The sequence below is a fragment of the Neobacillus niacini genome, from assembly GCF_048572935.1.
In the GTDB taxonomy this organism is placed as follows: Bacteria; Bacillota; Bacilli; order Bacillales; family Cytobacillaceae; genus Neobacillus; species Neobacillus niacini.
Map to the genome: position 1 here is coordinate 5793373 of NZ_CP183883.1, position 114987 is coordinate 5908359.

The 114987-nt window shown below is 38.4% G+C and carries 122 protein-coding genes, 1 pseudogene and 1 riboswitch (1 of these 124 only partly in view); of the genes and pseudogenes, 41 read left to right on the forward strand and 82 right to left on the reverse strand.

Features of this window, described 5'->3' with window-relative positions; genetic code table 11:
* Positions 1 to 37 precede the first annotated feature (37 nt).
* The 3 genes from ACN6MT_RS28430 (at position 38) to ACN6MT_RS28440 (ending at position 2335) form a co-directional block, all read left to right on the forward strand.
* Positions 38 to 412 (forward strand): DUF1360 domain-containing protein, encoded by a 375-nt coding sequence (locus tag ACN6MT_RS28430; protein WP_157411759.1) that lies wholly within the window; start codon positions 38 to 40, stop codon positions 410 to 412.
* 49 nt (positions 413 to 461) lie between these two features.
* Entirely contained in the window at positions 462 to 602 is a 141-nt protein-coding gene (locus tag ACN6MT_RS28435) for a hypothetical protein (RefSeq protein WP_419954149.1), read from the forward strand.
* 200 nt (positions 603 to 802) lie between these two features.
* Entirely contained in the window at positions 803 to 2335 is a 1533-nt protein-coding gene (locus ACN6MT_RS28440) for an FAD-dependent oxidoreductase (RefSeq protein WP_419954150.1), read from the forward strand.
* A 51-nt stretch (positions 2336 to 2386) separates the two neighbouring features.
* Here ACN6MT_RS28440 and ACN6MT_RS28445 read toward each other — a convergent pair whose 3' ends face one another.
* From ACN6MT_RS28445 to ACN6MT_RS28465, 5 genes are all read right to left on the reverse strand, one after another.
* Complete coding sequence (locus ACN6MT_RS28445; RefSeq protein WP_257029373.1) at positions 2387 to 2521, reverse strand: hypothetical protein; 135 nt, start codon at positions 2519 to 2521, stop codon at positions 2387 to 2389.
* 53 nt (positions 2522 to 2574) lie between these two features.
* A complete protein-coding gene (locus ACN6MT_RS28450) occupies positions 2575 to 4044 on the reverse strand; it encodes an amidase family protein (protein WP_419954151.1) in 1470 nt (489 codons plus the stop codon).
* An 87-nt stretch (positions 4045 to 4131) separates the two neighbouring features.
* Positions 4132 to 5268 carry a DEAD/DEAH box helicase gene (locus ACN6MT_RS28455; RefSeq protein ID WP_063253135.1) on the reverse strand — a complete coding sequence of 379 codons (1137 nt, stop codon included), beginning with the start codon at positions 5266 to 5268 and terminating at the stop codon, positions 4132 to 4134.
* 133 nt (positions 5269 to 5401) lie between these two features.
* Positions 5402 to 5611 carry a heavy-metal-associated domain-containing protein gene (locus tag ACN6MT_RS28460; protein ID WP_063253136.1) on the reverse strand — a complete coding sequence of 70 codons (210 nt, stop codon included), beginning with the start codon at positions 5609 to 5611 and terminating at the stop codon, positions 5402 to 5404.
* A gap of 45 nt (positions 5612 to 5656) precedes the next feature.
* Entirely contained in the window at positions 5657 to 5911 is a 255-nt protein-coding gene (locus ACN6MT_RS28465) for a hypothetical protein (protein WP_063253137.1), read from the reverse strand.
* 234 nt (positions 5912 to 6145) lie between these two features.
* Between ACN6MT_RS28465 and ACN6MT_RS28470 the strand changes: the two genes are divergently transcribed.
* Both ACN6MT_RS28470 and ACN6MT_RS28475 read left to right on the forward strand, forming a co-directional pair.
* Positions 6146 to 6742, forward strand: a complete 597-nt coding sequence (locus tag ACN6MT_RS28470; protein WP_419954152.1) for a copper resistance CopC family protein — start codon at positions 6146 to 6148, stop codon at positions 6740 to 6742.
* Positions 6743 to 7834: a copper resistance D family protein gene (locus ACN6MT_RS28475; RefSeq protein ID WP_419954153.1), complete on the forward strand. Its 1092-nt coding sequence runs from the start codon at positions 6743 to 6745 to the stop codon at positions 7832 to 7834. It abuts the gene before it with no gap.
* Between the two features lie 363 nt (positions 7835 to 8197).
* Here the strand turns inward: ACN6MT_RS28475 and kynB are convergent, their stop codons facing one another.
* From kynB to ACN6MT_RS28525, 10 genes are all read right to left on the reverse strand, one after another.
* Positions 8198 to 8824: an arylformamidase gene (gene kynB / locus ACN6MT_RS28480; protein WP_419954154.1), complete on the reverse strand. Its 627-nt coding sequence runs from the start codon at positions 8822 to 8824 to the stop codon at positions 8198 to 8200.
* Positions 8825 to 8892: 68 nt separating this feature from the next.
* Entirely contained in the window at positions 8893 to 10647 is a 1755-nt protein-coding gene (locus ACN6MT_RS28485) for a WG repeat-containing protein (RefSeq protein ID WP_419954155.1), read from the reverse strand.
* A 127-nt stretch (positions 10648 to 10774) separates the two neighbouring features.
* Complete coding sequence (locus ACN6MT_RS28490) at positions 10775 to 11557, reverse strand: IclR family transcriptional regulator (RefSeq protein WP_419954156.1); 783 nt, start codon at positions 11555 to 11557, stop codon at positions 10775 to 10777.
* Between the two features lie 37 nt (positions 11558 to 11594).
* A complete protein-coding gene (locus ACN6MT_RS28495; protein WP_419954157.1) occupies positions 11595 to 13289 on the reverse strand; it encodes a hypothetical protein in 1695 nt (564 codons plus the stop codon).
* 86 nt (positions 13290 to 13375) lie between these two features.
* Entirely contained in the window at positions 13376 to 14158 is a 783-nt protein-coding gene (gene kduD, locus ACN6MT_RS28500; protein WP_419954158.1) for a 2-dehydro-3-deoxy-D-gluconate 5-dehydrogenase KduD, read from the reverse strand.
* A 25-nt stretch (positions 14159 to 14183) separates the two neighbouring features.
* Positions 14184 to 15014: a 5-dehydro-4-deoxy-D-glucuronate isomerase gene (gene kduI, locus ACN6MT_RS28505; RefSeq protein ID WP_157411761.1), complete on the reverse strand. Its 831-nt coding sequence runs from the start codon at positions 15012 to 15014 to the stop codon at positions 14184 to 14186.
* A 14-nt stretch (positions 15015 to 15028) separates the two neighbouring features.
* Complete coding sequence (locus ACN6MT_RS28510; protein ID WP_419954159.1) at positions 15029 to 16033, reverse strand: sugar kinase; 1005 nt, start codon at positions 16031 to 16033, stop codon at positions 15029 to 15031.
* Entirely contained in the window at positions 16030 to 16683 is a 654-nt protein-coding gene (locus tag ACN6MT_RS28515) for a bifunctional 4-hydroxy-2-oxoglutarate aldolase/2-dehydro-3-deoxy-phosphogluconate aldolase (RefSeq protein WP_419956547.1), read from the reverse strand. Before ACN6MT_RS28515 ends, ACN6MT_RS28510 begins: the two co-directional genes overlap by 4 nt.
* 159 nt (positions 16684 to 16842) lie before the next feature.
* Positions 16843 to 17856 (reverse strand): 4Fe-4S binding protein, encoded by a 1014-nt coding sequence (locus ACN6MT_RS28520; RefSeq protein ID WP_419954160.1) that lies wholly within the window; start codon positions 17854 to 17856, stop codon positions 16843 to 16845.
* Positions 17857 to 18023: 167 nt separating this feature from the next.
* A complete protein-coding gene (locus ACN6MT_RS28525; RefSeq protein ID WP_419956548.1) occupies positions 18024 to 19019 on the reverse strand; it encodes a Gfo/Idh/MocA family protein in 996 nt (331 codons plus the stop codon).
* A gap of 200 nt (positions 19020 to 19219) precedes the next feature.
* Here ACN6MT_RS28525 and ACN6MT_RS28530 point away from each other — a divergent pair, with 200 nt between their 5' ends.
* Positions 19220 to 20842: a glutamine--tRNA ligase/YqeY domain fusion protein gene (locus ACN6MT_RS28530; RefSeq protein WP_419956549.1), complete on the forward strand. Its 1623-nt coding sequence runs from the start codon at positions 19220 to 19222 to the stop codon at positions 20840 to 20842.
* Positions 20843 to 20891: 49 nt separating this feature from the next.
* Here ACN6MT_RS28530 and ACN6MT_RS28535 read toward each other — a convergent pair whose 3' ends face one another.
* The 15 genes from ACN6MT_RS28535 to ACN6MT_RS28605 all read right to left on the reverse strand — a co-directional run bounded on the left by ACN6MT_RS28535 (position 20892) and on the right by ACN6MT_RS28605 (position 33771).
* Positions 20892 to 21947: a PAS domain-containing protein gene (locus ACN6MT_RS28535; protein ID WP_419954161.1), complete on the reverse strand. Its 1056-nt coding sequence runs from the start codon at positions 21945 to 21947 to the stop codon at positions 20892 to 20894.
* Complete coding sequence (locus ACN6MT_RS28540) at positions 21944 to 22411, reverse strand: GAF domain-containing protein (RefSeq protein ID WP_419954162.1); 468 nt, start codon at positions 22409 to 22411, stop codon at positions 21944 to 21946. Before ACN6MT_RS28540 ends, ACN6MT_RS28535 begins: the two co-directional genes overlap by 4 nt.
* A 15-nt stretch (positions 22412 to 22426) precedes the next feature.
* A complete protein-coding gene (locus tag ACN6MT_RS28545; protein WP_063253150.1) occupies positions 22427 to 23080 on the reverse strand; it encodes a response regulator in 654 nt (217 codons plus the stop codon).
* A gap of 20 nt (positions 23081 to 23100) precedes the next feature.
* The gene (locus ACN6MT_RS28550) at positions 23101 to 23754 is read right to left on the reverse strand and encodes a sensor histidine kinase (protein ID WP_419954163.1); all 654 of its coding nucleotides are present in this window, start codon (positions 23752 to 23754) and stop codon (positions 23101 to 23103) included.
* Positions 23755 to 23781: 27 nt separating this feature from the next.
* On the reverse strand, positions 23782 to 24054 hold the full coding sequence (locus ACN6MT_RS28555; RefSeq protein ID WP_419954164.1) for a hypothetical protein: 273 nt from the start codon (positions 24052 to 24054) through the stop codon (positions 23782 to 23784).
* Positions 24041 to 24352: a hypothetical protein gene (locus ACN6MT_RS28560; RefSeq protein WP_419954165.1), complete on the reverse strand. Its 312-nt coding sequence runs from the start codon at positions 24350 to 24352 to the stop codon at positions 24041 to 24043. The genes ACN6MT_RS28555 and ACN6MT_RS28560 overlap by 14 nt, the downstream gene beginning before the upstream one ends.
* Positions 24342 to 24536 (reverse strand): hypothetical protein, encoded by a 195-nt coding sequence (locus ACN6MT_RS28565; RefSeq protein WP_419954166.1) that lies wholly within the window; start codon positions 24534 to 24536, stop codon positions 24342 to 24344. The genes ACN6MT_RS28560 and ACN6MT_RS28565 overlap by 11 nt, the downstream gene beginning before the upstream one ends.
* A complete protein-coding gene (locus tag ACN6MT_RS28570) occupies positions 24526 to 25050 on the reverse strand; it encodes a ubiquinol-cytochrome c reductase iron-sulfur subunit (RefSeq protein WP_419954167.1) in 525 nt (174 codons plus the stop codon). Before ACN6MT_RS28570 ends, ACN6MT_RS28565 begins: the two co-directional genes overlap by 11 nt.
* Before the next feature lie 12 nt (positions 25051 to 25062).
* Positions 25063 to 25623, reverse strand: coding sequence for a 4Fe-4S dicluster domain-containing protein (locus tag ACN6MT_RS28575; RefSeq protein ID WP_419954168.1), 561 nt, complete (start codon positions 25621 to 25623; stop codon positions 25063 to 25065).
* The gene (locus tag ACN6MT_RS28580; protein WP_419954169.1) at positions 25624 to 27792 is read right to left on the reverse strand and encodes a molybdopterin oxidoreductase family protein; all 2169 of its coding nucleotides are present in this window, start codon (positions 27790 to 27792) and stop codon (positions 25624 to 25626) included.
* Positions 27779 to 28861, reverse strand: a complete 1083-nt coding sequence (locus ACN6MT_RS28585) for a hypothetical protein (RefSeq protein ID WP_419954170.1) — start codon at positions 28859 to 28861, stop codon at positions 27779 to 27781. Before ACN6MT_RS28585 ends, ACN6MT_RS28580 begins: the two co-directional genes overlap by 14 nt.
* Before the next feature lie 140 nt (positions 28862 to 29001).
* Complete coding sequence (locus tag ACN6MT_RS28590; RefSeq protein ID WP_419954171.1) at positions 29002 to 30189, reverse strand: hypothetical protein; 1188 nt, start codon at positions 30187 to 30189, stop codon at positions 29002 to 29004.
* Between the two features lie 142 nt (positions 30190 to 30331).
* Entirely contained in the window at positions 30332 to 31501 is a 1170-nt protein-coding gene (locus ACN6MT_RS28595) for an HD-GYP domain-containing protein (protein ID WP_419954172.1), read from the reverse strand.
* A gap of 193 nt (positions 31502 to 31694) precedes the next feature.
* Positions 31695 to 32945 (reverse strand): ATP-binding protein, encoded by a 1251-nt coding sequence (locus tag ACN6MT_RS28600; protein ID WP_419954173.1) that lies wholly within the window; start codon positions 32943 to 32945, stop codon positions 31695 to 31697.
* 376 nt (positions 32946 to 33321) lie between these two features.
* Positions 33322 to 33771, reverse strand: a complete 450-nt coding sequence (locus ACN6MT_RS28605; RefSeq protein ID WP_419954174.1) for a hypothetical protein — start codon at positions 33769 to 33771, stop codon at positions 33322 to 33324.
* A gap of 143 nt (positions 33772 to 33914) precedes the next feature.
* Here ACN6MT_RS28605 and ACN6MT_RS28610 point away from each other — a divergent pair, with 143 nt between their 5' ends.
* From ACN6MT_RS28610 to ACN6MT_RS28620, 3 genes are read left to right on the forward strand one after another with little or no spacing between them, the layout of a single operon-like run.
* Entirely contained in the window at positions 33915 to 34208 is a 294-nt protein-coding gene (locus tag ACN6MT_RS28610; protein WP_411834014.1) for a hypothetical protein, read from the forward strand.
* A gap of 6 nt (positions 34209 to 34214) precedes the next feature.
* Positions 34215 to 35450: a glutathionylspermidine synthase family protein gene (locus ACN6MT_RS28615; RefSeq protein ID WP_419954175.1), complete on the forward strand. Its 1236-nt coding sequence runs from the start codon at positions 34215 to 34217 to the stop codon at positions 35448 to 35450.
* Complete coding sequence (locus ACN6MT_RS28620; RefSeq protein WP_034677346.1) at positions 35444 to 35830, forward strand: DUF350 domain-containing protein; 387 nt, start codon at positions 35444 to 35446, stop codon at positions 35828 to 35830. The genes ACN6MT_RS28615 and ACN6MT_RS28620 overlap by 7 nt, the downstream gene beginning before the upstream one ends.
* A 28-nt stretch (positions 35831 to 35858) precedes the next feature.
* On the opposite strand, the gene ACN6MT_RS28625 is transcribed toward ACN6MT_RS28620, so the two are convergent.
* The 7 genes from ACN6MT_RS28625 to ACN6MT_RS28655 all read right to left on the reverse strand — a co-directional run bounded on the left by ACN6MT_RS28625 (position 35859) and on the right by ACN6MT_RS28655 (position 43726).
* Positions 35859 to 36887 carry a potassium channel family protein gene (locus tag ACN6MT_RS28625; protein WP_419954176.1) on the reverse strand — a complete coding sequence of 343 codons (1029 nt, stop codon included), beginning with the start codon at positions 36885 to 36887 and terminating at the stop codon, positions 35859 to 35861.
* Positions 36888 to 37369: 482 nt separating this feature from the next.
* Positions 37370 to 38482, reverse strand: coding sequence for a Ger(x)C family spore germination protein (locus ACN6MT_RS28630; protein ID WP_419954177.1), 1113 nt, complete (start codon positions 38480 to 38482; stop codon positions 37370 to 37372).
* On the reverse strand, positions 38479 to 39576 hold the full coding sequence (locus tag ACN6MT_RS28635) for a GerAB/ArcD/ProY family transporter (RefSeq protein ID WP_419956550.1): 1098 nt from the start codon (positions 39574 to 39576) through the stop codon (positions 38479 to 38481). The genes ACN6MT_RS28630 and ACN6MT_RS28635 overlap by 4 nt, the downstream gene beginning before the upstream one ends.
* Positions 39576 to 41120, reverse strand: a complete 1545-nt coding sequence (locus tag ACN6MT_RS28640) for a spore germination protein (RefSeq protein ID WP_419954178.1) — start codon at positions 41118 to 41120, stop codon at positions 39576 to 39578. The genes ACN6MT_RS28635 and ACN6MT_RS28640 overlap by 1 nt, the downstream gene beginning before the upstream one ends.
* A 169-nt stretch (positions 41121 to 41289) precedes the next feature.
* A complete protein-coding gene (locus ACN6MT_RS28645; RefSeq protein ID WP_419954179.1) occupies positions 41290 to 41730 on the reverse strand; it encodes a threonine/serine exporter family protein in 441 nt (146 codons plus the stop codon).
* A gap of 13 nt (positions 41731 to 41743) precedes the next feature.
* Positions 41744 to 42505, reverse strand: coding sequence for a threonine/serine exporter family protein (locus tag ACN6MT_RS28650; RefSeq protein ID WP_034677360.1), 762 nt, complete (start codon positions 42503 to 42505; stop codon positions 41744 to 41746).
* Positions 42506 to 42616: 111 nt separating this feature from the next.
* Positions 42617 to 43726, reverse strand: coding sequence for a sugar ABC transporter substrate-binding protein (locus tag ACN6MT_RS28655; protein ID WP_034677436.1), 1110 nt, complete (start codon positions 43724 to 43726; stop codon positions 42617 to 42619).
* 127 nt (positions 43727 to 43853) lie between these two features.
* Positions 43854 to 43960: riboswitch (SAM riboswitch) on the reverse strand.
* 232 nt (positions 43961 to 44192) lie between these two features.
* On the opposite strand from ACN6MT_RS28655, the gene ACN6MT_RS28660 reads away from it, so the two are divergent.
* Positions 44193 to 45407, forward strand: coding sequence for an MFS transporter (locus ACN6MT_RS28660; RefSeq protein WP_419954180.1), 1215 nt, complete (start codon positions 44193 to 44195; stop codon positions 45405 to 45407).
* Between the two features lie 24 nt (positions 45408 to 45431).
* Here the strand turns inward: ACN6MT_RS28660 and yfkAB are convergent, their stop codons facing one another.
* Positions 45432 to 46550: a radical SAM/CxCxxxxC motif protein YfkAB gene (gene yfkAB / locus ACN6MT_RS28665; protein ID WP_419954181.1), complete on the reverse strand. Its 1119-nt coding sequence runs from the start codon at positions 46548 to 46550 to the stop codon at positions 45432 to 45434.
* 192 nt (positions 46551 to 46742) lie between these two features.
* Between yfkAB and ACN6MT_RS28670 the strand changes: the two genes are divergently transcribed.
* The gene (locus ACN6MT_RS28670) at positions 46743 to 47534 is read left to right on the forward strand and encodes a formate/nitrite transporter family protein (RefSeq protein ID WP_419954182.1); all 792 of its coding nucleotides are present in this window, start codon (positions 46743 to 46745) and stop codon (positions 47532 to 47534) included.
* Between the two features lie 118 nt (positions 47535 to 47652).
* On the opposite strand, the gene recQ is transcribed toward ACN6MT_RS28670, so the two are convergent.
* From recQ to ACN6MT_RS28690, 4 genes are all read right to left on the reverse strand, one after another.
* Positions 47653 to 49776 carry a DNA helicase RecQ gene (gene recQ, locus ACN6MT_RS28675; RefSeq protein WP_419956551.1) on the reverse strand — a complete coding sequence of 708 codons (2124 nt, stop codon included), beginning with the start codon at positions 49774 to 49776 and terminating at the stop codon, positions 47653 to 47655.
* 467 nt (positions 49777 to 50243) lie between these two features.
* Positions 50244 to 51806 (reverse strand): fatty acid--CoA ligase, encoded by a 1563-nt coding sequence (locus ACN6MT_RS28680; protein WP_419954183.1) that lies wholly within the window; start codon positions 51804 to 51806, stop codon positions 50244 to 50246.
* 15 nt (positions 51807 to 51821) lie between these two features.
* On the reverse strand, positions 51822 to 52970 hold the full coding sequence (locus ACN6MT_RS28685) for an acyl-CoA dehydrogenase family protein (protein WP_419954184.1): 1149 nt from the start codon (positions 52968 to 52970) through the stop codon (positions 51822 to 51824).
* 304 nt (positions 52971 to 53274) lie between these two features.
* On the reverse strand, positions 53275 to 54462 hold the full coding sequence (locus ACN6MT_RS28690) for an MFS transporter (RefSeq protein WP_419954185.1): 1188 nt from the start codon (positions 54460 to 54462) through the stop codon (positions 53275 to 53277).
* A gap of 288 nt (positions 54463 to 54750) precedes the next feature.
* On the opposite strand from ACN6MT_RS28690, the gene ACN6MT_RS28695 reads away from it, so the two are divergent.
* Positions 54751 to 55689 carry a glycerophosphodiester phosphodiesterase gene (locus tag ACN6MT_RS28695; protein WP_419954186.1) on the forward strand — a complete coding sequence of 313 codons (939 nt, stop codon included), beginning with the start codon at positions 54751 to 54753 and terminating at the stop codon, positions 55687 to 55689.
* A 447-nt stretch (positions 55690 to 56136) separates the two neighbouring features.
* On the opposite strand, the gene ACN6MT_RS28700 is transcribed toward ACN6MT_RS28695, so the two are convergent.
* Complete coding sequence (locus tag ACN6MT_RS28700) at positions 56137 to 58890, reverse strand: dynamin family protein (protein ID WP_419954187.1); 2754 nt, start codon at positions 58888 to 58890, stop codon at positions 56137 to 56139.
* A 240-nt stretch (positions 58891 to 59130) separates the two neighbouring features.
* Here ACN6MT_RS28700 and ACN6MT_RS28705 point away from each other — a divergent pair, with 240 nt between their 5' ends.
* Complete coding sequence (locus ACN6MT_RS28705) at positions 59131 to 59640, forward strand: hypothetical protein (protein WP_419954188.1); 510 nt, start codon at positions 59131 to 59133, stop codon at positions 59638 to 59640.
* 39 nt (positions 59641 to 59679) lie between these two features.
* On the opposite strand, the gene ACN6MT_RS28710 is transcribed toward ACN6MT_RS28705, so the two are convergent.
* The 3 genes from ACN6MT_RS28710 to ACN6MT_RS28720 all read right to left on the reverse strand — a co-directional run bounded on the left by ACN6MT_RS28710 (position 59680) and on the right by ACN6MT_RS28720 (position 61985).
* Positions 59680 to 60402: an amino acid ABC transporter ATP-binding protein gene (locus ACN6MT_RS28710; RefSeq protein ID WP_419954189.1), complete on the reverse strand. Its 723-nt coding sequence runs from the start codon at positions 60400 to 60402 to the stop codon at positions 59680 to 59682.
* A complete protein-coding gene (locus ACN6MT_RS28715) occupies positions 60399 to 61055 on the reverse strand; it encodes an amino acid ABC transporter permease (protein WP_419954190.1) in 657 nt (218 codons plus the stop codon). Before ACN6MT_RS28715 ends, ACN6MT_RS28710 begins: the two co-directional genes overlap by 4 nt.
* A 111-nt stretch (positions 61056 to 61166) precedes the next feature.
* The gene (locus ACN6MT_RS28720) at positions 61167 to 61985 is read right to left on the reverse strand and encodes a basic amino acid ABC transporter substrate-binding protein (protein WP_419954191.1); all 819 of its coding nucleotides are present in this window, start codon (positions 61983 to 61985) and stop codon (positions 61167 to 61169) included.
* A gap of 294 nt (positions 61986 to 62279) precedes the next feature.
* Between ACN6MT_RS28720 and ACN6MT_RS28725 the strand changes: the two genes are divergently transcribed.
* The 16 genes from ACN6MT_RS28725 (at position 62280) to leuD (ending at position 78908) form a co-directional block, all read left to right on the forward strand.
* Positions 62280 to 62582: a hypothetical protein gene (locus tag ACN6MT_RS28725; RefSeq protein ID WP_034677395.1), complete on the forward strand. Its 303-nt coding sequence runs from the start codon at positions 62280 to 62282 to the stop codon at positions 62580 to 62582.
* Positions 62583 to 62746: 164 nt separating this feature from the next.
* The gene (locus tag ACN6MT_RS28730) at positions 62747 to 62884 is read left to right on the forward strand and encodes a hypothetical protein (RefSeq protein WP_419954192.1); all 138 of its coding nucleotides are present in this window, start codon (positions 62747 to 62749) and stop codon (positions 62882 to 62884) included.
* A 16-nt stretch (positions 62885 to 62900) separates the two neighbouring features.
* The gene (locus tag ACN6MT_RS28735) at positions 62901 to 63083 is read left to right on the forward strand and encodes a Fur-regulated basic protein FbpA (protein WP_419954193.1); all 183 of its coding nucleotides are present in this window, start codon (positions 62901 to 62903) and stop codon (positions 63081 to 63083) included.
* A 50-nt stretch (positions 63084 to 63133) separates the two neighbouring features.
* Entirely contained in the window at positions 63134 to 63469 is a 336-nt protein-coding gene (locus ACN6MT_RS28740) for a MerR family transcriptional regulator (protein WP_034677397.1), read from the forward strand.
* A 783-nt stretch (positions 63470 to 64252) separates the two neighbouring features.
* Entirely contained in the window at positions 64253 to 65533 is a 1281-nt protein-coding gene (locus ACN6MT_RS28745) for an ammonium transporter (protein WP_419954194.1), read from the forward strand.
* A gap of 64 nt (positions 65534 to 65597) precedes the next feature.
* Positions 65598 to 66566, forward strand: coding sequence for a DUF294 nucleotidyltransferase-like domain-containing protein (locus tag ACN6MT_RS28750; RefSeq protein WP_419954195.1), 969 nt, complete (start codon positions 65598 to 65600; stop codon positions 66564 to 66566).
* Positions 66566 to 67300, forward strand: a complete 735-nt coding sequence (locus tag ACN6MT_RS28755) for an exonuclease domain-containing protein (protein WP_419954196.1) — start codon at positions 66566 to 66568, stop codon at positions 67298 to 67300. The genes ACN6MT_RS28750 and ACN6MT_RS28755 overlap by 1 nt, the downstream gene beginning before the upstream one ends.
* A gap of 422 nt (positions 67301 to 67722) precedes the next feature.
* Positions 67723 to 68631 carry a branched-chain-amino-acid transaminase gene (gene ilvE, locus ACN6MT_RS28760; RefSeq protein ID WP_419954197.1) on the forward strand — a complete coding sequence of 303 codons (909 nt, stop codon included), beginning with the start codon at positions 67723 to 67725 and terminating at the stop codon, positions 68629 to 68631.
* 11 nt (positions 68632 to 68642) lie between these two features.
* Positions 68643 to 70310 (forward strand): dihydroxy-acid dehydratase, encoded by a 1668-nt coding sequence (gene ilvD, locus ACN6MT_RS28765; RefSeq protein ID WP_419954198.1) that lies wholly within the window; start codon positions 68643 to 68645, stop codon positions 70308 to 70310.
* A 493-nt stretch (positions 70311 to 70803) separates the two neighbouring features.
* Positions 70804 to 72531, forward strand: coding sequence for an acetolactate synthase large subunit (gene ilvB / locus ACN6MT_RS28770; RefSeq protein ID WP_419954199.1), 1728 nt, complete (start codon positions 70804 to 70806; stop codon positions 72529 to 72531).
* Positions 72528 to 73049 carry an acetolactate synthase small subunit gene (ilvN, locus tag ACN6MT_RS28775; protein ID WP_034677413.1) on the forward strand — a complete coding sequence of 174 codons (522 nt, stop codon included), beginning with the start codon at positions 72528 to 72530 and terminating at the stop codon, positions 73047 to 73049. Before ilvB ends, ilvN begins: the two co-directional genes overlap by 4 nt.
* A 23-nt stretch (positions 73050 to 73072) precedes the next feature.
* On the forward strand, positions 73073 to 74104 hold the full coding sequence (gene ilvC, locus ACN6MT_RS28780) for a ketol-acid reductoisomerase (protein WP_419954200.1): 1032 nt from the start codon (positions 73073 to 73075) through the stop codon (positions 74102 to 74104).
* On the forward strand, positions 74091 to 75638 hold the full coding sequence (locus ACN6MT_RS28785; protein ID WP_419954201.1) for a 2-isopropylmalate synthase: 1548 nt from the start codon (positions 74091 to 74093) through the stop codon (positions 75636 to 75638). Before ilvC ends, ACN6MT_RS28785 begins: the two co-directional genes overlap by 14 nt.
* Positions 75639 to 75685: 47 nt before the next feature.
* Entirely contained in the window at positions 75686 to 76792 is a 1107-nt protein-coding gene (gene leuB, locus ACN6MT_RS28790; RefSeq protein ID WP_419954202.1) for a 3-isopropylmalate dehydrogenase, read from the forward strand.
* Between the two features lie 112 nt (positions 76793 to 76904).
* On the forward strand, positions 76905 to 78323 hold the full coding sequence (gene leuC, locus ACN6MT_RS28795; RefSeq protein WP_419954203.1) for a 3-isopropylmalate dehydratase large subunit: 1419 nt from the start codon (positions 76905 to 76907) through the stop codon (positions 78321 to 78323).
* The gene (leuD, locus tag ACN6MT_RS28800; protein ID WP_419954204.1) at positions 78324 to 78908 is read left to right on the forward strand and encodes a 3-isopropylmalate dehydratase small subunit; all 585 of its coding nucleotides are present in this window, start codon (positions 78324 to 78326) and stop codon (positions 78906 to 78908) included.
* A gap of 217 nt (positions 78909 to 79125) precedes the next feature.
* Here leuD and ACN6MT_RS28805 read toward each other — a convergent pair whose 3' ends face one another.
* Entirely contained in the window at positions 79126 to 79452 is a 327-nt protein-coding gene (locus tag ACN6MT_RS28805; protein WP_419956552.1) for a YnfA family protein, read from the reverse strand.
* A gap of 396 nt (positions 79453 to 79848) precedes the next feature.
* Positions 79849 to 80697 (reverse strand): alpha/beta fold hydrolase, encoded by an 849-nt coding sequence (locus ACN6MT_RS28810; protein ID WP_419954205.1) that lies wholly within the window; start codon positions 80695 to 80697, stop codon positions 79849 to 79851.
* A gap of 158 nt (positions 80698 to 80855) precedes the next feature.
* Between ACN6MT_RS28810 and ACN6MT_RS28815 the strand changes: the two genes are divergently transcribed.
* Entirely contained in the window at positions 80856 to 80996 is a 141-nt protein-coding gene (locus ACN6MT_RS28815; protein WP_419954206.1) for a hypothetical protein, read from the forward strand.
* Positions 80997 to 81025: 29 nt separating this feature from the next.
* On the opposite strand, the gene ACN6MT_RS28820 is transcribed toward ACN6MT_RS28815, so the two are convergent.
* The 5 genes and pseudogenes from ACN6MT_RS28820 to ACN6MT_RS28840 all read right to left on the reverse strand — a co-directional run bounded on the left by ACN6MT_RS28820 (position 81026) and on the right by ACN6MT_RS28840 (position 83969).
* Positions 81026 to 81607 (reverse strand): class I SAM-dependent methyltransferase, encoded by a 582-nt coding sequence (locus ACN6MT_RS28820; protein ID WP_419954207.1) that lies wholly within the window; start codon positions 81605 to 81607, stop codon positions 81026 to 81028.
* Between the two features lie 124 nt (positions 81608 to 81731).
* Positions 81732 to 82262: a GNAT family N-acetyltransferase gene (locus ACN6MT_RS28825; RefSeq protein WP_419956553.1), complete on the reverse strand. Its 531-nt coding sequence runs from the start codon at positions 82260 to 82262 to the stop codon at positions 81732 to 81734.
* 69 nt (positions 82263 to 82331) lie between these two features.
* Positions 82332 to 82796 (reverse strand): annotated as a pseudogene (locus tag ACN6MT_RS28830) (histidine phosphatase family protein); the annotation flags it as partial.
* Positions 82797 to 82808: 12 nt separating this feature from the next.
* The gene (locus ACN6MT_RS28835) at positions 82809 to 83207 is read right to left on the reverse strand and encodes a GNAT family N-acetyltransferase (RefSeq protein WP_419954208.1); all 399 of its coding nucleotides are present in this window, start codon (positions 83205 to 83207) and stop codon (positions 82809 to 82811) included.
* Between the two features lie 3 nt (positions 83208 to 83210).
* The gene (locus ACN6MT_RS28840; protein WP_419954209.1) at positions 83211 to 83969 is read right to left on the reverse strand and encodes a 2-phosphosulfolactate phosphatase; all 759 of its coding nucleotides are present in this window, start codon (positions 83967 to 83969) and stop codon (positions 83211 to 83213) included.
* Positions 83970 to 84021: 52 nt separating this feature from the next.
* Between ACN6MT_RS28840 and ACN6MT_RS28845 the strand changes: the two genes are divergently transcribed.
* The gene (locus ACN6MT_RS28845) at positions 84022 to 84417 is read left to right on the forward strand and encodes a secondary thiamine-phosphate synthase enzyme YjbQ (protein WP_419954210.1); all 396 of its coding nucleotides are present in this window, start codon (positions 84022 to 84024) and stop codon (positions 84415 to 84417) included.
* Between the two features lie 173 nt (positions 84418 to 84590).
* Entirely contained in the window at positions 84591 to 85355 is a 765-nt protein-coding gene (locus tag ACN6MT_RS28850) for a DUF3891 family protein (RefSeq protein ID WP_419954211.1), read from the forward strand.
* Positions 85356 to 85394: 39 nt separating this feature from the next.
* Here the strand turns inward: ACN6MT_RS28850 and ACN6MT_RS28855 are convergent, their stop codons facing one another.
* Positions 85395 to 85970 (reverse strand): GNAT family N-acetyltransferase, encoded by a 576-nt coding sequence (locus tag ACN6MT_RS28855; protein ID WP_419954212.1) that lies wholly within the window; start codon positions 85968 to 85970, stop codon positions 85395 to 85397.
* 142 nt (positions 85971 to 86112) lie between these two features.
* On the opposite strand from ACN6MT_RS28855, the gene ACN6MT_RS28860 reads away from it, so the two are divergent.
* Positions 86113 to 86676 (forward strand): maltose acetyltransferase domain-containing protein, encoded by a 564-nt coding sequence (locus ACN6MT_RS28860; protein ID WP_419954213.1) that lies wholly within the window; start codon positions 86113 to 86115, stop codon positions 86674 to 86676.
* A gap of 129 nt (positions 86677 to 86805) precedes the next feature.
* Here ACN6MT_RS28860 and ACN6MT_RS28865 read toward each other — a convergent pair whose 3' ends face one another.
* From ACN6MT_RS28865 to ACN6MT_RS28895, 7 genes are all read right to left on the reverse strand, one after another.
* Positions 86806 to 87513 (reverse strand): nucleotidyltransferase domain-containing protein, encoded by a 708-nt coding sequence (locus ACN6MT_RS28865; RefSeq protein ID WP_419954214.1) that lies wholly within the window; start codon positions 87511 to 87513, stop codon positions 86806 to 86808.
* A gap of 38 nt (positions 87514 to 87551) precedes the next feature.
* Complete coding sequence (locus ACN6MT_RS28870) at positions 87552 to 88175, reverse strand: histidine phosphatase family protein (protein WP_034677433.1); 624 nt, start codon at positions 88173 to 88175, stop codon at positions 87552 to 87554.
* Positions 88172 to 88597, reverse strand: a complete 426-nt coding sequence (locus ACN6MT_RS28875) for an HIT family protein (protein ID WP_419954215.1) — start codon at positions 88595 to 88597, stop codon at positions 88172 to 88174. Before ACN6MT_RS28875 ends, ACN6MT_RS28870 begins: the two co-directional genes overlap by 4 nt.
* Positions 88598 to 88836: 239 nt before the next feature.
* On the reverse strand, positions 88837 to 89130 hold the full coding sequence (locus ACN6MT_RS28880) for a DUF2085 domain-containing protein (RefSeq protein WP_419956554.1): 294 nt from the start codon (positions 89128 to 89130) through the stop codon (positions 88837 to 88839).
* 37 nt (positions 89131 to 89167) lie between these two features.
* Complete coding sequence (locus tag ACN6MT_RS28885; RefSeq protein WP_157411870.1) at positions 89168 to 89443, reverse strand: hypothetical protein; 276 nt, start codon at positions 89441 to 89443, stop codon at positions 89168 to 89170.
* 13 nt (positions 89444 to 89456) lie between these two features.
* Positions 89457 to 89786, reverse strand: a complete 330-nt coding sequence (locus ACN6MT_RS28890; protein ID WP_419954216.1) for a hypothetical protein — start codon at positions 89784 to 89786, stop codon at positions 89457 to 89459.
* 115 nt (positions 89787 to 89901) lie between these two features.
* Positions 89902 to 90216: a DUF3892 domain-containing protein gene (locus ACN6MT_RS28895; protein WP_419954217.1), complete on the reverse strand. Its 315-nt coding sequence runs from the start codon at positions 90214 to 90216 to the stop codon at positions 89902 to 89904.
* Positions 90217 to 90342: 126 nt separating this feature from the next.
* Here ACN6MT_RS28895 and ACN6MT_RS28900 point away from each other — a divergent pair, with 126 nt between their 5' ends.
* Positions 90343 to 91089, forward strand: coding sequence for an RDD family protein (locus tag ACN6MT_RS28900; protein WP_419954218.1), 747 nt, complete (start codon positions 90343 to 90345; stop codon positions 91087 to 91089).
* Positions 91090 to 91231: 142 nt separating this feature from the next.
* Complete coding sequence (locus ACN6MT_RS28905) at positions 91232 to 92785, forward strand: glycosyl hydrolase family 28-related protein (RefSeq protein ID WP_419954219.1); 1554 nt, start codon at positions 91232 to 91234, stop codon at positions 92783 to 92785.
* A 19-nt stretch (positions 92786 to 92804) separates the two neighbouring features.
* Here the strand turns inward: ACN6MT_RS28905 and ACN6MT_RS28910 are convergent, their stop codons facing one another.
* Positions 92805 to 93395: a DUF1836 domain-containing protein gene (locus tag ACN6MT_RS28910; protein WP_419954220.1), complete on the reverse strand. Its 591-nt coding sequence runs from the start codon at positions 93393 to 93395 to the stop codon at positions 92805 to 92807.
* Positions 93396 to 93527: 132 nt separating this feature from the next.
* On the opposite strand from ACN6MT_RS28910, the gene trhA reads away from it, so the two are divergent.
* Entirely contained in the window at positions 93528 to 94175 is a 648-nt protein-coding gene (gene trhA / locus ACN6MT_RS28915) for a PAQR family membrane homeostasis protein TrhA (RefSeq protein ID WP_419954221.1), read from the forward strand.
* A gap of 39 nt (positions 94176 to 94214) precedes the next feature.
* Here trhA and ACN6MT_RS28920 read toward each other — a convergent pair whose 3' ends face one another.
* The 9 genes from ACN6MT_RS28920 to ACN6MT_RS28960 form a co-directional block, all read right to left on the reverse strand.
* Positions 94215 to 94349 (reverse strand): hypothetical protein, encoded by a 135-nt coding sequence (locus ACN6MT_RS28920; RefSeq protein WP_268875108.1) that lies wholly within the window; start codon positions 94347 to 94349, stop codon positions 94215 to 94217.
* Between the two features lie 124 nt (positions 94350 to 94473).
* On the reverse strand, positions 94474 to 95178 hold the full coding sequence (locus ACN6MT_RS28925; protein ID WP_419954222.1) for a Type 1 glutamine amidotransferase-like domain-containing protein: 705 nt from the start codon (positions 95176 to 95178) through the stop codon (positions 94474 to 94476).
* Positions 95179 to 95200: 22 nt separating this feature from the next.
* Positions 95201 to 96061 carry a phosphotransferase family protein gene (locus tag ACN6MT_RS28930; RefSeq protein ID WP_419954223.1) on the reverse strand — a complete coding sequence of 287 codons (861 nt, stop codon included), beginning with the start codon at positions 96059 to 96061 and terminating at the stop codon, positions 95201 to 95203.
* An 81-nt stretch (positions 96062 to 96142) separates the two neighbouring features.
* On the reverse strand, positions 96143 to 96610 hold the full coding sequence (locus tag ACN6MT_RS28935; protein ID WP_419954224.1) for an SRPBCC family protein: 468 nt from the start codon (positions 96608 to 96610) through the stop codon (positions 96143 to 96145).
* 49 nt (positions 96611 to 96659) lie between these two features.
* Positions 96660 to 97382, reverse strand: a complete 723-nt coding sequence (locus ACN6MT_RS28940; protein WP_419954225.1) for a GDSL-type esterase/lipase family protein — start codon at positions 97380 to 97382, stop codon at positions 96660 to 96662.
* Between the two features lie 105 nt (positions 97383 to 97487).
* Positions 97488 to 98054: a DJ-1/PfpI family protein gene (locus ACN6MT_RS28945; RefSeq protein ID WP_419954226.1), complete on the reverse strand. Its 567-nt coding sequence runs from the start codon at positions 98052 to 98054 to the stop codon at positions 97488 to 97490.
* A gap of 158 nt (positions 98055 to 98212) precedes the next feature.
* Positions 98213 to 98590, reverse strand: a complete 378-nt coding sequence (locus ACN6MT_RS28950; protein ID WP_419954227.1) for a DUF488 domain-containing protein — start codon at positions 98588 to 98590, stop codon at positions 98213 to 98215.
* 96 nt (positions 98591 to 98686) lie between these two features.
* Positions 98687 to 98917, reverse strand: coding sequence for an excisionase family DNA-binding protein (locus ACN6MT_RS28955; RefSeq protein ID WP_034672564.1), 231 nt, complete (start codon positions 98915 to 98917; stop codon positions 98687 to 98689).
* Positions 98918 to 99002: 85 nt separating this feature from the next.
* Positions 99003 to 99938: a dipeptidase gene (locus ACN6MT_RS28960; protein WP_419954228.1), complete on the reverse strand. Its 936-nt coding sequence runs from the start codon at positions 99936 to 99938 to the stop codon at positions 99003 to 99005.
* Positions 99939 to 100144: 206 nt separating this feature from the next.
* Between ACN6MT_RS28960 and ACN6MT_RS28965 the strand changes: the two genes are divergently transcribed.
* Both ACN6MT_RS28965 and ACN6MT_RS28970 read left to right on the forward strand, forming a co-directional pair.
* Positions 100145 to 100294, forward strand: a complete 150-nt coding sequence (locus ACN6MT_RS28965) for a hypothetical protein (protein ID WP_419954229.1) — start codon at positions 100145 to 100147, stop codon at positions 100292 to 100294.
* A 128-nt stretch (positions 100295 to 100422) separates the two neighbouring features.
* Complete coding sequence (locus ACN6MT_RS28970) at positions 100423 to 101058, forward strand: FMN-dependent NADH-azoreductase (protein WP_419954230.1); 636 nt, start codon at positions 100423 to 100425, stop codon at positions 101056 to 101058.
* Between the two features lie 69 nt (positions 101059 to 101127).
* Here ACN6MT_RS28970 and ACN6MT_RS28975 read toward each other — a convergent pair whose 3' ends face one another.
* The 6 genes from ACN6MT_RS28975 to uraD are packed head-to-tail and all read right to left on the reverse strand — an operon-like array spanning position 101128 to position 106868.
* Positions 101128 to 102366, reverse strand: coding sequence for an ArgE/DapE family deacylase (locus ACN6MT_RS28975; protein ID WP_419954231.1), 1239 nt, complete (start codon positions 102364 to 102366; stop codon positions 101128 to 101130).
* 12 nt (positions 102367 to 102378) lie between these two features.
* Entirely contained in the window at positions 102379 to 103605 is a 1227-nt protein-coding gene (locus tag ACN6MT_RS28980; RefSeq protein ID WP_419954232.1) for a M20 family metallo-hydrolase, read from the reverse strand.
* Positions 103580 to 104983 (reverse strand): allantoinase AllB, encoded by a 1404-nt coding sequence (gene allB / locus ACN6MT_RS28985; RefSeq protein ID WP_419954233.1) that lies wholly within the window; start codon positions 104981 to 104983, stop codon positions 103580 to 103582. Before allB ends, ACN6MT_RS28980 begins: the two co-directional genes overlap by 26 nt.
* 8 nt (positions 104984 to 104991) lie before the next feature.
* The gene (gene uraH / locus ACN6MT_RS28990; RefSeq protein ID WP_419954234.1) at positions 104992 to 105351 is read right to left on the reverse strand and encodes a hydroxyisourate hydrolase; all 360 of its coding nucleotides are present in this window, start codon (positions 105349 to 105351) and stop codon (positions 104992 to 104994) included.
* Positions 105348 to 106301 carry a factor-independent urate hydroxylase gene (pucL, locus tag ACN6MT_RS28995; protein ID WP_419954235.1) on the reverse strand — a complete coding sequence of 318 codons (954 nt, stop codon included), beginning with the start codon at positions 106299 to 106301 and terminating at the stop codon, positions 105348 to 105350. The genes uraH and pucL overlap by 4 nt, the downstream gene beginning before the upstream one ends.
* 39 nt (positions 106302 to 106340) lie before the next feature.
* Complete coding sequence (gene uraD, locus ACN6MT_RS29000) at positions 106341 to 106868, reverse strand: 2-oxo-4-hydroxy-4-carboxy-5-ureidoimidazoline decarboxylase (protein WP_419954236.1); 528 nt, start codon at positions 106866 to 106868, stop codon at positions 106341 to 106343.
* Between the two features lie 426 nt (positions 106869 to 107294).
* On the opposite strand from uraD, the gene ACN6MT_RS29005 reads away from it, so the two are divergent.
* From ACN6MT_RS29005 to ACN6MT_RS29015, 3 genes are all read left to right on the forward strand, one after another.
* Entirely contained in the window at positions 107295 to 107765 is a 471-nt protein-coding gene (locus ACN6MT_RS29005; protein WP_419954237.1) for a nucleoside deaminase, read from the forward strand.
* A gap of 24 nt (positions 107766 to 107789) precedes the next feature.
* Positions 107790 to 109529, forward strand: coding sequence for an adenine deaminase (gene ade / locus ACN6MT_RS29010; RefSeq protein ID WP_419954238.1), 1740 nt, complete (start codon positions 107790 to 107792; stop codon positions 109527 to 109529).
* A 122-nt stretch (positions 109530 to 109651) separates the two neighbouring features.
* A complete protein-coding gene (locus tag ACN6MT_RS29015) occupies positions 109652 to 110041 on the forward strand; it encodes an SET domain-containing protein (RefSeq protein WP_419954239.1) in 390 nt (129 codons plus the stop codon).
* A 45-nt stretch (positions 110042 to 110086) separates the two neighbouring features.
* Here ACN6MT_RS29015 and ACN6MT_RS29020 read toward each other — a convergent pair whose 3' ends face one another.
* The 5 genes in view from ACN6MT_RS29020 to ACN6MT_RS29040 are tightly spaced (at most 27 nt apart) and all read right to left on the reverse strand, a layout consistent with a single transcriptional unit that may run on beyond the window.
* Complete coding sequence (locus tag ACN6MT_RS29020) at positions 110087 to 111175, reverse strand: 4Fe-4S binding protein (protein WP_419954240.1); 1089 nt, start codon at positions 111173 to 111175, stop codon at positions 110087 to 110089.
* A 27-nt stretch (positions 111176 to 111202) separates the two neighbouring features.
* Positions 111203 to 112012 (reverse strand): dimethyl sulfoxide reductase anchor subunit family protein, encoded by an 810-nt coding sequence (locus tag ACN6MT_RS29025; RefSeq protein ID WP_419954241.1) that lies wholly within the window; start codon positions 112010 to 112012, stop codon positions 111203 to 111205.
* Positions 112012 to 112575, reverse strand: a complete 564-nt coding sequence (locus ACN6MT_RS29030; RefSeq protein WP_419954242.1) for a 4Fe-4S dicluster domain-containing protein — start codon at positions 112573 to 112575, stop codon at positions 112012 to 112014. The genes ACN6MT_RS29025 and ACN6MT_RS29030 overlap by 1 nt, the downstream gene beginning before the upstream one ends.
* 16 nt (positions 112576 to 112591) lie before the next feature.
* Positions 112592 to 114793, reverse strand: a complete 2202-nt coding sequence (locus ACN6MT_RS29035; protein ID WP_419954243.1) for a molybdopterin-dependent oxidoreductase — start codon at positions 114791 to 114793, stop codon at positions 112592 to 112594.
* Positions 114783 to 114987, reverse strand: the 3' portion of a protein-coding gene (locus tag ACN6MT_RS29040) for a TorD/DmsD family molecular chaperone (protein ID WP_419954244.1). The gene runs 416 nt beyond the window's last position; 205 of the gene's 621 nt are visible here — the last part of the coding sequence; the start codon falls outside the window, past its right edge; it ends in the stop codon at positions 114783 to 114785. The genes ACN6MT_RS29035 and ACN6MT_RS29040 overlap by 11 nt, the downstream gene beginning before the upstream one ends.

The following is a 114987-nucleotide window of genomic DNA, read 5'->3' on the forward strand; positions in this document are numbered from 1 at the left end:
ATATATTTTTTAACTGAATCTTTGTGGAGGAGAAATAGTGAGAGATATTTCATGGATTACCTATGTGATGTTAGTTCTAGCTAGTTATCGATTAACCCATTTAATTGTTTTTGATAAAATTACCGAGTTTATACGCAGGCCTTTCATGAAGAAAGTGAAAGTAGAAACCAATCATGGAATTGAAACAAAGGAAGTACCAAAAGGCATGTTCGGTTATTTATTGAAATGTTATTGGTGCGCAGGAGTTTGGAGTGCCATATTTCTTGGAGGCGGATATTTACTATTTCCCCGGGTAACGTTTGTGATCATCTTGATTTTTTCCATTGCAGGAGGTCAATCCATCATTGAAACGTTTGTCGGAGTAAATATTAAGAAAGTCGATTATTATGCAGAATTAGAGAAGAAAAAATAATACAGAAATCTCCCCCTTTCGCATAAACATTAGGAAAGGGGGGATTTGAATGGCTGCATGGTGGGTAACTGCCATTGGTTTTATCATTTGTCTTGGTTTAGTTGGGGGTACAATGGTTTACTTTTTAAGAGGAACGCTTAACTCCGAAGACTCCACCCGTGTTGACCCGATTAAAAAAGAAACGGACTAATCTTGTAAAATAACGTTTAGAACCCTGGAATTCAGGGTTCTTTCTTTATATTGATGTCTCCATGTATGGCTGAAATGCGGACAGGCTCTTTTCGTCAATCAAATCTATTTTCAAATAATATTTTTTTATAAATTATCGTTACATGATATCAACAAAGTTGGAAAAATTAATCATATGAATACAGTACTGGAGGAAGACATATGAGTTCATCAGAAAGTACCCACCATTTCCCTAGAACCTATTGGCGTGAAATAGAGCTGCCAACGTTTGAAACCTTGAATGAGGATACTACAGTTGACGTTGCCATTGTTGGTGCAGGTATAACAGGTATTACTGCTGCTTATTTGCTTGCAAAAGAAGGTGTAAAGGTCGCCATTATTGAAGCGGGCGGAGTGTTAAACGGAACAACGGGACATACCACCGCAAAGCTGACTGCTCAACATGGATTGATATACGATGAATTAATCAGCCATTTTGGCGAGGAAAAGGCTAAGTTATATTTCGAATCCGCATCAAATGCGATTAAATTTGTTGAGAATACCTCGAACGAAAAAGGAATCGATTGTGATTTTAGCAAACAAGATGCTTTTGTTTATGCAACCACTGATCAGTATGATAGGAAACTTGAAACCGAAATGTCTGCCTATCAAAGGCTCGGAATTGATGGTGACCTGGTAGGCAATATTCCATTTGATATTCAAATAAAATCTGCACTATTAATGCGTAATCAGGCACAATATCATCCACTTAAATTTTTAAAAGGGCTGTTAGAAGAGGCGATCAAAGCTGGGTGTAAGGTTTATGAAAATTCAGTTGCAGCTGGGATTGAAGATGTTGAAACTGCCCAGCCAAAGGTTAAGATAAAGGGCGGGCCTAAGGTGGCATGTAAACAAGTGATCATTGCCTCCCATTTCCCATTTTATGATAAACCAGGCCTATATTTTGCAAGAATGTACGCGGAAAGATCTTACGCCATCGGGATTAAAACCAATCAGGAATATCCTGGCGGAATGTATATCAGTGCTGATAGTCCGTCACGTTCCATTCGCTATACACCAATTGATGGAGGGAATCTTCTTATTCTTGGAGGCGAAAATCATAAAACAGGTCAGGGTGTTGATACACTTAGCCACTATGTTGCACTAGAGTCGTTTGCAAAAGATGTGTTTGACCTTTCTGAGTATCACTACCGCTGGTCTGCACAGGATTTGGTGACACTAGACAAGGTGCCTTATATTGGTCCGCTAACACAAGACAAAGAGCATATCTTAGTGGCAACCGGCTATAAAAAGTGGGGAATGACTTCAGGTATTCTTGCTGCCCATCTTCTTACTGATTATGTATTAAACCGTGAAAATCCATATAAGGAATTATATTCTCCATCTCGTTTTGACGCGGACCCGGATATTAAGTCGATTATTTCAACCAATGCGGATGTGGCGAAGCATTTAATTAAAGGAAAACTTGAGTTTGTGCCAAAGGACCCTGGGGATTTAGTCAATGGAGAAGGTTCTGTTGTCATGCACAATGGACAACGTGCTGGTGCCTATAAGGATGAAAACGGAAAGCTTTACATTGTGGATACGACTTGTACACATTTAGGCTGTGAATGTGAATGGAACCGTGCAGAAAAATCATGGGATTGCCCATGTCACGGCTCGCGGTTTGCATATAATGGAGAAGTCATTGAAGGACCAGCGAAAAAGGCACTAAAAAATGTTGGCGATGTATAATGCCGTAAATTCATAAAAATGAAACGCCTCCCTAAACAGGAGGCGCTTTCTTTATTTGCCATGTGGACGGTTGCGTTTTAATTTTTCTCCCGTTTCAAATTCAACGAGTTCTTCAGGCGTTCTCATGGCCTTTTTACGATTATTATTTCGCTGGGCATTGGCGTTACCGAGTTTTTGTCTACCCATACTATCATCTCCTTTTTAGAGAATACATTTAGTATGAGTGAAAATAATTGAAGTTATTCTCCCCTAAGAACTGGTGCTTTACGGAACTTTGTTAATTGTTCAAACGCAAAAGCGGCTTCAATCAAGATAGGCTCACTATAGGCGCTTCCGGCAAAAGTAATTCCAACAGGTTCTCCGATAGATGTATAACCAGCAGGTACCGCAATGGTCGGATAACCAGCCTTCGCACTAATATGTGAGGCCTCTTCACTAGGAAACAGAATAACGTCTAATTGATACTTCTCGAGCGCATAATCAATTCCTTGTTTGGTGGAATGATAAAAATCAAATTCCAACGAATTTACATAATCCGATTCCGTTAAAGAACCACTGGTTGCATTGGATTGAATTAGGACCTCCTGTCCATACTTAAGCATTTTTTCTTCATTTTCCTTATTAAATTGAATTAAATCATTCAATGTTCTAATGGGTATAGCTGGATGAAGTCCGTTTAAATATGCGTTTAAGTCAGGTTTAAATTCAAAGGTTAATACGTCATACCGCCATTTTGCATTCGCAGATGGAATGTCGATATGTTCAATAATCTCCGCACCAGCTGCCTCTAAAACAGCAACAGCATCATGGAAAATCTTTAGCGTCTCTTCACTTAAATGTTCAGTGAATCCATCTAAGGCAATGCCAATCCGTTTTCCCTTGAGTCCGTCTTTACGTAAATGTTCAGTAAAGTCCTTCTCAGCTAGTGGATTTGTTTTCGTTATTGGGTCTTCTTCATCTTTTCCTGTCAATGCATTCAAGAGAATGGCTGCATCTCTAACAGTCCTTGTCATTGGTCCCGCTGTATCCTGAGTATGAGCAATTGGTATAATACCTCTTCTACTGATTAAACCGACTGTTGGTTTGATACCGACTAATGAATTTTGGCAGGAGGGATTCAAAATGGATCCAGACGTTTCTGTTCCTATCGCTGCAGCCGCTAAATTCGCAGCAATAGCTGCACCAGAACCGGAACTTGAGCCGCCGACATCAAATTGTCCAGGTCCATAAGGATTTAATACTTGACCGCCACGGGAGCTATACCCGCTTTTCATGCCATAGGCCATAAAGTTTGCCCATTCCGTCATATTCGTTTTCCCAAGAATGACTGCTCCTGCGGTCCGAAGCTGTTCTGCCACATGAGAATCTCTTAACGCAATGGAATCCTTTAAAGCCAAAGACCCAGCGCTAGTATGCATTTTATCTGCAGTATCAATATTGTCTTTTATCAATATGGGAATACCGTGCAACGCACTGCGCGGCCCCGTTTCCTTCCGTTCAGTATCAAGTGCAGAGGCAATATGCAGCGCATCTGGGTTGACCTCAAGGATTGAGTGGATACTTTTATCATAAACAGAAATTCTATGTAGATACATCAACACAAGTTCTTTGGATGTTAGCTCTCCGCTAGACATTTTTTCCTGCATCTGGGTGATGGTCGCTTCCTCAATCCAATGATCGAGATATTTATTTAATTTTTCACTTTCCATTTTTTCCCCTCCCGTTGATAAAATTCTATAAGAAAAAGGGTATTCCTGCAATAATAAAAGACAGCAGGAAAGTCCCACTGTCTTTGTTTAACGCCGTACTTTTTGTTCGGGCTCAGCAATTTGCCCTTTATAAAAAATCCTCTTATTTGGAGTGACGTTAAGTTCTTGACAATATTTTTTTAATTCTCTCTCTTCTCTTTCGGTTACTAATGAAATAACGGTGCCATTTGCTCCCATTCTTCCTGTTCTGCCAGCTCTGTGAACGTACTGAGCAATATCCCTAGGGAAATCGACATGGACAACATGAGTGACTCCTTGAATATCCAATCCCCTTGCAGCGACATCCGTAGCAATTAGCATTTTTGTTTTGCCATCACGGAAAGCCTTGAGCTCCGCCTGCCGTTCTAATTTCTTCATATCACTATGTAGAATTCCTGTTGATAACTCTTTGAAATTGAACTTTTCTTTAAAAACTTGGATTTCCCCAATATCATTAATAAATGCTAAGGCTTTGATATGATCTAAACGCACAATTTTTTCAAGAAGCTTAATCTTATCTCTAGGCTCGGCAGTAAAATAGATATGCTCAACCTCTCCAGAGGACGCCAGCTCATCCTTTTCTATTCGAAGTATTTCGGGCTCCTTCGTTATTTCCTTTGCCAATTTCTCTGTTCCAGCTTTCATCGTTGCTGAGAACAACACAACTTGTCGGTCGCCCATCGTCGATTTGACAATATTTTGGACTGTGTTTAAATGCTCAGGAATTAAAAGCTGATCTCCCTCATCTAAGACTACCAGCTTCACTTCGTGCATCTTTACTTTTTTCTGTTTGATCAGTTCAAATAATCGGCCTGGTGTCGCAAAAATAACATGAGGGCGCTTTTTTAGCTTTTCGAGTTGACGTTTTACGTTGGCTCCTCCAATGATGGATGTGCCTCTAATCGCACTTCCTTCGGACCACTTTTGAAATTCTTGATAAACCTGCATAACCAATTCCTGTGATGACGCTAAAACTACAGCTTGTAATGATTGTGAATTAGGTTCAACTTTATTTAATAATGGTAATAAATAAGCAAGTGTCTTACCCGTACCAGTTGGCGATTCTGCAATTACATCTTTTCCATTAAGAATCAGAGGAATGGCTGTATCCTGAATGGAAGTAGGTTGTTGAAATCCTGATTTTTCCCAGTTTTCCTGTAAAAAAGGGCTTAAGGTATTTAACATATTGGACTCCTTTATCTATCTCATTTCTTCATATTATATCCACACATGACTTTGATACTATCCTATTTACTAAATTGTGTCCATAAAAAACCCATTCCTAAGCACGGAATGGGTCATCGTTTCAATTCATCTATTAATCAAATGTTCGGATAGCCAATTTATGAATGGTTGAGTTTATTTCTTCAGATTCTATAATTGCTTCATTATAGTTAATTTCAATTTTTCCACTTCCAGCTAATATCTTTACCTTTTCAATCCCGTTATATCTTTTTATTTTCCTTTTTATTTTTCCAATACATCCCGAACAGGCAACATCATTTAGAGATAACTGAATTATACTCACTTTGAATATCCCCTTTCTAAAATGGCAATTCTAACAGTATATTAGCTAAATTTCATGCATTTTAATAGCCATCAATCGGAAGTGCTGAGGTTCTACTTCGCTGACGATTGCATTCATGCCCATCGATTGAAAAGTAGCAACTAATGGCTCCCCACGGTGGGGTAAATGAATTTCAAATATCGTCCCAACTGGTGCCGTTTTTACAAAATTTAAGATTTCCCTGCGTGGATGTTCTCCCTTTAGGACCCTCTCACGAATATCTATAACGGCTTTTTTTCCTTCTATCTGAAAACTGCTCATAATCTCATCTCCCATGACTACGATTTTTTCCAGTGTAGCATTTTTTTCACTTTATAGAATTGATTTAAATCACGCTCATAAATTGTTTTTCATAGACTTCGGCTGATAACTACCTTAGGGATAGTAAAAAGCTATTTTTGAACGTATTGTGAACATTATCTTGAATGTACGATGACCCCTCTTATTTAGTGGTAAAATGAGAAACAACCAGATAACAATATATCGGAGTTGAAAATGATGTTAAATAAAATTGCTCTACTGTCCACGTTTTTGTTTTTTATTTTTGGAGCAAATGTATTTGCTCATTCCCATTTGGAAGATTCTACTCCTAAAAATGGAGAGATTGTATCCGAATCACTTAAAGCAATCACACTAACTTTTGAAACAGCCCTAGAACCCACTAGCTCTTTTACATTACTGAATGAAAAAAATGACTCTATTCCACTTTCTACTGTTACAATTAGTGGTAATCAATTAGTCGCCAATGTAGAGGACAACCTTGTAAATGGAGCGTATACGATACATTGGAAAATCATTGGAGAAGACGGTCATCCACTTGAAGGGGATATCCCTTTCACCACCGAGCTACCTATAAATGCTGCCTCTCCAGAACAAAGTGAGACACAATCATCTGTTGCTGATGCGACTACTGCCGAGGTAACATCTGCCGCAGTCACAGATACGGTACTGAAAGATCAAGCAGCAGGAGTAAAAGAGGATGCTTTAAATGAACCTAAAATCATGAATTATGTACTCCCAGCTATTATTGGTTTGATTATTGTTTTAGGGTTTGCAAGCTATTGGTTGATTTTTAGGAGGAAACAAGTCTAGATGTTTATTGCAGGCATTGTAAGTGAGGCATTACTTTATAGTTGTTTTTCGTTGTTATTAGGAAGCTTTATTGTTAATCTGGTTCCCAAATCAGTTCGACCAGAAATAAAGATACCCAAAGTCATACTATTAGGTGCCGCGTTAGGAATCGCTCTATTTTCATTCTTACCGGTATTAAAAATAGTTCTATATTTATATGAGGACTTAGGTTTAGGCTATACCCTTGAGTCTGTGTTAACGAATTTCGAGGTAGGTAAGACTTGGGTTAGTACGGGGATTATTTCGTTAATTCTATTTGTATATCTAATTCCAATTAAACTGGAGCAAAAACCGTTATTTTCTTTAACTGGTCTTGCCTTTACACTAATCTTAATCGCTTCCCTTGGATGGTCAAGTCACGCAGCTTCATTATCTAAAATGGCGGGTTTCCTTACGCACAGCGCTCACTTTTTGGCGATAACAACATGGGTTGGAATACTATTGGTGGTAAGTTGGTTTTCACAGAACCATGATCATTGGCTTAAATTTTTAAAGTGGTTTTCACCTGTTGCTATGTTATGTTTCGTTACTACAACCATAACAGGGATATCATTAATGACCTTTCATATGGAATTGTCCAATTATGTTAGTGTAACGTCTATTTCCTATGGGCAGGCATTATTAATCAAACACATTGCCATTTTGCCTTTATTAGCTTTTGCCTTTATCAATAGCTTTTTGATTCGGAAGAAACTCAAAAATGATCCTTCTTATAATCCGCTTCCATGGGCTAAGCTAGAAAGTATTATCGTTTTGATTATTTTTTCTATTACTGGTGCACTGGGACAAGTTTCACCACCCCATGAACTTAGTGCGATGATTAGAGCAGAAGGTGCTTCTAAGCTATTTTCCTTGTTTCATCCAGGTGAGATAAATTTCCCTATCGATTTTTCCCCTGGGATTGTTTCCATAATCCTATTTCTAATTGCTATTCTTTTCCTAGCGCTAGTTATTGTAACTTTCATAAAAAGAGCACCAAAAGCTTTGGCGCTCATAATGAGCTTACTATTTATTGTTTCAGGCTATATAGGGTTTATGTTAAGCATTTCCTAGCATTCCCTTATTAAATGACAAGATTGGACGTATGCATTGGCATACGTTTTTTCTTTATTTATCAAGCTTTCTCAGTTGGGGATCAGGGTAAGCACCTGAGCTGATAAACAGGCGGAGAAATTCCGCTTATATCGTAATTAGTATTAAAATTGGCTTAAATAGACTGAGAAATTCCGCCTATTGGCTCGTAAAATTGGAAAACGGGAGATTTTGCTTTGATTAAGTGGAAAACCTCCGCTTATTTCCCCCGTAGTGAGCTCCATTCTGCATTTAATCGGAAAATCTACGCTTATTTTACTTTTGCAGGTTACTCGGTTAAGGACACACAGCTTAACTAAAAGAGAGTAAGTCTTTTCTCGAAAATTAATTGGAAAGTAAACGTAATACCGCTCTTACCGGACTCCCATCCCCTTCAACCAATGGCAGCGGCAAAGCAATTAATTCATAATCCCCCGGCTCTACCTCATCTAAAAGGATGGATTCAAGGATATGAATTCCATTATCATTTAAACTATGATGAGCATGCAGGTCTTTGCTGTCAATAGGATCGACCGATGGAACATCTACCCCAATCAGCCTAATTCCCCTCTCCGCTAGGAATGGACCAAGGTTAGCTTCCAAATGGGGGATTTTTTCTGGGAATTCTGATTCAATTTGCCATGATCGTGTTCGAAACAACACCCTTTTCATACCTTCTAAATCTACATCGGCTAAATCCTTAGCTCCTATACTAACCTTTCCGGACATATCGACGACTCTTACAGGTCCCATATATAATTCGAGATCCAATTCAATGATCTTTTTTCCATCATCATCAAAATGAAAAGGGGCATCTACATGTGTGCCCGTATGGGTGCTCATTGAAAGGCTCCCTACGTTTACAGAGCCGCTTTCTGCTTTGGACCATGACACCTCATAGTGAAAGGGTGTATCCCCAGGCCAAACTGGCATTCCATTTTCAAGCCTTCTAGAAATATCAATTATTTTCATTCAACCACTCCTAGGGCAGCATTTTATTAACCTATGTTAAAAATATATCGCCGTCCTGGTGTTGTCAATTAATGAAAGGAACGCCAAAAGTCTCCATCTTGATAGATTATACTGCTTAATGCATTAAAAGGAATCCTAAATGTTGGAAAACCAGCAGCATAAGGGGCAATCTCATACGGTTCGAAATAAACATTCAACTCCCCTTGGCTAATATAGTAAGGCTGGTCTGTCTTTATCCCTTTATACGTATTCGGGAAAACATAGGAAAATTGTTCATCACTATTGATTAGTTCCCCGATTATTACACTGATTTCTTTTACATAATCTGCCCCCTTCTTAAACAAATCCTTAAGTTGATAAAACCTTCCCGTTTTTAGGTCAATATGGGCATATTTCTTTATAGGCATCCCGTGAGCCGCACCAAAAGGATAATCATATCCATTTATCTCTATAACCACCAGGTTATTCTGATAAAAGCTTACATCGAAATCCCCTGCGTAGCTTGAGTCCAATTGCGTATGTGCAACCGTTGGGTTCACTCCAGACATGTCCTTCAATGTCTGATTAACACTCACCGGATTTTCAACACCTTTTAACTGTGGATAGTAGACTAAATAATCTTTATTGGGTTTGAATTTGTTTTCAATAACAGAATAATTATTCTTTAAAGGAATGATTGTATTTTGTTTCCAAATCAACTTGCCTTTCTTATCGAAATAGAGAATCCGGAGATCGATATCCCCCTTAATTAAAGATTTATCAAATGCTAATGAACCGCTGCCTTGCACCTTTGGGAGGTAATTCAATCTTTGACCACTCTTATCAATAAAGAACGTCATTTCATCATTATAAGCAGATGCCAGGCCATCCAAGTAATTGGACACACCATTGTAGATGAACCCAGTAAAAATGTGACCATTAGAATCGGCTATTGCATATTTTTTAGGAAGATACGGCTTCCCGGGATCAACCGATTTTCCCAGAGCATATTGATTTTCCCCAAGGTATATCAAACTGGAATACTGAGGTTTTATGATAAACTTCCCCTGCTTATTAATTAAGCCATATCCATTTTGTTGATTTTCCACGTTAACAATCGCACGACCTTCAACGAAATGCTGTGTTTCGATAAACTGAGGTTCAATCACTACCCTGCCTGATTCGTCCATATACCCCCATTTTCCTTCATTACTTTTACGAAATGCCAGCATACCCTCTCCATAATTGTCGACAAATGGATAAGAGTAAGAATTCAATACGTTTCCTGTTAGATCAATGAGTGCATAGTTGCCCTCATTCACTTTAACAAGGGCTTTACCGTCGTGAAAGTCACTAGCAGAATCGTAGGTCAACGGAATGACCTCATTTCCTCTTCTGTTTAAATATCCATATAAATACTGACCATTTTCGTTCGTATTGGCAACTACTGCTCTGCCTTCCTTATAATCTCCAATAAAGGAATATGACTTCGGGCTAATTTCCTTCCCAGCTTCATCCAAAACGTTAAAACCTCTGTCATCAATCGCAGTGGCACGACCTTCGGAAAATGGACTGATTGTGTCATATTTTGGTTTTACAATGAAATACCCCTCGTTGTTGATAATACCTGTAAGATTATTTAATTGAATGATAGCTAAGCCACTTTCCTGAAACTCACGTGCCATTTCATATTTGGGAGGAAGAACAAAATTCCCCTTACCATTGATATATCCCCACTTACCTCCGCCAATTTCTTTGACTTCTGCAGGAAAAAGGTAAACCATTCTGGATAAGGTAAGCAAGTAGGAAATCCAATTTCCTTGTTCTATATTTCTTCTAGACATCCGTACTACCCCATTTTATTTTTTATTATATATATGAAAAAATGGGCGGAATGAAGCTTATCTTTAATTACAAACAAAAAGAATCTATTTTTGCACAAAGGCTTTTAAATAGATTCTTTTTGATTAGTTATATAAAAACATAATTTTGCTGTAGTTCTCTAAGGATATTCTCTTTTGTCTTCAATATAGCTTGAACGATTTGGTCTTTTACCTCAAGTGAAATGCGATAGGCTGGTACGCTGACGCTAAAAGCTCCATAGGTTTGGTTATTCATTACCAGTGATACGCCTAGACAATAGACATCTTTCTCACCTTCACTGTCATCTACAGCATACCCATTTCTTCTTATATCCTCTAACTGCCTTAACAAAGTCTCTGAATCTGTAATCGTTGTTTCCGTTATAGCTTTTAGTTCCACTCGACTTAAATAAGCTAATAATTTATTTTCTGGCATTTCTGCAAGTACTGCTTTCCCCATTGCAGAGCAGTAAAGAGGCTTCGATAGACCAATTCTAGAATTCAAACAGACAATTGGCTTATTCGTTTCCAGCTTGTTAACCGTTAAAATTTCATCGCCTTCTAGAACACCTAAGTGTATCGTTTCATCTAAACTATTTTGCAGTTCTTTTAAATAGGGATATGAAATTTTTGAAATGTCCAAATTTGCAAGATATTTATTTGCGTACTTTATCAAGGCACTTCCAAGTTCGAATTTTTTTGTTTCAGGATGTTTTTTCACATAACCAATTAGAAGAAGGGTATCTAATATCTTCAAAGCAGTTGAACTTGTTAGACCTGTTTCCTGCGCAATAATATTTAAGGATTGTGGTTCTTTCTTTGCCGAGAGTACATCAAGGATACTCGCAGCCTTTATTAGAACCGTACCATAAGGTTGTTTGGCATTCTCCATTGTATTACCTCCCTTCATCCATCATTTTATATGGTATTTAATTAATTCCATACTCTTCAAATGAATGTTCTATGTTATTTACGGATCGTTTACTATTTCCTTGATTGTCCAAACTGAAATGTAACAATTCATTTCTCCTTGTTACATAGGACAAAGTTATTTTCCCAATTGAAATATCACCTGTAAAACAATTTTCATTCTTATTATTCATAGCAGTTATAAATGATTCCAGATCATTTATGCCTAACCCATCCGCATCTTTAGAAGAGACTATCTCCATAATAATTCCATTCAAATTAGAAGAAAGCGGGCTCGTAATAGAGATTCTATCTTCTTTTTCTTCCAAATTAAATTCGTTCATTAAATGGAATTGTAAAAAGGTATCTCCAATTTTACCATATCCCCTATGTTTATTAAACTTCCACTCTCCTTTTGGGAGACAGCCAATAATAAATGGAATTGCTTCCTTTTCATCCAAAGGGACATTCCAAATTTGAATCACAGTGTCCTTGTGAAACAAGACTTCTCCAAAAGAACTTGCATGACGATCATCATCAGGGACATAATTTACACCTGGATGAAAAAAATACGCCTGATTCACACTTTCAGATTGTATTACTGGCAAAGTAATATCCCAGCGATGCTGTTCATTGTCATATTCATTTATTCTCTCCCAAATACCACCAACTGCGTATTCAGGCGTTACATAGACATAGGTATGAGCTTCTTCTGACACGAGATCATCAGCATTTGAAAATTGGATTTTTCGTTTTATCTCATTTGGTTGTGTACGATTGGTAACTCTCCTTACCATATCTTCAGAAAGCTCATACGTAAATAGTCCAGTCCCTTCCAATCTAACCGTTTCATTTGGTAAAGGGAAGTCACCAAATTGGATATAATCCAATAGTGTATTCGTATCCTTCGGAGCATCATGCGGCCACTGGCGTGAATGTGGACCTACCCAGGTTCCCTTTAAATAGTAATCCGCCCGCAGCCCCCATAAATGGTCTAAAAGTTCGTTCATAGTCCTCTTTATCTCCAAATCCTCCACAATTTCCCATACACATGTAAAGGATTGGACCCAATGCCAGAACCAAGGAAGTGCTCCGTATTCTTTAAATCCATATCTTCTTATATGATTTAATTGTTGTTCTGCGAGTTGGCGGCCCTGTTTCACTAACTCTTTGTTTTGAAAGAAATCTCCTAGTAATATTTTTAAAGAAGTGTGCTTTGCTTCATGGTGATACATATAAATCAAAGGATGTTTATAAACATTACTTTCGTATATATGTGCTATTGCTTGAAAGCAATCATTTTTTACATTAGTAGGCAGATCATGCTGATATTTGTTGTAGAACAATATAAGTAAACAGCCCATCAATTCAACAGGAAGAGGATTGGGTTTTGCTTTAGATGGTTCGACTCCCAAATTCAATGGCCAATGACCATACATGAGATCGTGAGGATTTTTCTCCTGAAGCGATAGTACCTTCTGAATCATAGTAACAGCTAAATCTTTAGCTTTTTTAATTTGTTCTTCGTTCCAATCACATTCAAAATCCTTATCTGCGCAATAAGCAAATAAATGAATAGCATAATAAAAATTATCTCGTATATCATTATGAAACCAGTATCCACTTTCCATTAATGGAAGGTCCAGTGCTTTTTTAGCTGCTAAGCTTACAATCTCTTTTCTACGATTATTTATTGCTATAGTAGAGTAGTACATGGTTATTTCCCCCAGATAATGAAAAAGAATATAGCTATATAGAAAATAGCTATATTCTTAGTAATTTATACTATAAACAGTTTTTTCTAGCGAACTAACCAGCCGCCATCGACTGGAATAATGGCTCCATTCATATAATCCGAAGCTTTGCTTGCTAGGAAGACTACTACACTTTGCAGATCCGCAGGTGTTGCCCAACGGCCAGCGGGAATACGAGAGGTAATTTCCGCATGACGCACTTCATCCTCACGAATGGGCGCCGTGTTTTTAGTTTCAACATAACCCGGTGCAATGGCATTAATTTGTACGTTATTTATCGCTAATTCATTAGCAAAGGCCTTTGTTAACCCTGCTACACCATGTTTGCTGGCTGTATAGGATGGTACAAATTTACCACCTTGGAAAGAAAGCATGGAAGCCACATTAATGATTTTTCCGCTGCCTTGTTCGACCATTACTTTCGCAGCCTCTTGGCTTAATAAGTAAACGGCGTTTAAATTAATATCCATTACAGCGTCCCAATCTTCTTCCTTATATTCTAGTAATGGAGAACGTCGGATCGTACCAGCGTTATTAACTAAAATATCTACTCTTCCATAGGTTTCTAAGCATTTAGCAATAATATCTTTAGAAACTTGTTTATTTGTTAAATCGCCTTGAAAAAACTCTACACGACGACCTACTTTTTCAATGAGTTCTCTTGTTTCATCCCAATTTTTCCCGTGCGTGACAACAAAAAGGTCAGCACCAGCCTTTGCTAAAGCTACCGAAAATCCTTGTCCAAGGCCTGTATTACCGCCTGTCACAATCGCAACTTTACCATCTAATTTAAAATAATCTAGTGAGAATTGCTGCAAGTCATTCGTCATTTCTGAAAACCTCCGTAATGTTGGTTTATTTTAAATCCTTCATTGGAACCATGTCCATATCATTATAAGTAATGTTCTCGCCGCACATAGCCCATATGAACGTGTAGTCACTTGTTCCAACTCCAGTATGGATTGACCAGCTCGGAGAAATGGCAGCTTGCTCATTGGCAATCACTAAGTGTTTTGTTTCATCCGGTTTGCCCATGAAATGGAATACACGTGTATCTTCTTTCATATCGAAATAAAGGTATGTTTCCATACGTCGTTCGTGTGTGTGACATGGCATTGTATTCCAAGCGCTTCCTGGAGTTAGGATTGTGTAGCCTAATTGAAGCTGACAGCTTTCACAAACGTTTGGATGAATATATTGATAGATGGAGCGGTGATTTAATGTTGCTGAATCACCTGTCACCATTGGTTCGATTTTATCAATACTAATTTTTACATTTGGATATTTGTGATGTGCCGGTACAGACACTGTATAGAATTTTGCTGGATTAGACGGATCATCTGATTTAAATTGGAGATCCTTTGTTTCTTTTCCAATGTAGAAGCCATCTTGCTTTTTCATTGGCTCTTCTGTACCTTCAATAACGATTGATCCTGGCCCGCCAATATTAATAACACCTAGTTCACGGCGTTCTAAGAAATAGGTAACTCCTAATTCTGTAGAAAGTTCTATTGTTAACGGTTGATCTGTTGGTGTTACACCGCCAAAAATCATACGATCGTTATGGGTATACGTTAATCTAACTTCTCCTGGAACAAAAATACTTTCTACTAAAAATTCCTTGCGTAGTTGTTCTGTTGAATAATGACGAATATCCTCTGGGCTATGTGTATAGCGAGTTTCCATTTTATTCACTCCTATTATCGATTTATTTTTGCACTGCCATTTTCCATAAGATTTTCTACTTCTTTTATCGTAAATGGATTACAATCACCATAAATGGTATGTTTCAAGCAAGAGTATGCGGTTGCAAAGGAGACCGTATAGTTTAGGTCTGCACCTGTAACTAATCCATGCAGTATACCTGCTGAGAAAGCGTCTCCGCCGCCAACCCGATCGACGATTGGTTCCAGCTTATGAACTTTAGATACATAGGTTTTTCCATCTTTCCAAAGCGTACCTTGTAAGGAATTAGAGGTAGCGGAGTGGACTTCACGCTTGGTAGAATAAAAGATTTCAATATTGCTATATTTCTCATTCATTTTTTGATAGTAGTAATCTGTATCATCTTGACCTGATTGATTTTCAGGAATGCCTAACAAATAAAGCGCATCCATTTTTCCTGCAGAGCAATAATCCACATATGGCAGGATTTTTGATAGAGCCTTAGACGCTTGGTCATGATTCCAGAGCTTAGAACGGAAATTAATATCGAAACTCACTTTAATATCCCGCTTTTTAGCTTCTTTTACTAAATCCAGAGTAATTTCCGCTAACTTTTCCGAAAGTGCTGGTGTTATGCCAGAAACATGAAGAATATTTACGTTTTCAAAAAGCTGTTCGTAATCCCATTCCCATTCCTGCAATGAAGCAAAGCTGGAATTCGCTCTGTCATAGATAACGGCGGAAGAACGCTCGCCTACACCACTATCAAGATAATAGGTTCCAAGACGATTGCCGCCAAAATGCAACTCTTTTGTCTTAACTCCATACTTTTGGAGGTGTCTTTTTACAGCAAGACCTAAAGCATTGTCGGGTACTTTGCTTGCAAAAGCAACGTCATGCTCAAAATTAGCCAAGTTCACCGCGACATTTGCTTCTGCTCCGCCATAATGGGCCTGAAAGCTTGCAGCATTGCTAAAATGTGTTCCAGTTAAAGTTGAAAGCCTTAACATAATTTCGCCAAAAGTTAGAATGCTGCTCATACGCTCACCATCTTAATTTCATGGTACCTATCTATATATTGCTTAGCTAGTTTCGTAATTTGATCGTAGTTTCCTGTTTTAGCAGGAGCTAATAAGTTCCCGCCTACACCAACCGCTACACAGCCTTTATTTATCCACTCGGCCATGTTATCTAAATTCACTCCGCCTGTCGGCATGATATTAATTTGTGGAAGCGGTGCTTTAACGGCATCCACAAAACTAGGTTCGTATGTACTCGCAGGGAATAGTTTAATAATATCTACACCTGAACGAAGGGCTGTTTTCATTTCGGTTATCGTCATACATCCTGGCAAATATGGTATATGATAAAGATTACAAATCCCCGCAATTTCAGAATCAAACATTGGGCTTACGACAAATTCAGCTCCCGCCATAATTGCGATTCTTGCTGTCATTGCGTCAAGAACAGTTCCTGCACCGACAACGATAGTAGAGTTATCTTTATATTTTGCTGCTGTTTCACGAATAACCTCGTCTGCTTGCGGAGTAGTAAAAGTTACCTCTAAGCCGGTAATCCCGCCGTTTACGAGCGCCTCAATCGTTTTTAGTGATTCTTCTTTGGTGTCTGATCTTAGTACGGCAATCACACCACTTTTTTCTAGCTTCAAGAGAATATTAGCCTTTTTTATGATGTTTACCTCCCTTGGATTTCCAAATAGGAAATGTTATTGTTTATTTGGAAATTTATAATCTTATTATATTGGACAATATTGGGTTTTTCAACCACATTTTATAAAATAATTAGAATAAAAAAAATAACCTGTTTATTTAAACAGGTTACTGATCTATTAATCTATATATTTTGCTTCAGGAATGAGGATTTTCCATTCTTCATAACTTATGATGGTTTCCCAGTGACCTGTTAGTTTGGCAAAGCCGATAATTAAAAAGAAGGCCACAAAAAATGTCACTGGTATAAACCATTTACTTACCTTCTTATTCACAACCGTCATATTTAAGGTGTCCTTTACAGGGCATGCTTCCACACAGGCCATACAAGCCGTACAGTTCAGGTTATTTACGGTTTCTACTTTGTGCACTTTTACTCTGGACGGACAAACCTTTGTACACATTTCACAATTGGTACACGATTCTTCATTTCTGCTGATTTTGGAAATTCTAAATATCGAGCCAAGCCCAATGAACGCTCCATATGGGCAAAGGAATCTGCACCAGAAGTTCCTAAAAAATAAGGATAGCATAAACATTACGATAAGAACTCCTAAGCCAAAACCGCTAATATCTAAGAAAAATGTCAGCATTTTCACATCAGAGATTTTGTTATATGGTTCATTTAAAAAGGCAATCGCCCCATAGGTAGGCATTACAATAACCATCCCCAAGAAGAACAGCAATAATAAATATTTAATGGGGGTTAGCAGCCAAACGAGCCACGTGGGTACTTCAAAATTACGTTTAAACAGCTTTTTTCCTAATCTTGAAATCCATTCACTCACTGTTCCAATTGGACAGATCCAGCTGCAAAATGATCTTCGGAAAATAATGGCACCACCTACAAAAAAGCTTAGCAATACCAGTCCAGCTGGATGAATTAAGTCGAAGTCTCCAGTGGCAAGCCAAACCTTTAATGCCAATAGTGCACTAATCGGCAAAAATCCTTCAACCGCGGCCGGTCTCTTAACAAAAGGTGTTTCTCCGAGGGTCTCAAAATGCATATAAAATTGATAAAAGCGAACACCAACATATAGTAAAAACAACAGGAATAGCGCTTGTACGACGTACCTCGTTATTTGAACCGGCTTTCTCTTCAACTGCTTCTTATACCAGTTCTTTGACTTCATTATGACTCCTCCAATCTTCTTCTCCTTAAATATAAGGAACGAAGCAAAATTGGGGGTGTGATAAAAGTCATCGAAAATATCGTTTTCATAAAGATTTCACAACCGTATACTTATATCAGACAAAATTGGGCAATAGCTGATAAACGTTAAGCCAGTGTTAAAACAATCTACAAATTCCCCTTGTGTTCTACTCCAAACACAATATTATTCTGTTTCCGCGCTTCTTCCGTTACTCGCAGAACAATCATACTCATTTCTTGTAACTTCTTATATTCGTGGTCATCATTTTTTTTAATGATTTCAGCAAATTTCATGCATTCATAGACCATGTCTTTATCTTCTTGGGCAACACTAAAGATTTCACTCTCTTTTGTGTGACTGTCGATGAATTTTATCTCGGAAATCGGTGCCGCATCTTCAAGGACGAAGGTTCCCTTCTCTCCATGAATTTCACATGGCATTACCGAATGAGAGATCTTAGAACATAAAATGGTACAGATAAACTCTTGATACTCCAATACAAGGGTACCGCTGCCATCAACACCGCTTGATAAGATAACTGGATGATAGGTAACTTTCTTTGGTTCTCCGAATAGGCCCACTGCTAAATAAAGTGGATACACACCTAAATCAACCAAGGCACCCCCAGAAAAAGTACTTGAAAAGATATTTGGGTTTTCCCCTCTCAAAAACGAATCATACCTAGAAGAATACTGGATATAGGGAAGCATAGCACTTCTTAGATTTCCTGCCATTTGAATTTTTTCCTTGAGTATACGAAAGTTCGGGGTGTGAATATTTCGTATCGCTTCAAATAAATAAACTCCATTATCCTCAGCCATTTGATAGGCTTCTTCTAGTTCAGCCGTATTAGAAAAGATCGGTTTTTCACAAATGACATGCTTTTTATTTTTTAAAAAGGTAAGTGCCTGCTCAAAATGGACTGAATTGGGCGAAGCAATATAGACCACCTGAACTTCAGGACTTTTAGCCATTTCCTCCAAATCGGTAAAATAATGTGCTGCGTTATATGTATAGGCAAGTTCCTTTGCCTTATCGACTGTCCTTGAATAAACACCGGTTAATTCTAGTTTCCCGCTTTGCTTTGCTGCTTCAATAAAGGAGGATGTAATCCATCCTGTTCCGACTGTACCTAGCTTAATCATAAAATATCCCCTTCCCATTACTTCTTCAAGCTTATATTGTAGCTTTTTTGCATTCTTTTTGCCAATTTCACTATTTTTCTAATGAATTGTTGGGTACAATGGAAAAATATCATAATTTATGTTATTTATAAGTAATAGATGAAAGAAAGAGGTTGAATAGAGTGGACAATCTAGGTTCTAATTTTATAAAAGATGTTATGATTAAGGATTTGGAATCCGGTAAGCATGATAAAATTATCACTCGTTTCCCTCCAGAGCCAAACGGATATTTACATATCGGTCATGCTAAATCCATTATCATTAACTTTGGATTAGCGGATGAATTTAACGGAAAAACTAATTTACGATTTGATGACACCAATCCGTTAAAGGAAGATATCGAATATGTAAACTCGATTAAAGAAGATGTGAAATGGCTTGGATTTGAGTGGGATAACTTATTCTTTGCTTCTGATTATTTTGAAGAAATGTACAAACGTGCGGTTCTATTAATCAAAAAAGGACTTGCCTACGTGGATGATCTATCTGCTGATGAAATTCGTGAATACCGCGGGACATTGACTTCCCCTGGTAAAGAAAGTCCTTATCGTGATCGTTCAGTTGAGGAAAACCTCGATTTATTTGAGCGGATGCGAAACGGAGAATTTGAAAATGGGAAAAAAGTTCTCCGCGCCAAAATTGATATGAAGTCTCCTAATATCAATTTACGCGACCCTGTCATTTATCGAATTTCTCACACTACACACCATAACACTGGTGATAAGTGGTGTATCTATCCAATGTATGCATTTGCACATCCGCTAGAGGACGCCATTGAAGACGTGACGCATTCGATTTGTACCGTTGAATTTGAAGATCAACGCCCACTTTATAACTGGGTAGTGGAACAATGTGAAATGGAAAGTACACCGCAGCAAATTGAGTTCGGTCGCTTAAATGTGACTAACACTGTAATGAGCAAGCGTAAATTGAAGCAGCTCATTGACGAAGGATTTGTGGATGGATGGGATGACCCGCGGATGCCGACTATTTCTGGAATGAGGCGCAAAGGGTTTACCCCTGAATCCATTCGTAATTTTGTTCGTGAAACAGGCGTATCAAAAGGTTCCGGTGCGGTTGATTCGCAAATGCTCGAACACTTTGTTAGAGAAGACTTAAAGTTGAAGGCCCCGAGGACAATGGGCATTTTAAATCCTTTAAAAGTTGTCATTACTAACTATCCGGAAGGTCAAATTGAGTTACTTGACGCAGAGATTAATCCTGAGGTTCCTGAAATGGGCATGCGGAAAATTCCATTCTCACGTGAAATTTATATTGAAAAAGACGATTTCATGGAAAATCCTCCGAGTAAATATTTCCGCCTCTTCCCAGGCAATGAAGTTCGTCTGAAACATGCTTATTTCATTAAGTGTGAAGAAGTAATTAAGGATATTAACGGAGAAGTCATTGAATTGCGTTGTACCTATGATCCGTTAACGAAAAGTGGTACTGGGTTTACAGGCCGTAAAGTAAAAGGAACTATTCATTGGGTGGAAGCAACCAATTCCGTTCCAGCAGAGTTCCGTCTATACGAGCCACTAATCCTCGATAAAACAGAAGATGGAACGGAAGAAGAAGAAAAGTCTTTCCTTGACAATGTGAATCCTGATTCATTGGTAGTATTACAGGGATTTGTAGAGCCGAATATGAGAGAAAGCATGCCGCACGATAAATTCCAGTTCTTTAGACATGGATATTTCAATGTTGATCCAAAGCATACTACCGTTGATAAGCTCGTCTTTAACCGAATCGTTTCCTTAAAAAGTTCTTTTAAAATATAGTAAAGCTAGACATAAAAATAGAACCAAGCAAAAATGCTTGGTTCTATTTTTATCGTTTTGGCTTTGCTGGGACCTCTAGGATAATTTTTGTTCCTTTACCTGGTGAAGAATTGATGGTAAGCTCTCCACCAACAGCCCTTGCCCGTTCATCCATACTAAACAGACCAACACCACGGGATTGGGAATCCAGTTCAAATCCTTTTCCTTTATCCTCGATCATTACTCTAATAACGTCATCTATTTCTCTAATTGTAACAGCTGCCTCGGAAACTTCTGCATACTTCCTGATATTCGTTAAGGCTTCTTGCGTGATCCGATATATCGTTAGTTCAACGCTAATGTCTAAGCGGCGATTTAGTACACACTCAAAATAAACATCGATATGATAGTTTTCTGAAAAACGAGATAGAAACGAACGAATCGCAGGAACAAGTCCAAGATCATCTAATACAGAAGGACGCAGTTCCCATGAAATATCTCGGATTTCCTCTATTAGCTGGGTTGCTTCAGTTTGCATTTGCACTAGCAGAGGATGATTCATTTCAGAAAGCAGACGATTGATGGTAATGAGGTGGCTATATAAATTCTGCCCGATTCCGTCATGTAAATTTCGAGATAAACGCTTTCGTTCTTCTTCCTGAACATCGATGATTGTTGTCATCATTTTCTGTAATTCTTGTTCAACCCGTTTTCGTTCGGTTATTTCGTAGCGGATTGCTAAATATTGATAGGGTTTTCCATTATCGTTCATAAACGGAACAATCGTAGTATCAACCCAGTAAAATGTTCCATCTTTTGCACGGTTGCGTATTTCACCCTTCCATACCTTCCCCGAACCAATTGTTTTCCACATTTCTTTAAAAAAACTAGTTGGGTGGTATCCCGAATTTAATATTCGATGATCCTGGCCAAGAAGTTCTTCTATTGGATACTTGGATATTTGGCTAAATTGATCATTAATATATGTAATCGTACCTCTTGAATCGGTTATTGCCACGATAGAAGATTCATCAAGGGCAAACTTTATATCGATTAATTCCTGCATTGATTTTTTTAATTCTAACTCAAGGTTTGCAAACTCAAGCTGCTGCCGGTCTCTGTTCATACATATCCCCCTAAGCCTAATATCTGGTTTTGTAATATCTGCTCTAATTCCAAGGCAGCATCCTGAACCATTTCTTGGTCATCTTCGGAGAATGTATATTTTTCTCTTTTTCCAACTAGCAGAACACCTTTTGGTGAAGAATTGAAAAATATCGGCACTGCATAACAGGAAACAAGTTTCTCAGCAAGCATAATAGGATGGTCTGTTACCTTTCCATATATATCATTTGGGAAGTCAATCAACATCATAGGACTGCCGCTCGAAATTATTTTTCCAGCAATTCCTTTTCCAAACCGGACAGTGATTCTTTTATATTTATCATTTAAATTTCCTGAAGCATAATGCCAGCGTACATCTGGTCCTACCTCATTTTGAAGGGCTAAAGCAACAAATTCACAGCCAATTCTTTTCTTTAATCCTTCACAAACCTCATTTACCTGTGACATCCCCTTAATCTCGGTCATCCGCGAAAAAACTCCTTAAATACCATAACCTAATAACCCCTTTTTTACGGCGAATTCAACCAATTCTGGTCTGGTTTTCATCTGAAGTTTCTCCATTAGATTTCCTTTGTGAGTTTCTACCGTTTTTACACTTATCACTAACTGTTCAGCAATTTCCTTATTGGAATATCCTTTTGCAATTAGTGTAAGAACCTCTTTTTCACGATCTGATAATAGTTGGTAGGTATCATTACTGCCATGTTTAAGGCTTCCAAGGTATTCTTCCATTAATCGCTTCGTAGCCGCAGGATGAAGGTAGGCATTTCCATTTGCCACAGATTCAATCGCAGACATTAACTCATCATGCGGTGCACTTTTTAAAATACAGCCAGATGCCCCCGCTTGAACCGCTCGAAATAAGTATTCTTCATCATCATGCATCGTTAAAATGAGGATATTCACTTCAGGCATTTGCTTTTTTAATTCTCCGGTCGCCGATAATCCATCTTTTCCATGCGGCATGCTTAAATCCATGACAACAACATTCGGTTTAAGCTTCAACGCTTTTTTGATTCCTTCATTTCCCTCGGAAGCTTCACCGACTACTTCCATCTCAGGATTTGTGTTTAAAAGCATTTTTAAGCCGCTTCTTACCACTGCATGGTCATCAACTAATAAAATTTTAATCAAATGTTACCCCCCTTTACTTCCTAAATAGGAAGAGATATTTCAATAGACGTACCTTCTCCTATTTTAGAGGATATTTCACATTGTCCGCCAGTTAGAAGCATTCTCTCCTTCATTGTAGCAATTCCGAGTGAATAAGGGTTCTTTTCTAGATCTTCTATCTGGAAGCCCCTTCCAAAATCAAAAATAGATATTTTTAGTTCGCTATTACTCCACTTCAAATCTATCCTAACATTTGATGTATCGGCATATTTAGCAATATTTGTAAGTGCCTCCTGACAAACTCGAAACACTGCAATACTATTTTGCTCTAGGATGGGCTTTTCTTCTCCTATGGAGGAAAGCTCAACTACAATTCCAAAAGTAGAAGTGTACACCTTAATATAACTCTTAATAGCTGGAAGTAATCCAAGAGCGGTAAGTGCAGGGGGGTATAGTTCAACGGAAAGTAATCGAATTTCCTGCATTGTTTTTTCAATCAGCTGAGTCATTTCATGTAAATGATTTTTAACATGATCCTCTTTTATCCCGGATTCCACTACTTTTAAACCCGTTAAAATGCTGAATAAGTTTTGTCCTACACCTTCATGAAGTTCTAAGGAGATTCTTTTAATTTCCTCCTCTTGGGCTTGAATGATATAGGAACTCATTTGATTTCTTGTTGCAGAGTATTCCATTACTTTCCCTCCTTTACCCTTATTTAATTAAACTTTTCTAAATGTATAGGTTAATCCACTCTCAGTATCGGACGCTGAGAACATTGTTTCAGAATGCGCCATATTACTCGCAAGTGGGACAGCTATAAAATTGAAATGATCAAAATAGAAGCGGATATGCGTTTTGTCAGGACAGTACTCTATTTTTTCTATTTTCTTATTTATAGCTGGCGCTTGATCGCTGCCCTGTTGATCATGGACTGTGATTTCAACAGAAGCCCTGACCAATCCTCTCAGTTCCTCTAGGTTAATGGGTTCCACAGCTATTACACCCTCTCTTTACGGGGTAGATGAACATTTTATAGCCTTGAAGATACTCCCAAAACTTTTCGCCGGCATTCTCTTCAAGGAAAGTGATTGTTTCTTCTTCTGAATTCCAATCACTCATCCCCTTTACCTCGGCAATCACCATTTCAGCACCATCCATTGTCTTTTCCTCTAGAAACCAATTTAAACGTTTCTCCCCAAATGTTTCCTTTAATATTTCTTCAATTTCAACGGAAAATCCACCTGATTGTCCTCGCATAAAACAAAAATCAAGATACGTTTCACTTGTCATTAACATTCACACCTTTTTTATAGATGATGAAAGCGAGTGGAAATAATACGACATTCATGACCCCAGCAACAATTGTATTGACATAATTCTGATAAAAATATTGATGGACCATATATTGTGTAACAATGATATTTAGCATTAACACAGCAAGAAGGAGGGCAACAGGAAGGTAACTACGCTTCATATCGTTTCACCCCCACGGCATAAACTGCGCCGTTTTCAACTTTCACATAGACTTCAGGAAGCGGTCTTCTAGGCGGCCCTGCAGTAGGCGCACCTGTTTCGACATCAAATTTGCCGTGATGACATGGGCAAAGCATTTCACCCTCATCCTTTTTCCAAAATACCGGGCAGCGGAGATGTGTACAGGCATTTTGATAGGCCACATATTTATTTTCGGAGAGCCTAATTAAAATTGCACTATCATGCTCACCCGGAAAATGAAAATCAACTGCGTCACCGACAGGTATTGCGGTTACGTCAGTAATTTTTTGCTTTGGATATTTCTTATCTCCTAAACCAATAAGTTCTTTTGCTGCTACTGCTCCCCACGGAAGTGAGGAAACAGCGAATACTCCTGCTGCTCCAACTAATGTTTTCATAAACCCACGGCGGTCTAGTTTTCTTTCATTATTACGGTTTATATTATGAGTATAGTTATCTTCATTAAACGGGATTTTATTATTTTTATCTGTCATGGTTAATCCCTCCTAAAACAATTTCGTGACACCCTGGAGGATACCAGGGAGATTCACTCTAACATTGGTTTCGCCTTCTAAATAATGCATGCTTGTAACCCATTTACCATTATCTAAATTAAATTGCTTTTGTTTTGCTTCAATTTCTTCATCTGTTAACCATTGCAATGTATTGGATGGACATACACTGGCACACATTGGAGGAATGCCGTCTTTTGTACGGTCAATACATAGGTCGCACTTGTACATTAAATTTTGTTCTGTATCAAACTTCGGAATTCCATATGGACAAGCAATCGTACAATTTTGACATCCAATACACTTTTCAACAAGAGCCGAAAGAACAGCTCCTGTTTCATGAATTTGAATTGCTTGCGCCGGACAGCTTCTAGCACATGCTGGATTCACGCAGTGAAGGCACATTAGAGGCATTGTCTGACGGTTAACAAGCGGGTTAACATCGTAGACATAGTTACGGTTGCGCTCCTCATGACCGCCGCACTGTGTACAAGCTGCCAAACAAGAGCGGCAGCCTATACAGTTTTCAAGTTCTAAATATAGCCTCTTTTTCATTTACTGCACCTTCTTTAGTTCTAGTTTTTCAATCTGTGCTGCGCACGCTTTGAACTCCGGCATCCGTGACATTGGATCAAGTGCGCCAATTGTTAATAGATTAATTGATTTATCATGGCCGAAATGGTAAGGCACAAATACCGTATCTTTACGGATCGCTTCCGTGATTTTTACTTTATATTCAGCTTCTCCCCTGCGAGTATAGAGGCGGACAAATTCTTCATGTTTAATGTTATATTGTTCTGCTGTTTCTGGATGTACTTCTACGTATGGCTCAGGACACATATCGCGTAAGAAGTTGATTCTTCTAGTTTGATTTCCTGATAAATAATGATAAACGACACGTCCAGTTGTTAAGCGCAACGGATATTCTTCATCCGGCTCTTCTGCTGGCGGACGGTAAGGAAGGGCACAAATTTTTGCCTTTCCATCTGGATGATAGAATTTTTTATCTAAAAACATATGTGGTGTCCCAGGATCATTCTCATCTTTACATGGCCAGAATACACCATCTTGCTTCTCGATTTTATCCCATGTAATTCCGTAGTAATCTGCATAACCGCCTTTTGAAGCTAAGCGGAACTCATCTGCAACATCTTTAGCTGTCTTTAAATGAGAGAAGTATTTACCTCTGCCTAAACGCTCACATAACTCAACATGAATTTGCCAATCTGGTTTCGATTCACCAAGCGGCTCTTGAGCTTTGTTTATTTTTATACAACGTCCTTCTAGATTTGTAACGGTTCCTTCATCCTCAGACCAAGTAGTGGTTGGCAGGATTACATCTGCATATTCTGCTGATTCTGATAAGTAAAAATCAGAACAAACCATGAAATCTAGATTTTTTAACTGCTCACGTACATAATTTAAGTTTGGTGCTGAAACAGCTGGATTAGAGCATAATAAGTACAATCCACGAATGACCTTTTGCTCCATTAATCCAAACATTTCATATGCAGAAACGCCCTCTTTAGGCATTTCTTCTGGTTCAATCCCCCAAACCTTAGCCACTGCCTTTACGTGCTCGGGATTATTAATCTTTCGGTACCCAGGAAGTGCGTCGGCTTTTTGACCATGCTCACGGCCACCTTGACCATTACCTTGACCTGTAAAAGTAGCAACACCTGCTTTAGGGCGGCCAATTTTCCCAGTCACTAATGCCATGTTTGTGTATCCAGAAACATTATCTACACCTTTAACTTGCTGCTCAATTCCGCGTGCAAACATGACAATGGCATTTGGAGCTTTTCCGTAAATTTCTGCAGCACGAATAATCTTTTCTGGAGCAACTCCTGTAAGCTCACTCGTATATTCAGGTGTAAATTCTTTCACTAGTTCCTTGGTTTCTTCAAAACCGTTTGTATGGTTATTAACGAATTCTTCATCTGCATAGCCGTTTTGGATTAATAAATTTAAGATTCCGTTAGCCAATGCAAGGTCCGTGCCCGGTCTTAAATCTAAGTGAACATCCGCTCTTCTAGCAATTGGTGTTTCACGAGGATCTGCAACAATTAAATACCCGCCTCGTTCTTGAACGGCCCATACGCGGAACATGGATGTTGGGTGACATTCCGCTGTATTGCTTCCCGCAATAAACAAACAATCTGTTTCATGAAGATCTGTCCATGGAAGGGTAGAACCACGGTCAACTCCAAATGACCTCATAAATCCGCCAGCAGCACTCGCCATACAAAAACGGCCATTGTAATCAATGTAACGTGTCTGCAAGCCTACACGTGCAAATTTTCCAGTTAAATAACACTTTTCATTGGTCATCGATACACCGCTATAAACACTTAGTGAATCCTTGCCATAATCACGTTGAAGCTGTTGAAAATTTTTCACGATTAAGTCATATGCTTCATCCCATGTCGCTTCACGGAAACCTTCTTTCGTTCCTTTTAATGAAGCGTCATCACGAATTAAAGGTTTTAGGATACGATCATCATGGTTTGTCTGCTGATAAGCCGTAACTCCTTTCGGACACATTTTTCCAACTGTCACTGGCCAATCATAACGAGGCTCAACCCCGATAATCTTATTGGTCTTTGTATTTACTCGTAAATTCATCCCGCATTGCATACCACAGTAGCTGCAATGTGTTTTTACTAGCGTCTCATTTGGATGAATAACATTTTCAATTTCTTTAAAAAACTTATCCCTTTGCATTTTGGTTTGCCTCCTTAACTTTCACCTGGTGTGTTGCAAATCCTGAGAATCTTGAAATACGATATTTTCTACGGCATGGGAGGCATAGTTCAGCGAGATTAAAGCCATCTTCCATGTTAAATTCAATTGCATTTACTCCCAAAACTTGAATAACATCATTTGACTGTTCAACCGATACGAAATGGTCACCGCATACTTTACACTTTTTCTCTTCCTTCTCGGCGTAGTGTTCACGATAGTTTCTTGCAAAAACACTTACCGGACGGAAAGGTATATGAGCGAGCTTTCCAAATGGTAAATAAATTAATGTAACGATAACGGAAAATTGGTGTATCAATGACATTTGCGGCTGCATCCAGCCATGTAAAAATACGTTTTGGACGGTTAATAAAAGACCTGTGATTGAAATAAATAACAATAAATAAAGTGGCAGGAAGTCATAGATGAACTTTTGTTCTGCTCTTGCCTGCATGTTTTTTAAGCGTCTGCGTAAAGCCATACATACACCAGCTGTCACCATAATAGCTGCAATGTTTAACGCATTATAGGAGAACCAAGCGATGATGCCATCTGCTTTTACCTTCATTAAATTCATTCCCATTAAGACAATCGTATAGTAGCCGTTATCATCCATCGTGAAGTACATCCAGCCAAACACGAGTGGAAACGTAACTAAACACGCAAGGACACAACCCCAACCGATTAAAATATGCTGCACCCAGCGGTACAACCCGCGGTTTTTAATAAAATCATAGATGGCTAAATGATTAACAGCCGTTTTCGGGGTGCTTTTTCTCTTCAAAAGTTTTAACCCTTTTTTAATGAAAATTTTTGTTGGCGGTCTTTCACCCCAAGCGATAAAACGGTAGAAAAAACCTCCGATAAAGACTACAGTTCCAACCATATATCCATATAGATTTAAATCAACATGGGTAAACATTCTAGTTGCAATAAAAGATAGAATGACAATTGCAGTAACGGTTAAAAACATAGATTTAGCAAACTTGGATGCAAAGGCATCATTGATCGAGCGTCCAGCTTTTTTATTTATTGAAGTATTTGTCTGCATATAAGCTCCTCCTAAAAAAATAACACTAACGAGTTTTCTTACTCTTATTGTAAGAAATTCGTTAGTGTTATCTGTATAGGGGAACTCCCCCATCTGTCGGGGAAAAAACCCTTAGAATTTTTGTTTTAGACAAAGTTTTGTCACACTTTGTGAAGAAGGTATTTTTTTCGCCATGAATATAGAAGCAAGATAATAAATATGCTGACCTGTAATGAAAAAATGAGGGCATCCCAAAACAGTAAGCTTGTTGGAGGTTTAAGAAAACCGGGGAGAAGCTGTTTTCCCATCTGAATCACTTGTGGAATAAAATACAAAAAGTATAGGACAATGGTTACGACAAAACCTAAAAAGTAGAAAATCGTATAAGTAGAAACCACTCTTTTTTCACCAGCAAAAACAACCTCGTCTATTGATTTTAAGTTTAAAAAAGATAGCCGTTTTTTAAGGGCATGTTTGGCATTTTCCATCAAGTTGTAACAGCCAGAGACGTTCTCAAACAAAAAGTACAAATCTGTTTTCATATAAATACAACATTGAAATATCATTCTCAATACAATATCAAAAGCGGCAAAGTGCATTAACCCAATAATAAAATTGGAACCATTCGGAAACAACAACTGAACAATTAGCGCTATAAAAAGCAGAACTGAATCAAAATACAGACCTCCCAAGAAAAGTATATTTCGATCCTTAGGCGGCAATTTCCAGATTGCAGACATATCTGTTAATAAAACGACAAATAACATTCGATGGCCAATTTCCATTTTCGTTGGAAGATTGTGCGATCTAATAGCAAGAACATGACCAAATTCGTGAATTAACACAAAAAGAAAGCTTAACGACATCCAAACAATTACATTTACAAACATAATATCAAAAACGAAAATATCATCACGGTGGGGAAATAAAGAAGGAAACACAATAAACAGCGCTATGTTTAATAGAAATATTACACTATATAATAGGACAGTAAACTTATTAAAAAAGAATTTACCCATTCTAGGAGAAACCCACAGCATCCCAGATTGCTCGTTTGAAATTTGTTTTTTTTCAATCGTTACACCATCAATCTGGTCAATCAATTCCAGCTCTAATAGCTGATTGGCAAAATCGACTAGATTCACCTCTTCTTTTGGGAATTTCTCCATAAGCGTTGATTCGATTTCACCTAGCGGAAACCCCTGATTTATCCTATTAATTGCTTCAATACATATTTCTGGCATTTCATAAAACTCTCCAGTAAGCTTGTCTTCGACTATATAATGCTTTTTATCCTTGTGAATATCGATCGGAACGATGGAAATACTTGAATGGAGTGTGATGTTCATTTAAAAAGCCGCTCCTCCACAAAATTATTATAAATAAAGGATGCATAGCTTTCGCTTGCATCCTTTTTTATTTTTTATTATTTTCCGTAATAAATACACCACCAGCAAGTTGTTTTTACCTTTTTAAGCTTGCGGATTTTCATTACTCCACCTCCCTAAGTGATTCCCATTTTTCTGACCAAGGATAACTTTGATGAAATTTAATCCAAGCAGGGAAAATCTTTTTAAACTTTTCCACAAGCATAGGATCAAATTGTGAACCCTGTCCTTGAATAATTCGGTTATACGCTTCTTCAAATGGCAATGCATCGCGATATGACCTAGATGATGTCATGGCATCAAATGCATCGGCAATGGCAGAAACTCTAGCTAGTAAAGGTATTTCTTCTCCCTTTAATTGATCAGGATACCCTTTACCATCCCAACGTTCATGATGAGAACGGATCACATAAATACTATTCTTTATTCCTTCCACATTCTTAACCGCTTCAGCACCAACTACTGGATGAGATTTTATGATTTCAAATTCTTCATCGGTAAGTTTACCAGGCTTCATTAGAATTTGATCAGGAATATTCACTTTACCAATATCATGAAGTAAACAGGCATAGTAGAAAGATTTTTGTTCTTCATTAGAAAACTTGCCAATTTCATTCGCAAACATTAATGCATATTTGGCCACACGCTCACTATGTCCTCTCGTATAAGGATCTTTCAGCTCGAGAGTAGCTATCACTCCTTTTACAATTCCCTCTAATTGGTTATCATAGGAGCTGCTAAGCGCACGGACATATCCTTGGAAACGGACTAATAAAAAGAATGACAATCCAGATAAAATGGCAATTAATACTATTGGCATGACTACTACGGATGTTTTTAATAAAACTCCTGTTGCGATGTATTTTAAAGTAACTCCAAGTGTAACTAACCAATAGTATTTGGTATTTAAGAAAATGGGCAATGATAGAATTAAAAAGATTTCTACCACATTCCCGCTCAAATATTCGTCATTTTTCCCGTGAAAGGAAACGATATCAACAAGAAAAGATACACTTAAATAACTAATAATAAATATATATTTAATCCAATTCTGTTTATTGACCTTATTTAAGTAATAGGCAACGGGTAGTATAACCAATAACACGATATAGTTGAGATACCATATATTATTATTATTTGGAAACCCAATGTCACCATTAGCTTCGATATACTTAGGACTAATGTAGTAGTAGAATACATCCCATCCTATTATTAAAATATATGATATTAATAAATACCATTTTACCGTTTGTTTTTCTTCATGTGGTATCATATATTCCTCCGTATTTCTCACACATGTTTATTATATAATTCGTTATGATTAGAAAAGATATAAGTATTTTTATACCTTTACTTTTTTCCATTTTCCAACAAAAACCTCTGTAATTCTATATTCCTCTACATTATATCTCATTGGAGATAACGTTGTAACATATTATATTGATAGTTTTTGTATATTTATAGAATTAAATTTTCCTATAATTCCGTGAGATTGGTACAGTTACATTAACCGTTGTGCCTTTTCCAAGACTGCTCTTAATCGTAATTTCCCCATTATGGTCTTGAACAATTTGGTTTGAAACCATCAATCCAAGTCCTGTTCCGTCAGTTTTAGTAGTAAAGAATGGCTCACCTAGATTTGGAATGCTTTCCTCATCTATACCGGATCCTTCATCTTGAATCGATATATTCATCTTAGTCCCATCTAAAACCTTCACACTAACTTTTATTTTTCCACCCTCAGACATAGATTCAATTGCATTTTTTATTAAATTAATAAAAACCTGCTTTAACTGCTTACTGTCACAATCGAGTGGAGGTAAAGGTCCAGTCATCGTTGTTTCAACCGAAACACCCTGCCTCTCTGCCTCTTGTTGTGTTATTGATAGAGTATAGGCAATGATTTCTTCTATATTTGCTTTTGAAAATTTGATTTCCTTAGGTTTTCCAAGTGTCATTAAATCCTCCACAATTGAATTAATCCGATCAATTTCTTGAATCATAATGGGATAAAAATCATTTGTATTTGGATATCTTTCTTGCTGCAGTTGTGTAAAACCTTTTAAGGATGAAAGTGGATTTCGTATTTCATGAGCAATAGCCGCCGCCATTTGACCTATAACAGCAAGTTTTTCTTTCCTTCGAAGTTCTTCATGAGCATTCGTTAAGGAATCTAAAAAGGATTCAAATCGTATTAAAATAATCAAAGCAATGGCTGAAAGAATTATATATATGATCACAGGAGCTACAACCTGTATATCGTGTATCATGAATCCAATTAGACCATACTTTAACACCATCCCTAAAGAAACTGTCCAATAATATTTTTTATTAACAAAAATAGGGGAGAAAAGAATAAAAACAACTTCAACGATACTTCCTGCAGCAAATTGTTTGTCCGTTCCCATATAAATGATTAAGTTATGAACAGTATCGATAACTATAAAGGTATAAATATAGAGATACTTAATAATGTAGGGATTCCCTTTTTTAAAATAGTAAATGGCAAGCGGAAATATACCAATAATAAAGAAGTAGTACCATAATCCCAATCCTTCTTTATATTTACTAATCCCCCCATTACTATATAAGTTGGGAAATAGATAATAATAAATTAATTCAAAAGCGATATAAAAAATATAAAATAACCACAAAAATAGCTTTGTTGCTTTCGTTTCTTCATAAAGTAAATTATGAACTATGTTCTCTACTTTCATAGGTGGTACTCCCTTAGATATTCCTTTACAATTTAATACAAATTGTCTCCTACCATTCTACCACCTTTCCAAGAAAAATCCTGTTGTTTTTTTTTGGAATTCGATGATATTCGACAAAAAACTTGCGTACGTAAAAGCACTTTTATACCCCCGAGCCTTTTTACACATGATATTGTATTGATTTACTTTATTTTTCTAAGAAATATGTATTTAAAATTATATTCCCTCCAAATCAGACCACCCTTACCAATATTTATGAGAAGTTTCACTCCCGCCAAAAACTATATCCAAAATATATTTATCCACCTTGGATAGTTCTTTTGTCACATAAAAAGCTACCCACAATTAAGTGGCTAGCTTATTTTTTTGTGATTTTTTATCGATTTTTACCAGAAAATGTTCCGTAGAAGATGTAACATCTTCTATCCTCATCTATCTCTCGTGAATCAAGTTCAAACTCCATAAACTTACCATCCTTTTGAAGGTAGATGAAATCGGAATGAAGCGTCGACAAAATCTCTTCATGGTCCCAAACATCTTTTCCTTCTACTAATTTAGATGTCGTACCATTCAGTTCCCTCACTTCAAAACCAATGTGAGAATAGATGGGATCGGAGGAATCGTTGATGTAACTTTCTTTTGTTACATACAAAACAGCTGTTCCATCTGGGTCCATAGCTGTGGCGCTTACCGCGTATGTCTCTCCTTCTTTTACGAAGTATTCGCAGGTCATTCTTGCCACTGCCTCAACAGGAGTAATATTTTGATAATTCCACAAGGCAGGATATTGTTTTATATTGTCATCAAGTCGATATTCCAACCTCATTATCCATCCCTCTTTTCGTTTTCTTTTTATCTTACCATTGTTTTCCTGAAATTTACTTTTATAATAAATATTATAACTCACAAAAGGAGCGTGGGAAGGTGAAGAAAACCCAATGGTTAATCTCTGGCGTTCTTACTTCTCTTATGGCTGGAACTACCCTTGCCGGTTGTTCCCAGGCACAGGACTTACCCCCAGTACCAGAAGATACAGACTGTGCTGATTGGGAATGGGATGATGATGAAGGAGTTTGGCAATGTGACGATAATCGCTCGAGTCACTATGGCCACTTCTTTTACGGCGGAATGTTTTTCCATAGCAGGTCGGCACTTTTAAATTCTTCCGCCTACAAGTCCTACAGGTCTTCCAAATCTTACAAGTCTTCCTCAAGCTTCAAAGGCGGTTTTGGGAGCGGATCGAAAGGTGGATTTGGAGGTTAATTGCACATGACCACATACGCAAATAAACGAAGGGAATTTTACTCCAAATTTCCTGACTTTTGGTCGAACTTATACGGAAGTGAATACAGTTTATATCATGTTTATAGTATTACAGAGCAGACACACACCCTGTTGAAGGAAGCAACAGAAAGAATGGGCAGGGTATTTTTCAAAACTGCAGGTCTCCTTCGCAGTCTTGAAGACGAACAGCTACTTGAACTAGGTTTCCCTGCAGCAAGTCTTCCATTTCTTCGGATGAAAAGTCTTTTTCCTGAATCCGTTATCTCTCGATTTGATTTTGCTTTAACGAACACCGGGATAAAAATGCTTGAGTTTAATGCTGACACTCCTACCTTTATCGTTGAATGCTTCCAAATCAACGGGATGGCTTGTTCAGAATTTGGCTTTGATAACCCGAATGAGAACCAAGAACGGCTCCTCGCTTCTGGTATCACTAAGGCTATCCTTGAATCCTCAAAGGACTATATATCACCAAATGTTGTGTTCACAGCTCACCATGACCATATGGAGGATTGGAATACCACGGTATACTTAAGTCAGTTATGTAAGGTTCCTAATCAAATCCTCCCTCTTTCAGAACTGCGGCTTACCGATGACGCACTTTTAGATTCAAACGGTGTACCCATTGATGTATTATATCGCCAGACCTACCCTCTTGAACATTTACTTGAGGACCGTGATCCAAATACAGGGGATCTCGTAGGAGTTGACTTATTACAACTTGCTAAGGACCGGAAATTATCGATTGTAAATCCAGTTTCAGCATTTCTGCTTCAACCTAAATCCATTCAATGTTTGATTTGGGGATTGGCAGAAAATGAACAATTTTATACAAAGGAAGAACGGGATTGGATAAACACATACATGCTGCCTACCTTTCTTGAGGCAGATGAATTTGCAGGTACCACCGCCTTTGTCCAGAAACCATCTTTCGGCAGGGAAGGAGATACCATTACCATATGGGATCAACACAGCGAAATAGACGCTCAAAATTCCTTTCAAACCTACCATAAGGAACTGCCTGTCTACCAATCTTATGTGCGACTTCCAATTGTTTCACTTGAGACAGAAAAAGGTATCGAAGAATTATCTATAGTATTTGGTTCCTTCCTGATTGCTGGGAAACCAAGCAGTATTGGGATTCGAGCAGGAGGTAAAATCACAGGGAATGAGTCTTATTTCTTACCGGTAGGAATAAAAAAGGAGGGGTTTAATTGTTAGATTTCTTGATATATTTAGGTGTTTCTATTGCATTATTAATCGTTGGACTCTTTTTAATGGAAATCACCACAAAGGTAAAGGAATTTTCTTTAATGGCAAAGGGAAACAAAGCCGCAAGTTATGTATTAGGGGGCAGACTGCTGGGGCTTGCCATCGTCTTATATTCAGCCCTTGCTAACTCCATCTCTCTATTAGATATGGTGATATGGGGAGCAATTGGAATTGTGGCACAGATTATCGTGTTTTATCTTGCCGAATTACTTACACCCCGGTTTAACATCAGCCAAAGTATTGAAGACGATAACCGTGCTGTTGGTCTATTTCTACTATTACTTTCCGTTTCTATCGGGATTGTTATTGCAGGATGTTTAACCTATTGAGAAAAACGCATCGTTATGATGCGTTTTTTTATAGAGTTTGATATGTATATTTATCACATATGACAAATAATCTAGCTTCCTTTGGGATAGGTTCATTCCATTTCTTTAGTATGTTCAAATCATGTCGGTCAGCAATAAGCTGAGCCCCTTTCTCCTTTAGGTATTCGTAAGCAGCACCGTATGTTTTCCACTCTGGCTTAATTTTCACTTCCCACAGATCACTTCCTCCATCTCCATCCTGCCTGCTTAACAATTGTGTAAATAGATGACTGGCTCCTTTCATTTGTGCAGATTTCGCCATTAGATTCGACACGGACCCATTTGATAAAATAAACTCATCAATCTTAACATGCTTAAAATTATCAACATGCTTTTCATTGATGATCTCTGCAATCGTATAAATATTCTTTTCCGTCCCTTCGTCATAGCGTTCTATCGAGGAAGCAGTTAACAGTGTCTTGCCATCTACCAAATCAGGATTTCCTATCCCTTCAGCTGCGAATAACAAAACAGCTTGGGAATTTTCAATTTTAGCTTTTCTCAAAGTCTCAACATCTGTCGGACTCCCCTGAATATAATGAAACCGTTCATGTTCAAATGGAGTCTTTTCAAATTCGTCTATCAATACGATATCCGTTTTCTCATCACATAATAATAGTTCCTTAGTAGTACTCTTACTTTTGGCAGTCCAGCCAATAATGACAAAATGGTTCTCACCTTTATATAACAATTTCCCCTCCTCCTTCCGCTTTTTATATTGTGAAACACTCTCTACTATCACCCCAATAACTGTTCCAAATAAGCCTATCCCTAATGTATAAACGACAAGCATCGCCCAGGTTCTTCCTGCGTCTGTAGTAGGGTATACATCTCCATAACCTACTGTCGTCATCGTCGTGAGAATCCACCACACTGCATGTAAGCTGCTTTCAAAAGTCTTCGGCTCTAAGAATCGAATGATTACTGCATTTACAATAATAAAAAGCATGGTAAACAGAATTACGGTTCGATAACGGTATCGTGAAGCTGTTAGAAACAATTTACGAAAAAAAAGCATTCTTCCCCTCCTTATTTAATCCTTTTTTATTTATATTTCTATTAATTATTCATTTATTCCTTTAAGAGTATAAACAGCTGTCTCAAAATATATTGTTGACACACAATATATTTTGATGTATTATTATTAATTGTGCTTAACATTTATGTAACTTGTAATAGACGAGATAACGCAATGTAAGAATTTTATTCTGGCATTCTGCTTATGTTTTAAAAGTAAAACTTATTCACACTGGATCGGCTTCGGAGCCGTTAGGATGTAAGAGAGGTAGGGCTTACGTCGTTTAGGTATAAAACCATCAGGTGGAAGAGTAACCGCGGCAAATTGGTCTTTTAATACCATTTATTATATATAAATTTTTACCTTGCGATGGCTGATCATCGAAACAACCATTCACAAGTTACTATAGTGATCCTCTAGGATCAAAAGCAAAAGAAGGCAGGGGAATTGTTCCTCTGCCTTCGTCCAATTTTGAGGTGTTTTTATTGTTGGACAGCTCCATTTGAGTTAATGTCTATTTTAACAGATACATTGACATCAGCTTCCGCCAAAGCTCTTCCCCAAGTATTTTCTATCTTTTTATAATGGGGATATTGGTATGCACGCGCATATAAGCCAAGTCCAATAGGGTCAATTTTCTTTTTTTGGATTTTCTTCATGAGGTCCATGATTTGTTTTTTTAATTGTTTTTCAATCATCTTCGCTAATTGATTATTATTTAGCTTCTCTTCTGGAAATAAACGTTCTACAATATTAATATTCATTTTAACATTTATATCAAATTGAAATTTATTTTGCTTATACCCTGGTTTTATCTTTGTTTTCACTCGATTAGCAGCAAAACTTATATAATTTTTATGGAAGATATTATTCTCATCTTCTTTTGGAAGAACTGGAATCGTCAAGGTGATTTCATGCCTTTTTTTATTCTGTAACATCAATAGTAGAGAAGATTCAGGCACAGTAAGAAATTGAGCATATTTCCCCTTATCATCAAGTAGAGACATCCCTGAAAGCTCGAGATTTTTTCCTTTTTTCACTTCCGAAATAAAAGGCGTCGTTGCCTTCTCGTGTATCTCTCTATGCAATTCTTGAAGAGTACCTTTTACTGCTCTCGTTCGGTCATAATTCTTATCGATCAATGCTTTCAGATGTAAAGCCATTTGTGGTTTCTCTTCTGGATGTTGAGTGATTACCTCTGAAACAGGACCATCAACCGCTACCACTCTTGTATTCATAGAAAATGTTGGATTTCGATAAACAGTATCCAAGATTGTGAACCAATCTCCTTGTTGCAGAATACGTTTCCCCACTAATAATACTTGAATCTTCCCAGCCGTTACCTCTCCTGTTGTCAAAGCGTCAAAAAGTCTTCTGGAATCTCGTATCGTTTTCGCTTTTACTTCATATGATTCATTTTTTGCACCTGCACTAAAAACTGGATTTACTTCATAAAAGACAAGGTTATTTTTATCATCTAAATCAATACCAAGGATTAAGGCAAGTGTCAAATCCTCTAAAGGAGCTTTCTTGCCGCAGCTAGAAAGGAAGACGATAAGGAAAATCAAAAGAGTCGCATGAAACCAACGTTTCATTTAAGTTCCCTCCTTTTTAGGTGAGAGTACAGCAAGAGATATAACCATAAACATAGCGGAAGAACATATCCAATTAGTAAAATAATAGGTTCACTTACTTTTTGAAGCTGTGTATTTTTGTTAAAAGATTGAGGTAAGAAAAAAATATAGAGAAGGTTAAAAATTAATAACCAACCTACGTATTTACTGTGATCTTGTTTACCCAATAATTGACTAGCAGAAAATACAGTTACAAAAAAGATTGGCAGGACAGTCGTAGATATGACAAAAATATACAATGATAAAAAAACGATTTCTAACCGTTCTAAGAATTTAAATTCTACTATTTTTAACAGATTTATGGTTGGTTCTTTAAACTGAGTAATTTCATCTGGACTGTAAAATATAAAAGCAACAATGGTGATTATTAAAAATACGAACAGCGTAAGGGTATTGGCAATGACTATTCCGATGGATGCTTTCTGTTTTTGCTGTAAAAAAGGGTAAAGGAAAAAGGCGACTTCGAATCCCATAAAGGAGAATATCGTTGTTTTTGCTGCGGTAAGGATTGGTTCCCATCCTTCCTTTATGATAGGAAGCATGTGCAGCCAGTGAGCTTCTTTTAATGGATTGAAATAAAAGAAGAGCATCCAAATCGTCATAAAGAATACCAATTCAGCATACCTGCCTAATATAGTTATTTTATTTCGAACAATCAGGTAGCTGGGTATGGATAAGAGCAATAGTATGATAAGGATATTTGTTTGTGTTAAAATCCAAAATTGAATAAACAGACCTTCCCGAATAAAAACGATAGAGCCAAGAAAAGCGAAGTACAAAATAAAAATAAAAGCTGCGATTTTTCCACACCATTTACCAAAATAATGCGTGATTAAATCAATAATATTTCCATTAGGATAATGCTTCATCACCTGTATAATGAGTAAACTCGCTAGTGTAGAGATTAACCAGCCAATAAGAAGGGGGATCCAGCCATCTGTTCCTGCTTTTTCAGCTAATTCACGCGGCAATGTTAAGAGACCGACTCCAGTCTGGACTCCATGTATTAAAAAAATATATTGCATGAATGTAATTTGATTTTGTGTATATTTCATCAATATTCGTCACCCTTTGGACGATTTGAGTTTGCTTTTTTGCTTTGAATCGCTCTTGTACTTTCAGGGCGTTTTACCATTGACCACGCAGGGAAACGAATAATTAGATCCTTCCAATCTGGAAAGCGTAAGGGAGCAATGGGACTGCCATAAGGTGTACCTAATGATTCGAGTGCAACAAAATGGGCAATTAATGTCATTAGTCCAACTGTGAGTCCCACAAATCCGAACCATGATGCTGCAATCATCATTGGAAACCTGAGCATCCGAATGGCTGCACCCATATCATAATTTGGAATAATAAAAGAAGCGATTGCCGTCAAGGCAACGACAATCACCATAATATTACTAACGATGCCTGCTTCTACAGCAGCTTGACCAATGACGATACCACCCACAATACCAACGGTTTGACCAATTTTTGCAGGAAGACGTATACCGGCTTCACGCAGCATTTCTAATGTAATTTCCATAATGATTGCTTCTATAAATGGCGGAAACGGAACCTTTTCCCTAGATGCACCAACCGATAAAAGCAACTTTAATGGGATAATTTCAAAGTGAAAGGCAATGACAGCAATATAGGTTGCCGGTAGAAATATAGCAACTAAAAACGCAAAATATCTCATGAGGCGAATGAAGGATGCGGCGATCCACCTTGACGCATAATCATCCATACTCTTGAAAAAAGTTTCAAATGTTGCAGGGCCAATTAGGACATTAGGGGATCGATCCACTATAGTCACGATTCTTCCCTGTAATATTTCTGCAGCAGCAAAATCAGGACGTTCCGTTAAAAGGAGTTGTGGAAACGGAGAATAAGGGTTGTCCTCTATATACTCTGCTAGGGAAGCTGCATTTAAAACACTATCGACTTCCAGCTTGTTTATCCGGTCTACAAGCTCCTTCAGTACCTCTGGATTTACAACATCGGCTAAATACATAATGGTAACCTTCAAGTTTCCTCTTGCACCAACAGTCATTTCCTTCATTTTCAATTCTCGGTTTGGAATATGCCTGCGAATCATCGCGATATTGTTAATTCCTGTTTCTGTGAACCCTACATGTTCACCTCTTAAGGAAGACTCAATGTTCGTATCCTCAATTCCTCTTTGCGGCCATCCCTGTGTATCAAAAATGAATGCTATATTCCGCTGATCAATAAATAAGACACTATTTCCTTGTAAAATTGCATTTTCTATTTCCTGCCAAGTACTCTTCTCTTTTACTAACCCCAGCGATACCTGTACTTCAAAGTCTTCCTCCTCCTTATTCGCTTCGAATAACAACGGGCTCAAGACATGATTATTAACCGTCTTTGTATCGGTGAGACCGCTTAAATAAACAAGAGCCGCTGAGCACTTTGTTTGTTTTATGGTAAAGTTCTTTACAACTAAATCGGGAGTCTCGCTAAAACTCTTCTGTATTTCTGCAATATTTTCGAATAAGAGTGGACTTATCACTTTTTCGGTGAGGTCATTGTTCTGCATTTTGAATGAACTTTGCTGTTTCTGTTTATTACGATAGTTTCGAAAAAAAAGCATAAAGAGAACCCACCTATTATGGAATAAGATAGGTTAGTTTGCATCTTTATATGGAAGGATATGCAATCTAATCCAACTTTCACCTAAGCACTGGCAACAAGGTACAATCTTCTAGGCAACAACGAAAAAAGCAAAGGCTGCCCTCTGCTTTAATCAAAATTATGTGTTTTTAGAGATTTGCTCTTTTTATTCTACGAACTATCTGATTGATAACTTCTGAAAAAACAAGACCAAAAGCGATTGAACCTGAGAGTAACGTTACCTTTGCACCTAAAGCCAAAGCTTGATAGTAATCGTCCTCGACAAAATTCCTCATTGTATCATACGCCAAACCGCCAGGAACCAAAGGAATGATTCCTGCAACACTAAAAATTATAACAGGCGTTTTATAAAATTTAGCTAACTCTTGACTAACAATCCCAACAAAAAGAGTGGCTCCAAGTGTAGCTAAAACGGAATCACCTGAATACTTTTCCGCTATATAATAGATAATCCATCCACCCATTCCAACAAATCCGCATTTTACTAACGTCTCCTTCGGTGCATTAAAAATTACGCCAAAAGCGGCTGTGGCAATAAAGCTTGTGACTAATTGTCCAATGATGTCCACATTAAGCCTCCATTTACAAAAAAGATAATACTACCGCAATTCCTGATCCAATAGCAAAAGCAGTTAAGAATGCTTCTGCACCTTTAGATAATCCCGACACTAAATGCCCAGCCATTAAATCTCTTACAGCATTCGTGACTAAAAGTCCTGGAACTAACGTCATGACGGACCCGATAATAATTTTATCTAACTGCTGTCCTGCCCCTATTTTCACAAGAAAAAACGACAGTAAGCCAATGATGAATGAGGCCAAAAATTCAGAGAAAAATTTTATTGGTATATATCGGTGAAAGTATAAAAAACCGAAATACCCTACTCCTCCAGTTAACATGGCTGGGATAAAATCGATCCACTCACCCCTAAACATAATCATAAAACAGCCGCTTGCAATCGAGGCTGCCGCAACCTGAACCATAAATGGAAAGGTCACATTTAATGAATCAAGCTCTTTTAGAAGTGTTAGAGCTGATTCTAGATCTAATTCTCCACTACTAATCCTCCGTGAAATACTATTTACCATGGCCACCTTTTTCAAGTCAGTTGATCTTGTTAATATTCGAATCAACTTCGTTTTGGTCGGCTCGGCACCTTCTGCAGAAAAAATAATTCCTGTCGGTGTTACATAACTGTGCGAATTCTCAATTCCAAAAGCAGCGGCCATTCTCATCATCGTATCCTCAACTCGATAGGTTTCCCCTCCGCTTTGGAGCATAATTTTCCCCGCAAGCAAACAAACTTCCATTATTTCATATGTACGTGTTTTTTCATTTTCCATCAATCCTTCACCACTATTACTCTTTCTTAATATGATTTCCTAAGTTTAATCAAAAACTTTCTGTTTATCAATAAAATAGACGCCAACCGTATAGGCAGGCGTCATAATAGGTTATTTTTTATAATGTTCTTTTAACTTCTTCATCCATTCCTCTTCAAAGGCAGCAGATTGACCCCAGCCCGGAATAATATCAGCCAGGTTTACCATATTAACAGGTTCTTTTGATTTTTGAAGATCTTCTTGTGAGATTAATGATGCTTCAAGATCGAACGTTTGTGGAGTTTCTTCTCCTGCAAGTTTCTTCGCTAATAATCTCATGTTAACAGCTCCGATTAACTTTGGATCAACCGCTGCTGTATATTTCCAAGCACTGCCATCTCTTTGGATTTCTTGTAAATCCGCATTTGAGACATCAATTCCATATAACTTAACTTCTTCTCTTCCAGCTTCTTTAAGTGCACGCGCAGCACCGATCGCAAAAGCGTCCCATGTTGCAAAAATGGCATCCAGTTTACCTTTTGGATATTTGTTCAACATAGCCGCAACTGCATTTTGTGTTTGAGTGCTTGTGTCAGCAGAAGCCACACCAAACCGCTCCACTTCCTTGATTCCTGGGTTCTTTTCCAATACATCCTGGTAAACTTTATTTCTACGAACCATTGGCGGGAATCCATCCACCCATAAATATGCAATATTCGCTTCACCATTTGTTTCTTTCACTAATTGATCAAGTGCCAGCGTCGCAAGTGCTTCATCATCCTGTGATGTTAGCGTAACTCCATCCACCGTTGTTAGGTTTGCATTAGAGTCAAATGCCACAACACTTTTTCCAGCTTCCACGATTTTTTTAACATCATTGATCGTAGCATCATCATCACCATGAGAAATAATAAATCCATCATAGTTTTGATTTAACGCTTGATTAATGGCGTCATGAAATTTTGCTGTATCTCCATTGGCAGTAAACACATCTACTTTGAAACCAAGCGCTTCACCCTCTTGTTTAGCACCAGCTAAGAATTGAGCTGTATGATCGTCCCCGCCGATTTTTCGAATTACCTTAATTTTTGGCTGCTCACCATTTGAGAAAACTTCTGGAACTCCCTCAATTTTTGTATTTCCGGTCGCCTGCTTTGTTTCTCCCCCAGAAGCACAGCCTGTAAGCAATAGTGTGGCTGCAATCGCAGATACAAACGTGCTCTTAAATAAATTCTTTTTCATGTTAAAAGCTCCCCTTTTTTGTTTTACGTGCATTCCTACCAACGTTGCTCCTAGGAGGGTTTCTGTAATAAAACAAAAAACCTCTCCAGAAAAGAGAGGTTTCATCACAAAAAGAAGGACTACTCCTCTCTTATCTCTCAAAACAATTACTTGTTCTGCAGGATTTAGCACCAATTCCAACGGAACGGTTGCTGGGCGTCATCGGGCCAGTCCCTCTGCCACTCTTGATAAGAGAACGTATTATTTTACTTGTTTAAAGTATTAAACTAAATTTAATCTCCTATTAACAATTTGTCAATAGTATTATCTAAATATTTTTAATAGAATAATTAGTTTGTAGCCATACCATATTACTTTTGCATGTAATAGATGTTACACAACAGGCCATATTACTGTCATTATTTTAAAAATTCGCTATTATTATATTTAGGAAAGCGAAATATTTTTCAGAAAGAAGTGGACGGACATGACTAATTCAGAAATGGCCAAACGGAATATTGTAATCATGTGGTTCGCAAACTTCTTTGTTGCCGGCAGTATGACGATGGTTCTGCCCTTTATTTCGTTGTACATAGAGACCTTCGGAGACTTTTCTGAAAAATACGTTCAACACTGGTCAGGAATAACCTTTGCCGTTACATTTGTATCCGCCTTTATTTTTTCTCCCATATGGGGGAAAATTGGCGACCGTTTCGGCAGAAAAAAAGTTCTGATAATTTCAGGCATCGGAATGGCGTTTTCGATATTTCTAATGGGCTATGTGCAAACCGTTTGGCAGCTTTTCCTTTTAAGGCTGTTGATGGGGTTTTTTACAGGTTTTATTCCAATGTCACAAGCTTTTATTTCTACCCAAACCCCAAAGGAAATAGCAGGAAGGGTACTTGGTACATTACAAACAGGCAGTATCACAGGATCCCTTCTCGGGCCAATGCTTGGCGGCGTATTAGCAGATTCACTCGGATACTCCTTGACTTTTAAGTGGACTTCTATTGCTATTTTTGTTTCGGGTCTGCTGGTTTTTGCAACAAAGGAGTACAAAATTGAACCGAAAAAGGGTGCAAAATCACATTATAGCAGCAAGGAAGTAATATTACATATAATTAGAAATCCAGTATTATTAACTGTTTTACTCATTTCTGCATTAGTTCAGATTGCCCATTTTAGCATTCAGCCCATTTTATCTTTATTTGTTACAGAACTCCACGGGCACACAAATATAGCCTTTTACTCAGGTATAGCTTTTTCAGCCGCTGGGTTAGGTAATTTGCTAATGTCAAGAAATTGGGGCAAAATTGCAGATAAACACGGATATATTAAGATTCTTGTGATTCTGCTTTTTGTATCTGGAATCATCTATCTTCCTGGAGCAATTGTCACCGATTATTGGCAATTAGTAATCATTCGTTTTATACTTGGAATCGCGATTGGCGGAATTATTCCCGTCCGTATTGCGTATATACGACAAGAGGCACCCATCGCCATGCAGGGTGAAGTTCTAGGTTATAACACTAGTTTAAGGTTCCTTGGAAATATCGTTGGTCCAATGTTGGGCGGATTTATTTCAGGTTATTTAGGATTTTCTGCTGTATTTATCAGCACGAGTGCATTATTAATCATCAGCGGAATCATATTATCTATCTCAATGCATAAACACCCAAACCTTGTGAAACATACAGCATAAAAAAAGCAGGAGCTCCTGCTTTTTTTATTTGCTTATATTGTTTTGGAGAATGGAAAAATCCAAATCCTGATAATAACTATTTTTAACTAAAATATTAGGACCCAAACAGGATACAGCTGGACAATGACAACTCAATTCCTTAGAGATGACAGAGGATTGCCAGTTTTCATACGCGTCGGTGAGCTTGGTATTTAGCACATTCCCTAATGCCGGCGTATCACCAAAATCGGTAACGATTATATCACCATTAAAGATGTTAACATTAAGACGGGACCTGCCATCAGGGTCATTTCTGACCGTTACCTTTCGGCTTTTATAAAGTCTGGATAAAAGCTCTAAATCCTCTGTCTTATGGCTGCAAGCATAAAAAGGCAGTGTCCCAAAAAGCATCCATACGTTTTCATCACGAATATTTAAAAGATGATGAATAGCTTCCCTTATTTCATTCAGTGACAACGTCTCTAGATTACTAGCAAAATCACTCGGATACATGGGGTGAACCTCATGACGCTGACAGAGCATTTCGTCAACAATTTGGCGGTGTATCTTCTCCAAATGCGGCAAGGTACGTTTGTTTAGCATGGTTTCTGCAGATACCATTACACCGGCCTTCACTAACTCCCTGCTGTTTTCTACCATTCTAGCAAAATACTTTTCACGTTGTTTGTAATTAGGCTTGTTTGCCATCCTGGCAAATCCACCCTCAACAAAATCATCCACTGTTCCCCAGTTATGCGAGATATGTAAAACATCTAAATAAGGAATAATCAATTCATAACGCGCTAATTCGAGTGTTAAATTGGAATTAATCTGCGTCCGAACACCATGCTCATGAGCATATTTTAAGATTGGCACTACGTAATTTTTTATAGAGGACAGCGAAAGCATCGGCTCGCCGCCTGTAATACTAAGGGACCGAAGGGTTGGAATTTCATCTAACCTATTTAATAGCAAATCCAGTGGAATTGCTTCGGGGTCTTTTGTTTGAAGGGTATAACCTACTGCACAATGCTCACAGCGCATATTACAAAGGTGAGTTGTCGTGAATTCAATATTGGTAAGCACCGGTTTTCCGTATTGCTTTATATCATTATAAGCTTCCCAGGGATCATATTCAGGGGTGATTTTTTTCAATTGAGACATAGTAAACTCCTTAAATCAGTATTAGAAAAACCACTTCATTATAGCTGATAGATGGTTCTTATGGATAATTTAATGCTTTTTTAAAAACCTTATGTTAGTAATTTATCTATTATTCTATACATGCATAATTTAATGTAATATGATTGAGACTAAAAAGATAGAATTTGTTATTTATGGATGGTGATACACAAAATGGAAATGCCACTCTTAAGCGAAGTCGAAAAACTGGCTTTAAAGAAGGTAAAAATCTTTAGACAAAGCCTGTTACGATATATTTTAAGAGCAATGCTTGCAAGTATGTTTATCGGTTTTGGTGTAATTGTTGCATTTAAGACTGGAAACTACTTTTATTTGGAACATTCTCCTTTTGCCTACCCGATGGCTGCTCTCACTTTTGGGTCAGCGATAATTTTAATCGCTTACGGGGGAGGAGATTTGTTTACTGGTAATACTTTTTATTATACCTATGCAGCCCTCAGAAAAAAAATGGCTTGGTTAGAAGTAACCCAGCTCTGGGTTAGCAGCTACATTGGAAATATTTTAGGAGCAGCAGTATTCGCACTATTAATTTTCACAACAGGTCTTTATGAAGAATCATCCGTTAATGGATTTTTGTTGAGTGTTGTGGAAAAGAAAATGCAGGTTCCGACAATGGAATTGTTCTTTCGAGGAATTCTATGTAATTGGCTCGTTTGTCTAGCTTTCTTTATTCCAATGGGTCTAAAAGGCGACGGGCCAAAGATGTTTTCGATGATGCTTTTTGTGTTCTGCTTTTTTATTTCCGGATATGAACATAGCATTGCCAATATGTGTACATTTGCCATAGCTTTAGTGCTAAACCATCCGGGAACAATCTCTTGGGGCGGGGTTTTCCATAATCTAATACCAGTAACCATTGGTAACTTGATTGGCGGAGGCATATTAATGGCCTGGATGTATCATTTTGTTAATAAGCCTTTTTTAGATGAGTATAAAGAACAATAACAGCCGTATGATTTTCATACGGCTGTTTCTTTATCGACAAATTCCCGGGAAATATCAACAAATTAACACGGCAGACGACAAGTAATTTGCGAATATTCTAAAAATAATTTCATTCTATTTACTTTTTACTTAAAAAATATAAATAACTCTTAATCATAAAATAACTAACTTCTTCTGGTAAGTGTTCTTTAAGCGGTTTTAAACGGTCTCTGCCAACCTGTTTAACCGCTTCCTCAAGCAACGGAATATACTCTGCAGGGATAAGCACAGTGAAATCTACTTCCATTCCTTGTTGAGCACATTGAATTAAATGGCTCTCAACGGTGCTTAGTGCCAACTCTCTTTTTTCTGCTATCTCTTCTATGGATAAGTTTTGCTGGTGCAACTGAAACGTCTCTAAGTGAGAATCTCCAACTGACTTTTTTGATGGTTTTTTGGGAGCAGCGGCTATCATTCTCTCTGGCTTTCGCTCAGGGTTTGCTTCGCAAAATGCGCGAATGGCTTGGATAAAATCAAGTCCATATTTTTTTAACTTATGTTCCCCAACACCGCTTACCGTTAGGAATTCTTCATTTGTCATTGGCAGTTTGGTACACATATCTTTAAGCGCAGCATCAGAAAATATTACAAAAGGCGGCACATTTTCAGCTTCGGCTATTGCTCTTCTTACCTCGCGTAAAGCTTCAAATAATGGATCATCTTTTGAAATTTCTCTGACTTTAACGGTTTCTCTGCGATGAACATTGGTATTCCCCAGCAAGACATCTTTTCCTTTAGGAGAGACATATAAGGTCGGAAATTGACCTTGTTCAATGGCTATTAATTCTTGTGAGATTAAGAACTCAATAAAATCACTGACTTCTTTTGTTCCTTTTTCCTTCATGATTCCATACGTGGTTAACTTATCAAAGCCCAGTTCAATAACTTTTTTATTTCTAGAACCGGTTAAAACTTGGGCTATAAGTGTTTTTCCAAATCGCTGCCCCATCCTGATTAGACAAGACATTACCATTTGCGCTTCCTTCGTTACATCAATGCTGGAACGGGAATCAAGGCAGTTACCGCAGCGTCTGCATGACTCCGTTTCTGTTTCACCAAAATACTTTAAAATAAACTCTTGTAAACAGTTTTCTGTATGGCAATAATCCACCATCTGCTGCAGCTTTTCCAATTCCGCATGAATACGTGATCGATCACTGGATTGATCAATTAAGAAGCGCTGAACCTGCACATCCTGGGAGGAATAAAGCAGGATACACTCACTATCAAGTCCGTCTCGTCCCGCACGGCCTGCCTCTTGATAATAGCTCTCCATATTTTTTGGCAGTTGAAAATGGAGGACATATCGGATGTTGGACTTATCAATTCCCATCCCAAAAGCTGATGTTGCAACCATAACGGAGGCTTCATCTTTCAAGAATCGGTCCTGCTCACGTATGCGCTCAGCGTCTCCCATTCCTGCATGATACCGGGCAACATTGATATTCCCCTTTTTGAGTCTTTCGTAAAGTTGATCCACGTTTTTCCGAGTTGCTGCATAGATGATACCTGCTTCTTTTTCATTCTTCTTTAAGTAATCTCTTATAAAGTGAAGCCTGTCTTGTCCTTTAATCACAGCAAAAGTAAGATTCTCGCGTTCAAAACCTGTTATGATTGAATTCTCTTCGTCGATATCGAGTGTTTCGCAAATATCTTCCCGAACCCTTGGTGTAGCGGTTGCAGTCAGCGCTAATACATTAGGTTTTTGTGGCAGACTATCGACCATTTTCTGGATATGACGGTAGCTTGGACGAAAATCATGTCCCCATTGTGAAATACAATGGGCTTCATCAACTGCAACCAATGGAATATCCATTTGTTTTAAATCCTCGATAAATTCACGGGATTCTAATCTCTCGGGGGCTATATATAGGAGCTTGTACATTCCTTGTTTTGCTTCCCACATTCGTTCATTTGCTTCATTGTAACTTAGTGAGCTATTGATAAAAGCTGCTGGAATTCCTACTTGAACGAGGGCATCGACTTGATCCTTCATGAGTGAGATTAACGGGGATATTACAATCGTGGTACCTGGTAAAACAAGTGCAGGAATTTGATAACAAATAGATTTTCCTCCGCCAGTTGGCATAACACAAATTGTATTTTCTCCAGCTAAAACGGATTGGATAGCGCGCTCCTGTCCATTTCGAAAGGATGAATAACCAAAATGAGATTCCAGTAACTGTTGAGCTTTTTCAAACAACAAATAATTCTCCCCCTTCTGCTATTTAGTCTTTTATCATTATAACTCTTTTTTGGTCAATCTGAGAGTAAATTCTGATTTGGAAGATTATTTTCGGGTATCCGCAAATATTTGGGGCCATTCGCAAGTATTGTCCTGCTATCCGCAACTAATTCCCTGCTATCCGCAACTAATCACCTGCTATCCGCAACTAATCACCTGCTATCCGCAACTAATCACCTGCTATCCGCAACTAATCCCTGCTATCCGCAACTAATTCCTGCTATCCGCAACTAATTCCTGCTATCCGCAACTAATCCCCTGCTATCCGCAACTAATCACCTGCTATCCGCAACTAATCACCTGCTATCCGCAACTAATTCCTGCTATCCGCAACTAATCCCCTGCTATCCGCAACTAATTCCTGCTATCCGCAACAATATATTTATAAAAAGGCCGCTGAGATAAACTCAACGACCTTCCCATCCTCAACCCTGTGTAAACAGCTCCTCTAGCTGCTTGCGCAATACAAATTTTTGGATTTTGCCGCTTGCATTTCGCGGCAAGGCTTCACAGAATACATATTTACGCGGGCGTTTGTAATTCGCCAGACTATTGCTGTTTTTACAATAGTCTTCTAAATCTTCTTCAGTCAGTTTAGGGTCCTTTTTCACTACAAAAGCAGTAACTGTTTCACCCCAGCGGTCATCTGGCTGGCCGACAACCGCAACATCTAATACTCCCTCATGTGCATGCAAAACATCTTCAACTTCACGTGGATAAATATTTTCCCCACCGCTGATAATCATGTCATCGACTCGGTCATTGACATAGAGGAAACCCTCATCGTCTAGATAACCAATGTCACCAGAATGATACCAGCCTTTATACATCGATTTTTCAGTCGCTTCTTCTCGATTAAAGTAGCCAATCATCATGCAAGGACCTTTGACAATAATTTCTCCTGTTTCTCCAACTGGAACGACATCATCCGGATCAGACGGTCCATTCTCTCTTGTACGAACCACACGGATATCATGATTAATAGCAGCCTGCCCTGCAGATCCTGCTTTTCTTAACTGATCTTTCTCTGATAGGAAGGTGATCGCTGGTCCCATTTCGGTCATCCCGTACGCTTGAACCAGACCAATTCCAAAACGATCATGGAGAGCATGAACGAGAGACGGTGCCATAGGAGCCGCACCATATAAACCAAGCTTTAGACTGTCTGTATTATATTGACTTAAGTCCTCTTGAAGAAGCATGTTCCACATCGTTGGCGCTGCAAAGAATTTGGTTATCTTTTCTTGACCTATTAACTGAAGGATACGTTTTGGGTTGAATTGATGCAGGATAACATTCCTTGCCCCCGAATGTATTCTTGGCAAAAAGGCACAATGCAGCTCAGCACAATGAAACATTGGTGCGGTCACAAGTCCAACGTCATCTGCTTCTAGCTTTTGTGAGGCAATACAAAGAACACTTTGATCCACCATATTTCGGTGACTATGCATGACACCTTTTGGTCTGCCTGTAGTCCCACTTGTATAAATAAACGCATAGATGTCATTTTCGTTTACGTCTGCTTGGATGTCTTCGCTTGAAGCAGCAGCTAATTTTTCCTGATAGCTTGCTGCATAGACAGGTGCTTCCTCATCAATAAACCAAAATGAGACAGAATCAAAACGATTTTCAATCGCGGAAATGACAGGCTCCAATGCCTTTTCAAAAAGAACTACTTTAGGTGTCGCATCTGAAATAATAAATGCTACCTCCTCAGGCATTAAACGAAAGTTGATTGGATTGAAAATCGCACCAAGCTTGGCACATGCAAAGAATGCCGTTCCTAATTCTTCTGTATTAAACATGAATGTAGATACCCGATCACCTTTTTTGACCCCTTCCTTCACTAATGCATTCGCAAGTCTGTTTACCTGCTCATTCCACTCTTTATACGTATAGCGGACATTTTTCCTAACATCATAAATGGCTTCTTTGTTCGGATATCGTTTTACCGTTAAATCAAATATCTTTCCGATTGTGGTTGTCATCTAAACCCCTCCAATTTATAATCCTAGGTTTTTTGCAATAATAGTTTTCATGATTTCGTTCGTACCAGCGTAAATACTCGAAACCTGAATATCACGGAATCTTCTTGCAATCTCGTATTCTTCCATATATCCATAGCCGCCATGAAGTTGGAGGCATTCACCTGCAATTTTCTTCGCGGTATCCGTCAGCCTCCATTTTGCCATCGAAACCTTCGTGACCACATTTTGACCACCGATGTGTTCCGCTATTAACTGGTCTAAGAATACCCTCCCCATCTCTACCTCTGTTGCCATTTCAGCTATTTTAAACTGAGTATTTTGAAACTGGCTGATAGGCCTTCCAAAGGCTTCACGACTCTTCACATATTCAATCGTCCCCCGAAGCATGATTTCTGCAGCAATTTGTGCTGCAATCGCTACAACAAGGCGTTCCTGCTGGAGTTTATCCATCATATAGAGAAACCCTTTGCCTTCTTCCCCCAGTAAATTTGCCTTTGGAACTCTACAGTCTTCAAATATCAACTCGGCCGTATCTTGACTATGAAGTCCCACTTTGTTCAGCTTTCTCCCTCTTGAAAAACCAGGAGTATCCCGTTCCACAAGGAGCAAGCTCACCCCTTTATGCTTTGGTATTGCATTAGGGTCCGTTTTACAAGCCACGAGGATTAAGTCAGATTGAATTCCATTTGTAATAAAAGTTTTTTGTCCATTCAAAATATAATGCTCACCGTCAAGCTTTGCCGTGGTTTTAATATTGGCAAGGTCAGAACCTGTGCCAGGTTCAGTCATAGCAATGGCAGTAATCAGTTCACCAGTGACACATCGAGGGAGCCAGCGCTGTTTTTGCACCTCTGATCCGAAAGAGTTGATATAGGGCACTACGATATCATTATGAAGGCCCATTCCTACTAGACCAGAACCCACTCTCTCTAACTCTTCATTTATAACAACAGAGAATCCCCAGTCGACACCGCTTCCGCCATATTTTTCATCTAAATCCGGACAAAGGAAACCCTGCTCTCCCATCTTTCTCCATAAGGAGCGGGGAATCATTCTCTCCTCCTCCCATCTCTCATAATGTGGTACAGCCTCTTTCTCCAAAAACTTTCTTAGTGACTTCCGAAATATTTCGTGGTCTTCAGTTAAATATGGATGTTGTTTCATTATGCACACCTCTCTTTCAACTAATAGCCAATCCCTAAGCTTAACAATAAATAAAGCGCTTACAAAAAGATAGATTAAATGTTTGAGGTTCACCTCTTACATCCTTGGATGTAAGAAAAAGACTGCGAATATCATCCTCGTTTTCTTCCTCTTTAATAAAAAGTCATCCCAACTTATTGTAACAAAAATAAATAATATTTTGAATATTCAACAAAAATATTTATCTATCCTTAAAGACGCAGGCACGAAATTTAATCCAAATAAAAAAGGGCAGCCCCCTACATTAGAGGTTCTGACCTTTTATTTATGACACAACTCTTTCCTTCGGAGTAACCTTTTTCTTCCTAACTTCTAGCACAGTTAATACGATAGCCATAATTAAAAAGAGACTACTAATCCGGAAAAGATTAGCCGTATCTGTGAATTGAGCTATTGTCCCGAAGATAATGCCGCTTAATCCGATCCCAAAATCAATGGATGAAAAGAACATTCCATTTGCCACTCCTCTTCGGTTTTCGGGCGTCATGGACAAGGTCCATGATTGTAAGGTTGGTAAGGCACAGCCAAAACCAAGTCCAAACAATCCGCCTGCTACAGCAAGCATGAAATCGGTTTGTGCATAGGAAAGGACCCATAACCCAACAAACGTAGCCGAAATACAAAAGTAAATCATGCCAATTGGACCCTTTTCATCAAACCACTTTCCTGCTAACGGTCTAGCCGCTGTGGCAACAATTGCATTAAGAATATAGAATAAGAAAATTTGTTCAATGCCTCTTTCTTCCCCAAAGATGACGATAAAGGTAGAGACTGAACCATAACCAAGACAAATAATAATGGTAATAAAAGATGGGTACCAACTCGATTTCTCCACAAGTGAACCGAGGTAGGAAAATTTAAGACTTTCCTTTTGGTTTTTTAACACTGCTTCAGGTGTTTTGTAATGTACAAGTGCGAGCAAAACAACTGAAATAAAACCTAGTAATCCTGAAATAATAATGAGGTTGGTAAAGGAAGTAACATTATATAAAAAGATTCCTAGACTAGGAGCGATAATGAAACCAATTGTGGTTGACAGCCCAAAATAGCCCATTCCTTCACCCAGCCGTGAAAATGGAATGACATCTACCGCAGCGGTCCCGTTAACTGTTGTTGACCAGCCCCATGCAAGACCGTGAATAAAACGAATAAATAAAAATATCATGACAATTCTTGAGATAGGGTAAAGGACGGTAATGATTAATAAAATGACCGCTCCTATTAATACAAGTGCCTTCCTTTGTTTGTATTCGAGCATGTATCCAATAAAGGGTCTTATCAACACTGCACCGATCGAAAACAATGCCGTTACAAGACCAATTTCCAGCCCAGATGCTCCTATGGATTTAATGTAAGGTGGTAATGTGGGGATAAGCATTTGGAAAGACATGAATACAAAAAGATTTCCAATCATCAACATAATAAAAGATTTAGTCCACAAACGTTCTTTCAAAACAACACCCCTATCTATCTTCCTATAGAAAATGGAGGAATAGTTCGTTTATTTCGTATCACTAAATAATAGCACAGAATAGTAGAAATAAAAATATGAAAACATCTTCTTTTCACTATTTATCCTGTTTAATCGTTATCTTTTTTCAGTCAACTCAGGTATCATGAATAGTAGTAATCGAAATTCCAGTCGTTGCTATCCATCCATGATGATGCACCTATTTCCAGCAGCCTGGCTTCGATTAATCGTGTTGATTTTTCTTAAGGCTATTAGTAGAGGAGCACTATTATGCAACACGTTACTTTAGAGAAAACAAGGAGAAAGAAGAAGGTACTGCTGTCTTTAAAAATGACCGTAGCAGCTATTGTCATTTTCCTGTTCGTTATTAATTTATTTCCAGTTAAACAAATCGAGCAGAAAAACTTTTTTAATCATAACCGTCCATTAGTCATTGCCCACCAGGGCGGTGAATTGTTGGCACCTTCTAATACAATGGCTTCCTTTAGAAATGCTGCAAACATGGGAGTGGATGTCCTTGAAACAGATATACATATTACAAAGGACGGTCATTTAGTTACAATCCACGACCCTGGTGTTAACCGGACAACTAATGGAAAAGGCAATGTGGCAGACCTTACTTTAGCAGAACTTCAAGCGCTCGATGCAGGTTATCATTTTAAAGACTTAGATGGCAACTATAGTTTCCGTGGTAAGGGTGTTTATATTCCAACGGTCGATGAGATGTTTCAAACATTTAAAGACATAAAAATAGAAATAGAAATTAAAGACGATAATCCTCCTGAAAGAATAGAAGAAATGGCTTCGAAATTATGGGACCTAATTGAAAAATACCAAATGGAAGATAAAATCCTTATTGGCTCATTCGACCAAAAGATTATCCAAACGTTTGAAAAGTATGGCAAAGGTCGTGTTGCCGTTTCAGCCGGCCGACAAGAGGTTAAAAACTTTGTTGTTCTTCATAAATTCTTTTTGCGAAATCTTTATGTACCAAAAGTCGATGCCTTCCAAATCCCTGTTAAGGACAGCGGCTTTGATTTAACAGACAAAAGGTTAATTGATGGGGCACACCGTCTTGGCATGGACATCCATTACTGGACGATTGATGATCCAAGAACGATGGAAAAACTGATTGACGCAGGCGCTGATGGTATATTGACAAATCGGCCAGATTTATTGATCAAATTGCTTGAGGAAAAAGGTTTATAGATACTTGGGCTATTGGAGGTAACCCCTACTTTCTTTGAGAGCCGTAACTACACCTTATTCTTCATAAGCGCAGGCTATCATGTGGTAGCATTGACGATTATGGAAATCATTATAGCGGCTTTTGTTTAATAGTAAAGGGTGCCCACTGTGTGTGAGGCACCCTTTATTTATTAATAGCTCTGTTATTATTCATTGTTGATTTAGGTTTGAGAATTCATAGGCGGAGAATTTCCGGCTATTGTATATAGAGGAACCTTAGAAGCAGAAATAAGCGGAGATATTCCGGTTAACTGCTTTAAATAAGACAAAATCCAAGGATTTAGATAAATTAAGCGGAAAGACTCCGCTTATTTTTAAAGAAATATGGATATCTCCCAATTTAAACGGAAATTCTCCGCTTATTCTCCAAACACATTGAAATCAGCATTCAGTCTTAACAGAGCATTATTAATAAATCGTGTGTACACCCTTTCCTGCTAGTGTGGCCCATTCAAATTGACGTAGTCTAACTTCAAACAGCGTCAACGGATCACGGAACATTTCAGGGTTCGTATTCATTTTTTTCAAGATATCTTGATTTGCTGATATTTGAGACAGTGATTCCTCAATTGCTTCATTAAGGATTTTCAAGGGCTGTCTAAAGAACAATGTTATATCTCTTTCAAGTGATTTTTCAAATAACTCAAACTGTTGGAAAAAGCGTTCAATAACAACCTCAGTTGGTTCAGAATAGCTGTCGTTTTTCACAAAATCCTTGTATTTGTTATAAAGTAACGATTTGTTTTGAGATAACGCTCCAAAGAGCTTCCCTGCACTCTTTAATAAGAATTGTGATGGAGTGTTGCGAAGTAAGATATTTACCTTTTCTAATTGGAACCGGCTTGTCATTCTATCGGTATCCCTATGCCAATCATCGAGAACTTTAAAGTCGCATAATGGCTTAATTCTCTCTTCCCCATATAAGCTATTTAAACCTTCTGCCATCTCATCTAAAAATTCTTGTCCTTGCGCAAATTCCTCTTTACTACTGTTAATCCATTCTTGAAGGGAAGTATAATACTTCGGCATTACCTCCTGCTCCAGGTAATCTTGTAATCGCTTGTTCATCACATCATTTAGCTCGATATGAATGGTGCTAATGTTGCTATCTTCCGCAATTAACTCCGAGCATTCCTGTAATATTTTCGGTACTTCGATAGAAATTTCATTTTGAATGGATTCCTTAATGGTACGGTATGATCTTGTAATGGCTTTTATTTTTTGTGCCTCAGTGTCCTTTAATTGATTAAGAGCTCCATTTAACTTCATTACTACTTCTTCATTCCAGCGGACCGACTCGATTAATTGATTCTCAACATCAATTCTCTTTTGCAACAGCCTAGAAATAGTAGTCCGTATGAAGAATAAAAGCTTAGCCAAGCGCTTGTCTGCAATGTTCCTTGTATCTGTGATTGATTGCATAAAGCCCTTTAATTCTAGTAATTGCTGTCCTCTTTCGTATTGGGAGGAATAGGCAAATACTTCAGCCTCAGGTAAGTAAGTCTGAATCTTAGACTTAGTTTCATCGTAAATCTTTATTGCCTCCTGCTCGTTAACAATCGTATCCATTTTACTTAAGAGAAAGTGGATAGGAATATCAGGTGCAAGCTCATTAATTTGTGAAAGAATGACCTTCTCTTTCTCCGTGAATGGTGCATTTGCATCTATTACAAATAATAATGTATCCGCCAGTTGAATATATTGCAGGACTTCATATCGATCTTGATGACTGCCTTTTAATCCTGGCGTTTCAATTAATGTCAGCTTTTGCTCATATAGAAATGGAAATGGTTGTTGAAATTCGATAATCGACTCAAGCGCATTCCGGCGTCGATCCATTCGCTCTTGAAAATGTGTGAAATCTGCGAGTTTAATGGTTTCATGATCTGTTATTTCATAGATATTCAGTTCCTCAAAGTCTTTAAACATGACAAGTGACGATGTTGGGCTGTCCTGAATTTCCTCACCCAAGATTGAATTTACGAAAGCAGACTTTCCACTTCCGCTCAAACCTGTAATGAATAGGTGATGGGTATCAAAATCATTTAATTGCTGAACCACCCATTTTAAATGGTTATTTTCACCCATATCTTTTGTCTTTGCCCAACTAATAATTGCCTCAAAGAGATTTAAACTCTCTTCTAGCTCGTCAATATTACTATTTGTTTCACTAATAAGATTTTCAGCTTCACTAACAATGGACATGCTTATACTTGTTGGAAAGAGCTCATTCCATGACAATACCGCCGCTGATACTAAGACTGTATGCTTTGGAACAGACAATCGCAGCCAATTGGTTAAAAGGTCTGGCACTAGGTCTTCTAGCGTTTTCATAATGAAGTTTCCATTTATTAAACCAAAATAAGTTTGATAATGAAGCTCTGAAAGGAATTCAAAATGAAGATTTCGGCTAAGATCAAGATTTAACAGTAAATGATTTACCTCTTTAAGCCATGTGAAATAACATTCCTCATCTTGGTAACTCCTCCAAAGGGAAGTTGTCAACTCTTCAAACATTCTCTGATCTAAGCTATACAATTCAAATATTGCTTGGGTGAAGTAATTTGGATTTAAACTTTTTGTAAGACCTTTTTTTACATAAGAATTTACTGTATCATACCAGTCAATTGAACCTGTTCGTTTCGCTTCATTTACTGCCAGCTCAATGGCATTAGCCCAGTCCTGCTGATCCTCAAAATAGGCCCTTGCGATATCTGTCACATTTGGGTAATCAGGGTTTGAACCAATTGTTTTTTTGATTATTTCAACTGCTTCCTCATGCTTTTCTCGATCAATGTAGAGTGAAAATAACTGCAGGGAAACTTCTGTTTTTAATGTGAGATTATGGGTCTCAATCGAAAGATAAAGATCCTCTGCGTTCGAGAGAAGACCTGATTCATAGTAGGCATCTGCGATATTTTTTCTCGCCCATAGTTCGAGCTCACCCGTAATGTTCTCCCATTTAAAAATGGCCGCTTCATAGTCTCGATTATGGAAATAAATTTCACCTTGTGCAAAGCGGATAGACGTTAAATCAGGCAGGTCTTTTTGGAGCTCTTCCTGATATGCTTCGCCTAACACACGGATTGGCTGAACACTTTCTTGTTCATTTATGTACATTTGATAATATTCTTTTTTTATTAACTGACTTTCCAATGTCATGACGTACCCTCCTATACCACCACTTCTATGTCATTCATATGGAAAAGAGGCAGAAATATTCCTCTATACAATACGAACTGCGTACTCATTTTTAGTCCCAATTATATCGATTCTACCAAACGAATTTTTAATTCAGATTTCAATTATATTTCAATTTCGATACAATACTTCTCATTATGCTTCTACATTTATCCAAATTCAACGTATAATGATTTCAATCGACCAAAAGGAGCATTCACTTTGGAAAAAAAACAAGCTGTTTATCTGGCAGATTTAATCGAGGTTTCAAAACCGGCCATTTATGATATTAAGAAATTAGAAACAGTAAATGGAAAATTGCCTGGATTTCATCAATGGACCAATGGAAAACAAACCACCGCAGCCTTTGAGGTTACGCGTATTGATAGTGAGACAACCTACTATTTTCTATTAATCGATTGGCACCGAAATGACAACTATTATTTAGTCATTTACCTTCATAATAAATCCACCACAGCGGCGGAACTAAGGGTCATCGAAGAAATTGATGGAATCCCGTATATCTCATGGGTGTACAATCCTTTAAAACGTGACGGGAAAAACGATCAAAGAAAAGCCTATTTCAAGCAAATGTTTGGCTCGAGAAAGGTACATATTAAAATTCCTGACACTACATTAGAGATAACAGAGTTCTTAAACGAATTATTTAGACTCTGCCAAAATCGTATAAAAGCAGATAAAGTCGTCGAAGTGTTTAACTTTGAAAAATAATAAGAAGTAAAAAAATCGGAAGGCACCTGCCTTCCGATTTTATAAAACCTTACTTAAGAAGGCTTTTGTTCGAAGTTCCTTTGGATGATCAAATAATTCATTTGGAGTATTTTCTTCGACAATAAGACCCTCGTCCATAAATATTACGCGGTCTCCTACTTCCTTAGCAAAGCCCATTTCATGCGTGACCACAATCATGGTCATACCTTCTTTTGCCAACTGTTTCATAACCTCCAAAACCTCTCCGACCATTTCAGGGTCAAGCGCCGAGGTTGGTTCGTCAAACAGCATGATTTTCGGTTCCATCGCAAGCGCTCTAGCAATGGCCACACGCTGCTTTTGACCGCCTGATAAGGAATCAGGATATGCCTCAGCTTTTTCCTCTAATCCTACTTTTCTTAAAAGCTCTAAACCTTTTTTTCTTGCCTGCTCAGCAGATATATTTCGAACCTTCATTGGAGCGAGCATGATATTTTCGATGACCTTTTTATGAGGGAATAGATTAAACTGCTGAAAGACCATCCCCACTTCCGTCCTTACCTTATTGATATCTGTCTTTTTGTCGGTAATATCCGTCCCTTCAATATAGACATGTCCATCCGTAATCGTCTCTAATAGATTTATACAGCGCAGGAATGTAGATTTACCTGAACCAGATGGACCAATCACGACTACCACCTCTTGTGGCTTAACCGTTACACTAATATCCTTTAGTACCATATTTGTACCAAATGATTTTTTTAAACTTTTCACTTCAATCATTCTGTGGCCAGCCTCCTTTCAAGACGGCTTAATACGAAGCTTAACGAAAGCGTTAAAACAAGGTAAATGAGTGCTGCCGTAATATATGGCTCCCATACACGAAAATATTGACCTTGCATGGCTCGTCCCCAATACATGAGTTCAGGAGCTGCGACTAACGAAGCGAGAGAAGATTCTTTGATTAAGACAATAAATTCATTACCTAGCGGCGGAATCATTCGTTTAAATGCTTGAGGAAGGATAACATAACGCATAGCTTGTACATGCGTCATACCCAAAGAGCGAGACGCTTCCATCTGCCCTTTATCAATTGATTGAATTCCTGCACGAAAGATTTCAGCTATGTACGCTGCAGAGTTTAATGAAAGTGTTAGAATCGCCGCAGCCACAGCATTCGTTTCACCGGTAAATAGCGGTACGACCGCAAAATGAATTAGCATAATTTGCACGAGCATTGGAGTACCACGGAAAAAGGTAATATAAATAGCAAACGGTAAGGAAAGAAATTTATTTTTCAGCATTTTTCCTAATCCGATAAATAAACCAAGGACAGTCCCTAATGCAATACCAGCTAATGATAGTCCTATTGTGAGCAGTGTCCCTTTAAGAAAAAAGGGTGCGTATTCCGCTAAAATATTCCATTGTATATCCATAATCAAACCCCCTATGAAACATTGATTCTCTTTTAAATGATGTAAGACTTGGTATTAAAGCAAAAATTGCGTAACATCTACTTAATAAGAGTTACGCAATTTTTGTTCTTATTATTGTTGATCTTTTAGTAATTGTATATCAGGATCTACCTTAAACCATTCATTGTAGATTTTCGTATACGTTCCGTTCTCAAATACTTCGTTTAGCGCTTTATCAAAATCAGCTTTTAACTTACTTCCCTTCGAAAACATTAACCCATAGAACTCTTGTGCAAACGCGTCTTTATCTTCAATAATGACAAATTTATCATTTGGGTTGTTTTTTGCATATTCTTCAATTACTGTATTATCCGCAACAACAGCATCTGCTCCTCCAGCCTTCAGCTCAAGGATTGCTAAGTTATTGTTTTCGAACTTTTTTATCTGTGGACTGTTTTTACCAAGAAGACCTTCAACTGCTTCCTGTCCAGTGGTTGCATTTTGAACAGCAACAGTTTTATCCTTCAAATCCTCAGCACTTTTAATATCACTGCCTTCTGGAACCATAATCTTATTGGTAGATAAGAAGTATGGTACAGAAAAATCATATGTTTTCTTTCTATCATCATTTATGGTAATAGACGAAATACCAATATCGGCAATTTTCTTCTCTAATTCTACGAAAATTGGATCCCAGCCTGTGTGAGCAATATCAATCTCGTATCCTGCTTCTTTCGCAACAGCTTTAATTAAATCAATATCAAATCCTACAATTTCACCTTTATCTTGATACTCAAATGGTGCATAGGCAGCGTCAGTTACAACGCGGAGAGCTTTCTTTTTGTCACCGGAATCAGAGCCATTTCCACTTGTTTCACTAGAGCCGCAAGCGGTTAGAACTAAAATAAAAGCCATGACCATAAACGTTACAAAATATTTTGCCTTCTTCATTTTTGACCCCCTAATATTTTTTTAAAAAACTAATCTTTGAAACATTTTAAATTTTTAGAATATAAGTGATTATAACTTTTTTTATTGACTTATTCAATATTTTATTGGCGCACTTTATTTGTTTTCCTTTTTAATGATGTATAAATGTAATATAAAAATAGTATTAAAGAGTTAATTGTTTTATTCTGTTGATTTTTCCATTATTTACCTTACATGACCTAGGCACATGCCCACACTCTCCGCGAATGACTACATAACCTATATGGTATTCATTTAAAAAAGGAGAGTTGCCCAATGTATCCTTATGGCTATTATCAAGTACCACCAACACAGTATGATTACAATCAATTTGAACAATTTGATTCGTATACTCAACAAAACCAATATGACCCGTATGATCCAGATAGACAACCACAACAGCTTGAGCGCAGAGTCAATCAGCTCGAAAGAGAAAATCAGCGTCAGGAAAGAGAAATTAATCAACTTCAACGTGATGTAAACCAACTTCAACGACGTCTACAGCGGGTTAACCAACGCCTGCGTGCAGTGGAAAGACGTTTTAACTTCCCATTCACACCATTTGATGGCGAATTTTAAAAGTATGTAAGAACCAGGCAGTCAACACCTGGTTCTTTTCAATTTGTAAGATTTATACTAACAAATCAAAAATCATGTCAGTGTTTCTGACACAACCCCTGACAAATTTAAATTATTTCGTTAACTTTTAGAATACATACTGTTTAGATAAGGGGAGATTAGCTATGTATACGATGAATGATATCAAATTAGCCGAAAGGATCCTTCAGCTAGATAAACGAAGAGATGAATTGTATGAAGAGCTCATGAAAAAACTGGGCTCACATGCACATGAACTGATTAGAGCCATTCAAAATCGATAACCATGGAGGGAAGGAAATGAAAAATCAATTGCGTAAAGGAATCGAAACACTTAAACTATTTTACATTAATAGATTAATTGAATCTGGTCTTTATAACGCTTCTGACGATGAACTACATTCCCTCACATTAAGTGAACTGCAAACAATTTTCAAAAAGACATTCCCCCTAAAAAAATCCAATCAATGTAAGGAAAATTAACATAAATTAAAATATAAACCTAATCACATAAGAGCGTGGTGAGATCAAAAATGGCAAATGATTCTTCATATAAAGATAAAAAGGTGATAACGATTGGGATTGTAAGAGACCTAACCGGTCTTTCAGAGCGGCAAATACGCTATTATGAGGAACGTAAATTAATTTTCCCCGAAAGGTCTGCTGGCGGGAGCAGAAAATATTCCTTTGCAGATGTTGAGTTATTAGTGGAAATTGCAAACAAAATTGAAGATGGTGTTCAAACACATGAAATTAGAAAAGAAATGCTTCGAGCTCAGAAAAAGCAAAACCAGAATGAGATTACTAGAAAAATGATTCAAGGACAATTGAATGCGCAGTTTGGGCTGCGAAAAGGACCATCTTCTTAATAAAGTAACAGGTTTACATTAGAGGTTCAAACAATATAAAACACATAGCAAAACGCACTTGAATTGACAATATAATTCACAGTGCGTTTTTTATTGATTGTGTGTGTGAATTTTTGAGATTTGGTACATGTGGCAAAACGAAGGTCCCCCCTCAACGCCTCTAAATGAGGTTTACTTGGTTTTTTGAAAAATAGGAAGCCTTATCCTTAATTGAGTAACCAGTGATTTTAAGCGGAGATTTTTCGGTTAGACTTCAGAATAGAGATCGGTTCGGGTATATAAGCGGAGATTTTCCGATTAAGCAAAGCAAAATTACCCATTTCATGTTTTTCGTGTCGATAGTCGGAATCCTTCCGTCTAATTAAGCAATTTTCAGTGCTATTTCGAGATTAAGTGAAATTTCTCCGCTTATTTATCAAACTTGCTTTAGCGTCTACTAAACTTGTACAACTTACGGGTGGTTTCATGAAGAAAATTAAAAGCATAGAGATAGTTGCACCTCTAAGCCTTTTTGACTGTGGAATGGACTGTGAAGTTGATGTGATTTGGTCTGTTATTTACCGTTTTACACCTCACAAGTAAACTCTCTAAAGAGGATGGTTTTTTTACAAAACTCACCCTCTCCCCCGCCTCTTTTTCATAAAAAACTCACTTATTTTTTTGAGAACTCTAAAAACCATGTCAGGTAACCTTACACAATTGTAGAATCCACTTTAAATCCATGTAAAAATACAAATACACTAAATGTTAAGAAAATTAACATGAACTCAAGGGGGAGAATGAATGGATACTATATTCTTAATGAACAGTTTATGGGTAATGGTTGGAGCAGTTCTTGTCATCCTGATGATTGGAGGATTCATCCTTCTGGAAACTGGATCAACCCGCATGAAAAATGCTGGTCATATTGCAGGAAAAACGATTCTTACTTTTGGTATCTCGTCTATCGTATTTTGGGCAGTAGGTTACGGTTTAATCTTTGGTAAAGGAAATCCACTTATCGGACTTTCGGACTTCTTCTACTCAGGATATGATATCGAAGGTCTAGCACTTTCCGGTTCAGTATTCTTTTTGTTCCAATTAGCTTTTGCAGGTATATCCTTAACCATTGCGTTTGGGGGCTTTGCAGAAAGAGCGAAATTAGGAGCATACCTCGTATTTGCAGTACTATTCTCAGTGATTGTTTATCCACCCATTGCCCACTGGATTTGGGGCGGCGGCTGGTTAACAGATCATGGTAAACAAGATTTCGCAGGCTCAACTGTTGTTCACTTAACAGGCGCAATGGCAGCATTTGCAGCCACATTAATCCTAAAGCCTCGTATCGGAAAATATAATAAAGATGGGTCAGCAAATAATCTTGCTGGACACAATCAAGTGTTCACTGCCTTAAGCGTATTACTCTTATGGGTTGGGTGGTTTGGATTTAACGCTGGAAGTACAGTTTCTGTTGACGGCGCCTTCTTTGGTTTCGTAGCAGTTAACACAAACCTAGCTGCTGGTGCAGGTGTGATTGCAGCAATGATTATCTCTTGGATTGTAATGGGCAAAGCAGATGTCCCAATGATGTTAAATGGTGCCTTAGCTGGACTAGTTGCTATCACAGCCTCCTGTGCATTTGTTGATACATGGGCCGCAGTCCTAATCGGTTTCATTGCAGGCTTCCTAGTATTTTATAGCATTCGATTCTTTGAAAGCAAAGGGATTGATGATCCAATCGCTGCATTGTCTGTACACGGTGCAGCAGGAATTTGGGGAACCTTATCAACAGGTTTTTTTGCAACACCCGAATTAGCAACAGTTGGTGAGCCAGGTTTATTTTACGGAGGCGGCCTACATCAACTTGGAGTTCAGGCATTAGGAGTTGTTAGCAGTGGTGCTTTTGCCTTCATCGTCTCCTTTATCCTATTAACCATTATGAAAGCCTTTATGAACGGGCTGCGCGTTACAGAAGAAGAAGAGATTATTGGTCTTGACTTAAGTGAACACGGAAGCTATGGATACCCTGAAATGGTCAAGACCGAAATGTCGATCATTAGTTCAGAATCAAAGTTAAAGGCTTAATTCCCCCTTCCATCCCCTTTCAAGGGGATGGAATATATTTATAGAAGAGGAGGTAACTTAATGGATGGCCAGCTACTTAGAGATTAGGAGATTCCGTGATGACCACATCATTTGGGTATCTCGCAATCATTTACAGTTAAATATGCTACATGATGAAATCATACAGCGAGTAATTTCTGTTTCAGTTAAACAAACAGAAAAATTTCTCGGCTCCCCCCCATGCCCCTTCACTTTTTTCATGATGGGCAGTGCTGGACGATTTGAGCAATCCATCTGGAGCGATCAGGATCACGGCATTATTTATCAACAACAAGGAGATTCAATAAACGAATATTTTATGGCGTTAGGAAAAGAAATCTCACAAGGTTTACAACTTGCCGGATATGCGTATTGTGATGGAGCTGTTATGGCAAGCAATCCCTTATGGTGTAAATCACTTCCCGAATGGAGGCAGCAATTAGTAAATTGGTCATTCAACTCAAACTGGGAATCTATTCGTCATTTATTGATCTTCATAGACGGAAGATCCCTTTATGGTGAAGCATACTTTCTAGAAAACTTAAAAACAGAAGTATATCAGATTATCCATAAAGAGTGCCTCTTTAATAAAATACTTAATAATACGCTATACCTAAAAAAGGGCCTCGGTGTAATGGGGCAAATACTAGTGGAAACACACGGACCACATACAGGCTCCTTAAATATAAAAGAGAAAGCCCTTTTTCCATATGTAAATGCGGTTCGTTTATTGGCTATAAAAGGGAATATCTTTGAGACCTCTACTATTTCAAGACTGGAAAAGCTGTCAGAAATAGAACTTCCTTCTATTAAGGGAGAAATATATAAACAACAGTTCATAAAATTACTAAACTTTCGTCTAACTCTATCAAAACCAGACAATTACGAAAATAGCCACTTTCTTCCTATCTCCGCCCTCTCAAAAAAACAAAAGGAAGAGGTAAAAGAAATACTAAGAAACGGGATGGCATTGTACCGTTATGTAAAAAATTTAATAGAAAAGGAGGATACCTAATGGGAATGAATGATATGATTCAATTTTTCAGGACTATGTCAGGCAAACTTGGCTCCAATATTTACGCAGGTGTTCAAGGGCAAACCAATATGCAAAATATCTCTTTCATCCGACAGCTGCAAAAAGAAATGAAAGAAAACAATTGCCTAGACACACCTTTACAGGAATTACAGGTTGTTGTATTTGATTTAGAAACTACCGGTTTCTATCCCGAAAAAGGAGATCGGGTCATCTCGGTGGGTGCCATCAAAATGAACGGTAATCAGCTATCGAAAACAGAAACCTTTTATTCACTGGTATATTCACCACAAACCATTTCAGATGAAATATCCACCCTGACCAACATTACCAATGAGGAACTAAGCAGTGCACCTATGGCCTCAGAAGTGCTGCTGGAATTTTTCAAATTTGTTAAGAATCAACCACTTGTCGCCCACCACGCCAAGCATGAGCAATCTTTTATGCAAAAACTGACATGGGATTTATTAAAAACTAGGTTCGAACACAGAATTATCGATACCTCCTTTCTGATTCGCTTATCAAATCCTTTGATCAAATCCATTCCACTAGAAGACGCTTGCGAGCAATGTGGGATTGAAGTAATCAATCGGCACCATGCTCTAGAGGATGCAAAACTGACAGCAAAGATTTGGAGTCATTATTTAACACTTGCCCAGTCCAAGGGTTATAAAAATCTTCGTGAAGTATACGAATATCTCGCAAAAATTAAATAGTAGGAAAAGTAAAAAACAACTATAGTAAAAAACTAAAGTACGCTTCTTTATTGTGGAATTGACCTCATAATTCAATCTGTTTTTTTACTTGACTATAGTAGAATCCCCGTGTGAAATTACTCCTTTCAACTCTTCTTTTTTGACCTCAAAAAAAATTTTTTTACTATTTTTATTTTCTTCCAACCTTAATCTGACAAGGATGAAAACGCTAACAATAATTTTAATTTATTTGAATTGTCAGATTTTTGTGTTGACCAAGATTTAGATTGGGTGTAAGATAACTGAAAATATAATTTGAATTAAATATTCTAACAAATGAGCATGCTTTCACTCATCCTATGAACTAGGAGTTATGGCATAGGTATTTTTTTCAACAGATTTTAATTATCTAAAGCGTTGTATCACTAAAAGGAGTGGTTAGGTTGGGAAGTCAATGGATATTCCTTAACGGCGATTTCGTTAAGAAAGAGGATGCTGTAGTTTCAGTTTTTGACCATGGTTTTTTATATGGTGATGGAGTATTTGAAGGCATTCGTGTTTATAGCGGAAACGTCTTTAGGCTCGATGCTCACTTAAAAAGACTGTACGAATCAGCACAATCCATTATGCTGAATATTCCTTATACACAGGAAGAAATGACACAATTAATTGTCGATACGATCAGAAAAAATGAATTGAACAGCGCCTATATTCGTGTTGTTGTTTCGCGAGGTAAAGGAAATCTCGGACTCGACCCCTCTTCCTGCTCGAAACCAAGCGTTATTATCATCGCAGAGGAATTGAAAATGTTTCCTCAGGAATATTATGATCGGGGAATTAAGATTGCTTCAGTTCCAAGTAGAAGAAATCGCCCAGATGTATTAAGCCCACAGGTAAAATCACTAAATTATTTAAATAATATTTTAGTTAAATTAGAAGCTACTCAAGCTGGTGTTGAAGAAGCATTAATGTTAAATGATCAAGGCTATGTAACAGAAGGATCTGCGGATAATATCTTCATTGTAAAAAATGGAGTGATTTATACCCCGCCTGTTTACTTGGGAGCGTTAGAAGGTATAACTCGGAACGCTATCATCGATGTAGCAAAAGCGAAAGGCTATGAGGTTAAAGAATCTCCATTTACTCGCCACGATGTTTATGTGGCTGACGAGGTGTTCTTGACTGGAACAGCTGTAGAAGTTATTGCTGTTATTAATGTCGATGGACGGGTAATTAGCGGCGGAAAACCAGGAAACGTTACAAACGACCTTTTAGAAGAATTTAGAAAAATCGTAACAACAGACGGAGTGGCTTGTTACCCTGAATCAGCAAACCACGCTGTTGTCAGTTAGGAGATTAGAAAATGCGAAGCGATATGATTAAAAAGGGAATTGATCGTGCTCCCCACCGAAGCCTATTATACGCAACAGGGGTAACAGTAAAAGATTTAGAAAAACCATTTATTGGTGTCTGTAACTCATTTATTGAGATTATCCCAGGACATAAACACCTTAATCATTTCGGTGAAATTGTAAAAGAAGCGATCCGTGAAGCTGGCGGAATCCCTTTTGAATTTAATACTATCGGTGTAGATGACGGAATAGCAATGGGTCATGTGGGAATGCGCTACTCCCTTCCAAGCCGGGAAATTATTGCTGATAGTGCTGAAACCGTCATTAATGCTCATTGGTTCGATGGTGTATTTTACATTCCGAACTGTGACAAAATCACACCTGGAATGTTAATGGCAGCAGTTAGAACCAACGTCCCTTCCGTTTTTGTGTCTGGAGGCCCAATGGAAGCCGGTGTTTCCTCTACCGGAAAAAATCTTTCACTTACTTCTGTTTTTGAAGGAGTTGGAGCTTACCATAGCGGAAAAATGACTCAGCAGGAACTGCTTGAAATCGAAACTGCAGCATGCCCTACTTGCGGATCTTGTTCTGGAATGTTTACTGCAAACTCAATGAACTGTCTGATGGAAGTGTTAGGTATGACGGTTCCGGGTAACGGAACAATTGTAGCTACTTCTGAAGAAAGACACGAGTTAATTCGACAAGCAGCAAAACACTTAGTTGAATTAGTGAAAAAGGATATTAAACCACGAGATATTGTCACTAAAGAAGCAATAGACAATGCATTTGCTTTAGATATGGCTATGGGGGGATCGACAAACACCGTTCTACATACCTTAGCTATCGCTCATGAAGCTGGTATTGACTATGATCTACGTGAAATTAATAAAATTGCTGAACGAGTTCCGTATTTATCTAAAATTATGCCGGCGTCTGATTATTCTATGGATGATGTACATCGCGCTGGAGGAGTTAGTGCCATTCTTAATGAGTTATGTAAAGTAGAAGGTGCGCTCCATCAAGATTGTTTAAGTATTACCGGTAAGACTCTTGCTGAAAATGTGAAGGATGCAACAATAACAAATGAAGAAGTCATTCGGACTAAAGATAATCCATATAGCCCTGTTGGCGGTCTATCCATTCTATATGGAAACATTGCTCCTGATGGCGGTGTTATCAAAGTTGGTGCTGTTGATCCATCTATTAAAACTTTCCTTGGTGAAGCAATTGTTTTTGAGTCCCAAGATGAAGCACTGGAAAAGATTAATAATGGAACTGTTAAGGCTGGTCATGTTGTCGTCATTCGTTACGAAGGACCTAAAGGCGGACCAGGAATGCCAGAAATGCTTGCTCCAACATCAGCAATTGCCGGCCGCGGTTTAGGGAAGGAAGTTGCTCTCATTACTGATGGTCGTTTCTCTGGCGCAAGCCGTGGAATCTCCATTGGCCATATCTCACCGGAAGCTGCTGAAGGCGGTCCTATCGGGCTCGTTGAGAATGGCGACAAGATTCTCATTGATCTTGAGGCAAGAACGATTGAATTAATTGTTGATGACGAGGTACTGGCAGAAAGACGCCGTTTATGGCAAAAACCAGAACCTAAAATCAAATCTGGCTACTTAGCCAAATACGCAAAGTTAGTTACATCTGCCAACACTGGCGGGGTTATGAAAATATAGCAGTTAGTTACTGTCGCTTTAACCTGCTCAGGGTTTAGGCTCCCTTTTAATCGCCGAGGTTAAAGACATTACAGTAGATTTGAAAAATTCATAGACAAAATCGATGACGGGAATAAAGGAATAAGAACATGTATTTTCAGAGAGCTGGGGTTGCTGTGAGCCCAGTAATACACCTTATTCCGACATCCTCCCTGAGTATTGAGCTGAACAGTCCTAACTTATTAGGCTCAATCGGGTGTACTCTAAGACACCTGTTACAAAAAGAAGCGATAATGATTTTATTTATTCGCTTCAAGAGGCAGTATTCGTGAGGATACTGTAAAACCGGGTGGTACCGAGAAATGGAAGGCCTTTTCTCCCCGAAATATTCTGCTGTTGTCTATATAAACTGCAGTTTATTCGGAGAGAAAATGGCCTTTTTTATTATACAGGTACAATATCTACACCGGTTCACTTTTTAAAGATTTGAATATTTACAAGGAGGGAATACGAGGTGAAAGTAGAAGCAAAGCCGGATTTCCAAACAAGTACGGCACCGAAAACGGGTGCAGACCTGCTCATTGACTTATTAATTAATGAAGGTGTTGATACGCTTTTTGGGTATCCGGGTGGTGCCGTTCTGCCAATATATGACGCGATTTATCGTGCAAGAGGCACCATTAAGCACGTCCTCTTCCGTCACGAGCAAGGAAGCATTCATGCTGCTGAAGGTTATGCACGTATAACAGGAAAACCTGGGGTTGTAATCGCAACTTCTGGTCCTGGTGCTACCAACCTGGTGACTGGAATTACTGACGCAATGATGGATTCTTTACCTCTAGTGGTTATCACTGGACAGGTAGCAAGAGGAATAATCGGAACCGACGCATTTCAAGAAGCCGATGTCATGGCAATTACGACACCTATTACAAAACATAATTATCAGGTTCAATCCATCTCTGACTTACCAAGGATTGTAAAAGAGGCCTTTCATATCGCTTCTACAGGGCGTCCAGGTCCGGTTCTGATTGATGTTCCAAAAGATATCTCTGCTGGAGAATTGTTTGAAATTCCTGCAGAAGGAACGATTGATCTTCCTGGTTATCAGCCGACAACCAAGCCAAATCCGCTGCAGATCAAAAAACTTGCAGATGCCATTTCTAGGGCTAAAAAACCAGTGATTCTGGCAGGTGCAGGAATTCTTCACGGAAAAGCTTCAACAGAGTTAACAGCCTTTGCTGAAAAACACAAGATCCCAGTTGTTACCACCCTTCTTGGACTTGGAACTTTCCCTGCAAATAGTCCCCTCTCCCTTGGGATGGGTGGCATGCACGGAACGTATACAGCTAACATGGCATTGTACGAAGCAGACTTACTTATTAATATCGGCGCCCGTTTTGATGACCGACTGACTGGGAACTTAAAGCACTTTGCTCCAAATGCAAAGGTAGCTCATATTGATATCGATCCAGCAGAAATTGGTAAAAATGTTCCAACACAAATACCAATCGTATCCGATTCAAAAGAAGCATTAGTTGAATTAATGAACCAGACAAGTGAATCACCAGAGGCTGATGATTGGTTAGCAACTCTAAATAAGCTAAAAGAAGAGTACCCATTGTGGTATAAGCATGATCCAAACGGAATGTCTCCACAATGGTTAATTGAAGCCATTCATAAAGTAACAAATGGTGAGGCGGTTGTAACGACAGATGTAGGTCAGCACCAAATGTGGGCAGCTCAGTATTACAATTTTGAAAAACCACATCGCTGGGTTACATCTGGTGGACTTGGAACAATGGGCTTCGGCTTCCCTGCCGCGATTGGAGCACAAATGGCTTCTCCAGGCAGCACCGTAGTAGCAATAGTTGGAGATGCTGGATTCCAGATGACGCTTCAAGAGTTATCGGTAATTTATGAACAGAATTTACCTGTTAAGATCATCATTGTTAATAACGGTGCCTTAGGTATGGTTCGACAATGGCAGGAATTATTACATGGCAACCGAATTTCAGAATCAATCTTGCATACACACCCAGATTTTGTAAAGCTAGCGGAAGCCTATCATATCCGCGGATACAGAATTGATAGCCAAGAAGAATTAGTCACCAAGCTTCCTGAGGTGTTTGCCTATGACGGTCCTGTTTTAATGGATTGCCGAGTGCTCCAGCAGGAAAAAGTCTTCCCGATGATCGCTCCTGGAAAAGGAATACATGAAATGATTGGGGTGAAACCATCATGAAACGGATTATATCCTTAACCGTTCAGGACCGAAGTGGTGTATTAAATCGTGTCACAGGTCTATTACAAAGACGTCAATTTAATATTTCAAGTATCTCGGTCGGTCCAACTGAAACCGAAGGCATTTCAAAAATGACCTTGGTGGTGGAAGTCGAAGATGAGCAGCGCCTTGAACAAGTTACAAAACAATTAAACAAGCAAATTGATGTTTTAAAGGTTTCAGATATTACAGATAAGGCGATTGTCGCACGTGAACTGGCTTTAATAAAAGTAGCCGGAAGTTCACAGCTGCGCAGTGAAATTAACGGGATCATAGACCCCTTCCGCGCCTTGATTATTGACGTTAGCAAAGATAGCTTAACGATCCAAATCACTGGTCGGCCAGACAAAATTGACGCGTTGATTGACTTACTTCGCCCATATGGAATTAAAGAGATTGCTAGAACAGGATTAACCGCATTCTTACGCGGACATCAACCACAGGTTAACGAGTTAACTACCTACTCTCAAATAAAATAAACATTTTCGAAGGGATGATTATAATGGCTAAAGTATTATATAACGGAGATATTCAAGAGGCAGTTTTACAAGGAAAGAAAATCGCAGTAATTGGTTATGGATCACAAGGTCATGCACATGCATTGAACCTTAAAGAAAGCGGATTTGACGTTGTTGTTGGTTTAAGAGGCGGTAAGTCTTGGGATAAAGCTGTTGAAGATGGTGTTGAAGTAACATCTGTTGCAGAGGCAACTGCACAAGCTGACGTTATCATGGTTTTACTTCCAGATGAAATGCAGCCTAAGGTATACGAAGAAAGCATCAAACCAAACCTTGAAGCTGGTAATGCATTAGTATTTGCTCATGGTTTCAATGTTCACTTTACACAAATCGTTCCTCCTGCAGACGTAGACGTATTCCTAGTTGCGCCTAAAGGTCCAGGACATTTAGTACGACGCACTTACACAGAAGGTGCAGGTGTTCCAGCATTATATGCAGTTTATCAAGACTACACTGGCCAAGCGCGTGACCTAGCTCTTGCTTATGCGAAAGGAATCGGTTCTGCTCGTGCAGGTGTACTAGAAACTTCTTTCCAAGAAGAAACAGAAACAGATTTATTCGGAGAACAAGCAGTTCTTTGCGGCGGTACTACTGCCCTAATCAAAGCAGGTTTTGAAACTTTAGTAGAAGCTGGTTACCAGCCTGAAGTTGCTTACTTCGAGTGTTTACACGAATTAAAATTAATCGTTGACCTTCTATATGAAGGAGGATTAGAAAACATGCGTTATTCTATCTCTGATACAGCTCAATGGGGAGATTTCGTTTCTGGACCACGTGTTGTTAACGAAGATACAAAAGCACGCATGAAAGATGTATTAACAGATATCCAAACTGGTGCATTTGCGAAAGGCTGGATCTTGGAAAACCAAGCAAACCGCCCACAATTCAACGCGATCAACCGAAGCGAAAACAATCACCAAATTGAGGTTGTCGGCCGTGAGCTTCGTGAATTAATGCCATTTATTAAAAAACCTGTAAACCAAAAGAAAGAAGCTGTGGTAAATGGTTCACGTTAACATCTTTGATACGACACTGCGTGATGGTGAACAATCTCCTGGTGTAAATTTAAACCAGCTTGAAAAACTGGAAATCGCTAGACAACTAGAAAAGTTTGGCGTTGATATTATGGAGGCCGGATTTCCGGCTTCCTCCCAAGGGGATTTCGAGGCAGTAAGAGCAATTGCCCGGAGTATTAAAAACAGTTCCGTCACAGGCCTGGCAAGAGCAACCAAATCGGACATTGACATTGCGTGGGACGCTTTAAAGGATGCTGCTGAACCAAGGTTGCATGTTTTCCTTGCAACCTCCCCTATTCATATGAAATATAAATTGTTCAAAACACCTGAGGAAGTCATTCAAACCTCTGTCGATATGGTGGCATATGCAAAACAAAGATTCCCGCATATCGAATGGTCTGCTGAAGACGCATCTCGCTCCGATCTTGATTTTCTTGTCAAAATCATTACAAAGGTTATCGACGCAGGAGCAACAGTCATTAACCTCCCTGACACGGTAGGTTATGCCACTCCAGCAGAATATGGTTATATGTTCCGGTATATCAGAGAAAACGTTCCAAATATCCATAAGGCATCACTTTCCTGCCATTGTCATGATGATTTAGGAATGGCTGTTGCCAATACACTAGCAGCTATTGAGAACGGTGTTACCCAAGTCGAGGGAACGATCAACGGGATTGGGGAACGTGCCGGGAATGCCTCACTAGAGGAAGTCGCAGTAGCACTAAATATTAGAAAAGATAAATACCCTTATACTACGAATCTTGTTTTAAAAGAAATCAAGCGCACCAGCGACCTTGTCAGCCGCTTTACAGGAATGATCGTTCCTGGAAATAAAGCTGTAGTAGGGAAAAATGCTTTCGCTCATGAGTCTGGTATTCACCAGGATGGTGTATTAAAAAATACCTTAACCTATGAAATTATCACTCCTGAAATGGTTGGTATTCAATCAAATGATTTAGTACTTGGAAAGCATTCGGGACGACATGCTTTTAAAGACAAGATTGAAAATATGGGCTTTACCTTATCTGCCGAAAAGCTTCAAGAAGCATTTACAGCTTTTAAACAGCTTACCGATAGTAAAAAAGAAGTTACTGATGAAGATTTATTTACAATATTAACTGACATCCAGACAGCCGTTGTTGATGTTAAAAAGTATGAACTTGTAGCTTTCCAAGTTCATTATGGTTCTGCCAACCTCCCTACTGCAACAGTTGCGCTTAACACGCCAGAAGGTGTTCGAGTTGAAACTGCCCGTACAGGTTCAGGAAGTGTTGAAGCGCTAATGAACACATTGGAAGCTCTAATTAAAGAGGAAATTCATCTTACTGATTATAAATTAAATTCCGTTGGTCAAGGGCGTGACGCCTTAGCTGAAGTGCATGTAAAAATGACGGTTGATGGTGCACAAGTTAGCGGCCGCGGATCAGCTCAGGACGTATTAGAAGCTTCTGCTAAAGCGTTCTTGAATACTGTAAATCGTGTATTATTTAGCACTAAAGCCATTGTTCAACTAGAAACAGCTCAAGCTTAAGAATCTTTCCTGAGGCGATGTAAAAAATGACGAGGAGGTTGCTTCGAATGAAAAAACGTATTGTATTACTACCTGGTGATGGGATTGGCAAGGAAGTTATTAATTCAGCAAAAGACGTTTTGAGCGCAATTGCTGAAGAGTTTAACCATAGTTTTACCTTCGAAACCCATGAGATCGGAGGGGCAGCCATTGACCAATACGGTACACCGCTGCCAGAAACTACAGTTGACGCTTGTAAGCAGGCAGACGCTGTATTATTAGGTGCCGTTGGCGGCCCAAAATGGGATAACAACCCCTCCCATTTACGCCCTGAAAGAGGATTACTCGGTATTCGTAAGGCACTAGATTTATTTGCAAATTTAAGACCGATTAAAGGGTTTAAAAATTTGCTTCACGCTTCTCCTTTGAAGGAAGAAGTTGTTGCAGGCAGTGACTTACTGATTGTCCGTGAATTAACTGGAGGCCTTTACTTTGGCACTCCAAGCGAACGCCGTGATAACGGTCAAACTGTCGTTGATACACTTGCTTATACGCGTAAAGAGATTGAGAGAATTGTAGATAAAGGCTTTCAAGCAGCACAGGGACGAAGCGGGCACCTTACTTCAGTCGATAAAGCAAACGTATTGGAATCTAGTAAAATGTGGCGCGAAGTTGTTGAAGAGAAAAAAGCTCAGTATCCAGACGTGGTGGTTGAGCATGTATTGGTTGATGCAGCTGCCATGAAATTGATTACAAATCCATCCAAGTTTGATGTAATTGTAACAGAGAATTTGTTCGGTGACATTCTTAGTGATGAAGCCTCCGTCCTAACTGGTTCACTAGGAATGCTTGCTTCAGCATCCTTGAGTGAAGATGGGGTTGGTTTATATGAACCTGTTCATGGTTCGGCACCAGATATTGCAGGTAAAGGGGTCGCCAACCCAACAGCCATGATTTTATCAGCTGCATTAATGCTGCGTTACTCTTTCCAACTGAATGATGAGGCAAAATTAATTGAAGACGCGGTACAGTCTGTGTTAGATAGCGGATTCCACACAGCAGACCTTCACATTCCTGAAGGAAGACAAGTGGGCACAGAAGAAATGACTCGTCTAATTGTTGATTATATTAAATCCCAAAACGCCTCAAAATGTATCATGAGCTGTTACGTGTAAAATTTTCACAGCTGGGCTCATCAGTCCAGCTGTTTCTCCTTATCAAGGACCTTGTTATCTGGGGAAAATCTATCCCCTCCCTACTAAATCTAGAAATGTGAGGAAGGACATTATGCAAAAGCCAAAAAATATTATTCAAAAAGTTTGGGAGCAGCATGTTGTATATCAAGAAGCGGGTAAACCTGATTTACTTTATATCGATTTGCATCTTGTTCATGAAGTAACCTCTCCTCAAGCATTCGAAGGATTACGAATGAACGGCCGTAAAGTGCGCCGCCCAGATTTAACATATGCGACAATGGATCACAATGTTTCAACCCGTGATCGAAATGTAATTAAAGATCCAATCTCTAAAAAACAAATTGATACATTGAAAGACAACTGCCAAGAATTTGGGGTGGAACTTTCAGACCGTCAACACCCTGATAATGGGATTGTCCATGTAATTGGTCCTGAGCTTGGTCTTACACAACCTGGAAAAACAATCGTTTGTGGTGATAGTCACACTTCTACACATGGTGCATTTGGTGCGCTGGCGTTCGGAATCGGGACAAGTGAAGTCGAGCATGTCCTAGCAACACAGACCCTCTGGCAAGCACCTCCTAAAACAATGAATGTGAAGGTAAATGGAAATCTTGGAACAGGCGTAACAGCAAAGGATTTAATCCTAGCGATTATCGGAAAATTTGGGGTCCAATTTGGGACGGGTTATGTAATGGAGTATACGGGTGATGCAATTCGCTCCCTATCAATGGAAGAGCGTATGACTGTTTGTAATATGTCCATTGAAGCTGGTGCACGTGCGGGCTTGATTTCTCCTGATGAAACGACCTTTGAATACCTGAAAGGACGCAGACATGTTCCTAAGGGTGAAGCTTTCGAGGAAGCCGTTGCAAATTGGCGTGCACTTGCCACTGATGAGGGTGCACAATATGACGCTGTCGTTGAAATTGAGGCTTCAGAAGTTGAACCTCAAGTTACATGGGGAACAAATCCAGGCATGTGTATCCCTATTACCGCCTCTGTTCCGAATCCTGATGATGTGGAAAAAGTTAATAAAAAGGATGAAATTTCTCGTGCCCTTCAATATATGGGACTTGAAGCAGGTCAACCTATTTCAAATGTAGAAATTGATCATGTCTTTATTGGTTCTTGTACCAATTCACGATTGAGTGATCTACGAAAAGCGGCTGATGTTGTTCGCGGGCACAAGGTTAATCCTAATGTGAAGGCAATTGTTGTTCCGGGCTCTTTTAGTGTAAAAATGGCTGCGGAAAAAGAAGGGATTGACCAAATTTTTAAAGAAGCAGGCTTTGAATGGCGTGAATCAGGCTGCAGTATGTGTTTGGCAATGAATGACGACATCGTTCCTCCAGGCGGACGCTGTGCCTCCACTTCTAACCGTAATTTTGAAGGCCGCCAAGGAAATGGATCTCGTACCCACCTAGTTAGTCCGGAGATGGCTGCTGCGGCTGCTGTTGCAGGACGTTTCGTTGATGTTCGCAAGTTTACTGCCCAGGAGGTACTATAAATGGAACCACTACGTATTCACACAGGAATCGTTTGTCCGTTAAATCGAAGCAATGTTGATACCGACCAGATTATTCCGAAACAATTTCTAAAAAGAATTGAACGAAGCGGATTTGGCCAATTTTTATTTTACCATTGGCGTTTTGATGATGATGGAAACCTTCGAAAAGATTTTTCAATGAATCTTCCTAAATACCAGGGAGCCTCCATTTTAGTAACGGGTGAAAACTTTGGATGTGGATCTTCTCGTGAGCATGCTCCATGGGCGATTCAGGATTTTGGATTTAGAGTCATTATTGCGCAAAGCTACGCAGATATTTTTAAAAATAACTGCGTGAAAAATGGTATCCTGACGATTCAAGCAAGCGAAGAACAGGTTCAAAGTATTATGCAAAACGCTGAAACTGAAGGATACACGCTTACCGTGAATCTCGAAGAACAAGTAGTTTTTGATAATCAAGGTTTAGAAATTAAGTTTGATATTGCTCCATACCCGAAAGAAATGCTGCTTAACGGCTGGGATGAAATTGGCGTAACGCTAAACTATGAAGATAAAATTTCACAATATGAACTTGCACATAAATAAAGAAATTGAGCTTGGACATCCAAGCTCATTTTTTATGCTCTTTTCTTAAACTTGATGTATTTGGAAAAAAATTAATGCTTGAACTAAGTTTCCGTAGAAAACAGCAAAAGTTCGCTAAGAAAAGAGCTGCAAACTAAATTCTAAAGCTCAAAATAGTTATTTCCACGTTAAAATCGGCTTAAAGATTTTAACAACTATCTTTCAGAAACAGCCTTTTCTATTGTCTTGGTGCTAATAACATCACCAAAACCCCTATTATACATATTCCGCCGCCAATCCAGTCGTATAAATCTGGAGATTTTTTGTCGATGCCCCATCCCCATAATAGTGAAAGCACAATGAAAACTCCTCCATATGCAGCATAAACTCGTCCGAATGATGGGAATGCCTGAAAGGTAGCGATTACGCCGTACAACGCAAGCACCACTCCTCCAATTAGGCCCCAGTAGGATGGCTTCCCTTCCCGAAGCCATTGCCAAATCAAGTATCCTCCTCCTATCTCTGCTATGCCTGCTAAAATAAATAATAGAGTTGCTTGAAATATAACAATCACTTCCTTTGTTTTTATCCACTTTTGTGATTTGTGTCTTCTAGACCTCGATGAAGGACAAATCTTTTTGGTGACTCACGAGATTTGTCCTTAAGGAGCTCGATGAAAGACAAATCTTTCTGGTGACTCCTGTGATTTGTCCTTAAGACCCTCAATGAAAGACAAATCTTTCTGGTGACTCCTGCGATTTGTCCTTAAGACTCTCAATGAAAGACAAATCTTTCTAGGGACTCCTGTGATTTGTCCTTAAGACCCTTGATTAAAAGACAAATCTTTCTAGCGCCATTCGATGAGTATGATAACATAGACGATGGTGGTGATGACACCGTTGAGTAGTAAAAATGCTGAATCGGACGTATCGATTCAGCATTATTGTACCTATCTTTTTGTCTAACTAATTTCCTTAATGAAATTATTAAATTCCTTTTTAAATAGTTCTGATTCCTCTAGGAATGGATAATGATTACTGTGTCTAAAAACAACTAGCTTAGAATTTAGTATTAGTTCATTCATTTCTAATGAGTATGTGAGCGGGCATTGAACATCATACTTTCCACACATAATTAAAGTTGGCACTGAAATGAGCTTTAATTTTTTCGTAACATCAAAGATTTGAATCTCACGGTTAAAAAAATTCATTCGTGATGCCGAAATCTTCTTCTTACTATGTAAGTTAAAATATTCATTGTATCTATCCGGTTCGTATAATGATAATTTTGTACGTTCAATAGATAGCTCATGTCTTTTTTCTAATGATAAGTCTGACTTTTTTAATGCTTCATTTAATTCTTGCATCCGTTTATAGTTTGGATGATTTTTATTATAAATACAATCCGGAGAAAATGTAGAATATTCTCTTGCAGCAGCTCCAACGATCACATTAAACTTCAAGCTGCTGGAAAAATAAATTCCATAGATGAGACCCAACATTCCTCCAGTTGAATGTCCTGCAAAACTCCATTTTTCAAAGCCTAATGCAACACGAATTGCTTCTAAGTCAAAAATAGTTTCTAGCATGCTAAGTTGATAAGGTTCTACTGCCTTCGCCGAATTTCCTGCTTCACGTAAATTGACCAAGTAAACTCGGTGTGTCTTTGTGAAGGTTTCAGCGAAATAATCCCCTGTTTCATTAAACTCAGAATAATGGTGGGTTACACAAATCGGGTTTCCCTCACCCTTGGTAAATACTTCAAACGTTCCACGAGAGGTTTCTACTAACATCTGATTCCAACAGTTCATATACAAAACTCCTAATTTTCTTTAATCAGTTACCAAAATTTCTTAATACATCTAAGTTCAACGTTATTCTATTACGATTACATTTCTCCTCCTATGTTCACAAAAAAAGAATGAAAAAATGATTAAGGTTTGATAATAAGTATCAAAAAGGAGGGATTATGATGGATGGAAAATACAATACAAATGATGATGCAAACGTTGAGATGAAGAAAGCGCTAAGCAAAAGTACCCCTAAAAAGAATCCAAATATGAGTGAAGCAGAGTTTAAAATGAAATATCAAGGGAAGAAGCCAATTTAATCATAAGAGGGGCAGGTTTTTCTGCCCTCTTAATTTTCTTCTTCATCATTTTTAGATTTAATTGCATCGATTATAAGCGATGGAAATAATAATTTATCCCCTTGATTTCTAGGATCAAATCTTTTCGAACGAAATATAACCCCATCTTTCCCATCCCATTCATTGAAATGGAAGTTGCCGTTCTCATCGCAATATTCGAGTAAATTCACTTTATATCCTGCATTTTCAAACATTTTAGATAAGGTTTTATAATTATGTACAATTTTATGACTTGCAGCAGGATGATCTTTTGGACCAGGACCGCCTACTTTAACGATATTTTGGTATTCCTCATTTGGAAAGAATCCATCTGGAACAGCACACCGTATGTATCCTGAAGGCTCTAGGAATTTAAAACAAAGTTGTGCAGCACTTACTCCTTCTTCGTAGGTTAAATGTTCCCATACGTGTTCAGCTAGGATAGCCGTTATCGAATGTTCATCAAACCTGCCTTTCCAAGTATTAATATCCATTAAATTAAGTTCATCTTCCTGTGTATGAATCCAACCGGGATTATTATCGTACCCCCCTGCTCCAATCACAACTTTAATTTCCTCAGTTCTTTTTCCCACTGGTTTCTCCTCTATTTAATTCTTTTTAATTTATCTTTTGTAGCAATTCTTGCACATCAATAGGATTAATTGTTTCGTTTTCTTCCTTGGTTATTCCTTTCTAATACAATTACATATAGATATATTATATTTCTATCCAAAATCTTTTTATGATATTTCCATCATCTTCAATAAAGTCGGAGTCTGGTATACCTCCATTATTAATAATCGTTTTAAAGGAACCTGTATTATCTTCATCACATACAACTAGAGCTTTTCGTATTCCTAACTCTTTAGCTTTTTCAAGGGATAATGACAATAGTTTAGTTGCAAATCCTTTCCTTCTCTCTGAAGGACGGATACCGTAACCAATATGTCCACCACTATTCAATAGAAACGGTGTTAATTGATGTCTAATATTCACAGCACCAAGTATTCTTTTATCCTGATTTATTAACCAAAATGTTGAGTCAGGAACCCGGCCTTCTCGCAGATTACGTCCTTGTTCATTAGCCTTTAAAAATTGGACCATTGCCTCAAAGTCTGACGGATCCTTTTGAATCACCCAAGGTACCATATCTTCTTTGCTATCTACCCATTCTTTATAGAATGAGAGATATTCATCCTTTAACTCCACTGTTGGTTTAATCAAGGATAGTTGATCGCTAGAGTCCATTAACAATCTTTCATATGTTACAGTTCCATCCTGTATCTTCAAAAGAAACACATCCGGATTTTTTAAACTTCTCCAATCTTCAAAGCCGAACTGATGTTGATAAAGATTCAAAAGTAAGGAAAGTAAATTTCCATGTGTGACGATGATAGTATTTAGCTCCTCACTATTCAGAACTTCCTCTATTACAGTTACGATTCGTTCCTTTGCTTCACGACTAGATTCTCCACCTTCGAATTTCACATCTAGGTCATCAAAGGTAGCTCTTAGTTTTTCAAGCCAATCAGAAAGGTTTTGAGAACTAAGTACACGTTCTATTAACAGCTCATTTTTCTCAATTTCAAGATTTATTCTTTTTGCAAGTGGTTCTACCGTTTGAACAGCACGCTTATATGGACTAGAGATTATGCGGTCTATAGGGATATCTCTAAAGAATTCCGATAATTGGTTGGCTTGTTGAAAGCCATTGTCTGTTAGAGGTGCTTCTGCCGGCTGCCCCTCAGCCTCACAATGCCTAATAAGATAAATTTTCTTCAATCACTTTCACTCCTATTCTTCAAAAGTCTTTCTGAATCCGTAAAATGGGCGATAGCCCTGACCTTCATAAAAAGTATGAGAGGTACTTGAAGCAAGCAGTTCCATTCTTGTACTTGGATATTGAGCATGGACGTATCGAAGTAGTTCTCTCCCGATACCTGTTCCACGGTACTTTTTGTCAATTAACAATTCACAAATATATAAAGTGATACGTGTATCCGTAAAACCTCTAATATACCCCACAATCCCATCGTCTTCTGCTTCCACAACTAACGATACATTTGAATGTTTCCATGCCTCTTTTGTCTCTTCGTTCTTCTCAACTAAGTTACTCCAGCCTTCCTTCTGGTTTAACTCTTGGATTCTAGTAAAATCATCTTCCTGGTACTGCCGAATACGAATGTTCTTCATTAGCTACATCTCCCCGTTATAAGAAACAAAATAATCACCATTTAATATCGGAACACTTTGATAGACATTTAACCTGCTGCAATGCTTTACATCTGCAGCAAATCCTCGTTCACGTAATTCCCGGCCGCTTCCACTATCCCAAATCAGTGCACCTAATTTTGGCTTCGCCTGCAGGAATGCACCCATACATACTTCTGCTTCTGGTGATTTTTCACCTTCCAAATAAGCTAAAATAGCGCCGGCACCTAAATAATCCTCCATAGCAGGACGAAGGGTATCTTCCTCTTCTCTCCCACTGCTCCATTGTTCACCACAAGGGATCACTGTGATATTTGCCTTCGTTTTTAATTTTAGTTGATTAGCTGCGGATGCAACTACAGCAGCATTTAATAAAGATCCAACGAAAAGTGCTTTTGCCTTTGAGCCAATCCAAGTACAAAAAGCACCATTTAGCGAGGAAAGTACATACTTCTTATTTGAATGTTCTTCACTAAAAGTAACAGGCGATAATGTTGGCTTCCCCTTTTTTGCTGCCTCCGCTCTGCCCAAAATATATTCAGCATTCACTATTTTTGCGTATTCTTTCCCATCCACATACGGGGGATAAGGATAAATCACCGCATTAACATGTAAGGCGGATACGACAGTCGATGAAAAACTGAGGATATCGACTATAATAATGATATCACCGCGTTCTGCCGCTTCTCTAGCGCCACGTCTGCCCCATTCCATTCGGCAGGCATAGGGGGATTGACTGAACAATAAAACTACCACCTTTAGTTTTTTTTTGATTTGATTAGAAAGGAAGGATATTATGCTCAAAAAATTTACGTTAACAACAAACACCCGCGATCAAATGATAGAAATCACACAGCAAGTCGAGGAATTCATTAGAGAAAATAACCTAAGGGAAGGATCAGCTATTGTCTATTGTCCACATACCACAGCCGGGATTACCATAAATGAAAATGCAGATCCAGATGTGAAACGCGACATGATTCGTCGCTTTGACGAGGTTTATCCATGGCACCATGAACAAGATCGGCATATGGAAGGCAATACCGCAGCCCATATGAAGGCAAGTACAGTCGGGGCTTCACAATATGTTATTATTGCAAACGAACAATTGCTGTTAGGTACGTGGCAAGGAATCTATTTTTGCGAGTTTGACGGACCACGCACACGAACGTTTTATGTAAAAATCCTCTAACCTTTAAATTATTTAGCAGAAATAGATAATTCTGTATTAGGTAGTTTTTTTCCTTCTTATAGTATCAAGATTGCAGGAAGTTTTTGTTTAAATCTAATGGATAAAGAAAATATAAAAGGAAGCATGTGGGAACCGAACAAGTTTAATTTTTACAAGGAAAGGGTTTTTCGAGAATGATTGTACTGGAACGGGAACAAAGCTTTCTTATAGTAACTCAGAATGACCATGCACATCTAGCTGGAGAAATCGCCCAGAGCTGCAAAGAGGATTATTTTTTTAATGATAACCATACGGAAGAAGTACTGCTGGCAATCAAAGAACATGACCGAGGCTGGATCGAATTGGATTCGTCGCCGGTTTGGAATGATAAAACAGAGAAGCCGTACTCTTTTATTGATTATCCACTATCACTGAAAATAACTTTTTATAAAAAAGGGTTAGATGAAGTAGAAAAACTCGGCAAGTATGCAGGACTTTTATGCAGTTTGCACTATTCCTCATTCATTCAGGATTCAAGCGAACCCGCTGTCAGGGAATTTTGGAAAGCGGAAAAACAAAGACAGGACCAGCTTTCTAAGGCATTGCAATTAACGGGAAATGAGCATAAACAAAAAACCCTTATGTACCACTTAGATCTATTAAAATTTTGTGATTATTTATCCCTGTTTATTAGTCTAAATGAACCTGGCGATAATAAAGGGACTCACCCATTTTTCCGCAATGGGTTTCCACAATTATTTTCGTTTGTTACGGACAAGCCAATTGTTGCTCATTGGGAAAACCGGGATACAGTTTCGCTTTCCTTCTCCCCTTTAAAGGGAGTATTGGAAGTAAATCTGCCCTATAAGGATGTAATGAAAGAACAAATTGAAGAACTTGGCATTATCCAAGCATATAAGGATACCCCTGTTTCAATTAGGAAGGTAGTTTTTAACTAGTAAAAAATGCTCTACTCCATTAGGGAGTAAAGCATTTTTTCATAAATCTTCTAATATGTTCCGACTTTGTGGATCTTCATTAAAGGTTAGAACTTCATCAACTGGCTGGTAGGACTCTCCATAGAAGTGTTGATCCTTATAGGTGTGAATTTTATTATACGTCTTTCTCATGGCGTCAAATATCAGCTCCTCAGACTCTTTACTTGGAGCCCAATAAAGAATTTCCATTTTATTCATCTCATTTGTCGCTAATGACCTTCGCTCATACCCAATTGAATTTGCGTGTTCAAAGCCTTCACGTTTATAAAAATGAAGCCTCTTCCCCGTATCACTGTCTTCATAGTTAACAGGTTCCACTTCCAGTATAATAGGCTTTCCCTTTTGTTTCATTTTTTCAATAAGCTTGTGACCCAGCCCCTGCCCACGTGCATCTTTGGAGACAAATAGATAATCAATAAATACAAAATCCTCTAATTCAGCATACATCAAAACATGATTAGGCCCTTCATCTTTATGATAAATATCTGAACGCTCTTTCAACAACGATTCCATATGCTCTCTAGATTTCATTTCTTCAATCGGAAAATATTGATTTAACTTCTCATACCAATGCATACCCTACTACTCCTCTGTTAAAGTGTCTTAATGAAAGAAGTATGTGTGATTTTTCCATATTTCATTCAATGATTATTATCGATCTTCTTAATATGATACAATGGTTGTTATTATCTAAATACACCAAAATCAGGAGATTAAAATGAAAACTGAAAAGGATAAAATGTTGAGCGGTGAGCTCTATGACGCTGCGAATCCCCAATTGTTACAAGAACGTATAAATGCCCGAAGACTCACCAGGTTGTACAATCAAACAATTGAAACCGATGAGGAAATAAGGACTGGTCTGTTAAAAGAATTATTCGGATCAACGGGTAAGAATATATACATAGAACCCACCTTCCGCTGCGATTATGGATACAACATCCACGTTGGCGAAAATTTCTATGCGAATTTTGATTGTGTCTTTTTAGATGTATGTGAAATTCGAATCGGAGATAATTGTTTTATTGCCCCTGGGGTTCATATTTATACTGCGACACATCCCCTTGACCCCAATGAAAGAATTTCAGGGAAAGAGTATGGAAAGCCAGTGACCATTGGTCATAATGTTTGGATTGGCGGAAGAGCCGTTATTAATCCAGGGGTCAGCATTGGAAATAATGTTGTAATTGCTTCAGGCGCAGTCGTAACGAAAGATGTACCTGATAATGTTGTGGTAGGTGGAAATCCTGCAAAAATCATAAAACCAATCGAAGGGTTATGATAGGATCCCTGCCCAAAAAAACCCTTGTACAGACAAGCTTCCATCATTTCTTCCGTTGCTTTTCTGCATTGTCCCTTGATTCGGACTACCTAAGACTACTTCCTTCTCAGCCAGTCCGAATCGTAGAAACTATTTCCCCAACGAAAACCCTTGGAATAACCGCCCGCCATACGGCTGCAGGATATCATCCACCATCACGATAATCTTATTTTTATCACCAGTTTTATAGAAAGTATCAAACGCTTCAACAAATTTATAAGCAAACTGTTCATCGTAGTTTTTTAATGATCGTAATATCCATTTAGAAGTACCAATCCATTGTCGGTTCGTTCTCAAGACAAATTCGCTAACCAATTCAGCAAGTGTATTGGCTATAAATATTTCTTCTGCCCGTATTGTACAGCCAATAAAATCATCAACCGCATCGGTAATAAAATAACGCTTAATTCTTATGGTTTCAGCTGACCATGCTTCGGGACCTTTCTCTAGTAAATCTCTTGCCTCTTGTTTAATAAGATCTAGGAATCCACTATCTCTTAACACGATACCCTCTGACACCATTTTAGGCAAAGAAGGTCTTGCTCGTTCACAATCACTTTTAAAAAACTCCTTATATGAAGTTAAGTTATGTACAAATACCTCTATATTCCAGCCAAATTCAATGACTGATTCTCGATATGCAGAACTGAGGTTACTGTCAAATATCACAATATCAAGGTCAGATGTTTCGGTGGCTTCACCTCGAACGACGCTCCCTGCTAATAAGGCTCCTTGACACGACGGAAAATCATTCAAGATAAACAATTCCGCTGCTTTACATGGATCGAACCTTTTCATTTCCCTCACTCCAATTGCGCTAATTATTTGTCGCAGGCCTATATAAAATTCACAGACTGCAAATGAGTGATATCTCCTTCTAGTACAAGCTTATAACCATTATCAGCCATTTCTACAATCGTAAGACTTGTATCATGAATATAGGGAGGGTCCCATAAGGTTTCTATAGGTGTATTCTTAAAAAATGAATACAAACATTTGATAACGACTGAATGTGTAACAATTAATATATTTCCAGATTTATATTCTCTTTTTATCCGTTCTAAAACCTGAATGGCTCTTGCACGTGTTTCTTCAAACCTTTCTCCTCCAACAGTCGTAAATAGATGTGGTGTATTCCAGAATGACTCAAACTCTGTTGGATACAATTCTTTAATGGATGAATGAGTTTTTCCTTCCCATTGGCCCAGTTTAATTTCTCGTAAATTCTCATCATAAATGACAGGAATATCTCTTTCCCCTCGTATCAAGCTGGCAGTCTCTCTCGTCCTCCCGCTTGGACTTGAGAAAATAGCCGTCAACTCTGTTTCTTTCAATCTCTCACCTAAACAAACTGCATTTTTTACTCCGTTATCTGTTAGATTCGAATCAAGCCAGCCTTGCATTCTTTTTTCACGATTCCAGTCTGTTTCACCATGCCTGGTTATGTATAGCGTAATCATAAACATTCTCCCCTAATTACTTCAATTAGTTTTCTCACTGTTCCTTTTAACTTCGTTTCATTTTCTATCACAATCTCATCATCTGAATAGAAATCAGCAAACGATTGATCCTTATATCTAGGTACCACATGCATGTGATAATGCGTTAATTCATTAAATATCCCGCCATTTTGGCAAATCGTGATTCCATCCGGGTTAAATAGTTTTTTAATTGCTTTCGAAAGAAGAATAGAAGCATTCATAATGGAAACGGCAGTATTTTCATCCAGTTCTTCCGCGTCATAAACATGTTTTTTCGGGAGTATCAAAATATGACCTTCATTAAATGGCTCGTGGTCTAAGAAACAACAAACATACTCATCTTCAAAAACAACATGAACAGGCAGATTTTTATTTGCTAACTTACAGCCTAAGCACTCCATTTAAACACAACCTTTATATTCTATCTGATTTCACTTTAACAAAAAAAAGCCGTTACTCACGACCTTTATACTAGATTTTGAAGTGTTTCTAAAATATATAAAATAAATTGGTGTATCAACGTAAATAGTTGTGACAAGAAATAAAACAAGGGATCAAACATCACATTCATCCTTTCACAGCTGCCTGTCATATACTATGCTTCGTTGGACAAGTATGAAAGTGATAAACGTTTATAATTTTACAATAAAAATGAAATAATCAACTGGCTGAAACTAACAATAATTATACTTTGGCCGAGACCGCTTACTATACCAGTTATGAACCTTAATCGATTATTACTTTCTCGAAATTGCCTTTTTTGGGTCCACCCATCCAATACCATTGGAAAGTTTAATACAATCCCAAGCCAAAGTGGAAAATATAATTCAAAGACAAATAAAAAAGGAAAAAATAAATATCCTAGTAGGATCCCCGTGCATCTTGCGCATAATGGCAGAGTATGCCCTTTTATGGTTAGACTCCTAGACTTCATCCGATGGCAAGGTACGATGTCGGTCAAGACCTTCAGATTAATTACAATTTGGCCCACAGTCACAATCTGGTCCCCCGTCACAATCTAATTTCCTATCACAGTCTGGCACGCAATCAAATGTAGGACAATCTGGCGTACAATCATATTTCTTTTTACGATATTTCTTCCTTCCATAATAATATAGGATAAACAGCATTAATAAGAGCCCTGCAACTGCAGCAATTATCCCAAATACCATTTCTCCATTAATTAATAACGTAGTTCCGACCACAAAGGAAATAATCATCCCTGTCAGCAAAAGAAAAAACATCATTCCACCTTTTTCTTTAGGAAGTTCTTTTATTCTTAAACATTATAATACCAATAATAACTAATAGCATAGGTCCCATAACAAGGTATTTAAAAACACCAGGCGTCGCTAAACAATATAAACTGATTGGCAATGCCCATATAGAACCTATAATAAGCCATATTGGTTTCACAGAAAAACTTCCGTAACCAGTTAAGAACATTGGAAGCAAATACATGATTGTATATGATGTAAGAACATCTGGTTCTGCGCTTGTATGGGTATAAGGGTTAAAGAGTAAAATATAACTGCAAAATAGTAAACTTTCAATTGATACGACAGTCCCAATTAGTCTCATAAACTTCATCTATTCCCCCCCCCCAAAAAAATCAAAGCTAATTATTTATATTCCATTTTTCATTAAAAAAACCTTTTCCGAATTTAAAAAGAGAGCAGCAACATTGTGCCGCTCTCTTCGCTGCCTAAAATTCAGGAAGTCGATCAAGATTGTTCTCTTTTATCCCATCCGGTTCACTTCGTATAATATCTCTTCCGTATTTATGAAAAACATCAACATGGGCAATCTGGCCTGATTTTGCTTCTGTTAAAGCTGTGATGTAATCCAATTCTCTTCCTGAGCTTGTTTTGAATGCGATAATGTCTCCATCATCGTTTTTCCTTACGGCCACGAATTCCTCTTTTCCATTAGGATTGCTTTGTCCTGCCTCTAACTGAGCTTGCTGCTCACTTTGTTGCTTGTATTCCTCATAGATTTTTTCATAATTCTTATCTTCCATAACTCCACCTCCGAACGTATGTTAGTATTTTGCCGTTTATGGTTGATACCTATTCAAAATACACAAAACTGACAAAAAAGCTCATAAACCGCACGTGGTATAATTTACCTAATTGGGGGCGATTATATGGAATCAAATAAGGAAAATGTTTGGTTTTTTATTAAAGATTCTCAGCAGCAAGGTCCTGTTTGTTTATTTGAATTAAGGAAGTTAATTGAACAGCGAGTCCTTTCAGGTGAAACTTTTGTCTGGAATAAATCAATGGACTGCTGGCAAAAGGCAAAAAGCCTTGATAACTTTTCAGAAAGTATCGTTGAATCCTCAAGAATTCACCTTCTCCCGGATAAATTCAAAACAAAAGAGGAATATGAAGAAGCCACTTATCCAAATGGAAGACCCTATGTCCGTTACCTTGCTAGATTTTTCGACCTATCCTTATTTTCCATCACTTTTATCCTATCGGTATCTATTCTTTTTCCAGCATTTATTGAAGAAACTTCAAATTTATATATATTTATCGTAAGTTTAATTCTCTGGATTATTGTTGAACCTGTCATCATATCTATTTTCGGCAATACTTTTGGAAGGGCTTTCTTAAGTATAAAAATTAAAAGCGTGAATGGAGAAAAACTAAATTTCAAAACTGTGTTTAAGCGAAGTTTTTTCGTTAATATATTAGGTATGGGATTCGGTATCCCAATTGTTAATTTTATTTGTTTCTTTTTTTCTTATCGTGACTTAAAGGGCCATGGAATGTCCACTTGGGATTATAAAATTGGAACCGTTATTTTGTATGGAAAAGTGAGTATGTCTAGGCTTTTTATTGCGGGATGTTTACCGGTTGGATTGTTAGCCGCAGGATTTTATATTTAAGGTAATAAGAAAAAGTGCTGTTTAAATTGTCTTGAACAGCTACGAACAGATCTTTTTTAATGAAGTTTCCATAACTGGAGCTTTTCTACCTAATCGGCAATAATAGTTTAAAAAAGCTTCTCATCTTGGAGTGACGAATGTAATGAAGATTTTTGATAAATATCATGAGCCTCGAAAAAATGGAAAACTGCTTTCCGAGATTACAGGGAAAAAATTTAATGCCGCAAAGATAATTTCAGAAACGGAGGAAATTTTCCAACAATGCCGTAAAAATGTGCCCTCCCTTCCATTAAACAAAGTAATCAGAGTTCCTTTTTTGAAAAAATTGACTGAGGGTTTGTTTCGATTATTGGCCAGGCCATTTAGCCTCTTGGAACCTACAAAGCTATACGTCGATTCGACCGGGAATGTATATCCGGAATGGAAGCAGAAACTGGATGATGAATACGAAAATCTCCTTCGCACCATCACCAGGGAAGTAAATATTGAAGATTTTGGCGGGATTGGGGACGGAAAAACAGATAACACAGCTGCTTTTAAAAAAGCGCTTGGAGATGGCCGGGTAAAAGTAAAGGTGCCGGAGGGCACTTTTATCACAAAAGGTATTCGCCTGCCTTCCTGTACATTACTAGTAGGAGCCGGAAAGGGAAAAACAATCATAAAACTGCATGAGGGTGCCGCGAAGGGAACAAGATTAATAACCAATGCTAACCATTGGAAAGGAAATCATCATGTATATGTACAGGGAATGAGTCTAGATTGGAATGTCGAGAGACTTGGGGATGTAAAAAAGACAAGTACGTGGGGCAATCATTCAAGCTGTCTTACCTATGCCAATGTCACCTATGGATGGGTGAAGGATTTGGAAGCGATCAATCCGGGACTCCATTGCTTCGATATTTCCTCAACCCTGTACAATTATGCAGGTGACGGCTTTCGTGCCAAAGGTGGCAGCCAGTTTGTGTGGCTTGATAACCTAATTGGATATGGTTTTGGGGATGATGGGATTACAACACACCATAGTGATTACATACTTATTACTTACTCACATATGTGTGATCCAAGCGGACGAGCCCATCAACGGGGTGTGTCGAATTCAAATGGCATTGAAATTGATGATGGCTCAAGGAATGTAGTGTTAGTTAATAATTCTTCAGCAAGATGCTTTGGAGGCATTGAAGTAAAGGCTCATCAAAATTCGTCTGCTGCCTCCAATATTCAAATTGCAGGGCATATTTCCGTAAACGACAACCGTTCTTATAACTTCCGTCATATCGGACACCATAAAAGTACAGATACAGAGTCAAAGTCGGCATATAATATTTCTGCGATGAATCTTGCCTCTATTAGACCGATCTTAACAGATTTATATAAAAATTCCACACCTCGGGGCTTAGTGGTGTCAGGATATAAAAATGTGGTTATTAATCATTTTACATTGATTGGGGACCCTGATTACGATTTTAGAAGCAACCCTATTATTGCGTTACAGTATCGAGCAAGAAATGTGGTTCTAAACAATATTTCAGTAAAAGATTTTAAGAGTGCTAGTGCAGTTATTAAGGTTTATGGAGGAGAAAATCGCGCCGATTCCATCTTAATCAATCACGTCGAGGCTCGTGACTCTGCCTCAAAAGTGGTTGATATAGGTAAAGGTGTACAGGATATACGAGTGGAACACATAAATTTAAATTAAAAAAGCGCCAAAGATATGATTATCTATGACGCTTTTCTTCTTTTTCCACTACAATTTCGTCCACCAACTTTTCCGCAACTTTCCGATAAAGGTTGCTCATGTGTACAAGCGAAGAAATCATAAGTATCTGTTCGAGATGGGCAGAGCTCCGATCCTCCATTTTTGCTACTTCTTCCTTTACATCGTTGACCTGTTCATTAATATGCATTTTAAAATTAGCAACATTTTTTTGAGAGAGCGCTAAATAACTATTATAAAAAGAATCAATTTCTATATCCTCTTTGATAATCCTTTTATTTAACCCATCGAGCGTTACCTGGATATCGTTAATCGATAGAGCACCTTTTAGTTGGTAAATCAAACTGATTAATATTAAATGTTCTTTTGAGTACTTCTTATTTTTTATTGGGAAAATGAGTTTTCCCTTAGCATAATTATTAATCATGGTTTTTGTCAAAACCTTATCCTCTGTATTTCGCTTCGAATGGGCGAATTTATTTTCAAATAACTGAATTACTTGATCCATATACAAGTCAATATTCGGTATTTCATCTAACGAAAGATTTGTTTCCAGTCCAAGCTGACCAAGTATTTCTTTGATTTTTTCCATGATAAAAACTCCGATCCACGTTTAATCTGATTAACATTATATCGTAACAATTATCCGTTGACTAGGTATTGTTTTACGAGTATCATTATAAGTAGTTATTAAAACTACATGTTGCAATAGGAGGGTTATTACTTGAGTAATTATATTCGGGAACCAATTAATGGACTCACGCATTTATCAGGAGCGCTTTTATCTTTTGTAGGACTTCTTGCGATGGTTATTAAAGTGTCGAGTACAACATCGTCAGCTATGGCCATTACAGCTGTTATCATTTTTGGTGTCAGCATGATCCTCCTTTATTCAGCTTCTGCCACTTATCATATGGTAATAGCTAAAGATCATGTTATTGCTTTTTTAAGAAGACTTGACCACTCGATGATTTTTATTTTGATTGCTGGTACCTACACACCTTTTTGTTTTATTAGTTTAAATGGTACAACTGGTAATATACTTTTTTCCATTATTGCTGCGGTAGCATTAAGCGGGGTTGTTTTTAAAATGGTCTGGTTTAATTGCCCACGCTGGATTTCTACAGCTTTGTATCTTGTCATGGGATGGATGATTGTATTTGTATTCTCGCCATTAGCGGGAAGCATGGATTCAATGGGGTTAATTTTATTAGTACTCGGCGGTATTTTTTATACAATCGGTGGAGTTATTTACGGAGCAAAACCAAAATTCCTTCAATCTAAATACATGGGCTTTCATGAAATTTTCCACATCTTTATCATGCTTGGGAGTTTATCTCACTTCTTATGTGTATTTTACTTTGTAATTTAAAAATACAAAAACGCCCTCAAAGGCGTTTTTCACATTGAACTATGAGTTGTTTTTATTCTCTCTTGCAGCTTGTTTCCTTGCTTTTTTGCTTAACCCTTTATCGGCACCAAACTCCGTATCTGCTTTGTTTCCTCCAGTATGCGGCTGGTTCCGATTGTTATTTTTATTGGTCATTGGTGATATCCTCCTTTTATGTAGATTGGCTAGTAACACCTTTATACTGCATAAAAAGATAGGTATTTATACCTAAAATCTCTTTATTTCTTTATCATAATAAAGCGATAACAAATATTAAGAACTATCCCTTTTGAGCACCTAAGAACTCTGTTGGAAGTTCGGTTTCGACTACTTTATTTTCGTTGTACACACGATAGGCTTTGCTAGTTGGTCTTGAACTAACTATTTTACTTATTTCTTGTTCAATGTAATGAATGGCAACCCCATCATCGGCTGCAATACCTGCTTGTATCTTATTAGTTCCAATAAGATTATGGTACGCAGGTCTTCTTTCTGCTTCCCCATCATAATGAGGACAATTACTGCCTTTTAGGAAACCCAAGCAATGGAGTGGTTCCAGTCCGTCCCCAAAGGAGTCCGTTACCCCTTCCTCAAACCAACAAATGGAACCCGCACTAATCCCTGCTAATAGGATTCCTTGGTTCCAAGCTTTTTTTAAAATGATGTCTAATCCCCAATCCTTCCACAAGGCTAACAGATTTTTTGTATTTCCACCGCCAACGTAAATAATATCTTTATCCAAAATATAGCTCTCCAAATCTTTGGTCGGCGGTCTGAATAATGATAAATGTGATGGTCTGCAGTTTTGGTTTTGGAAAAAGCCATAAAACCTTTGAATATAATTCTCTGAATCTCCACTCGCAGTGGGAATAAAACAAATCTTTGGATTTTCTTTACCTGATTGCTTCAAAATATAAGTATCCAACAATGTATTTTCCGGCTCCATGGAAAAGCCGCCGCCGCCAAGAGCAATAATTTGCCGCATATTTTTCCTCCTGTTTAAAGTCTTATCGATATGCTTTTATTCCATTTTCAAATGCTTTTACATCGTTATTTTCCACCCCATGCAGGGCTTCCTGCAACGCAAATGTACTCCTGTAAAACCTAACTCGTTCAGCTATTTCGGCTCCATTTGGATACAAATCCAAACACATGTTAAAAAAATCTTCCCCATAACTGGATAGTATTCCTGCAAGATCATATGCCGGGTCACCTCTACCACTGCCGCCAAAATCGATAATCCCTGAAATAGTATAGGTAGTTGGTTCCCATAAAATATTTGTCGCCCCAAAGTCACCGTGGACCAAGGTGGTGTTGAGGTTTGCGCATGCTTCACTATTTAGAAAGGTTTCAAAAGAATAAGAGATTTGTCGTTGTATTTCTGCCCTCATAAAAGGATAAAGCTTATTTTGTATTTTTTGATAAAGGGTTCCCATTTGTTCACGGGGATCTGTTTCCTCTAATTGTAGTTTATTTTTAGAAATTGAATGAATTTCGAGAAGGAAGTTAACAAGCTGTGATGCAAGACTTTTTAAAACTTCTTCATTTTTAATGCGTCCGATACTAGCTTTCCATAATGGAGAGCCCTTAATTAACTCATAGCCAACAAAAACTTTTCCTACTTCCCATTTTTGAAAAGATTGATAGATGGGATTTGGAATTGGTATCGATATAGTATTTTGGATAGTTTCTAAAATCTCAGTCTCTCTTTTTAAACTGTCTATCCCCATTGGATATTTTGGAAATCTAAAAACGATGGATCCATTTACAATGATGACATCATTATTTTGACCAATATCATTAAGCTGACAGTCCTTAATGGAAAGGCTGGGGTAAACCTGGTTAATACATTCAATATATTTCTCCATTCTCTATACTCCCTTTTAACTCTTCCTATGTCGTAACAAATGGCAGACTAAATCTATTTGGATTTAGCTGCCTTATCTCTCTTACCAATTCACGTTCGCATCAGGTGCCTTGTCGGCTACAAGATTTAATTGAATATTATATTCTAGATAAGCTTTTAATCCAGAGAGGACCATTATGTACCCTCCCATAGAATCGATGGCCTGGTTTACCATATCATCTCCGCTTCCAGAAAAGCCAGTGTTTGTAATGGAAACAAAGGTTTCACTTTTAGTTCTAGGAGTAAATAGCCACTCAACCTGTGTGCCGTCAGTCCATTCAATTCTTATTAGCTTGTTTTGCTCCAATTCTTTAACAAATAATTCATCGCCGACAGCATACATTTCCCAGTCCCACCGGATTGTTTTTCCCTCTTCTAATCTTCCGCTGCTTTTGGTGAACCAGAATTTTGTTGTGATTTCTGGGTTTATAAAAGCCTCATATACTTCCTCGACCGGTTTGCGGATAAGCATTTCTGCTTTAACCACTGGTATTTCATTTAGTGTTATCATGCTAAATACTCCTTTTCCTTTATTTATAGCCATTATCACTCTATGGTATCTAATTCGAGCTTATTTCATTTAATACTTTTTCAGATAATCGATTAGCAATTAATTTATAGCCAGCAGGATTGGGATGTAAAGAATCACTGAAATAGGTGCCTTTGGGTTTATCTTGAAATAGGTCAAGCGTGGGAACAAAAGAGGTTCGCTGAAAATTACCTGCAACTTCGATAATCCCATTGTTCCAATCTGTTATGGTGCTTAAAATTTCCTTGTGATTCGAGTATTCTACATATGGTTGATAAAGACCTAAAATAAAAATAGGAGCCCAGGGATTTCCTCTTCTTATGTTTTCAAGGATTTTATTGAGGTTGGTTGTGAATGTAACTTTACCCTCATTTATTTTTTTTACATCTAGTGGGTTAAATTGATAATCGGCACTCTTTCTAAAATCATTCGTTCCGATAAAAAGAATAATATAATTTGCTTGTTTTATTTGCGCAGTGATTTTTTTATCCTGCAGTTGTTCGAGAACTTTATCGGTAGAATATCTAGGTATAGCAAAGTTACTCAGTTTGACAGGGGTATTCTGTAAATCCTCCAATTTTACTTTAACATCTTCTATGTATCCCTTTTTTGCAGGGTCCCCTACTCCATGTGTGATGGAGTCACCCAGAGCTACAAGGTTAATACCCTTTGTACTGGCCGAGGAACTACGAATACCGGTATAAGAAGCAAACAGAATTACGCTTATACAGAGAAAAAAGATAAAATTTTTCATATTTCAAACTCCTACTTGTATTGTTATTTAGGAGTTTTCCCAGTGGAACCGACACTCATGTAGTATCATAAAAGAATTAAACTCCAGATAGTTTCTAGTTTTTATCTAACCCATGGAAGGAACCCGAAAATATGCAAGCGGGTCTTTCAAATCATCTGTAAAAACACCTGTATTTCTGAGAACAGCTTCTGCAAAATTCAAATAGTTAGAACCTGTAGATGTTATGACATTTTTATCAATAACAAGATGTTCTTTTAACTGATTTTTTGGAACTAATACATGACTGTATAATGGATCGTCCGTATCTAACGAAGCTGTATACTTTACTTCCTCTAGTATGCCTGCAGCACCTAATATAGCAGGGCCCCCACAGATTGCTGCAATTTGTTTCTTATCGCTATAGAAATGCTGGACTATTTTCTTTAGTTCGGCGTTATCTAGAATAGGCGCTGGGTTACCGCCCGGTATGATTAATACATCAAAATCCTCAGGATTCACTTGATCTATCGTTAAATGGGGAATGACCTGAAATCCGGCACAAGACTGAATAGGTCTTATCTCATTTTCAACAGTAAAAGAATTTATCTGGTACTTTGAATCTATACAGGTTAATAAAATCATGACTTCAAAATCAGCAAAGGTATCATAAGTTAATAAAAGTGCCTTTTTCATATTATCTTTCTCCTTTTTAGTACAGAAAAATTTGGCCTTAACGATGAATAATGTCGTACTTTTATCTCTTACATATTCAAGAAATTTAGTTAATAATCCTCTAAAAAATATAGATATGTAAATAAAAGAGGAACCCCTCATATCGTGGAGTTCCTCTTCTATGCTTTTAATTCGTCTATAATCTTGTTTAGTTCTTCTTGCAGCACGATTGCATGATTATATACGGGATCTTTTGCACCGTATAGAAGAGTTACTCTTCCTTTTGAAGTCAGTGTATAGATTTCATTTATGATCTTCTGTTTCTGTTCATCCGTACGCAACTCCTCTAAGTACTTAGCACGAAACTCCTCAAACAACTCTGGCTTATGACAAAACCATTTGCGAAGATCAGGACTTGGAGCAATCTCCTTCTCCCAAGCAGTCAACCTTGCCGCCTCCTTCGAGATTCCACGCGGCCAAATACGATCCACTAATATCCGAAAACCATCAGACTCATCATACGGCTCATAAACCCTCTTCAAGAAAAAATCACCCATTAAAATCCCTCCTCAACTAGATTCGGTGAAAAGTGTCCATACCAGGTGGACACTGTCCACGGACGGTGACAGGCACCATCTTATAATGATTCTAATTTAGTCCTCGTCTTTTATGTCGAGGTCTTCGGGGATGGGTTCGTTTAGGATTTCTTCGATTAGGTGTTTGTATTTTTCGAGTTGTTTTAGGTGGGAGTTGAATTGTTCTTTGTTGATAACCCACGTTTCTCCGTCATGGATGGCGCGAATTTTTTTTTGTTTGATTAAGTCTTCTATAGCTGCTTCTGGCATGGATAAGTACTCTGCTGTTTCTTTAATGGTTAGATACATTTAATTCATTCCTCATCTGTAATGGTGATATTATTTACTACTCTTCCTCTGTTGGCACACCAATCGTTATCCCTTTCTTTAACCTTCATCCTAACATTCCTGGCCGATGGTTAAGGAAGTTTTGGTAAGCAAAACCTCTCACCTCATCCTCTTTAAAATTCTTTAATAATTCATTAATGAGATTTTGCGTTTTAGAAGCGTCTTCTAAATTCGTTATAAATGTTCCAATCCCATCAAAATCGGACCCTAATCCAATATGGTTTACACCGCCTAATGAGCAGAAATGATCGATGTGCCTGATAAGATCAGATATGGTTGCCTCTCCTGTTTCTTTTACAAATGGAGGATAATAAACAACATGTATCATGGCGTTTCTTGTAAACATGGCTTTTGCCTGATCGTCCGTGACATTACGGGGATGCTGACAAAGTGTGCGTGAATTAGAGTGACTTGCAATCGGATACTTGGCTAATTCAATGACCTCCCAAATCCCCTTATCACTAAGATGAGAGATATCAGTAAGGATTTCATGTTCATTATTAAACTGAACAATCGCTTTTCCAAACAGCGTAAGACCTGCTCCCCGCGGTTCACCTGCTCCATCTGCTGCGAGATTTGCATTATTCCAGGTCAAACCGACGGAACGAACACCCAACTGATATAGAACATGGAGCTTCGTTAAATCATTGCCGATCGCATCTACTCCCTCAAGGGTTAGCATCGCGCCAATTTGGCCGATATTGATTTTTTCAAAATCTGACCACTCTTTAATATGGACCATATCAGGATTTTTCCCAAGTACTTCCTTATAAAAATAATCAATTTGTACAAGCGCTTCGTGAAATTTCTGATCCGAAGGAATGTCTGGCTCTATAAAAATGGCAAAGCATTGAACTTTAACCTGCCCTTTATGTAATCTTTTCTTATTCGTCTGTAATTCTATCGCGTCTGCAAAACGCAGCGAACCTTTTCCTTCGGAAAGCTTAAGTAATGCGTCACAATGCAGATCAATTAATTTCATAGTACGCCGACTCCTTTTTTAAGAAATTTTATCATAAATAACAAAGAAAGGTTAAATAAGGAAAGCGGCATGTTAAATACTAACATTTTCGTAGTAAATAATTACCAGTAGTAATAACATTAAGAATATTAAAAATTACCTATTAATACTAGTAAATAAATAGTAGAATTTATGTATAAACTACAGTAATGGAGGTGAATGTACCCATGACAAACAAACCAGTTCATTATGACGGCAGTATTCAAAGCAATGAAACTTCTGCAGCTAATTCAACAGTAAATGAGCCATTTACATTAACTGACGAAATGCGTGCAAACATTAGTGGAAACCCTTACTTCAGTGAAAACAATAACTAAAAAATAAAAGGAGTTTGCACACGCAAATTCCTTTTATTTTCGGTTTAGATTTGTTTTTGTATCTGCATATAATCACGTTTGTTACACAAACTAGAATGCATGCTAGATACAGAAAGGACGATACAAAAATGACAAAAGTATTGTACATAACAGCTCATCCTCATGATGATACTCAGTCTTATAGTATGGCAGTTGGAAAAGCATTTATTGAAACTTACAAACAAGTGAATCCTGATCATGAAATTATTAACGTGGACCTTTACAAAGAAAATATTCCACAGCTAGATGTTGATGTTTTTAGCGGCTGGGGTAAGCTTCGCTCTGGTACAGAATTCGAACAGCTTTCAACTGATGAAAAAGCAAAGGTTGGCAGACTATCAGAGCTTTGTGAGCAATTTATTTCTGCGGATAAATATATTTTTGTTACACCACTATGGAATTTTTCCTTCCCGCCGGTTATGAAGGCCTACTTGGATTCTGTATCTGTGGCAGGGAAAACCTTTAAATACACAGAAAAAGGTCCAATTGGACTGTTAACAGACAAAAAAGCCTTACATATCCAAGCACGTGGAGGCATTTATTCTGAAGGTCCTGCGGCAGCAATGGAGATGGGTCACCGCTACCTTGAAATTATGATGCAATTCTATGGAGTCCCATCATTTGAAGGGTTATTTGTTGAGGGACATAATGCAATGCCTGACAAGGCCCAAGAAATCAAAGAAAACGCCATCGCACGGGCAAAAGATTTAGCACATACGTTTTAATGCCGTAAGAGCCAACACCCTTGTTGGCTCTTTTGTATTACATGTGAAATCCTTTATTGTGAAACAAACCTACCTTACCAATAAATCATAAAGGGTACAGGCGACAATCTTGGTAGCAGCCTGTAAATCTGAAAGTCGAATATTTTCATCCGCCCGGTGTCCGTTTGCTTCTTCTAAAACTTTGGGTCCGACTCCAAACATAATCGTTGGAATTCCTGCCGCAAAGAAGTGACGAGCATCTGTATATAGTGGTACTCCATGGACCGGTAATTCTCCGTCCTCCTGTAAGATTGACCGCCAATTGGCATCCAAAGCTTGAATCAATCTTGTATCCTCCGGAACGGGGCCAAAGCTTTTGGCATGGAGAATTTTTTCAACCTCCACTTTTATCCCTGGAATTTCTGATACTGCTTGATGGACCATTTCTCTAAACTCAGATTCAGCTCGAACAAAGTCCTCTTCAGGAATTAATCGTCTATCTACCCTTATCGTGCATTCATCAGGAACAACATTTGTGTTAATTCCACCTGAAATAAGTCCTACATTCAATGTTGGAAAATCAATCCCTGGTACCTGCGACTTTTTTTCTGCGAGTATTTTACGATAATCGTATAACACCTGTAGGATTTTGGTAGTCGCCTCAATCGCGTCAATTCCGGTATGCGGCAGGGCTGCATGTGCTGACTTTCCAGTTGTCTTAATTTCAAAATGTAAACAACCGTTATGTGCGTTGACTGCTGAGTAGGTAAATCCCGCTACAATCGCTTGATCGGGCTTGATATATCCTTGGTCAATTAGCCGTCGCGGACCAATTTCTCCTCCTGTTTCTTCATCAAACGTGAATGCCAGGTCCACCCTTCCAGAAAGCTTAGCACCAACCTGTTTTAAAGCAAGTACCGCATAGGTATAAGCAGCAATATCAGACTTTGAAACAGCCACTCCTCGCCCATACATTTTTCCATCCACAATCTCTCCTCCGTATGGATCCACACTCCACCCTAAACCAGGAGGTACTACATCTCCATGTGCATTTAACACTACATTTGTCCCTTCACCAAATTCTGTGGTGGCAAGGACGTTAGCCATACTAATCATTCCATTTGCTTTTACACTTTCTTCATCAACCGGAAGAAGCGATACTTGTTCATACCCAAGGCCAGAAAGCTGTTTCTCTAGAACTCTGGCTATCGGTAAACAATCACCTGCAGGATTATCGGATGCAGTTTGCACTAATTTTTTCAAAAAAGCGATGAGTTCTTCCTCATGTTCCTGTATCCACTGTACAATTTTCGCTTTATCCTCATTCATAAAAATCACTCCTCAGCGGTGGTATGCTAATTGATGTAATAGTTGTATGAGAACCTCCAGACCTTTTTCTAAGTCCTGTGTTGAAGTATATTCGAGTGGTGAATGGCTAATACCGCCCTGGCTGGGAACGAATAGAATGGTCGTAGGACAAATACCTGCAAACAGCTGGGCGTCGTGCCCAGCACCGCTATTCATCCAATGACAAGGAATCATATTGTCCGTGCAGATACCTTGTATAATTTCATTAAGCTTATGATTCATTTGGGCAGGCTGAACCTCGTGCCACATCTCAACACTTAAATCCAGACCGAATTTCTTTGCATGGTCTTCAAACATTTGGACGAATTGCTGACAAAAAGACCGTAAAATGGATTCATTTGGATGTCTCGCATCGACAGTAAACTGAACGTGATTAGGAATGACATTTGGTACATTAGGTTCCAGAAAAAGCTGCCCTACACTTGTTACAAGATCCTCATCGTATTCCTTTACACTTTCGTATAAATCATGAATCATGAATACCGCCCCATGCAGCGCGTCTCTTCTCCATTTCATTGAGGTTGTACCAACATGGTTTGATTCTCCATTCACCGTAATTCGAAACCGTTTTTGACCGACAATTGCCTTGACAATGCCAATTGATTTTTCAATTTTTTCTAATGTGGGTCCTTGTTCGATATGTAGTTCAATAAAAGTCTGGATATCATTTCGGACCCTATATTCAGAAAGACCAAATCCTGCTGCCATCATAGCTGTCTCAAAGCTTATTCCCTGTGAATCCTTGATATCACGAATATCTTTAAATGAATAATTCCCCGTCATCACACCTGAACCCCAGAGAGCGATTGGAAAGCGGCTTCCTTCCTCTTCGCAAAAAGAAACCACTTCAAGGTTTATGTCGGGCTGCCCGAACTTTTTTTTCAAATAAATTAATGCTAGAATCCCAGCAATGATTCCATAAGCACCATCATATTTACCGCCGGATTTAACGGTATCAACATGCGACCCAATTAAAATTGCCTGTGCATTTGGAATAGAGGAAGGCAATCTTCCAAATAAGTTTCCAATGGAATCATAATTTGTGTCGAGCCCACCGTCCTCCATCCAACCCTTTAAGGCTTGCTGAGCATCCTTCCAAGACTGGGAATAAAGGGTTCGAGTTACCCCTCCATCAGGCTCAGCCCCAAAAGAGGCAAGCCAGTCGATTGCCTCGCTAAGATTCGTTGGGAACTGATCCATATGCATCCTCCCTTGGCAGTATATACTGACCATCCTTTTCTTGGGTGAGACCAGTGTAATCATCGTAAATGACTTTTCCTCGTAAAATGGTTTTCTTTACCTTTAACATGAATTTTCTATTTTCATAGGGGGAATATCGATTGCGGAAGGCAATACATTGCTGATCCACAATCGTTGTTTCATCTAATGAAATTAAGACTAAATCCCCGTCCAACCCGGATTGAATTCTTCCTTTCTTTGCTGCTATCCCAAACCGATCAACTACATTTGCAGTTCCTAGAGGAAGTATGTCTTTAAGTGGAATTTTCCTTTTCATAGCCTCATCGAGTAAAGCAAGCCATGTAAATTGTACTCCTTGGATTCCTCCCCAAGCTTCCCAAATGGAGTCCGTGTTTTTCATGGAATAAAGACAAGGAGAATGATCAGAACCAATCGTATCAATCCACCCATTTGACATACAATCCCACATTCCTTCTACTTCTTCTCTTGGCCGAAGCGGCGGCGCACACTTGAGAATGGCACCAGATTTAAGGAAATCATCTTCATTAAATAGTAAATAATGAGGACAGGTTTCTACTGTAGCGTTAATTCCACTTTCCTTGGCCTCTTGAATGAGTTTAACGACTCTAGGTGAACTGATATGAACGAAGTGGACCGATGTTCCATATTTCTGAGCAGCCTCTAAAGCATAACTAACCGCCTTTTCTTCCGCGGAAATCGGTCTGCTGGCAAGAAAGGCCCTGTGCTCATCGAGGCTAGTTTGTTTTTTATAAAAAGTAGTAAGGTTATGAATCTCTTTCTCCCATTCTGCATGCAGAGCGAGGATTTTATTTTGTTCAGCTGCTATTTTCATAGCCATCTTCATTTGATTAGGTGAAACAAAGGGAAAATCATCAATACCGCTCTCACACATAAATGCCTTCCATGCAATAATACCCTTACTCATTTGGGCGAGTTCTTCTTGATTACTAATTGAATTACCAGTCATTCCGCCCCACAAAGCATAATCAACATAGGATTTGGAAGTTAAATACTCTCTTTTATTGTTTAGATTTTTCATTGTTGTCACGGAGGGAGAACAATTTAGCGGCATATCAAAAATCGTTGTCGTTCCTCCAATGGCTGCGGCAAGGCTACCAGTTTCTATTCCTTCCCACTCGGTCCGACCGGGGTCATTAAAATGAACATGTGCGTCGATAAATCCAGGAACCACTAGGCAGCCACTTGCGTCTATGAAATTGGCATTGTTCTCTGTCATTGGTTCAGGTTCGCACTCGTAATGAGTATCAATCTTGCCATCTATAATTCTTATATTTTTGTACCGAAACCCTTCTCCTGTAAAAACATATCCGTTTTTCACCCAAAGTTCAGTACTCATTTTTCCTCCTAACTCCCTCGGTACGTACTGTACCCTCCCGGTGAGATTAAAAGCGGCACATGATAGTGGGAATCTGGCTCAGAAATACCAAATCGAACCGGAACACAATCCAGGAATGAGGGATTTTCAGTGGCTGCTCCGCGACTTCGGTAATAGTCTCCAACATAAAAAAGAAGTTCATAGATTCCCAGTTTCATTTGCTCCCCCTCCAAAAGGGGGTGGTTTAATCTGCCGTCTTCATTTGTATGGAAAGATGCAATGATTTCGTTCTCTACATTTGGACCAACATGTACTAGCTCTACTAATACACCGCTCGCTGGCCTTCCTATGCTAACATCAAGGACATGCGTTGTTAGCTTCCCTTTCATTTATTGGGTTCCTCTTTAGCTTCTAGGTCAGCACGCGTCATTGAAAAACATTGGAACCCATAAGGGGGACGAGGTTCCGTAAATACTTTTCCTTCTTGTGAGGCAGGAATTTCATCTAAAATCGTTTCCCACGTACGGTTATTAGATTCGAACCGGACCTCTGCTAACTGGGGAAAACGTTCTAGGATTCGAGTACCGATTCGGTAAATGAGATTTTGGATGGATGGAGAGTTTTCTTCATGGAAGACAGTGTACGCAATATCCCTGACCTGTTCTGCTGCCACATAGCCATGTGATGTATTTCCCCTGGCATCCTCAAGGTCGTCATAACGCCAATCAATATTTAAAAAGATAAAGAGCGGGCGGTCAAAGGATTCTGGCAATGTTGTATATTCATCCTTCACATAGCCGTAAAACGAACTGCCCTTTACCTTAATAAGCTTAAGACCCTTTAAAGTACTTAGGTGCTGGGTGGTGATAATGTCATCATTTTCACGTTTTACTTCTATGGAGGCTCCGGCCTGTTCATTTAATGAGTAGCGAAACACCAATGGGCTTGGTTCAAAGCTGCCATTTGTCGGGACAGGAAGTTCTTCAAAGGAAATCTGTTCACCTGAGATATTAATGCCTGTCATATGTGAGTACGTCTCAAGAAATCGTTGTGCAACAAATTCAAGGAACCCTTCCTGGGTGGCTCCCTGATAATCTCCTGCATGCTTAAGGATGAAATTTTTCATAGAATCGGTTGCAACAACCAACGTGTTATCACCATCTTTAAATGAGGAAAAAAAAGCTTCACCTTCTACAGCGACTTTTACATTCATGCCAAATAGAATGTTTTTGCTCCCTGTGAATGTGGACTCGGGAATGTTTCGAATCCCCGTTAACGGCTTAGCGTAGGTACGATAAACCCAAACATCTGCTTTTCCGTAGCTCATCGTTCTTTTCATGTTGTATTAGCCTCCTTTTGTCATTTTAAAAGGCTTAAATCAGTCTTTATGAACGCTTCCTCCTATGAAAATATCATTCAACCGAAACCCAGCAATTTTATAGACTTCACGTAAGGCGATGTTAAACTCTTCCTCGTAAGAGTTATGAATTCTTTGCTTCATTGAAGCCAATATCGTCTCCTTGCTTTGACCTTTTACCGCCATGATGAAAGGGAAATTGAATTTATTCACATAGCTTTGGTTAAGAGAAACAAACTCCTCAAATTCCTCCTTTGTTAGCTTATCTAGGCCTGCTCCTTTTTGCTCCTTTTGGGAAATCTCGGACATTTGCAATCTTGTTCCTAAATCCGGATGTGCTCGCAGTAATGCTAACTGCTTAGATTCCTCGGCATTTTGAACAATATCAATCATCGTTTGTATAAGGTGTTCACAGGATTCGAACGGCAAATTCCCCCATGCACCGGAAGCTACCCACGGAGAGTGTTCAAAGACCCAGCCTATCTTTTGTACAAACTCCTCCTTTTTCATTTGGTTTACTTTACTTTCAGCCCATATATTTTTATTCATAACTTCATCTCTCCCCTTCTAATTTGTTGGATGGTTTTAATTTGGGAGAAACACACAATTTATTAAATCACCAGCTGGATTACCGTTAAAACTATATATATTTTTTAGACCCCCTAAAAATACCCACCTGTTCTATCTCTAATCATATGAATCTTTCTAAATGGCTCGACTATTGTCAGCTATCGGTGGCACAGCAAACTCGTCCTGCCATTTTTTCATCATATTATCGAAATGCCGAAATAGTATCTACAAACCTGTCATATAATCTAACAAGTTTTTTTATCATCCTAGACCCAAATAGTCTGTAAGCAAACCTTACAACAAGAAAGCAATTCTAAGCGGGTTATAGAATAATGAATCTCAAGTTAATAGATTATGAATCCTTACGTACAAAATGAAAAAACTCATCACTGAAGGAGAGATTACATGTCAGATATTCTTTTCATGAAAAAAGCCATTCAGGAAGCGCTCCATAATGTCTTAACCAATCACGGCGGACCGTTTGGAGCCATCGTGGTGAAGGATGGAGAAATAATCGGGGTTGGCCGAAATGAAGTAACATCCTCTAACGATCCAACCGCACATGCAGAAGTCCAAGCTATTCGCGCTGCCTGCAGCTATTTAAAGGATTTCCAACTATCGGATTGTGAAATCTATACGAGCTGTGAGCCTTGCCCAATGTGCATTGGTGCTATTTACTGGGCGAGACCAAAGGCTGTTTACTATGCATGCACGAAACAGGATGCCGCCAAGATCGGGTTTGATGACCAGTTCATTTATGAACAACTCGAACTTCCGATGGAAAATCGGCAAATACCCATGAAAAAAATCTTTCCGGAGGATGGTGACCTTCCTTTTCGGACATGGGAAAGCTCTAAAAACAAAGTTGAATACTAATCTTAAGCTAGAGGGTGTTGAGCAATGGAGAGAAATCAATTAACCCGAAGAATTGCAGTTGCCTCAGGGAAAGAGCCTGCGGACACTGTTGTCAAAAACGGCAGGATTATCGATGTGTTTAACGGAGAAATAATTGAAGGCGATATCGCTATTGTCGATGGTTATTTTGCAGGGATCGGGCAATATAAGGGGAAAAATATTGTTGATGCCAAGGGGCGTTATGTAATTCCTGCCTTTATTGATGGTCATGTTCATATTGAATCTTCTTTGGTGACGCCTAGTGAATTTGCCAAAGTCCTCCTTCCTCACGGAGTAACGACCGTTATCGCTGATCCCCATGAAATTGCGAATGTCCTGGGTACTGCCGGCATTCAATATATGCTCGATTCTTCCGAAAATCTTCCTTTTGATATTTATATTATGCTTCCTTCCTGTGTTCCTGCGACAAGCTTCGAAAACTCAGGCGCTATTTTAAAAGCAGAGGATTTAGTTCCCTTTTATCAACATCCTCGAGTCCTAGGATTAGCAGAGGTGATGAATTTTCCTTCCGTCCTAAATGCTGAAGATGATATGCTCAACAAAATATCTGATGCTAAACAGTTCGGAAAGACAGTGGATGGTCATGCTGCGGGATTATCTGGTACTGATTTGAATGTGTATATGGCTGCAGGTATTAGGACCGATCATGAAAGCACAACCGCGGAAGAAGCGAGAGAACGCCTTCGAAGCGGGATGTATTTAATGATCCGTGAAGGGACTGTAGCAAAAGATTTGCAGAATTTGATTCCGGCAGTAAATGAGTATAATTCGCGGAAGTGCTTATTTGTTACCGATGATAAGCATTTAGATGACCTAGTAATTGGAGGCAGCATTGATCATAACGTTCGGCTGGCTATCAACTTAGGAATTTCCCCGGTAACAGCTATCCAAATGGCTTCCATCAATGCAGCAGAATGCTTTGGGCTTAGTGATAAGGGTGCAATTGCCGCCGGTTACAAAGCGGATTTTTCTTTAGTAGAAGAACTTGAAACTTTAAAGATTATACACGTTTATAAAAACGGAAAAGCCGTTGTAGAAGATGGTAAGTTGGTTACGGATTGCATTTCCACTCATAAGGGTGGCAGTGCTAACTTAAAAAATTCTGTCCATTTTGACGACATCTTAAAAGCAAACTTCAATATTCCATTATCAACGAACAAAGCAAATATCATTGAAATCATTCCTAACAGTCTTATAACACGGCATATCGTAGAAGAAGTAGACACCTGCAATAAAGGGTTCTTCCAACCTTCGACCAGTGGGGACCAGTTAAAGCTCGCTGTAATCGAGCGCCATCATTTCACGAGGCAAATTGGTTTGGGCATTGTGAAAGGCTTAGGATTAAAACATGGTGCAATTGCTACCACAATTGCCCATGATTCACATAATCTCATTATTGCTGGGACCAATGACGATGATATGGTGTTAGCTGCAAATACAATAAAAGAAATGCAAGGCGGGCTGGTTGTGATTAAAGGAGGTCAAATACTTGCTTCTTTAGAGTTACCCATCGCAGGATTAATGTCTGACCGCCCTTACCGTGAAGTCTACAGTAGTCTCAATAACCTTCACATTGCTCTTGAGCAGCTTGAAGCAAACGATTATTTCAATCCCTTTTTAACCCTTTCCTTTTTAGCGCTTCCTGTTATCCCAGAGTTAAAACTTACCGATAAAGGTTTATTTAAGGTTTCAACCTTCGAGCATATTAACATCAGTACTGTTTAAAATTCGTGCTTTTAAGACACACTATCATCCGAGAAACCGAAAAACGGTTGCTTTCAATGCCATTACCTGTCAAACTAAATAGGATAATTAACTTCGAAAGAAAGTAAATGTAGGTGACGAACATGATAGAAATAAAATCTTCAAAGCTTAGTGACGGAGAGTTCAATCGAGGAGTATTCGCTACACGTGATATTAAAAAGGGCGAGCTTATCCATGAAGCACCCGTTATCGCCTATCCGAATGAAGAGCATGAACACATTGAAAAAACATTGCTTGCTGATTATGCGTTTGAATATGGGATTAACCATACATGCATTCTCTTAGGTTATGGGATGTTATTTAATCATTCCTATCAGCCTAATGCCACATATGAGATAAATTTTCCTAACCATACCTTTGACTTCTTTGCTTACAAAGATATTAAAGCAGGCGAAGAAATTCTAATCAACTATAACGGCGATGAAGAGGACCAAGAACTGCTTTGGTTTGATAAAGAAAAACAAGAAAAATAACAGCCCTGGTTGGCTGTTATTTTTTTTGCACTATGATAGGGTTTACTAATTGCTGCCCTTAACGAGAAGTTGCTGCTCCTGTTTGAGAAGAGTTTTGTTTTGCATGTGCTGTAATGAAATACTTTTCGTAAAACAGATATCTTCGCATAATGAACAGTCTACACATTTAGCAGGATTAAGGGTGATTGATACCTGGTTATTTTCCCTGTCCATTTTCAAGGCATCCGTCGGACATAAAATCGAACAGGCACCGCAAAAATTACAATCATCCGTAATAGTAGGAAGCCTGATATCCTTTTGTTTTTGTAAGATTTCAATTTCCTTCAATTGAGCCAAAAACAACGCTCGTTTATTCATATAAGGAAGTGCAGATTCATTGGTCATCTTCTCATATAGATGAAGAGACACTTCATCCAACTCTCTCTTCACTTTTGAAAGGGTATTCTCCTGTCTTTTTTCCTGATACGATAAAACTTCGGAACCTCCTAATAGTTCTTTAAATGCTAACTTATTCGTTGCTTTGATTTCATTAAAAAAGCTTGATAGGAAGGCACGTCGATCTGTATCAAACGATTTGGGTTTCGCCGAACAAGTGATATCGGACATGATTTTCATAGAAGAACCCGCTATCTTTTCTCCAGCGTCAAGCTCTTTTTTCCAAATCGTTTCACCTGTTGTGATTTCACAGAAAGTACAACCTGAACCAGTATGGTAGATGGTAAGATTTTGACACTTATTTAAGATGGAAACCCACGCTTCTCTAGGAATCATCCCTAAGCAAGGCACCGAAACCGTGATTACATTCTTATCTGAAACTGGCATTTTTTCACAATGTAAGTATACTTGTTCATTTTGTTCACACTGATGAACCAGATAAGATAGTACTTGCACGAGAGAGGGGCGATTAAAAGCAAGAGCATTTGTTGGGCATACGGTTGAACAAAGCCCGCATGCCAAACAATGATTGTCTATTTCAATCTGTTTTTTCGAAAAAGAAATGCTTTTTGTTGGACAATGGTCTACACAGCTATGACAAGTGCTTTTCGGTGATATCAAATGCGCACATAAATTTGGCTCGACCCTCAATGAGGTCATTTTTTGATCCATTACCTTTACCCATTTTAACAAATCCACTCTGCCAACCCCCTCGCAAACAATTACCTACAAATGAATAGCTGTTTCATAAAATAAAACCCTGCCTAAAAATTCACTGATGAGTAAAACCGCAAATGCCACAGAATAAATTTTTACATTTTGCCATTTGCTATTTTTATAGGTTAAAAATAATAACGTAAAGGCTGCTGCAAACGTCACAAGTCTAATCCAAAAGAATATATGGTTGAATGTTAATCTAGCAGTTTCAACCGCTTCTGGCAGACCTGCGAGCAAGGATGAAAAGTAACCTGCCATTACAACCGCTGTGACAGTAAGTGTTAAAACCGAAAGACCAGAAATATTAACGTTTACTTCTCCTCTAATCGCTAAGATTGCAGCCACGAATAGCGGTCCTAATAGTATCGATGTTAGAAAGAAAGCGAAAAGAGTGCTTACTCCATCCCAGGCAGGAATGGCCGGGATCATGTAGATTTTCGCAGATGAAAAGATTGCGACAACTCCTATAATAGAAGTGATCCAGCCTATGGTGCTGCGCTTTGCACGATCATCCTTATACCAAAACCATGTATAGACTAAAATCAATCCGACGAATGCCCCATAAAATGTTACCTCACGACTTAACCATGAGACCCCAAAATTTAAAATTGCCCGATATGCGAAAAAAGGTTGACCTAAATGCAACATGGAAACGAGAAGCGAAACACCTCCAAGAATCAGGAGAGAAATCGATATAAGTAATCCTGTTTTTCGGGATATGCCGGCTTTTTTTCGATCGATCCACCATAGTGTCACAAACCCGCCTAAGATAAGCTGAGACAAAATGGTAAAGATTACAAGTGGAAGATCATGCATCATTATACCCTCCTAAACTGTTTGCCTGGTTTTGGCAAAATAAAATGAGTAGTTGGATGAGTTATAGACGGGTCGGCAAATGCCGGCACCACGTTCACCACACCAGAAAGTTTCGCTTCATTGTAATCAACAATTTCAATCGCCTCCATTGGGCACTTCGATACACAAATTGGTGATTCCCCTACATCGAGCCGGTCGTAACACATACTGCATTTGTCCATTTTTTTCTTAACAGGATTGTATTGCGGCACACCATATGGACATGCCTTGCCGCACATTTGGCACCCAATGCAAAGTTCCTGATTATGAACAACAATTCCATCCTCATCCCGTTTCGTATAAGCACCAACTGGACAAGCCTTTTTACAGGCAGGCTCATCACAATGGTTACAAGCAGTTGATACAAAAGCCCGGACGGGAGAACCCACAAGATCCTCCGGCAGCTCCCGTACCGTTCTTCGTCTCATAGATGGCTCAAGCTGGTAAAAACTTTTACAAGAGATTTCACACGCATGACAGCCGATACAGCGTTCAATATTTACTAAAAACCCTAGTTTTTTCGCCATTGTTATCCCCTCCTCTTTACGCCTTTTCTATTTTGACAAAATTATCATGGAAGGCGATTCCGCGCTGGCCTTTACTATAATCACCCATATCAGAAGGCAATGCCTTTACATTAAAGTTTTCTGTATAATTCACATCTTTCCACCAGCCCTCATACATCACAACCGTATCGCTCGGAACAGTCTTTGTTAATTTGGCTGGCAGCGTCAAATACCCTGCTTCATTTCGGACGTTGACCATGTCATTTGCGCGAATCGAATATTTCTTTGCCAAGTCCGGGTGCATTTCAACAAATGGATGGTCTTGGATGGCACCTAACCAATCGATATGTTGAAATTGACTATGAATACCCAGTTTCCAGTGTGGTGAGATGCAGCGAATCGGATATTCATTGTTTGCCTTATACTCCTCAATAAATACTGGTAGCGGATGATGACCATATTCAACTGCTTTTTTAGAGAAAAATTCATACTTGCCTGAAGGTGTTCTAAACTTTAGGTCTTCCCAGGCGACCGTTACCTTTTCACTTGCCTTCACGGTACCGCCATTTTTTCGAAGTTCATCCCAGCTTTTGACCCCGAATAACTTGCGGATATCATCATTAAATTCTTTTTCCACCCATTCAACGAGATTACCTGAAACAGGGAATGTACAAGATCCTACCTCTAACTCATTCAATTTCTTAGAAAGGCCCATGGCAATCTCTAAATCACTTTTCGTTTCATATAGCGGCTTGATTGCCTGCTCGTTGGCATTCATCCAATAATGCCAGTAACTCACGTTGATTCCTACCGTCTCAAATGGTGTTGTCACTGGTAAGACAATATCCGAATATTCTACTGTTTGATTCATATATAGATCCGCTGTCACAATCAAATTCATTTGATCAAATGCCTTTTTGACTACATTTGGCTCGGGGTCTTGAGCAATTGGATTACGACAGGCAATCCACATCATTTTTATCGGTGGATCATTAGCTTCAAGGACTTGAGCACCAAAATTATTCATATTGACATAACGATCAGCTTCGCCTTTCGTTCCTTCAGGTGCTCCAAAGCTCATCGTATGGTAATTAAATCCCCATGTCTCTCCGCCGATATAATTAACGCCGCCGCCTTTTTTACCGATATTTCCTGTTATCGCTGCAAGGGCATCAATTGCGCGAACCATAGAACCGCCATTTGTATGACGCTGCATTCCGAAACCAATCCAAATATTCGCTGGCTTTGATGTTGCATATTCACGGGCAATTCTCTCAATCACCGGCTTTGGTATGCCTGTTTTTTCAGCTGCCCATTCAACCGTAATATTCTTTTTTACATATGACACAAATTCTTGAAACCCAACGGAATGGTTATTTACCCATGCTTCATCAAATAGGTCATGATCGAGGATGTACCGAATCATTCCAAGCGCTAAGGCTCCATCTGTACTTGGTTTAATTTGAATATATTCATCCGCTTTTGAAGCAGTTTGCGTAATCAATGGGTCAATGACAACAAGCTTTGTCCCTTTTTCTTTCGCCTGCTCAATAAAGTACATGGAGTGGGCTGACGTCCAGGCAGGATTCGCTCCCCAAAGGATAATATACTCCGCATCCATAAATTGCTCTGGATCATTGTTATAAGCCGTTCCCATATCAAAGGCTTGGGCGTCTGAACCGGCTGGGTCACAAGGAGTTCCTTGCGCACGTGTGGTAAACCCAATACTCGAAAGCATTCCTTCTGTTGCGTAGTTTAATATATTGAAGTTACCGGAATACTTATTTAAGCAAATTGGCAGCGTGTTTCCATATTCTTTTTTTATATCAAGCATTTTCTTGGCAATGATTGTATAGGCTTCATCCCAGCTAATTCTTTCCCAATTTCCCGATCCGCGTCCTTTCTGCCTCATAGGGTATTTAATTCGGTCTGGAGAATAGACGATTCGTGGATACGTATTTCCTTTTACACAAAGTCTTCCTTTTGTGTAATGGTTATTTTCATTGCCAGTAACAAACGTAATTCTACCGTCTTCTACTGTTGTGACAATTGAACATGTATCATAACAATTTCGAGGACAGGCATTGAAAAATTGTTGTTTTTGGCTATTGGACTTCGCAGCTGCTGTTGGGACGAGGCCATTCGTTGCTTTACTTCCGATTGCTCCGAGTCCTAAAAGTGTACTTAATGCTGCAGAACCCTTTAAAAAGGTTCGACGAGAAACATTTTCAGTTAACATCTTTATTCCCACCTTCCAGTTGTAAAAATTCCTTTAATATAACGGCCATCGCGTGTGTGATGGGATTTTGATTATTTTGTAAGATTGATTCACAATGCTTAAAACCCCATTGCAAAAGATGTTTTTCTAAGAACATCTTGTAGATTTGACGATGATCTTCAATCGTTGGCTGACTTAAGACATGAAGTATGAAT

Excerpts from the sequence above, each read along its gene's own strand:
- ACN6MT_RS28435 (WP_419954149.1), top strand. The coding sequence starts at position 462 with ATGGCTGCATGGTGGGTAACTGCCATTGGTTTTATCATTTGTCTTGGT.
- ACN6MT_RS28440 (WP_419954150.1), top strand. The coding sequence starts at position 803 with ATGAGTTCATCAGAAAGTACCCACCATTTCCCTAGAACCTATTGGCGT.
- ACN6MT_RS28445 (WP_257029373.1), bottom strand. The coding sequence starts at position 2,521 with ATGGGTAGACAAAAACTCGGTAACGCCAATGCCCAGCGAAATAATAAT.
- ACN6MT_RS28450 (WP_419954151.1), bottom strand. The coding sequence starts at position 4,044 with ATGGAAAGTGAAAAATTAAATAAATATCTCGATCATTGGATTGAGGAA.
- ACN6MT_RS28455 (WP_063253135.1), bottom strand. The coding sequence starts at position 5,268 with ATGTTAAATACCTTAAGCCCTTTTTTACAGGAAAACTGGGAAAAATCA.
- ACN6MT_RS28465 (WP_063253137.1), bottom strand. The coding sequence starts at position 5,911 with ATGAGCAGTTTTCAGATAGAAGGAAAAAAAGCCGTTATAGATATTCGT.
- ACN6MT_RS28470 (WP_419954152.1), top strand. The coding sequence starts at position 6,146 with ATGATGTTAAATAAAATTGCTCTACTGTCCACGTTTTTGTTTTTTATT.
- ACN6MT_RS28475 (WP_419954153.1), top strand. The coding sequence starts at position 6,743 with ATGTTTATTGCAGGCATTGTAAGTGAGGCATTACTTTATAGTTGTTTT.
- kynB (WP_419954154.1), bottom strand. The coding sequence starts at position 8,824 with ATGAAAATAATTGATATTTCTAGAAGGCTTGAAAATGGAATGCCAGTT.
- ACN6MT_RS28485 (WP_419954155.1), bottom strand. The coding sequence starts at position 10,647 with ATGTCTAGAAGAAATATAGAACAAGGAAATTGGATTTCCTACTTGCTT.
- ACN6MT_RS28490 (WP_419954156.1), bottom strand. The coding sequence starts at position 11,557 with ATGGAGAATGCCAAACAACCTTATGGTACGGTTCTAATAAAGGCTGCG.
- ACN6MT_RS28495 (WP_419954157.1), bottom strand. The coding sequence starts at position 13,289 with ATGTACTACTCTACTATAGCAATAAATAATCGTAGAAAAGAGATTGTA.
- kduD (WP_419954158.1), bottom strand. The coding sequence starts at position 14,158 with ATGACGAATGACTTGCAGCAATTCTCACTAGATTATTTTAAATTAGAT.
- kduI (WP_157411761.1), bottom strand. The coding sequence starts at position 15,014 with ATGGAAACTCGCTATACACATAGCCCAGAGGATATTCGTCATTATTCA.
- ACN6MT_RS28510 (WP_419954159.1), bottom strand. The coding sequence starts at position 16,033 with ATGAGCAGCATTCTAACTTTTGGCGAAATTATGTTAAGGCTTTCAACT.
- ACN6MT_RS28520 (WP_419954160.1), bottom strand. The coding sequence starts at position 17,856 with ATGAAGTCAAAGAACTGGTATAAGAAGCAGTTGAAGAGAAAGCCGGTT.
- ACN6MT_RS28530 (WP_419956549.1), top strand. The coding sequence starts at position 19,220 with ATGATTAAGGATTTGGAATCCGGTAAGCATGATAAAATTATCACTCGT.
- ACN6MT_RS28535 (WP_419954161.1), bottom strand. The coding sequence starts at position 21,947 with ATGAACAGAGACCGGCAGCAGCTTGAGTTTGCAAACCTTGAGTTAGAA.
- ACN6MT_RS28540 (WP_419954162.1), bottom strand. The coding sequence starts at position 22,411 with ATGACCGAGATTAAGGGGATGTCACAGGTAAATGAGGTTTGTGAAGGA.
- ACN6MT_RS28550 (WP_419954163.1), bottom strand. The coding sequence starts at position 23,754 with ATGGAATACTCTGCAACAAGAAATCAAATGAGTTCCTATATCATTCAA.
- ACN6MT_RS28560 (WP_419954165.1), bottom strand. The coding sequence starts at position 24,352 with ATGACAAGTGAAACGTATCTTGATTTTTGTTTTATGCGAGGACAATCA.
- ACN6MT_RS28565 (WP_419954166.1), bottom strand. The coding sequence starts at position 24,536 with ATGAAGCGTAGTTACCTTCCTGTTGCCCTCCTTCTTGCTGTGTTAATG.
- ACN6MT_RS28570 (WP_419954167.1), bottom strand. The coding sequence starts at position 25,050 with ATGACAGATAAAAATAATAAAATCCCGTTTAATGAAGATAACTATACT.
- ACN6MT_RS28575 (WP_419954168.1), bottom strand. The coding sequence starts at position 25,623 with ATGAAAAAGAGGCTATATTTAGAACTTGAAAACTGTATAGGCTGCCGC.
- ACN6MT_RS28580 (WP_419954169.1), bottom strand. The coding sequence starts at position 27,792 with ATGCAAAGGGATAAGTTTTTTAAAGAAATTGAAAATGTTATTCATCCA.
- ACN6MT_RS28585 (WP_419954170.1), bottom strand. The coding sequence starts at position 28,861 with ATGCAGACAAATACTTCAATAAATAAAAAAGCTGGACGCTCGATCAAT.
- ACN6MT_RS28590 (WP_419954171.1), bottom strand. The coding sequence starts at position 30,189 with ATGAACATCACACTCCATTCAAGTATTTCCATCGTTCCGATCGATATT.
- ACN6MT_RS28595 (WP_419954172.1), bottom strand. The coding sequence starts at position 31,501 with ATGATACCACATGAAGAAAAACAAACGGTAAAATGGTATTTATTAATA.
- ACN6MT_RS28600 (WP_419954173.1), bottom strand. The coding sequence starts at position 32,945 with ATGAAAGTAGAGAACATAGTTCATAATTTACTTTATGAAGAAACGAAA.
- ACN6MT_RS28605 (WP_419954174.1), bottom strand. The coding sequence starts at position 33,771 with ATGAGGTTGGAATATCGACTTGATGACAATATAAAACAATATCCTGCC.
- ACN6MT_RS28610 (WP_411834014.1), top strand. The coding sequence starts at position 33,915 with ATGGCTGGAACTACCCTTGCCGGTTGTTCCCAGGCACAGGACTTACCC.
- ACN6MT_RS28615 (WP_419954175.1), top strand. The coding sequence starts at position 34,215 with ATGACCACATACGCAAATAAACGAAGGGAATTTTACTCCAAATTTCCT.
- ACN6MT_RS28625 (WP_419954176.1), bottom strand. The coding sequence starts at position 36,887 with ATGCTTTTTTTTCGTAAATTGTTTCTAACAGCTTCACGATACCGTTAT.
- ACN6MT_RS28630 (WP_419954177.1), bottom strand. The coding sequence starts at position 38,482 with ATGAAACGTTGGTTTCATGCGACTCTTTTGATTTTCCTTATCGTCTTC.
- ACN6MT_RS28635 (WP_419956550.1), bottom strand. The coding sequence starts at position 39,576 with ATGAAATATACACAAAATCAAATTACATTCATGCAATATATTTTTTTA.
- ACN6MT_RS28640 (WP_419954178.1), bottom strand. The coding sequence starts at position 41,120 with ATGCTTTTTTTTCGAAACTATCGTAATAAACAGAAACAGCAAAGTTCA.
- ACN6MT_RS28650 (WP_034677360.1), bottom strand. The coding sequence starts at position 42,505 with ATGGAAAATGAAAAAACACGTACATATGAAATAATGGAAGTTTGTTTG.
- ACN6MT_RS28655 (WP_034677436.1), bottom strand. The coding sequence starts at position 43,726 with ATGAAAAAGAATTTATTTAAGAGCACGTTTGTATCTGCGATTGCAGCC.
- ACN6MT_RS28660 (WP_419954180.1), top strand. The coding sequence starts at position 44,193 with ATGACTAATTCAGAAATGGCCAAACGGAATATTGTAATCATGTGGTTC.
- yfkAB (WP_419954181.1), bottom strand. The coding sequence starts at position 46,550 with ATGTCTCAATTGAAAAAAATCACCCCTGAATATGATCCCTGGGAAGCT.
- ACN6MT_RS28670 (WP_419954182.1), top strand. The coding sequence starts at position 46,743 with ATGGAAATGCCACTCTTAAGCGAAGTCGAAAAACTGGCTTTAAAGAAG.
- ACN6MT_RS28680 (WP_419954183.1), bottom strand. The coding sequence starts at position 51,806 with ATGACAACCACAATCGGAAAGATATTTGATTTAACGGTAAAACGATAT.
- ACN6MT_RS28685 (WP_419954184.1), bottom strand. The coding sequence starts at position 52,970 with ATGAAACAACATCCATATTTAACTGAAGACCACGAAATATTTCGGAAG.
- ACN6MT_RS28695 (WP_419954186.1), top strand. The coding sequence starts at position 54,751 with ATGCAACACGTTACTTTAGAGAAAACAAGGAGAAAGAAGAAGGTACTG.
- ACN6MT_RS28700 (WP_419954187.1), bottom strand. The coding sequence starts at position 58,890 with ATGACATTGGAAAGTCAGTTAATAAAAAAAGAATATTATCAAATGTAC.
- ACN6MT_RS28710 (WP_419954189.1), bottom strand. The coding sequence starts at position 60,402 with ATGATTGAAGTGAAAAGTTTAAAAAAATCATTTGGTACAAATATGGTA.
- ACN6MT_RS28715 (WP_419954190.1), bottom strand. The coding sequence starts at position 61,055 with ATGGATATACAATGGAATATTTTAGCGGAATACGCACCCTTTTTTCTT.
- ACN6MT_RS28720 (WP_419954191.1), bottom strand. The coding sequence starts at position 61,985 with ATGAAGAAGGCAAAATATTTTGTAACGTTTATGGTCATGGCTTTTATT.
- ACN6MT_RS28725 (WP_034677395.1), top strand. The coding sequence starts at position 62,280 with ATGTATCCTTATGGCTATTATCAAGTACCACCAACACAGTATGATTAC.
- ACN6MT_RS28730 (WP_419954192.1), top strand. The coding sequence starts at position 62,747 with ATGTATACGATGAATGATATCAAATTAGCCGAAAGGATCCTTCAGCTA.
- ACN6MT_RS28735 (WP_419954193.1), top strand. The coding sequence starts at position 62,901 with ATGAAAAATCAATTGCGTAAAGGAATCGAAACACTTAAACTATTTTAC.
- ACN6MT_RS28740 (WP_034677397.1), top strand. The coding sequence starts at position 63,134 with ATGGCAAATGATTCTTCATATAAAGATAAAAAGGTGATAACGATTGGG.
- ACN6MT_RS28745 (WP_419954194.1), top strand. The coding sequence starts at position 64,253 with ATGGATACTATATTCTTAATGAACAGTTTATGGGTAATGGTTGGAGCA.
- ACN6MT_RS28750 (WP_419954195.1), top strand. The coding sequence starts at position 65,598 with ATGGCCAGCTACTTAGAGATTAGGAGATTCCGTGATGACCACATCATT.
- ACN6MT_RS28755 (WP_419954196.1), top strand. The coding sequence starts at position 66,566 with ATGGGAATGAATGATATGATTCAATTTTTCAGGACTATGTCAGGCAAA.
- ilvD (WP_419954198.1), top strand. The coding sequence starts at position 68,643 with ATGCGAAGCGATATGATTAAAAAGGGAATTGATCGTGCTCCCCACCGA.
- ilvN (WP_034677413.1), top strand. The coding sequence starts at position 72,528 with ATGAAACGGATTATATCCTTAACCGTTCAGGACCGAAGTGGTGTATTA.
- ilvC (WP_419954200.1), top strand. The coding sequence starts at position 73,073 with ATGGCTAAAGTATTATATAACGGAGATATTCAAGAGGCAGTTTTACAA.
- ACN6MT_RS28785 (WP_419954201.1), top strand. The coding sequence starts at position 74,091 with ATGGTTCACGTTAACATCTTTGATACGACACTGCGTGATGGTGAACAA.
- leuB (WP_419954202.1), top strand. The coding sequence starts at position 75,686 with ATGAAAAAACGTATTGTATTACTACCTGGTGATGGGATTGGCAAGGAA.
- leuC (WP_419954203.1), top strand. The coding sequence starts at position 76,905 with ATGCAAAAGCCAAAAAATATTATTCAAAAAGTTTGGGAGCAGCATGTT.
- leuD (WP_419954204.1), top strand. The coding sequence starts at position 78,324 with ATGGAACCACTACGTATTCACACAGGAATCGTTTGTCCGTTAAATCGA.
- ACN6MT_RS28810 (WP_419954205.1), bottom strand. The coding sequence starts at position 80,697 with ATGAACTGTTGGAATCAGATGTTAGTAGAAACCTCTCGTGGAACGTTT.
- ACN6MT_RS28815 (WP_419954206.1), top strand. The coding sequence starts at position 80,856 with ATGATGGATGGAAAATACAATACAAATGATGATGCAAACGTTGAGATG.
- ACN6MT_RS28825 (WP_419956553.1), bottom strand. The coding sequence starts at position 82,262 with ATGGACTCTAGCGATCAACTATCCTTGATTAAACCAACAGTGGAGTTA.
- ACN6MT_RS28835 (WP_419954208.1), bottom strand. The coding sequence starts at position 83,207 with ATGAAGAACATTCGTATTCGGCAGTACCAGGAAGATGATTTTACTAGA.
- ACN6MT_RS28845 (WP_419954210.1), top strand. The coding sequence starts at position 84,022 with ATGCTCAAAAAATTTACGTTAACAACAAACACCCGCGATCAAATGATA.
- ACN6MT_RS28850 (WP_419954211.1), top strand. The coding sequence starts at position 84,591 with ATGATTGTACTGGAACGGGAACAAAGCTTTCTTATAGTAACTCAGAAT.
- ACN6MT_RS28855 (WP_419954212.1), bottom strand. The coding sequence starts at position 85,970 with ATGCATTGGTATGAGAAGTTAAATCAATATTTTCCGATTGAAGAAATG.
- ACN6MT_RS28860 (WP_419954213.1), top strand. The coding sequence starts at position 86,113 with ATGAAAACTGAAAAGGATAAAATGTTGAGCGGTGAGCTCTATGACGCT.
- ACN6MT_RS28865 (WP_419954214.1), bottom strand. The coding sequence starts at position 87,513 with ATGAAAAGGTTCGATCCATGTAAAGCAGCGGAATTGTTTATCTTGAAT.
- ACN6MT_RS28870 (WP_034677433.1), bottom strand. The coding sequence starts at position 88,175 with ATGATTACGCTATACATAACCAGGCATGGTGAAACAGACTGGAATCGT.
- ACN6MT_RS28875 (WP_419954215.1), bottom strand. The coding sequence starts at position 88,597 with ATGGAGTGCTTAGGCTGTAAGTTAGCAAATAAAAATCTGCCTGTTCAT.
- ACN6MT_RS28880 (WP_419956554.1), bottom strand. The coding sequence starts at position 89,130 with ATGAAGTCTAGGAGTCTAACCATAAAAGGGCATACTCTGCCATTATGC.
- ACN6MT_RS28885 (WP_157411870.1), bottom strand. The coding sequence starts at position 89,443 with ATGATGTTTTTTCTTTTGCTGACAGGGATGATTATTTCCTTTGTGGTC.
- ACN6MT_RS28890 (WP_419954216.1), bottom strand. The coding sequence starts at position 89,786 with ATGAAGTTTATGAGACTAATTGGGACTGTCGTATCAATTGAAAGTTTA.
- ACN6MT_RS28895 (WP_419954217.1), bottom strand. The coding sequence starts at position 90,216 with ATGGAAGATAAGAATTATGAAAAAATCTATGAGGAATACAAGCAACAA.
- ACN6MT_RS28900 (WP_419954218.1), top strand. The coding sequence starts at position 90,343 with ATGGAATCAAATAAGGAAAATGTTTGGTTTTTTATTAAAGATTCTCAG.
- ACN6MT_RS28905 (WP_419954219.1), top strand. The coding sequence starts at position 91,232 with ATGAAGATTTTTGATAAATATCATGAGCCTCGAAAAAATGGAAAACTG.
- ACN6MT_RS28910 (WP_419954220.1), bottom strand. The coding sequence starts at position 93,395 with ATGGAAAAAATCAAAGAAATACTTGGTCAGCTTGGACTGGAAACAAAT.
- ACN6MT_RS28920 (WP_268875108.1), bottom strand. The coding sequence starts at position 94,349 with ATGACCAATAAAAATAACAATCGGAACCAGCCGCATACTGGAGGAAAC.
- ACN6MT_RS28925 (WP_419954222.1), bottom strand. The coding sequence starts at position 95,178 with ATGCGGCAAATTATTGCTCTTGGCGGCGGCGGCTTTTCCATGGAGCCG.
- ACN6MT_RS28930 (WP_419954223.1), bottom strand. The coding sequence starts at position 96,061 with ATGGAGAAATATATTGAATGTATTAACCAGGTTTACCCCAGCCTTTCC.
- ACN6MT_RS28935 (WP_419954224.1), bottom strand. The coding sequence starts at position 96,610 with ATGATAACACTAAATGAAATACCAGTGGTTAAAGCAGAAATGCTTATC.
- ACN6MT_RS28940 (WP_419954225.1), bottom strand. The coding sequence starts at position 97,382 with ATGAAAAATTTTATCTTTTTTCTCTGTATAAGCGTAATTCTGTTTGCT.
- ACN6MT_RS28945 (WP_419954226.1), bottom strand. The coding sequence starts at position 98,054 with ATGAAAAAGGCACTTTTATTAACTTATGATACCTTTGCTGATTTTGAA.
- ACN6MT_RS28950 (WP_419954227.1), bottom strand. The coding sequence starts at position 98,590 with ATGGGTGATTTTTTCTTGAAGAGGGTTTATGAGCCGTATGATGAGTCT.
- ACN6MT_RS28955 (WP_034672564.1), bottom strand. The coding sequence starts at position 98,917 with ATGTATCTAACCATTAAAGAAACAGCAGAGTACTTATCCATGCCAGAA.
- ACN6MT_RS28960 (WP_419954228.1), bottom strand. The coding sequence starts at position 99,938 with ATGAAATTAATTGATCTGCATTGTGACGCATTACTTAAGCTTTCCGAA.
- ACN6MT_RS28965 (WP_419954229.1), top strand. The coding sequence starts at position 100,145 with ATGACAAACAAACCAGTTCATTATGACGGCAGTATTCAAAGCAATGAA.
- ACN6MT_RS28970 (WP_419954230.1), top strand. The coding sequence starts at position 100,423 with ATGACAAAAGTATTGTACATAACAGCTCATCCTCATGATGATACTCAG.
- ACN6MT_RS28975 (WP_419954231.1), bottom strand. The coding sequence starts at position 102,366 with ATGAATGAGGATAAAGCGAAAATTGTACAGTGGATACAGGAACATGAG.
- ACN6MT_RS28980 (WP_419954232.1), bottom strand. The coding sequence starts at position 103,605 with ATGGATCAGTTCCCAACGAATCTTAGCGAGGCAATCGACTGGCTTGCC.
- allB (WP_419954233.1), bottom strand. The coding sequence starts at position 104,983 with ATGAGTACTGAACTTTGGGTGAAAAACGGATATGTTTTTACAGGAGAA.
- uraH (WP_419954234.1), bottom strand. The coding sequence starts at position 105,351 with ATGAAAGGGAAGCTAACAACGCATGTCCTTGATGTTAGCATAGGAAGG.
- pucL (WP_419954235.1), bottom strand. The coding sequence starts at position 106,301 with ATGAAAAGAACGATGAGCTACGGAAAAGCAGATGTTTGGGTTTATCGT.
- uraD (WP_419954236.1), bottom strand. The coding sequence starts at position 106,868 with ATGAATAAAAATATATGGGCTGAAAGTAAAGTAAACCAAATGAAAAAG.
- ACN6MT_RS29005 (WP_419954237.1), top strand. The coding sequence starts at position 107,295 with ATGTCAGATATTCTTTTCATGAAAAAAGCCATTCAGGAAGCGCTCCAT.
- ade (WP_419954238.1), top strand. The coding sequence starts at position 107,790 with ATGGAGAGAAATCAATTAACCCGAAGAATTGCAGTTGCCTCAGGGAAA.
- ACN6MT_RS29015 (WP_419954239.1), top strand. The coding sequence starts at position 109,652 with ATGATAGAAATAAAATCTTCAAAGCTTAGTGACGGAGAGTTCAATCGA.
- ACN6MT_RS29025 (WP_419954241.1), bottom strand. The coding sequence starts at position 112,012 with ATGATGCATGATCTTCCACTTGTAATCTTTACCATTTTGTCTCAGCTT.
- ACN6MT_RS29030 (WP_419954242.1), bottom strand. The coding sequence starts at position 112,575 with ATGGCGAAAAAACTAGGGTTTTTAGTAAATATTGAACGCTGTATCGGC.
- ACN6MT_RS29035 (WP_419954243.1), bottom strand. The coding sequence starts at position 114,793 with ATGTTAACTGAAAATGTTTCTCGTCGAACCTTTTTAAAGGGTTCTGCA.